Source organism: Nocardia sp. CS682 (genome assembly GCF_004634405.1).
Classification (GTDB): Bacteria; Actinomycetota; Actinomycetes; order Mycobacteriales; family Mycobacteriaceae; genus Nocardia; species Nocardia ninae.
Genome location: NZ_CP029710.1, coordinates 6,810,721 through 6,923,033, shown reverse-complemented (window position 1 = coordinate 6,923,033; position 112,313 = coordinate 6,810,721). Strand labels below are relative to the sequence as shown.

The 112,313-nt window shown below is 64.4% G+C and carries 122 protein-coding genes, 1 tRNA gene and 1 pseudogene (2 of these 124 only partly in view); 49 read left to right on the top strand and 75 right to left on the bottom strand.

Translation table 11 applies throughout. The annotated features are described in order from the left end of the window. Positions 1-785 carry the 3' portion of an alpha/beta hydrolase gene (locus DMB37_RS31280; RefSeq protein ID WP_135235746.1) on the top strand. Its footprint begins 253 nt before the window's first position, so only the last 785 of its 1,038 coding nucleotides appear in the window; the start codon falls outside the window, past its left edge; the stop codon is at positions 783-785. Positions 786-1,366: 581 nt separating this feature from the next. Next, positions 1,367-2,206: a hypothetical protein gene (locus DMB37_RS31270; RefSeq protein WP_135235745.1), complete on the top strand. Its 840-nt coding sequence runs from the start codon at positions 1,367-1,369 to the stop codon at positions 2,204-2,206. 265 nt (positions 2,207-2,471) lie between these two features. Here the strand turns inward: DMB37_RS31270 and DMB37_RS31260 are convergent, their stop codons facing one another. The 4 genes from DMB37_RS31260 to DMB37_RS31245 form a co-directional block, all read right to left on the bottom strand. Then, a complete protein-coding gene (locus DMB37_RS31260) occupies positions 2,472-3,314 on the bottom strand; it encodes an alpha/beta fold hydrolase (protein ID WP_135235744.1) in 843 nt (280 codons plus the stop codon). Positions 3,315-3,468: 154 nt separating this feature from the next. Beyond that, complete coding sequence (locus DMB37_RS31255; RefSeq protein WP_135235743.1) at positions 3,469-4,005, bottom strand: hypothetical protein; 537 nt, start codon at positions 4,003-4,005, stop codon at positions 3,469-3,471. Between the two features lie 445 nt (positions 4,006-4,450). Next, positions 4,451-5,179, bottom strand: coding sequence for a DUF899 family protein (locus tag DMB37_RS31250; protein ID WP_135235742.1), 729 nt, complete (start codon positions 5,177-5,179; stop codon positions 4,451-4,453). Positions 5,180-5,295: 116 nt separating this feature from the next. Continuing rightward, positions 5,296-5,658, bottom strand: coding sequence for a cupin domain-containing protein (locus tag DMB37_RS31245; protein WP_135235741.1), 363 nt, complete (start codon positions 5,656-5,658; stop codon positions 5,296-5,298). Positions 5,659-6,172: 514 nt separating this feature from the next. Between DMB37_RS31245 and DMB37_RS31240 the strand changes: the two genes are divergently transcribed. Both DMB37_RS31240 and DMB37_RS31235 read left to right on the top strand, forming a co-directional pair. Beyond that, complete coding sequence (locus DMB37_RS31240; RefSeq protein ID WP_135235740.1) at positions 6,173-6,712, top strand: hypothetical protein; 540 nt, start codon at positions 6,173-6,175, stop codon at positions 6,710-6,712. A 306-nt stretch (positions 6,713-7,018) separates the two neighbouring features. Then, positions 7,019-8,611 carry a restriction endonuclease gene (locus tag DMB37_RS31235; RefSeq protein WP_206055047.1) on the top strand — a complete coding sequence of 531 codons (1,593 nt, stop codon included), beginning with the start codon at positions 7,019-7,021 and terminating at the stop codon, positions 8,609-8,611. 697 nt (positions 8,612-9,308) lie between these two features. On the opposite strand, the gene DMB37_RS41500 is transcribed toward DMB37_RS31235, so the two are convergent. Further along, positions 9,309-9,569 carry a dihydrofolate reductase family protein gene (locus DMB37_RS41500; protein ID WP_240772596.1) on the bottom strand — a complete coding sequence of 87 codons (261 nt, stop codon included), beginning with the start codon at positions 9,567-9,569 and terminating at the stop codon, positions 9,309-9,311. Here DMB37_RS41500 and DMB37_RS41495 point away from each other — a divergent pair. From DMB37_RS41495 to DMB37_RS31200, 5 genes are all read left to right on the top strand, one after another. Continuing rightward, positions 9,450-9,845, top strand: coding sequence for a winged helix-turn-helix transcriptional regulator (locus tag DMB37_RS41495; protein WP_240772621.1), 396 nt, complete (start codon positions 9,450-9,452; stop codon positions 9,843-9,845). The two genes, DMB37_RS41500 and DMB37_RS41495, sit on opposite strands and share 120 nt — an antisense overlap. 247 nt (positions 9,846-10,092) lie before the next feature. Beyond that, positions 10,093-11,490: a class I adenylate-forming enzyme family protein gene (locus DMB37_RS31215; protein ID WP_135235739.1), complete on the top strand. Its 1,398-nt coding sequence runs from the start codon at positions 10,093-10,095 to the stop codon at positions 11,488-11,490. Positions 11,491-11,513: 23 nt separating this feature from the next. Then, positions 11,514-13,082: an NAD(P)-binding domain-containing protein gene (locus DMB37_RS31210; RefSeq protein WP_135235738.1), complete on the top strand. Its 1,569-nt coding sequence runs from the start codon at positions 11,514-11,516 to the stop codon at positions 13,080-13,082. After that, positions 13,079-14,152, top strand: coding sequence for an alpha-hydroxy acid oxidase (locus DMB37_RS31205; protein WP_135235737.1), 1,074 nt, complete (start codon positions 13,079-13,081; stop codon positions 14,150-14,152). The genes DMB37_RS31210 and DMB37_RS31205 overlap by 4 nt, the downstream gene beginning before the upstream one ends. Then, positions 14,149-15,531 carry a cytochrome P450 gene (locus tag DMB37_RS31200; RefSeq protein WP_135235736.1) on the top strand — a complete coding sequence of 461 codons (1,383 nt, stop codon included), beginning with the start codon at positions 14,149-14,151 and terminating at the stop codon, positions 15,529-15,531. Before DMB37_RS31205 ends, DMB37_RS31200 begins: the two co-directional genes overlap by 4 nt. 10 nt (positions 15,532-15,541) lie before the next feature. Here the strand turns inward: DMB37_RS31200 and DMB37_RS31195 are convergent, their stop codons facing one another. Continuing rightward, entirely contained in the window at positions 15,542-16,675 is a 1,134-nt protein-coding gene (locus DMB37_RS31195; RefSeq protein WP_135235735.1) for an asparaginase, read from the bottom strand. A gap of 130 nt (positions 16,676-16,805) precedes the next feature. Continuing rightward, positions 16,806-19,817, bottom strand: a complete 3,012-nt coding sequence (locus tag DMB37_RS31190) for a glycoside hydrolase family 38 C-terminal domain-containing protein (protein WP_135235734.1) — start codon at positions 19,815-19,817, stop codon at positions 16,806-16,808. 204 nt (positions 19,818-20,021) lie between these two features. Here DMB37_RS31190 and DMB37_RS31185 point away from each other — a divergent pair, with 204 nt between their 5' ends. The 7 genes from DMB37_RS31185 to DMB37_RS31155 all read left to right on the top strand — a co-directional run bounded on the left by DMB37_RS31185 (position 20,022) and on the right by DMB37_RS31155 (position 27,494). Next, complete coding sequence (locus DMB37_RS31185; RefSeq protein WP_240771736.1) at positions 20,022-21,410, top strand: extracellular solute-binding protein; 1,389 nt, start codon at positions 20,022-20,024, stop codon at positions 21,408-21,410. Continuing rightward, a complete protein-coding gene (locus DMB37_RS31180; RefSeq protein WP_135235733.1) occupies positions 21,403-22,332 on the top strand; it encodes a carbohydrate ABC transporter permease in 930 nt (309 codons plus the stop codon). Before DMB37_RS31185 ends, DMB37_RS31180 begins: the two co-directional genes overlap by 8 nt. A gap of 46 nt (positions 22,333-22,378) precedes the next feature. Then, the gene (locus DMB37_RS31175; RefSeq protein ID WP_135235732.1) at positions 22,379-23,203 is read left to right on the top strand and encodes a carbohydrate ABC transporter permease; all 825 of its coding nucleotides are present in this window, start codon (positions 22,379-22,381) and stop codon (positions 23,201-23,203) included. Continuing rightward, a complete protein-coding gene (locus tag DMB37_RS31170; protein WP_135235731.1) occupies positions 23,204-24,214 on the top strand; it encodes an ABC transporter ATP-binding protein in 1,011 nt (336 codons plus the stop codon). Between the two features lie 247 nt (positions 24,215-24,461). After that, complete coding sequence (locus DMB37_RS41830) at positions 24,462-26,003, top strand: M28 family metallopeptidase (protein WP_107654993.1); 1,542 nt, start codon at positions 24,462-24,464, stop codon at positions 26,001-26,003. Between the two features lie 317 nt (positions 26,004-26,320). Next, on the top strand, positions 26,321-26,968 hold the full coding sequence (locus DMB37_RS31160) for a TetR/AcrR family transcriptional regulator (RefSeq protein ID WP_135235730.1): 648 nt from the start codon (positions 26,321-26,323) through the stop codon (positions 26,966-26,968). Further along, on the top strand, positions 26,958-27,494 hold the full coding sequence (locus DMB37_RS31155) for an HAD domain-containing protein (protein ID WP_135235729.1): 537 nt from the start codon (positions 26,958-26,960) through the stop codon (positions 27,492-27,494). Before DMB37_RS31160 ends, DMB37_RS31155 begins: the two co-directional genes overlap by 11 nt. 229 nt (positions 27,495-27,723) lie before the next feature. Here the strand turns inward: DMB37_RS31155 and DMB37_RS31150 are convergent, their stop codons facing one another. After that, entirely contained in the window at positions 27,724-28,257 is a 534-nt protein-coding gene (locus tag DMB37_RS31150; RefSeq protein ID WP_135235728.1) for a DUF3145 domain-containing protein, read from the bottom strand. 94 nt (positions 28,258-28,351) lie between these two features. Then, a pseudogene (locus DMB37_RS31145) lies at positions 28,352-29,184 on the bottom strand (serine hydrolase domain-containing protein). 42 nt (positions 29,185-29,226) lie between these two features. Here DMB37_RS31145 and DMB37_RS31140 point away from each other — a divergent pair. From DMB37_RS31140 to DMB37_RS31125, 4 genes are all read left to right on the top strand, one after another. Further along, positions 29,227-30,420 (top strand): serine hydrolase domain-containing protein, encoded by a 1,194-nt coding sequence (locus DMB37_RS31140; protein ID WP_135235727.1) that lies wholly within the window; start codon positions 29,227-29,229, stop codon positions 30,418-30,420. 4 nt (positions 30,421-30,424) lie between these two features. Continuing rightward, positions 30,425-30,946, top strand: a complete 522-nt coding sequence (locus tag DMB37_RS31135) for a GNAT family N-acetyltransferase (protein WP_135235726.1) — start codon at positions 30,425-30,427, stop codon at positions 30,944-30,946. Between the two features lie 86 nt (positions 30,947-31,032). Next, a complete protein-coding gene (locus tag DMB37_RS31130; protein ID WP_135235725.1) occupies positions 31,033-31,380 on the top strand; it encodes an iron chaperone in 348 nt (115 codons plus the stop codon). A 99-nt stretch (positions 31,381-31,479) separates the two neighbouring features. Continuing rightward, on the top strand, positions 31,480-32,109 hold the full coding sequence (locus tag DMB37_RS31125; RefSeq protein ID WP_167768998.1) for a peroxiredoxin-like family protein: 630 nt from the start codon (positions 31,480-31,482) through the stop codon (positions 32,107-32,109). Between the two features lie 42 nt (positions 32,110-32,151). Here the strand turns inward: DMB37_RS31125 and DMB37_RS31120 are convergent, their stop codons facing one another. From DMB37_RS31120 to DMB37_RS31110, 3 genes are all read right to left on the bottom strand, one after another. Further along, on the bottom strand, positions 32,152-33,282 hold the full coding sequence (locus DMB37_RS31120) for an NDMA-dependent alcohol dehydrogenase (protein ID WP_135235723.1): 1,131 nt from the start codon (positions 33,280-33,282) through the stop codon (positions 32,152-32,154). A gap of 145 nt (positions 33,283-33,427) precedes the next feature. Then, on the bottom strand, positions 33,428-33,958 hold the full coding sequence (locus DMB37_RS31115) for a DinB family protein (RefSeq protein ID WP_135235722.1): 531 nt from the start codon (positions 33,956-33,958) through the stop codon (positions 33,428-33,430). A gap of 71 nt (positions 33,959-34,029) precedes the next feature. After that, the gene (locus DMB37_RS31110; protein ID WP_135235721.1) at positions 34,030-35,094 is read right to left on the bottom strand and encodes a phosphotransferase family protein; all 1,065 of its coding nucleotides are present in this window, start codon (positions 35,092-35,094) and stop codon (positions 34,030-34,032) included. An 80-nt stretch (positions 35,095-35,174) separates the two neighbouring features. Between DMB37_RS31110 and pabB the strand changes: the two genes are divergently transcribed. Next, positions 35,175-37,418, top strand: a complete 2,244-nt coding sequence (gene pabB / locus DMB37_RS31105; RefSeq protein ID WP_135235720.1) for an aminodeoxychorismate synthase component I — start codon at positions 35,175-35,177, stop codon at positions 37,416-37,418. A gap of 182 nt (positions 37,419-37,600) precedes the next feature. After that, positions 37,601-39,397 (top strand): TerD family protein, encoded by a 1,797-nt coding sequence (locus tag DMB37_RS31100; RefSeq protein ID WP_240771735.1) that lies wholly within the window; start codon positions 37,601-37,603, stop codon positions 39,395-39,397. Positions 39,398-39,399: 2 nt separating this feature from the next. On the opposite strand, the gene DMB37_RS31095 is transcribed toward DMB37_RS31100, so the two are convergent. The 7 genes from DMB37_RS31095 to DMB37_RS31065 form a co-directional block, all read right to left on the bottom strand. Continuing rightward, on the bottom strand, positions 39,400-40,125 hold the full coding sequence (locus DMB37_RS31095; RefSeq protein ID WP_135235718.1) for a TetR/AcrR family transcriptional regulator: 726 nt from the start codon (positions 40,123-40,125) through the stop codon (positions 39,400-39,402). 27 nt (positions 40,126-40,152) lie between these two features. Next, entirely contained in the window at positions 40,153-41,382 is a 1,230-nt protein-coding gene (locus tag DMB37_RS31090) for a cytochrome P450 (protein WP_135237927.1), read from the bottom strand. 118 nt (positions 41,383-41,500) lie between these two features. Further along, entirely contained in the window at positions 41,501-42,640 is a 1,140-nt protein-coding gene (locus tag DMB37_RS31085; RefSeq protein WP_135235717.1) for a winged helix DNA-binding domain-containing protein, read from the bottom strand. A 1-nt stretch (position 42,641) separates the two neighbouring features. Beyond that, positions 42,642-43,916, bottom strand: coding sequence for an epoxide hydrolase family protein (locus tag DMB37_RS31080; RefSeq protein WP_135235716.1), 1,275 nt, complete (start codon positions 43,914-43,916; stop codon positions 42,642-42,644). A 122-nt stretch (positions 43,917-44,038) separates the two neighbouring features. Further along, positions 44,039-44,818, bottom strand: a complete 780-nt coding sequence (locus tag DMB37_RS31075) for a phytanoyl-CoA dioxygenase family protein (protein ID WP_135235715.1) — start codon at positions 44,816-44,818, stop codon at positions 44,039-44,041. Positions 44,819-44,989: 171 nt separating this feature from the next. Continuing rightward, positions 44,990-46,381: a DUF1254 domain-containing protein gene (locus DMB37_RS31070; RefSeq protein ID WP_135235714.1), complete on the bottom strand. Its 1,392-nt coding sequence runs from the start codon at positions 46,379-46,381 to the stop codon at positions 44,990-44,992. A gap of 80 nt (positions 46,382-46,461) precedes the next feature. After that, entirely contained in the window at positions 46,462-46,755 is a 294-nt protein-coding gene (locus DMB37_RS31065) for a hypothetical protein (protein WP_135235713.1), read from the bottom strand. Positions 46,756-46,983: 228 nt separating this feature from the next. Between DMB37_RS31065 and DMB37_RS31060 the strand changes: the two genes are divergently transcribed. Further along, positions 46,984-47,262, top strand: a complete 279-nt coding sequence (locus tag DMB37_RS31060; protein WP_107654974.1) for a hypothetical protein — start codon at positions 46,984-46,986, stop codon at positions 47,260-47,262. Positions 47,263-47,284: 22 nt separating this feature from the next. Here the strand turns inward: DMB37_RS31060 and DMB37_RS31055 are convergent, their stop codons facing one another. Then, positions 47,285-48,589: a carotenoid oxygenase family protein gene (locus DMB37_RS31055; RefSeq protein WP_135235712.1), complete on the bottom strand. Its 1,305-nt coding sequence runs from the start codon at positions 48,587-48,589 to the stop codon at positions 47,285-47,287. An 18-nt stretch (positions 48,590-48,607) separates the two neighbouring features. Then, a complete protein-coding gene (locus DMB37_RS31050; RefSeq protein WP_135235711.1) occupies positions 48,608-49,162 on the bottom strand; it encodes a hypothetical protein in 555 nt (184 codons plus the stop codon). A 98-nt stretch (positions 49,163-49,260) separates the two neighbouring features. Between DMB37_RS31050 and DMB37_RS31045 the strand changes: the two genes are divergently transcribed. Further along, positions 49,261-49,779 carry a PadR family transcriptional regulator gene (locus tag DMB37_RS31045; protein ID WP_135235710.1) on the top strand — a complete coding sequence of 173 codons (519 nt, stop codon included), beginning with the start codon at positions 49,261-49,263 and terminating at the stop codon, positions 49,777-49,779. 7 nt (positions 49,780-49,786) lie between these two features. Here DMB37_RS31045 and DMB37_RS31040 read toward each other — a convergent pair whose 3' ends face one another. Together DMB37_RS31040 and DMB37_RS31035 are read right to left on the bottom strand one after the other, a co-directional pair. Beyond that, a complete protein-coding gene (locus DMB37_RS31040; protein WP_135235709.1) occupies positions 49,787-51,043 on the bottom strand; it encodes a VWA domain-containing protein in 1,257 nt (418 codons plus the stop codon). A gap of 50 nt (positions 51,044-51,093) precedes the next feature. Beyond that, entirely contained in the window at positions 51,094-51,636 is a 543-nt protein-coding gene (locus tag DMB37_RS31035) for an ATPase (RefSeq protein WP_206055046.1), read from the bottom strand. An 81-nt stretch (positions 51,637-51,717) separates the two neighbouring features. Here DMB37_RS31035 and DMB37_RS31030 point away from each other — a divergent pair, with 81 nt between their 5' ends. Together DMB37_RS31030 and DMB37_RS31025 are read left to right on the top strand one after the other, a co-directional pair. Then, positions 51,718-53,094 carry an MFS transporter gene (locus DMB37_RS31030; protein WP_370465235.1) on the top strand — a complete coding sequence of 459 codons (1,377 nt, stop codon included), beginning with the start codon at positions 51,718-51,720 and terminating at the stop codon, positions 53,092-53,094. After that, on the top strand, positions 53,084-53,503 hold the full coding sequence (locus DMB37_RS31025) for a MarR family winged helix-turn-helix transcriptional regulator (protein WP_135235708.1): 420 nt from the start codon (positions 53,084-53,086) through the stop codon (positions 53,501-53,503). The genes DMB37_RS31030 and DMB37_RS31025 overlap by 11 nt, the downstream gene beginning before the upstream one ends. A gap of 112 nt (positions 53,504-53,615) precedes the next feature. On the opposite strand, the gene DMB37_RS31020 is transcribed toward DMB37_RS31025, so the two are convergent. Continuing rightward, the gene (locus tag DMB37_RS31020) at positions 53,616-53,789 is read right to left on the bottom strand and encodes a CsbD family protein (protein ID WP_107654970.1); all 174 of its coding nucleotides are present in this window, start codon (positions 53,787-53,789) and stop codon (positions 53,616-53,618) included. A 224-nt stretch (positions 53,790-54,013) separates the two neighbouring features. On the opposite strand from DMB37_RS31020, the gene DMB37_RS31015 reads away from it, so the two are divergent. From DMB37_RS31015 to DMB37_RS30995, 5 genes are all read left to right on the top strand, one after another. Further along, positions 54,014-54,337: a hypothetical protein gene (locus DMB37_RS31015; RefSeq protein WP_135235707.1), complete on the top strand. Its 324-nt coding sequence runs from the start codon at positions 54,014-54,016 to the stop codon at positions 54,335-54,337. Between the two features lie 100 nt (positions 54,338-54,437). Further along, complete coding sequence (locus DMB37_RS31010) at positions 54,438-55,025, top strand: chemotaxis protein CheB (protein ID WP_135235706.1); 588 nt, start codon at positions 54,438-54,440, stop codon at positions 55,023-55,025. Then, positions 55,022-56,932, top strand: coding sequence for a CheR family methyltransferase (locus DMB37_RS31005; RefSeq protein ID WP_240771730.1), 1,911 nt, complete (start codon positions 55,022-55,024; stop codon positions 56,930-56,932). The genes DMB37_RS31010 and DMB37_RS31005 overlap by 4 nt, the downstream gene beginning before the upstream one ends. Positions 56,933-57,121: 189 nt before the next feature. Then, entirely contained in the window at positions 57,122-57,853 is a 732-nt protein-coding gene (locus DMB37_RS31000) for a GAF domain-containing protein (RefSeq protein WP_167768997.1), read from the top strand. Between the two features lie 15 nt (positions 57,854-57,868). Continuing rightward, positions 57,869-58,621, top strand: a complete 753-nt coding sequence (locus DMB37_RS30995; protein WP_135235704.1) for a GAF and ANTAR domain-containing protein — start codon at positions 57,869-57,871, stop codon at positions 58,619-58,621. A 328-nt stretch (positions 58,622-58,949) separates the two neighbouring features. Here the strand turns inward: DMB37_RS30995 and DMB37_RS30990 are convergent, their stop codons facing one another. Beyond that, a complete protein-coding gene (locus DMB37_RS30990; protein ID WP_135235703.1) occupies positions 58,950-59,789 on the bottom strand; it encodes an SDR family oxidoreductase in 840 nt (279 codons plus the stop codon). Between the two features lie 220 nt (positions 59,790-60,009). Between DMB37_RS30990 and DMB37_RS30985 the strand changes: the two genes are divergently transcribed. After that, positions 60,010-60,903 carry an STAS domain-containing protein gene (locus DMB37_RS30985; protein WP_135235702.1) on the top strand — a complete coding sequence of 298 codons (894 nt, stop codon included), beginning with the start codon at positions 60,010-60,012 and terminating at the stop codon, positions 60,901-60,903. 3 nt (positions 60,904-60,906) lie between these two features. Here the strand turns inward: DMB37_RS30985 and DMB37_RS30980 are convergent, their stop codons facing one another. The 3 genes from DMB37_RS30980 to DMB37_RS30970 all read right to left on the bottom strand — a co-directional run bounded on the left by DMB37_RS30980 (position 60,907) and on the right by DMB37_RS30970 (position 63,312). Continuing rightward, positions 60,907-61,590 (bottom strand): PAS and ANTAR domain-containing protein, encoded by a 684-nt coding sequence (locus tag DMB37_RS30980; protein WP_135237923.1) that lies wholly within the window; start codon positions 61,588-61,590, stop codon positions 60,907-60,909. Positions 61,591-61,744: 154 nt separating this feature from the next. Next, the gene (locus DMB37_RS30975; protein WP_135235701.1) at positions 61,745-62,518 is read right to left on the bottom strand and encodes an ANTAR domain-containing protein; all 774 of its coding nucleotides are present in this window, start codon (positions 62,516-62,518) and stop codon (positions 61,745-61,747) included. Then, positions 62,515-63,312: a GAF and ANTAR domain-containing protein gene (locus DMB37_RS30970; protein ID WP_135235700.1), complete on the bottom strand. Its 798-nt coding sequence runs from the start codon at positions 63,310-63,312 to the stop codon at positions 62,515-62,517. The genes DMB37_RS30975 and DMB37_RS30970 overlap by 4 nt, the downstream gene beginning before the upstream one ends. A 160-nt stretch (positions 63,313-63,472) precedes the next feature. On the opposite strand from DMB37_RS30970, the gene DMB37_RS30965 reads away from it, so the two are divergent. Both DMB37_RS30965 and DMB37_RS30960 read left to right on the top strand, forming a co-directional pair. Then, a complete protein-coding gene (locus DMB37_RS30965; RefSeq protein ID WP_135235699.1) occupies positions 63,473-63,955 on the top strand; it encodes an anti-sigma factor in 483 nt (160 codons plus the stop codon). After that, positions 63,945-64,784 (top strand): RNA polymerase sigma factor SigF, encoded by an 840-nt coding sequence (locus tag DMB37_RS30960; RefSeq protein ID WP_135235698.1) that lies wholly within the window; start codon positions 63,945-63,947, stop codon positions 64,782-64,784. The genes DMB37_RS30965 and DMB37_RS30960 overlap by 11 nt, the downstream gene beginning before the upstream one ends. A 3-nt stretch (positions 64,785-64,787) precedes the next feature. Here DMB37_RS30960 and DMB37_RS30955 read toward each other — a convergent pair whose 3' ends face one another. Both DMB37_RS30955 and DMB37_RS30950 read right to left on the bottom strand, forming a co-directional pair. Further along, positions 64,788-65,294 carry a flavin reductase family protein gene (locus DMB37_RS30955; protein ID WP_167768996.1) on the bottom strand — a complete coding sequence of 169 codons (507 nt, stop codon included), beginning with the start codon at positions 65,292-65,294 and terminating at the stop codon, positions 64,788-64,790. Positions 65,295-65,438: 144 nt separating this feature from the next. After that, positions 65,439-65,795, bottom strand: coding sequence for a MerR family transcriptional regulator (locus tag DMB37_RS30950; RefSeq protein WP_135235696.1), 357 nt, complete (start codon positions 65,793-65,795; stop codon positions 65,439-65,441). 52 nt (positions 65,796-65,847) lie between these two features. Between DMB37_RS30950 and DMB37_RS30945 the strand changes: the two genes are divergently transcribed. Further along, the gene (locus DMB37_RS30945; RefSeq protein ID WP_135235695.1) at positions 65,848-66,492 is read left to right on the top strand and encodes an NAD(P)H-dependent oxidoreductase; all 645 of its coding nucleotides are present in this window, start codon (positions 65,848-65,850) and stop codon (positions 66,490-66,492) included. 77 nt (positions 66,493-66,569) lie between these two features. On the opposite strand, the gene DMB37_RS30940 is transcribed toward DMB37_RS30945, so the two are convergent. Then, positions 66,570-67,130, bottom strand: a complete 561-nt coding sequence (locus DMB37_RS30940; protein WP_135235694.1) for a YdeI family protein — start codon at positions 67,128-67,130, stop codon at positions 66,570-66,572. 144 nt (positions 67,131-67,274) lie between these two features. Here DMB37_RS30940 and DMB37_RS30935 point away from each other — a divergent pair, with 144 nt between their 5' ends. Next, positions 67,275-67,715, top strand: a complete 441-nt coding sequence (locus tag DMB37_RS30935; protein ID WP_135235693.1) for a hypothetical protein — start codon at positions 67,275-67,277, stop codon at positions 67,713-67,715. A 3-nt stretch (positions 67,716-67,718) separates the two neighbouring features. Here the strand turns inward: DMB37_RS30935 and DMB37_RS30930 are convergent, their stop codons facing one another. Beyond that, complete coding sequence (locus DMB37_RS30930) at positions 67,719-68,861, bottom strand: lipase family protein (RefSeq protein ID WP_135235692.1); 1,143 nt, start codon at positions 68,859-68,861, stop codon at positions 67,719-67,721. A 1,270-nt stretch (positions 68,862-70,131) separates the two neighbouring features. Here DMB37_RS30930 and DMB37_RS41035 point away from each other — a divergent pair. After that, the gene (locus tag DMB37_RS41035) at positions 70,132-70,479 is read left to right on the top strand and encodes a DUF2510 domain-containing protein (protein WP_206055045.1); all 348 of its coding nucleotides are present in this window, start codon (positions 70,132-70,134) and stop codon (positions 70,477-70,479) included. Between the two features lie 80 nt (positions 70,480-70,559). On the opposite strand, the gene DMB37_RS30920 is transcribed toward DMB37_RS41035, so the two are convergent. From DMB37_RS30920 to DMB37_RS41030, 23 genes are all read right to left on the bottom strand, one after another. Next, positions 70,560-71,237 carry a hypothetical protein gene (locus tag DMB37_RS30920; protein ID WP_135235691.1) on the bottom strand — a complete coding sequence of 226 codons (678 nt, stop codon included), beginning with the start codon at positions 71,235-71,237 and terminating at the stop codon, positions 70,560-70,562. After that, the gene (locus tag DMB37_RS30915) at positions 71,234-72,478 is read right to left on the bottom strand and encodes a hypothetical protein (protein ID WP_135235690.1); all 1,245 of its coding nucleotides are present in this window, start codon (positions 72,476-72,478) and stop codon (positions 71,234-71,236) included. The genes DMB37_RS30920 and DMB37_RS30915 overlap by 4 nt, the downstream gene beginning before the upstream one ends. Before the next feature lie 4 nt (positions 72,479-72,482). Further along, complete coding sequence (locus DMB37_RS30910) at positions 72,483-73,109, bottom strand: hypothetical protein (protein WP_135235689.1); 627 nt, start codon at positions 73,107-73,109, stop codon at positions 72,483-72,485. Continuing rightward, the gene (locus tag DMB37_RS30905) at positions 73,099-73,461 is read right to left on the bottom strand and encodes a hypothetical protein (RefSeq protein WP_135235688.1); all 363 of its coding nucleotides are present in this window, start codon (positions 73,459-73,461) and stop codon (positions 73,099-73,101) included. Before DMB37_RS30905 ends, DMB37_RS30910 begins: the two co-directional genes overlap by 11 nt. A gap of 10 nt (positions 73,462-73,471) precedes the next feature. Then, positions 73,472-74,530, bottom strand: a complete 1,059-nt coding sequence (locus DMB37_RS30900; RefSeq protein WP_135235687.1) for a hypothetical protein — start codon at positions 74,528-74,530, stop codon at positions 73,472-73,474. Between the two features lie 49 nt (positions 74,531-74,579). Further along, positions 74,580-74,828: a hypothetical protein gene (locus tag DMB37_RS30895; protein ID WP_135235686.1), complete on the bottom strand. Its 249-nt coding sequence runs from the start codon at positions 74,826-74,828 to the stop codon at positions 74,580-74,582. A gap of 4 nt (positions 74,829-74,832) precedes the next feature. Next, on the bottom strand, positions 74,833-75,765 hold the full coding sequence (locus DMB37_RS30890) for a peptidoglycan-binding protein (protein WP_135235685.1): 933 nt from the start codon (positions 75,763-75,765) through the stop codon (positions 74,833-74,835). A gap of 10 nt (positions 75,766-75,775) precedes the next feature. Continuing rightward, the gene (locus DMB37_RS30885; RefSeq protein WP_135235684.1) at positions 75,776-77,359 is read right to left on the bottom strand and encodes a hypothetical protein; all 1,584 of its coding nucleotides are present in this window, start codon (positions 77,357-77,359) and stop codon (positions 75,776-75,778) included. Then, complete coding sequence (locus DMB37_RS30880; RefSeq protein ID WP_135235683.1) at positions 77,356-78,192, bottom strand: hypothetical protein; 837 nt, start codon at positions 78,190-78,192, stop codon at positions 77,356-77,358. The genes DMB37_RS30885 and DMB37_RS30880 overlap by 4 nt, the downstream gene beginning before the upstream one ends. A 29-nt stretch (positions 78,193-78,221) precedes the next feature. Next, positions 78,222-82,439, bottom strand: coding sequence for a hypothetical protein (locus tag DMB37_RS30875; RefSeq protein ID WP_135235682.1), 4,218 nt, complete (start codon positions 82,437-82,439; stop codon positions 78,222-78,224). Positions 82,440-82,461: 22 nt separating this feature from the next. Beyond that, complete coding sequence (locus DMB37_RS30870; protein WP_135235681.1) at positions 82,462-82,743, bottom strand: hypothetical protein; 282 nt, start codon at positions 82,741-82,743, stop codon at positions 82,462-82,464. Between the two features lie 152 nt (positions 82,744-82,895). Next, positions 82,896-83,288: a hypothetical protein gene (locus tag DMB37_RS30865; protein WP_135235680.1), complete on the bottom strand. Its 393-nt coding sequence runs from the start codon at positions 83,286-83,288 to the stop codon at positions 82,896-82,898. A gap of 157 nt (positions 83,289-83,445) precedes the next feature. Then, positions 83,446-84,105 (bottom strand): hypothetical protein, encoded by a 660-nt coding sequence (locus DMB37_RS30860; RefSeq protein WP_135235679.1) that lies wholly within the window; start codon positions 84,103-84,105, stop codon positions 83,446-83,448. Positions 84,106-84,121: 16 nt separating this feature from the next. Next, complete coding sequence (locus DMB37_RS30855; RefSeq protein WP_167768995.1) at positions 84,122-84,424, bottom strand: hypothetical protein; 303 nt, start codon at positions 84,422-84,424, stop codon at positions 84,122-84,124. 62 nt (positions 84,425-84,486) lie between these two features. Then, the gene (locus DMB37_RS30850; RefSeq protein ID WP_135235678.1) at positions 84,487-84,792 is read right to left on the bottom strand and encodes a hypothetical protein; all 306 of its coding nucleotides are present in this window, start codon (positions 84,790-84,792) and stop codon (positions 84,487-84,489) included. Then, a complete protein-coding gene (locus tag DMB37_RS30845; RefSeq protein WP_135235677.1) occupies positions 84,789-85,133 on the bottom strand; it encodes a hypothetical protein in 345 nt (114 codons plus the stop codon). The genes DMB37_RS30850 and DMB37_RS30845 overlap by 4 nt, the downstream gene beginning before the upstream one ends. Next, a complete protein-coding gene (locus DMB37_RS30840; protein ID WP_167768994.1) occupies positions 85,130-85,594 on the bottom strand; it encodes a Gp19/Gp15/Gp42 family protein in 465 nt (154 codons plus the stop codon). The genes DMB37_RS30845 and DMB37_RS30840 overlap by 4 nt, the downstream gene beginning before the upstream one ends. Before the next feature lie 102 nt (positions 85,595-85,696). Beyond that, complete coding sequence (locus tag DMB37_RS30835; protein ID WP_135235675.1) at positions 85,697-86,635, bottom strand: phage major capsid protein; 939 nt, start codon at positions 86,633-86,635, stop codon at positions 85,697-85,699. Positions 86,636-86,662: 27 nt separating this feature from the next. After that, complete coding sequence (locus DMB37_RS30830; RefSeq protein ID WP_135235674.1) at positions 86,663-87,151, bottom strand: hypothetical protein; 489 nt, start codon at positions 87,149-87,151, stop codon at positions 86,663-86,665. A gap of 48 nt (positions 87,152-87,199) precedes the next feature. Further along, entirely contained in the window at positions 87,200-88,114 is a 915-nt protein-coding gene (locus DMB37_RS40755) for a hypothetical protein (protein WP_167768993.1), read from the bottom strand. Beyond that, positions 88,111-89,376 (bottom strand): phage portal protein, encoded by a 1,266-nt coding sequence (locus tag DMB37_RS30820; protein WP_167768992.1) that lies wholly within the window; start codon positions 89,374-89,376, stop codon positions 88,111-88,113. The genes DMB37_RS40755 and DMB37_RS30820 overlap by 4 nt, the downstream gene beginning before the upstream one ends. Further along, positions 89,373-90,593, bottom strand: a complete 1,221-nt coding sequence (locus DMB37_RS30815; RefSeq protein ID WP_206055044.1) for a hypothetical protein — start codon at positions 90,591-90,593, stop codon at positions 89,373-89,375. The genes DMB37_RS30820 and DMB37_RS30815 overlap by 4 nt, the downstream gene beginning before the upstream one ends. 129 nt (positions 90,594-90,722) lie before the next feature. Continuing rightward, complete coding sequence (locus DMB37_RS41030) at positions 90,723-90,950, bottom strand: hypothetical protein (protein WP_206055043.1); 228 nt, start codon at positions 90,948-90,950, stop codon at positions 90,723-90,725. Between the two features lie 239 nt (positions 90,951-91,189). On the opposite strand from DMB37_RS41030, the gene DMB37_RS30810 reads away from it, so the two are divergent. After that, positions 91,190-92,056, top strand: a complete 867-nt coding sequence (locus DMB37_RS30810; protein WP_135235671.1) for a pentapeptide repeat-containing protein — start codon at positions 91,190-91,192, stop codon at positions 92,054-92,056. On the opposite strand, the gene DMB37_RS30805 is transcribed toward DMB37_RS30810, so the two are convergent. Then, the gene (locus tag DMB37_RS30805; protein ID WP_206055042.1) at positions 92,053-92,385 is read right to left on the bottom strand and encodes a hypothetical protein; all 333 of its coding nucleotides are present in this window, start codon (positions 92,383-92,385) and stop codon (positions 92,053-92,055) included. The two genes, DMB37_RS30810 and DMB37_RS30805, sit on opposite strands and share 4 nt — an antisense overlap. A 1,150-nt stretch (positions 92,386-93,535) precedes the next feature. On the opposite strand from DMB37_RS30805, the gene DMB37_RS30800 reads away from it, so the two are divergent. Next, on the top strand, positions 93,536-93,958 hold the full coding sequence (locus DMB37_RS30800) for a hypothetical protein (RefSeq protein ID WP_206055041.1): 423 nt from the start codon (positions 93,536-93,538) through the stop codon (positions 93,956-93,958). 164 nt (positions 93,959-94,122) lie between these two features. On the opposite strand, the gene DMB37_RS30795 is transcribed toward DMB37_RS30800, so the two are convergent. The 7 genes from DMB37_RS30795 to DMB37_RS30770 all read right to left on the bottom strand — a co-directional run bounded on the left by DMB37_RS30795 (position 94,123) and on the right by DMB37_RS30770 (position 97,732). Then, entirely contained in the window at positions 94,123-94,347 is a 225-nt protein-coding gene (locus tag DMB37_RS30795; protein WP_240771728.1) for an HNH endonuclease, read from the bottom strand. Then, positions 94,310-94,768, bottom strand: a complete 459-nt coding sequence (locus DMB37_RS40750; protein WP_167768656.1) for a hypothetical protein — start codon at positions 94,766-94,768, stop codon at positions 94,310-94,312. Before DMB37_RS40750 ends, DMB37_RS30795 begins: the two co-directional genes overlap by 38 nt. A 202-nt stretch (positions 94,769-94,970) precedes the next feature. Beyond that, positions 94,971-95,705: an alpha/beta hydrolase gene (locus DMB37_RS30790; protein ID WP_167768991.1), complete on the bottom strand. Its 735-nt coding sequence runs from the start codon at positions 95,703-95,705 to the stop codon at positions 94,971-94,973. 68 nt (positions 95,706-95,773) lie between these two features. Further along, positions 95,774-95,846, bottom strand: a tRNA-Lys gene (locus tag DMB37_RS30785). A 542-nt stretch (positions 95,847-96,388) separates the two neighbouring features. Further along, entirely contained in the window at positions 96,389-96,946 is a 558-nt protein-coding gene (locus tag DMB37_RS30780) for a hypothetical protein (protein WP_135235668.1), read from the bottom strand. Positions 96,947-96,957: 11 nt separating this feature from the next. After that, positions 96,958-97,308, bottom strand: a complete 351-nt coding sequence (locus DMB37_RS30775; protein ID WP_135235667.1) for a hypothetical protein — start codon at positions 97,306-97,308, stop codon at positions 96,958-96,960. Between the two features lie 40 nt (positions 97,309-97,348). Then, a complete protein-coding gene (locus tag DMB37_RS30770) occupies positions 97,349-97,732 on the bottom strand; it encodes a DUF1870 family protein (RefSeq protein ID WP_135235666.1) in 384 nt (127 codons plus the stop codon). 106 nt (positions 97,733-97,838) lie between these two features. On the opposite strand from DMB37_RS30770, the gene DMB37_RS30765 reads away from it, so the two are divergent. Both DMB37_RS30765 and DMB37_RS30760 read left to right on the top strand, forming a co-directional pair. After that, positions 97,839-98,204: a hypothetical protein gene (locus DMB37_RS30765; RefSeq protein WP_135235665.1), complete on the top strand. Its 366-nt coding sequence runs from the start codon at positions 97,839-97,841 to the stop codon at positions 98,202-98,204. A 37-nt stretch (positions 98,205-98,241) separates the two neighbouring features. After that, positions 98,242-98,763 carry a DUF2637 domain-containing protein gene (locus DMB37_RS30760; protein WP_167768990.1) on the top strand — a complete coding sequence of 174 codons (522 nt, stop codon included), beginning with the start codon at positions 98,242-98,244 and terminating at the stop codon, positions 98,761-98,763. A gap of 177 nt (positions 98,764-98,940) precedes the next feature. Here DMB37_RS30760 and DMB37_RS30755 read toward each other — a convergent pair whose 3' ends face one another. Together DMB37_RS30755 and DMB37_RS30750 are read right to left on the bottom strand one after the other, a co-directional pair. Then, on the bottom strand, positions 98,941-99,153 hold the full coding sequence (locus DMB37_RS30755; RefSeq protein ID WP_135235663.1) for a DUF397 domain-containing protein: 213 nt from the start codon (positions 99,151-99,153) through the stop codon (positions 98,941-98,943). Further along, positions 99,143-100,021 carry a helix-turn-helix transcriptional regulator gene (locus DMB37_RS30750; RefSeq protein WP_135235662.1) on the bottom strand — a complete coding sequence of 293 codons (879 nt, stop codon included), beginning with the start codon at positions 100,019-100,021 and terminating at the stop codon, positions 99,143-99,145. Before DMB37_RS30750 ends, DMB37_RS30755 begins: the two co-directional genes overlap by 11 nt. A 266-nt stretch (positions 100,022-100,287) precedes the next feature. Between DMB37_RS30750 and DMB37_RS30745 the strand changes: the two genes are divergently transcribed. The 6 genes from DMB37_RS30745 (at position 100,288) to DMB37_RS30720 (ending at position 103,880) form a co-directional block, all read left to right on the top strand. Continuing rightward, positions 100,288-100,758, top strand: coding sequence for a hypothetical protein (locus DMB37_RS30745; RefSeq protein WP_135235661.1), 471 nt, complete (start codon positions 100,288-100,290; stop codon positions 100,756-100,758). 205 nt (positions 100,759-100,963) lie between these two features. Then, complete coding sequence (locus tag DMB37_RS30740; protein ID WP_135235660.1) at positions 100,964-101,185, top strand: hypothetical protein; 222 nt, start codon at positions 100,964-100,966, stop codon at positions 101,183-101,185. Continuing rightward, positions 101,182-101,550 (top strand): hypothetical protein, encoded by a 369-nt coding sequence (locus DMB37_RS30735; RefSeq protein ID WP_135235659.1) that lies wholly within the window; start codon positions 101,182-101,184, stop codon positions 101,548-101,550. Before DMB37_RS30740 ends, DMB37_RS30735 begins: the two co-directional genes overlap by 4 nt. Before the next feature lie 233 nt (positions 101,551-101,783). Further along, positions 101,784-102,035 (top strand): hypothetical protein, encoded by a 252-nt coding sequence (locus DMB37_RS30730; RefSeq protein WP_135235658.1) that lies wholly within the window; start codon positions 101,784-101,786, stop codon positions 102,033-102,035. A 153-nt stretch (positions 102,036-102,188) separates the two neighbouring features. Beyond that, positions 102,189-102,776 (top strand): hypothetical protein, encoded by a 588-nt coding sequence (locus DMB37_RS30725; RefSeq protein ID WP_135235657.1) that lies wholly within the window; start codon positions 102,189-102,191, stop codon positions 102,774-102,776. Positions 102,777-102,815: 39 nt separating this feature from the next. Further along, complete coding sequence (locus DMB37_RS30720; RefSeq protein ID WP_135235656.1) at positions 102,816-103,880, top strand: hypothetical protein; 1,065 nt, start codon at positions 102,816-102,818, stop codon at positions 103,878-103,880. A gap of 694 nt (positions 103,881-104,574) precedes the next feature. On the opposite strand, the gene DMB37_RS30715 is transcribed toward DMB37_RS30720, so the two are convergent. From DMB37_RS30715 to DMB37_RS30665, 10 genes are all read right to left on the bottom strand, one after another. Further along, positions 104,575-104,985, bottom strand: a complete 411-nt coding sequence (locus tag DMB37_RS30715; protein ID WP_135235655.1) for a single-stranded DNA-binding protein — start codon at positions 104,983-104,985, stop codon at positions 104,575-104,577. Between the two features lie 15 nt (positions 104,986-105,000). Next, positions 105,001-106,302 (bottom strand): AAA family ATPase, encoded by a 1,302-nt coding sequence (locus DMB37_RS30710; RefSeq protein ID WP_135235654.1) that lies wholly within the window; start codon positions 106,300-106,302, stop codon positions 105,001-105,003. After that, complete coding sequence (locus tag DMB37_RS30705; protein ID WP_135235653.1) at positions 106,299-107,039, bottom strand: hypothetical protein; 741 nt, start codon at positions 107,037-107,039, stop codon at positions 106,299-106,301. The genes DMB37_RS30710 and DMB37_RS30705 overlap by 4 nt, the downstream gene beginning before the upstream one ends. Before the next feature lie 285 nt (positions 107,040-107,324). After that, positions 107,325-107,810 (bottom strand): WhiB family transcriptional regulator, encoded by a 486-nt coding sequence (locus DMB37_RS30695; protein ID WP_167768988.1) that lies wholly within the window; start codon positions 107,808-107,810, stop codon positions 107,325-107,327. A 7-nt stretch (positions 107,811-107,817) separates the two neighbouring features. Continuing rightward, on the bottom strand, positions 107,818-108,237 hold the full coding sequence (locus DMB37_RS30690) for a hypothetical protein (protein WP_135235651.1): 420 nt from the start codon (positions 108,235-108,237) through the stop codon (positions 107,818-107,820). 97 nt (positions 108,238-108,334) lie between these two features. Next, complete coding sequence (locus tag DMB37_RS30685) at positions 108,335-108,943, bottom strand: ERF family protein (protein ID WP_135235650.1); 609 nt, start codon at positions 108,941-108,943, stop codon at positions 108,335-108,337. Then, positions 108,940-109,347 carry a hypothetical protein gene (locus tag DMB37_RS30680; protein ID WP_135235649.1) on the bottom strand — a complete coding sequence of 136 codons (408 nt, stop codon included), beginning with the start codon at positions 109,345-109,347 and terminating at the stop codon, positions 108,940-108,942. The genes DMB37_RS30685 and DMB37_RS30680 overlap by 4 nt, the downstream gene beginning before the upstream one ends. An 11-nt stretch (positions 109,348-109,358) precedes the next feature. Then, positions 109,359-110,294, bottom strand: a complete 936-nt coding sequence (locus tag DMB37_RS30675; RefSeq protein WP_206055040.1) for a hypothetical protein — start codon at positions 110,292-110,294, stop codon at positions 109,359-109,361. 228 nt (positions 110,295-110,522) lie between these two features. After that, on the bottom strand, positions 110,523-110,708 hold the full coding sequence (locus DMB37_RS42020; RefSeq protein WP_370465430.1) for a helix-turn-helix domain-containing protein: 186 nt from the start codon (positions 110,706-110,708) through the stop codon (positions 110,523-110,525). Further along, on the bottom strand, positions 110,705-111,124 hold the full coding sequence (locus DMB37_RS30665; protein ID WP_135235647.1) for a hypothetical protein: 420 nt from the start codon (positions 111,122-111,124) through the stop codon (positions 110,705-110,707). The genes DMB37_RS42020 and DMB37_RS30665 overlap by 4 nt, the downstream gene beginning before the upstream one ends. 576 nt (positions 111,125-111,700) lie before the next feature. Here DMB37_RS30665 and DMB37_RS30660 point away from each other — a divergent pair. Both DMB37_RS30660 and DMB37_RS30655 read left to right on the top strand, forming a co-directional pair. Then, positions 111,701-112,210 carry a hypothetical protein gene (locus DMB37_RS30660; RefSeq protein ID WP_135235646.1) on the top strand — a complete coding sequence of 170 codons (510 nt, stop codon included), beginning with the start codon at positions 111,701-111,703 and terminating at the stop codon, positions 112,208-112,210. Between the two features lie 95 nt (positions 112,211-112,305). Further along, positions 112,306-112,313: the 5' end (the start) of a hypothetical protein gene (locus DMB37_RS30655; protein ID WP_135235645.1), read on the top strand. 604 nt of this gene lie beyond the right edge of the window; the window shows 8 of its 612 coding nt (coding positions 1-8); it begins with the start codon at positions 112,306-112,308; its stop codon lies off the right edge, out of view.

Genomic DNA, 112,313 nt, shown 5'->3' with positions numbered 1-112,313 from the left:
CGGATCGGTACAGCTATGTCCGGGCGGCAAACGCAGCGGGATTCGCGACGTTGAGCATCAACCGGCCCGGCACCGGCCCGTCTGCTTTGCCGCCGGCGCAGCTTCCGCCCGCGACAGCGCTCACGGTAGACAGCGAAGCCGACGCTCTCCATCAGATGCTGACGGCCTTGCCGACGGTCACCGGAGGCAGTCGGTTCGCGCGGATTGTGCTGGTGGGTCATAGTCTTGGCTCCAACGTGTCGATGGTTGCGGCGGCCCGGTTCCCCGACGATGTCGACGGGGTCATCCTCACCGGTTTGCTGCACTACCCTCTCCCGCTCGGTGCTGGTGACTACGTGCATCCGGCGACCGAGGATCCGAAGTTCGCTGGTTATCCCGCCGGTTATGTGACCACCAAAACAGGCGTACGCGGGCCACTGTTCTACGACACCGACTACGCCGACCCGAGGGTCATCGCCGAGGACGAGCAGCGGAAGAGCACCGGTACGACCAGTGAGCAAGCCACCAGCGCCGGTGGGATCGGATCAGCGGGTATCAGGGTGCCGGTCCTGCTTGTGGTCGGCCGGAACGACGGCAGCTATTGTGCGCGGCGCCTGTCGTGCGCCGACGCCGAGGCAGTCCTGGCTCATGAACGCCCCTACTACCCTGCGGCCCCGGAACTGGCCGCTTTCGTCCTGCCTCGAGCCGGGCACTCCATCAACCTGCACCCCAACGCATCCGACTGGTTCGACGCCGCCATCCAATGGACCGCCGATCATCTCGGCGACCGCTCGACAACGCGATGACCGAACTGCGTCCACCGACCCTGATCGCGAGCTTCTTCAATACGCGCAGTGCGTGAAGTTGCGGTGCCGTACGGGCGACCATCGACGCCCTCGACACCGAGCGGTCCCCGGTGGGTTCATCCGCAGCGTGGCCGAACGGGTGGTCCCATCGATCCTGCTGGGCCGCTGCGAGGACCTGAACTCGACCTCGCATCCCGGCACGTCGCCGAGACCGCGCAGCTGTTGCGCCAGCGGTCACAAATCATCTCCGACGCATCGACGCCGGCGAGTGCGCCATCGCCTCTGTCCCTATTACCAAAACGCGTCCCCGCCGCCGCATCACTGCATAGTCGACCCCGCGCTAGGTGCCGATCCCTGGATCGTTCCCCCATTGGGCCGAGGACGTTCAGCGAGGATTCGAACTGTTCGCCGACGCAGTCGACAAAGTCCGCCGTCCACCGCGCACACCATCCGAGTTGATCGCACCGGCTGATCAAGTCCTATTACGCCTTCGTATTGGGCAACCTCGGCGACTCTCCCGAGTTCGTTTTCGTGCGCAAGCGTTCCCTTTCTCTTCGAGTCAATTCGTCCAGCAACTGTAGTTGCGTGGCACCATCGTGCGCCTACTCGGCAACAACGAACGCCTGCCCAACAACCGGGACCTCGACAGCCCGGAATTGCGCGACTTCGCCACGTTCATGAAGACACTCCGCGAGAACTTGCTCCGCCTGATCGCCGTGATCACCGACGAGCCGATCATCACCTTCCCGAATCTGGCCGCCGGGCATCTCGTGGAGTCCATTCCCAACTTCGAACCGATCCTCGGCGGGATGACCACCTACCGGTTCGAGGAATCCTTGCAACTGCTGGCCCGAGCCCTCGCGGACTGGCACTCCCGCGTGCAACAGTTCGATGGATTTCCTCACTCCTATCCTCCCGTCACCGCGCTCGCCCGCGCGGTCCTGGGTCTGGCCACCGCAACACGACTGACTACAGCGATGCTCACCTGTCACCCCGCCAGCGCGGCGCTGCTGTTCGACGCGATGCAAAACGTGGACCATCCCCAGTTCCCGGTGCTCCTCGCCGATCTCGCCACCAATCACGTCACCACCGACGCTCTCGCTCGTCTCGCCCTCGACGCCGACAAAGAACCGCAGCGCCTGCGGATCTTCGAGAAGCTGATCAAGGACAACCCCCACGACGCCGACACGATCATGCGCCGCATCGCCGCCGAATACTCCGCCGAAATCCTGACGGTCCTAGCCGGGTCCGGCCGGGACGCGCCCCACTTCACCGGGCGCATGATCGAACTGCTCAACGATCCACACACCCCCCGCACATCCCTGCGGCGGGGCCAAGCCCCCAGCGCCTCCCCCATCTCGAAACTCCCCAGCGCCCACCGCACCCCACCACCGAAGGGGCCCGAGCAAGAAACTGGATGACATACCCAGCAAGCAACTCAACTCCGCTGAAATCGCTGCGGAGTAGACGTTAGAGGCGGCCTGATCGCACTCGTCGAAGACCGCCCCGCGACATCGCCCCAAAAAACCATGACGACCTGAAATCCGCACGCCGCCAAGGCCGCACCAGCGGGCGGCTTCGCGTGGTCGACGACGACAAGCGCCGCCCTCGCCCGCCGTGCCGAGGGCCAATCCCTGCGTGAGATCGACCGTGGCGTCAACGTCAGCCTCGCGTCGCCAGCGACGCTCAGAAAAGATCCGGCGTCGCCGGCGGCACATCGTCGAGGAACGCACTCACCATCGGTGCGAGTACCGTTGTCTCCCCGGAGATGCCGATATGCGACGTCGCCGGCAGCATCACCAAGCGTGCGGCCGGAACCTTCTGCAGCATCCCCGACGCTGCCGCTTCCTCGTCACCGCCGCCGCGCAGCTTGAACATTGCCAGCGCATGCTCCGGCTTCACCGCATCCGCATCACCGACGATGACCATCGTCTTCGCAGACATCGAACGCATCTCCGCGTCGCTGATGTTCTGGTCATTGATGTTCAGGACTTTCATCTTTTCGAGGTAGGCGCCGAACGCCGTGGCGTCCGGCGTGTGCTCCATGAAGGCCTGCTCGATGGGCGTACCGGCAAACGCTGTGGCGCTGATACTTTCGATGCCCGCCAGCACCGCCGGGTACCAGCCGTCCTTGCGGTAGGTGGCGGACATCGAGACCAGCTTGTCGACGAGCGTCGGGTGACGGAGCGCGAGTTGCAGCGCGACCCCGCCGCCCTGCGAGTAACCCATCACGTCCGCGCGCTCAACGTTCAACGCGCGCAACAGTGCCGCGGCATCGTCGGCGAACTGCTCGTAAGACATCTCACGCGAAGTGTCCGGGGTGCGGCCGTGCCCTTGCTGATCGAAGACGATCACAGCACGTTGATCCGCGAAGGCGGAGACCCACGCTTGCATCGAGTCGGTGGCCATGAACGCGCCCGGGATAAGCAGCAACGGAGACGTTTCCGACGTGCCGAGCTCGCCATACACTTCGTAGTAGAGGCTCAGACCGTTGATCGGCAGGTGACCATAGTTCGACGGCTTAATCACGTTTTCTCCCAAGGCTCGGATGAATCGGCTCTTAGCTGTAGACGACAGACGGCTACCGAAATCATCGCGCTCGGGATCCGTGCACCGTGACCTTCCAGCCCCGCCCCATGCTGCGGGACACCGCCGGTGATGATCGCCAGCGGTCGCCCCGCCGTCACCGCCGCGCCTCCGTCGACCCCTTCACCCACGCCGGGCCGGTCAGGAACCAAATGACGGTGATGAGCCCCAAAGGCTCAATCACCTCGCGCAGCGCGGCGGCCTGCTCCGCGTCGGCCACCGTCACCGACAGGCCGAAGCACACAGCCAGCGCGATCGCGGCCGCGACCAGCCATTTGACGAACGATTTCGTCTCGTGCTGCACAGCTTCCGGCCCGTGCTTGGGGCGTTTCGCCGGCCGCGGCGCGCCCGCGAACCGGTATGCGAACCAACCGTCGAGCCAGGCGATGGTCGATTTGCCGAAGACCACGGTCCAGCCGAGATAGATCCCCGCGAGCCGGTGCACACCCGTGACCTGCGCACCCTGATACACATCGATGGCCACCGCGGTGACCAAGGCCACGTCGATCAGCGGAACCATCGCCAGCACAAGCGAACTCGCCTGCCGCCAGCGCACCACATAGCGCAACAGCAGCCCGGTCGCGGCGAGAACCCAGAACGCGACCTCGCAGGTCAGAATTATGGTCACCATCATCGCTGTCACCGCACTTGTCGGAGTGTGCTCGCACAAGCGAGCGGAGTGATCATGGTCTCGCCGTCTGCCCGAGCCGTCGTCCTCCTTTGTGACGACTTCCGGTACCAAATCAGCCGATCGCGTCCGGCGGGAACGGTGGCCGGTCGGCCAGCCGGACCACGACCAGCCGCGGGCCGCTGCCCGCCGGCGCGTCGCCGACGGTCTTCGCCAGCAGGTGCGGTTCCGACACCACCGCTGTGCGCGCGGCAGCGCGCCAGGAGCGCGCACGCCAACCCGAGGCACCGGACAGACGCTACCGATGCCATCAGTGAGAGCCACTTGATCGCGCCGGGCTCGCTACGCCTTCCCCGGCCGAAGCGCGATCTTGCCCTCAACCCTGACCCAGCCCCTAGCGGCCGTCCACCCCCATTTCACCGGTGCGAATCACCTTGTGGCCGAGATGAATTCAGCTGTTCTGCCCACTGGGACTCGCGACAGCAGCTCCGTTCGGGCCGTAGAGCCGGGCGACGTCGGGCGAGCCGAGCCATTTGGAGTAGGTCGGCGACTTCGGCCAACCGTCGGGTGAATCCTGCCATTCCTCCTGGCGGCCCCACGGCAGGGTGTCGATCAGTGCGAAGGTGTAGCTGAGCTGTTCGGTGCCGCGGCCAGTGGTGTGCCAGGTGCGGTAGACCTTGTCGCCGTCGCGGAGGAAGACGTTCACTCCGAATTCCCCGCCGGGCGGCGCGTCGACGTCGGCACCGAACGAGCTCTCCGACGAGGAGTACCAGTCCATTTTGTTGCCGACTTTTGTCTTGTACGCCAACGCTTCTTCGATGGGCCCGTTGGTGACGATGACGAAGCGGGCATCGTAGGGTTCGAGGAAGCCCAGCCGGGCCCACTGCGACGTGAGCCCGGTACAGCCGCCACACTGCCATTCCGCGCCGTCGGACCACATGTGGTGGTAGACGATGAGTTGGGAACGCCCGTCGAATACGTCGACCAGCCGGACGGGGCCACCCGGACCGATCAGCGTGTAATCCGGGAGCTCGACCATCGGCAGCCTGCGGCGTTGCGCGGCGATGGCGTCGAGTTCACGGGTGGCGGCTTTCTCCCGGATACGCAATTCGTCGAGCGCGGCCCGCCAGGTCTGCTGATCGACGACTGGAGGAAGGGCTTTGGTGGTCTGCTCAGTCACGGTTTCTCCCGAGGTTCGGATGAATCGGCTCTGATGTGTAGACGAGACACAGCTGCAGAAATCATCGCGCTCGGGGTCCGTGCCCGGTGGCCTTTTCGGCTGCCCGAAGCCGGATCTCACCGCTTGGCGTAGTCGTCGAAACCCTGCCAATCGATCATGACGCACGGTTCGTCGCCGACCGTCCAGGCGTCGTGTCCGGGTGCCGCCATCATGAAGTCGCCAGGGCCGTATTCCTGCTTCTCGCCGTCGTCCATGACCACCACCATGTGTCCCGAGACGCAGTACCCCATGTGCGGCGCTTGGCAACTGTCGGTCTGCGCGATCGGCTTCACGTGTTCCGACCAACGCCAGCCGGGTTCGAAAATCGCCCTACCCACCGCGCCGGCCTCGAGGTTGACCAGATCGAGCTTTCCTTTGCCGTCCTCGAACGTGCGAGTCTCCTCGGGCGAATCGAAACTCTTGCGTACCAAACCAGACATGATTGTTCTCCTAGCCACTACAGTCCCCGAATTTCTGAAGGATCGGCGGCTGCACGGCCCGCATCGGATAGCCGGTCCACGGCTGTGCTGTTCGGGCCCATTGCTAGTCACCACTCTTCGAGGGTCGACTCGACGGCGGTCCGCGCCGCCGACTCGTGATGCGACACCCACCCCACCCGCGGTGCTGTCGTAACCTGCGCGCATGATCAAAATGTGATGCATGTCACAGACTACTCGGTCTGGGCTCGAGCGCAATATCGCCGACAACTCGGAGCACAGCCATGAACCGAGTCATCACCCCGTAGTGATCAGTCGGCCGCCCGCCGAACCGGTGAGTTCTCCACGGGGTTTGCCGGTCGAACCTCGACCGTCAACCCGACGCGTCAACACCCGCTGCCATACGGCGGACACCTGACCCGCAAGGAATCCCGCGGGCACACCACTCCCGCTTTCAAACCCTCCACTCTTCATGTCTTGTACCTCATGCTGTAGAGGAGTCGGTGGGAGGAGCAAAATGAGTGTGCTCGGCAACGCCATATCTGCACTAGCCGTTCTGTCGGGTGTCCTACTCGGCGGATGGCTCGCCATCCGGAACCAAGACCGTCAGTGGCGTCGTGACCACCAGCGCGAGTGGCGAGACATTCGGATGGCGACCTACAACGAGTTCGCAGCGGCGTACCGGCAATATGTCGCCTTCGCGGTTACCCCAGAGGCACGCATCTCAGCAACACCCCATCCATGGACCACCGGTGAACTCATGCCGTTCTTCGACGAGGCGGGGCGCCCGTACAAGGAGCGACTCGAATCCGCATGGGTTTCTGCCAGGTTGGCCTACGAGTCCATAGAAACAGCGAGAGCTGGCTTGCGCGTACTGACCGCTGCACGGCAGGTAGCCGCAGCGCGAGGGACGCATAGTGCGAGCGAAATACCATCCGAGCTATTCAAAGAGCTATGGACCGCCCAGGACTCGTTCGTGGCCGCCGCGAGAAAGGAGCTGGGCCTCGCCGCCATATGGGAATTCCGAGATCCACAGCAAGAAGGCGCACAACAGTAGCCGAGCGCAGCCGGTGGTTCCCTTGGCTGGCCGCAGCCGAGGCGAGTTCTGCGCGCCGCCAGGCTGCGGACTCTCCACGCCTGAGGCGACGCGAGTTAGTTAGCTTGTGGGGCTCGTGCAGTCCGCCGGCGACTGCAACGTTTTGAGCTGCGCCACGATAACAGGGCAGATTCGCAATACCGCACACAGTCTTCTCACTATGACCCGCCGGATTGTGGTACGGCGATAAGCTGAGCCCATGCCGAGAGGGGGTTGCAGGTGGCACGGCGTAGACGTGGCTTCCTAGCTGAATTGCAGTATCAGGCGATGCTGAAGGAGCGCGAACAACAGCGATACCGAGCGCAGCAGCAACGGTTGCTCGAACAGGCAGAGCGGGAGCGACTGCGCGCGTTGAAGGCCGCCGAGCGGGCGACAGCTCAAGCCGCGCGGGAACAACGAGCATTTCACATCGAGCAACAGCAGTCCTATGCGGCTCAACTGTCGGCAACAGTTCGGGAACAAGCCACCGAACTGGGGTCCATTCTGGTCAATCACAGTCGAGCGGATCGGATTTTTGCGCTCGATCATCTCAACCAGGTATTCACGCCACAACCCTTCGTGCCCGACCCAGTCCTAGCGACGCCGATACCCACTCCCCTATGGGAACAGTTCGCGCCACCTCAGCCCACTGGCCTGCGGAGATTGCTTCGCGCCAGCTACCAACGGCGGGTCGAGCAGAGACAATCCGCGTTCAACGAAGCGATCGAATGGCATGCTCGCCGTGAACGCGAACGTCAAACAGCCCTCGCTATGGCCGCCGACCGGCACCAAGCAGAAGAACAAGGTCGGGCGGAAGTAGCTGCCGAGCACAATGCCCGAGTCGAAGAACTCCGACAAGGTGTCGAAGCGCGCGACCCCGCACTGATAGCCGAGGTTTTCGAGCTGTTCCTCGAAGCATCTCAACTTCCGACTGAACTTCCGATCGATGCGGATGTCGCGTACCAGCCAGAGGCGCGACGACTACTGGTCGTCCGACGGCTGCCTGGAATAGATGTCGTCCCCGCAGAACGAGAATTCCGATATGTGCGCACCCGAGACGAGATCGTGCCGACGCCACGGCCCGCCAAGGAGGTCCGACAGATGTATACGGACCTGCTTGCCCAACTGGTCTTGCTGACCATGCGTGACGCTTTCGCTGTCCAACCGACAACGCTGGTATGCGAAGTGGCGGTCAATGCACAGGTGGCTGGCACAGATAAGGCAACGGGCAGACCAACGGATCTGTGCCTGATCAGCGTCTCGGCCACCCGCGATCAATTCAGCGGATTCATCCTGACCGAACTGAGTCCGGTCGACTGCCTACGCCATCTCAACGCATTGGTCTCCCCGCACCCGTGGGACCTTGAACCCATCCGGCCGATCTTCGATCCCGACTTATCTCGGTACAAGTTCATAGATGCCGTGGATGTAGCCGCAGGGCTGGACGCCCGACCCGTTCTGCTTGATCTCAGGCCAGCTGAATTCGAACACCTGGTGCGGGAACTGTTCGAAGCAATGGGTATGGAGTCGTGGGTGACGCAGGCATCCAGAGACGACGGCGTCGATGGTGTGGCGATCAATAAGGATCCAATCATGGGCGGTGTCTGCGTTATCCAGGCGAAACGCTACAGCCGCGTCGTCGAGGTCGACGCAGTGCGTGCGCTCGCGGGCGTGATGGATGATCTGCGGGCAAGCCGCGGCGTACTTGTCACGACTTCTTGGTTCGGAAAGGCAAGCAAAGACTTCGCTGAGCGGCACGGGCGGATCCAGCTGATCGAAGGCGACGAGTTGAAATTCCTGCTCAAACAACATCTCGATTTGGACGTGGTCGTTGGTACAGGTAGGGCCGCTCGCCGAAAGGGGCCAAATATCAGCCCGTAGTTCCCTGTCGAGGACCACCACCAACGAGCGTCGCTCTTCCGCTGCCGAATACATAGCTTCCGCCATACGGTCCGCGTCGCTCGGACCTCGAGATCGAAGCGGCACACGTGACCCTGACGGCGGTGGAATCCCGACCGCCGGTGCCGAACTCCTGACGCGTCGCCTAGGTGGTCGCCGGGATCGCAGACCGAGAGGCAGGAGGCGCGACGACCGTCCGCGAAGGGTTCCGCGACATCTACCCGAGGTAGGCATGCGCACTGGCCCGGCTGCGCGTGACCAACTTGCGGGTCAAGTCTGCCCATTGAGGACGCACGAGCGGCCTATCGCCTAGAGCACCTGCCGCTGAACCCAACGGCTGCACACCCCCGCCGCCTGCCAGTTCGGCATTCATGTAGATCGCATCTACGTATACGAGATCTACATAGATGCGACCAATATCGAACGCGCCCATGCCCCGTCGCAGCGACAGCAGCCAGCGGAAGTTCAACTGCACCTGCGAAAGACACGAAAATACCCCCGAACCGCATGCGGGTTTCGGGGGTAGTTCTCGGCTGAAGATCTGCTTGTCGGGCTCGTTGAGAACGACGACTCGCTCCTCGTCACGGCCGTAGGGAGTTTCCGGTGTATTTGATTGCGAGGCGGTCGATTATCTCCCAGGCGGCGTCGCCTTCGAGCCCGGACGGTGTGCGGGGATCCGTCAGGGAGCAGGGTGGCCAGGTGGGCGTTGGGGGCGCCGTCGAGGATGCGGCGCACTTCGGGATGGAGGGTCATCGCTGGACCTCGTAGTGCAGGTGGGTGACGCTGGGGCGGGGATGGCTTCGATGAGCCGGAGTCGGACGTGTTCAGGGAGGGATTGAAAGAAGGGGCGGCCGTTGCCGAGCAGGATCGGGATCTGGTGGAGGACCACTTCATCGACGAGGCCGGCTTGCAGCGCGGCGGTCAGGACGCCGCCGCCCATGAGGCTGACGTCTTTGCCATCGGCGAGGGTCGCGAGCGGCGGCGATGGCATCTTCGATGCTGGTGGTCACGAGGTCTGCCGGGCGGAAACCGGGGCTGGGCCGTGACTGAGGAGCACGGCGTCCTCGAACGGCAAGCCTATGACCAGCTGCCACGGTACGAATACGTCCTCCCCGAGAAGGGCACCGAACTGATCGATCTGCTCATCGTCATGACGGGGCTGGGGCGACAAATGGCAGTCGGGCACCGCGGGCCCGCCCGTGCTCTACCGCCATAACGCGTGCGGTGAAATCAGCAATGCCGAACTGCGTTGCGCGCATTGCAATCGGCCTATGCACGCGAACGACGTCACCTCGCTCGCAGGTCCGGGCGCCGCTCAGTGAGCGACGAATGCGCGTCAGGCATCACGTCGTGGTAGGTCGAGACAGCCTGTGCGCCAAGGCCGGAGCGCGACCTACTGGCGACTCGGCCAAACTTGTTGAATCTCAAAGTATCCCAACCCTGAAATCACTATCATCCGAACCGTGAGCTTCCCCGAGTCGATCGTGCAGGCATTGCATGCCGAACCGGGAAAAGTGGTGGTCGAGCATGGATCTCGCGCTGTCACCCGAGGTCAGCTGGTCACGATGATGGGCACGATCGCCGCGGGCCTGCGGCGGTCAGGACTCGGCCCGGGCAGCGGCGTGGCCATGGTGTTGGACGTCAGTGCCGAGTCACTCGCCGCGTACCTCGCGGCATTCACCCTGGGCTGCCGAGTAATCGGCGTTCGGCCGGGCCTGAGCGAGCGACAACAACGGCACGTACTGACCAACGGAGTCGACGCCGTTCTGGACGACGAACGGGTAGCGACTCTGCTACGAAGTCCGGCCGAGCCGTTGACAATCGAAGCGCGTCCGGAGGACTTCGCCCGGATCTGCTACACCAGCGGCACCACCGGCCTGCCCAAAGGTTGTGCCCAGACTTACCGGGCGATGTCCACCCACTGGACTTGGGGCAAGCAGACCTGGAGCCAGGACACCGCAGAGCTGGCTGCCTGCACCGACCGCTACCTCCTGTTCGGCACGCTGGCCAGCGCGGTCGTGCAGGACTACCTCGGATTATGCCTACTCGACGGCGGCACCGCCGTGATCCCGGAACCCGTTGGCCCCCAACTTTTTCCCGAGGTCATAGCGCGGCTACGAATCACCGCCACGATCATGAACGTGCCCCGCCTCTACCAAATGCTGGACACCCTGCGCGGCGCGCCAACGGACACCAGCACCCTGCGTGCCATGGTGGTCGCCGGTTCACCACTCGCCCCGCATCGACTGGCGGAGGCGGTGCAGCTGTTGGGCCCGGTGGTGCACCAGGCCTACGGGCAGACCGAGACCGGCGGTCTGACCACGCTGACACCCCGCGAGATCGACAACGGCATCCTCGCCTCGGTCGGCCGTCCGCTGCCCGGCGTGCAGGTGGACATCCGCGACGGTGAGATCTACGTGCGCACCGACTACATGATGTCGGAGTACTTCGGCGACCCCGCCGAAACCGCCGAGGTACTTGTCGACGGCTGGATCCGCACCCGTGACCTCGGCTACGTCGACGACGGGTACCTCTACCTGACCGGCCGTGCACGCGACGTGATCATCGTGGACGCACTCCCGGTATACGCCGGACCGATCGAGCGAGTGCTGGCCGGCCACCCGGATGTCGATCAGGCTTACGTCGTCGGTGCGGCGGATGACCGCTGCGGAGAAGCTGTGCACGCCTTCATAGTTCCCCGCGCGGACCGCGTACCGGACTCGACCGCCCTGTCCGCCTTGGTGCGCACTGAACTCGGCGAGTCGAGCGTGCCACAGTCCTACACGGTGGTGCCGGAGGCCCCGATCGCGGCGAGCGGCAAGCCGGACAAGAAGGCCTTGCTGGAGCTGTATCCCCGGTAACCGCACGATATTTGGAGGAGACCTTGCCCGAACTCGACTACCTGGTAATCGGCGCTGGGCCGGCCGGCCTCCAAATGGGCCACCATTTGCAGCAGGCCCGCCGCGACTACCTGATCGTGGAGGCCGGCGAGGCTCCCGGCACCTTCTTCAGCAAGTTCCCTCGGCACCGCCAGCTGATCTCCATCAACAAGGTGTACACCGGCTGGGACGACCCCGAACTGAACCTGCGCATGGACTGGAACTCGCTGCTGGCGGGGCCGCTGTTCAAGGAATACACCCAGCGCTTCTTCCCCGCCGCCGACGACATGGTCCGGTACCTCGGTGATTTCGCTGCGACACAGGGCTTGTCGGTCCAGTACGACACGCGGATCGAACGGATCAGCCGGCCCGATGGCTTCGAAGCCGTCGATCAGCACGGCAATGTGCTGCGTGCGCGGCGGTTGATCGTGGCAACCGGCGTCTCGAAACCCTATGTCCCAGAAATCCCTGGCATCGAGACCGCCGAGCTCTACAGCGAAATGTCGACAGATCCAGCGGATTTCACCAACCAGCGAGTGCTGATCATCGGAAAAGGCAACTCGGCCTTCGAGACCGCCGACAACCTGATCGAGCGCGCCGCCGTCATCCACGTCGCCGGTCCGCATTCCCTCCGGCTCGCCTGGCAGACGCACTTCCTCGGCCATCTGCGCGCGGTCAACAATAACTTCCTGGACACCTACCAGCTCAAATCGCAGAACGCGATCCTGGACGGCAATGTCGTCGACATCGCCCGGCAACCGGATTCGTCGTACCTGGTGACGGTGAGCTTCTCCCGCGCCGACGAAGTCACCAAGGACATCCGCTACGACCGGGTGCTCGTGGCGACCGGATTCCGGTTCGACGCCTCGATTTTCGCACCGGAATGCAGGCCCAGCCTGGCGATCAACGATCGGTTCCCGGCCCAGACCTCGGCCTGGGAATCGATCAACGTGCCGGGCCTGTACTTCGCGGGCACGATCACGCAGGAACGCGATTTCAAGAAGTCCACCAGCGCCTTCATCCACGGTTTCCGGTACGCGACACGGGCATTGCACCGGATCCTGGAACAACGCCACCACAACCAGAAGTGGCCGCACCGCCAACTGTCGGGCAGTGCAGGCGAAGTCGGTGCGGCAATTCTGGAGCGGGTGAACCGGACCTCCGCCTTGTGGCAACTGTTCGGCTTTATCGGCGACGTAGTCACGCTCAGCGCGGACGGTTCGGCACGGTACTGGGAGGAACTACCGGTCGATTTCGTCGCCGACGCCGTCGCGGCGGGCTTCCTCGGCGAGGTGGACACCTACTTGGTCATCACCCTTGAATACGGCAAGGACCACGACCGTCTCGACCCATTCGACATCAATGCCCGCCGCATCGCGCAGTCCGACGCCGAGCACGCCCTGGACGGACGCTACCTGCACCCGGTGCTGCGGCAGTACCGCATCGACGGGCAGATCGCGGAGCACCACATCACCGAGAACCTCGAGAACGAGTGGACGCACGAAACAGTGCACCGCAAGCCCCTCGCCGACTTCCTCGACACCGCTCTGCGCGCGCCGGAGCCGATGCGGTGACCAGCCTGGTCGCGCTGGAGCAACAAGCCAAGGAACTGCTCGAGCCGGCGCACTACGACTTCTTCGCCGGTGGGGCCGGAGACGAGCTCGCCATGGCCGATAACGAACAGGCTTTCCGTCGGCTTGCCCTGCTGCCCAGGGTTTTACGGGACACCACCGGCCGGTCGATCGCGACAGATCTGCTCGGCGACCCGAGCACCATGCCGGTGTTCGTGTCCCCCACTGCGTTCCACCGACTGGCCCATCAGGAGGGTGAGCGGGCCACCGCCCGAGGAGTGGCCGCGGCCGGGATCGTCCACATCGCCAGCATGGCCGGAACGGTAGCCATCGATGAAGTCACCACCGCCGCAAGAGAGGTCGACCGAGACGCGCGCGTGTGGTTCCAGCTCTACGTACAGCCCGAGCCGGAGGTTACCGACGAACTCATCCGGCGAGCCGAGCGGGCGGGTTGCACGGCGCTGGTGGTGACGGTCGATTCTCCGGCGTTGGGTCACCGAACCCGGGACGACCACCACAACTTTCACGACCTGCCCGCCGGCATGTACGCGGAAAACATGCGGGGCTTACCGGGCGCGACCGAAAGCGGCGTCCGCCGGATCGCGATGTCGACCGACCTGACCTGGGACCATCTCGCCCGGCTCCGCGAGGCGACGCGACTTCCCTTGGTGCTCAAAGGGATCCTGCACCCCGGGGACGCGCGGCTGGCAGTGGAGCACGGGGCCGACGCGATCCTGGTGTCCAATCACGGCGGACGTCAGCTGGACCTCGCCCCCGCAACCCTGGACGCCCTGCCCGCCATCACCGCCGCAGTGGCCGGTCGGATCCCGATCTTCCTCGACGGCGGAGTACGCCGCGGCTCGGATGTCGTGCTGGCGTTGGCACTGGGCGCCACGGCGGCAGGTGTGGGACGACCGGTGCTGTGGGGCCTGACCGTCGGCGGCGCCAAAGGAGTCACCGAAGTGCTGGACAACCTCCGCGCGGAGATCGAACACACGCTGACGCTGTGCGGGGTGGCCACACTGTCCAAACTCAACGCGAGTCTGGTCACCACCCGAGGGGCGGCGCGATGACCAGGCCGACGTCGATATTGGCGACCGCGGGCGCACTCTGGGCGGTCTCCCGCTGGCTACCCCAGGCCGTGGTGACTCTGCGGGTGTGGATTTTCGCGAAAGTCAACGGCAGCAACGAGATCACTCTTCCCGGCGAACGCGGCGGCCCAGAGCTCTTCCTGCGGCTGTACGCGCACCCGGCCGCCAACGGACGCAGCCGAGGCGCGGCGCTATCCGATCTGTTCTGGTACTGGCTAGCGCCCGGACCAGAGGTACACCAGGAGCACCTCGAGGACGGCCCGCGCTACGACGAGGCGGCACGAACCACCCGAGCCGTGCTGTCCCTGCCCACTGCCGAGATCGAACGGCTCGCCGACCGTTGCGCCCGCCGGGTACTCGACGAACTGCCGCCCCGGCCACTGACTCTCGTTCGACTACGCGACCTGATGATGCCGATCTGGGCAGAGTTCTTCTACGAGTTGGTCTTTCGCGAACCATGCCCACCAACCGCCAGGAACCTGATTGTCGGCAACGCCGACGACGTGGTGACGTCGCTGAAATGTACCGGGCTGCGCCACATGCGCCGACGCGACCGCCTCACCCGGTACCTGCTCGCCAGGATCGATGCGGGCGAGGTGCCGCACCAACTCCCCACGCTGCTCAGCCGACGCGAGCAGGCCCACTACCTACAGGGCGCGTTCTTCAACACTGCCGTCGTACAGATGTCCGAGGGCATGGCGCACCTCCTGCTCGCGATCGCCCAGCACCGAGATGTACAGCGCCGCATCCTCGCCGAACCGGACACGGCATACCTGGATCACGTCCTGGACGAAACACTGCGCCAATTCCCACTTTTCGGCATCGCGCACCGGATCACCACCGCCGACATCGACGTCGGCGACGGCAGCGCCATCCCCGCCGGAACCGTGCTGTGCTTCAACTATCAGGAGTTCGAGCGAACCGGCCACACCGACCCCGACCGCTTCGACCCCGACCGCTGGACCACCCAGCGGGCCAAGGACACCCACCACATCCCCTTCGGCGTAGCAGCCAATCGTCCGTGCCCGGCCTGGCGCCTCTCCCCCATCGCGATGCGCACGGTCACCCGAACAGTGCTGGACCGCTACCGACTACGCTCGTCGGTCTCGCACACCCGCTCCATCCCCCATCGCGCCCCCTGCCTCCTCCTGTCCACCGATGACCCGCCCTCGCCGAACCTGGTGCGCGCGACACTGACCGCACTCCGACTGCGCGACCGTTTCGAGGACGTCTGGCGCGGCCTCACCCAGCTCATCCTGGGCACCTGGATGGTGCTGGACGCGCGCCGCCTGCGCCTCTGCGCACAGTATTTCGACGACCCGCAAACGACGCAGACCTGCCCGATTCCGCACTCCGGTTGAAGCAACTGGCCTATCGGGCGTTGAACTCCTGCTGGACGCGCACCGGGTCGGTGATGCCGACGGTCAGCAGCAGCTGCAACAGCACGCGGGCCTTCGCGGGGTTCAGGTCGGCGGAGGTGGCGAAACCGAGCTCGTCGTCGTTGACCTCGGCGTTGCGCACCACCTCACCGGAGCCGACCCTGGTCGAACGGACGACCACGCGGTCGTCGTTGGCCTTGGCGAGCGCATCGAGCACCGCCTTGGCGGTGTTGCCGTCGCCGACCCCGGCCAGCACAATGCCTTTCGCCCCGTGCCGGACCGCGTCATCGACCTGGTCCGGGCGCATACCGGCATGCGAGTACACAATATCGACGCGTGGCAGCGACGAACCGTCCGGCACCGGGAAACGCGGACGCGTGTGCGACTGCGGTGTTGTGACGAACCGGATCGAGTCTCCGGACACGTACCCCGCAGGCCCGGTGTTGGGTGAGGCGAAGGTCTGCATGCTCGAGGTGTGCGTCTTGGTGACCTCGCGCGCGCTGTGGATGGTGTCGTTCAGCACGACCATCGCGCCACGCCCCCGTGCCGCGGGCGCCGCGGCAATGCTGACGGCGGCGCGCAGATTGGCCGGTCCGTCCGCGCTCAGCGCGTTGGCCGGGCGCACGGCCCCGACCAGCACCACCGGCTTGTCGGTAGCCACGACGTTGTCCAGGAAGAACGAGGTCTCCTCGATCGTGTCGGTGCCGTGGGTGATCACCACACCATCGGTGGCGTTGTCCGCGAAGAGCTGATTGATCCTGCGCGCCAAGGTGAGCCAGATCTCCTCGTTCATATCCTGGCTGCCGATATTGGCGATCGACTCCGCTTGCAGCGTCGCGATCTTGTCGAGGCCGGGCACCGCGGAGATCAGGTCTTGCACGCTGGCTTGCCCTGCCTTGTACCCGACACCCGGTTCCGCGTTGGCCTTTCCGGCGATGGTGCCGCCGGTGGCCAGGATCGTGACCCGCGGCGGCGCGCCTGGTACGGATGGAACGACGGTTGTCGACGGGCTGGGCGGCGCCACGGACGTCACCGCAGCGCCGTTGCCGGAGTCGGCGCCGCAACCGACGACCAGAACGGCAGACAGGGCTAGGCCGAGAAGGGAAATCGTACTGCGGCGTCCCATGGTGGAAGTCCTTTCGGTAACCCGGCGCAGGACCGGCCCGGCTGGTGGCGCCGAGGGGTCACGAACGCCGATGATCTCGACGCTGCGCCTGCTGTCCCCGAGTCTCTCTCGAATACGTCGTTACCGCAGGCTATTCGGCGGCGACCGAACGGGCGAATCGAAGCGTGACGAGTTGGAAAGGCCGCAGCCGCAAGCGGACTGCCATATCTTCCGGGCTCGCGGAGCTGTCCGCAGGCAGTGGCCGCTCCAGCAGATCGCACACCTGGAATCCGGCGGCGTCGAACCCGGGAGTCACCAAGGCCGAGGCGCGGCCGCCCTGCGCTTCGTAAACGCGCAGCACGACATCGCCACTGCCGTCGTCGGCCAGTTTGACCGCGCTGGTCACCACGGCGTCGTTGTCGATGACGAACAGCGGCTCGACGGCTTCGGCGACACCCGGCGTCGGCGGAGTGAGGTTGACGCGGTAGCCCGCATTCACCGCGTCCCCGATCGCGGCACCGGGGAGCAGCGCATGCCGGAAGTGATGTACACCGCGGTCGGTCTGCGGATCCGGGAATCGCGGTGCGCGCAGCAGCGAGGCGCGCACCGTTGTCGTCGTCCCGCCGTCGGCCCGCACCGTGCGGGTGACGTCGTGACCGTAGGTGGCGTCGTTGACGAGCGCCACGCCCCACCCTGGCTCGGCGAAGTGGACGAACCGGTGGGCGCAGGCCTCGAACTTCGCGTACTCCCAGCTGGTGTTGGTGTGGGTGGGCCGGAACAGGTGCCCGAACTGGGTCTCCGAGGCGTAGCGATCGGCGTGGATGTCCAGCGGGAAGGCCAGTTTGAGGAACTTCTCGGTCTCGTGCCAGTCGACGCTGGTCTCGATCTCCAGGGCCCACTCGTGCAGCGTCAGGGTCTGTTCGACGGTCGAGGAGCCGAACGACCGGCCGATTCGCACTACTCCTGAATCCGGTTCTGCCACAACGAAGTCCGCCTCAGTGAGATCGGTGACCCGGTTGCGGTAGAAGATGTCGACATCCCAGGCGTCCCACGAGTTCGGTAGATCCGGGTGCAGCTGCAGCAGATTCGCGACCGACCCCGGCGGAAGGGTCTCACGCAGATGCTCGACGTCGAACACCGACACTACGAGGCCGCGCGCATCCACCTCGACCTGCACGAGCCCGTTGTCGAGCACGTACCCGCCACCCGCGCGCTCGGTCACCGCGCACGGACGAGCCGCCGCCACCGGCCCCGCCGCCCCGGCCGGAATCGAGCGCCACACGTGCGGTGCCGGATTGAAGGCGTTCGGCCCAACCCGCTCGCCGCCGAGCACCCATTTGGCCCGCTCGATCAGCGCCGTCAACTCCTCGGCCACCACCGCGTAGGTCTGCTCCGCCTCGCGGTGCACCCACGCGATCGACGAACCGGGCAGGATGTCGTGGAACTGGTGCAGCAGCACCGTCTTCCAGAGCCGGTCCAGCGCCGCGTACGGGTACTCGACGTTCTTGCGCACCGCCGCCGTCGCAGCCCACAGCTCGGCTTCCCGCAGCAGATGCTCGCTGCGCCGGTTGCCCTGCTTGGTCTTCGACTGACTGGTCAGCGTGCCGCGGTGCAACTCCAGGTATAACTCCCCCACCCAGACGGGCGGGTTCTGATACTCGGCTTCGGCGTTGGCGAAGAACTCGGCGGGCTTGTCCCAGAACACCTTCGGCGAACCTTCGAGGTTCTTCATCCGCGCCGCCTTCGCGACCATCTCCCGCGTCGTCCCGCCGCCACCGTCACCCCAGCCGGTCGGCGCCAACGACCTCGACGCACGCCCCTTGTCCTTGAAATTGCGCGCGGCGTGCGCGATCTCGCGGCCGTGCATGGTGCAGTTGTAGGTGTCGACCGGCGGAAAGTGCGTGAAGATCCGGGTACCGTCGACGCCCTCCCACAGGAAGGTGTGGTGCGGGAACTTGTTGATCTGGCTCCAGGAGATCTTCTGCGTCAGTAGCCATTTGGCACCGGCCGCCTTGATGATCTGCGGCAGCCCCGCGGCGAATCCGAACGTGTCGGGCAACCACACCTCCTGGTTGTCGACGCCGAACTCCTCCAGGAAGAACCGTTTGCCGTGCACGAACTGCCGCGCCATCGCCTCGGAGCCGGGCATATTCGTGTCGGCCTCCACCCACATGCCGCCGGTGGGCACGAATCTCCCGGCTGCCACCGCCTCTTTCACCTTCGCGTAGACCTCGGGCCGGTGCTGCTTGATGAAGTCGTATTGCGCGGCTTGGGACATCGTGAAGACGAACTCCGGTTCGTCGGCCAGCAGCGCGGTCATGTTCGCGGTGGTGCGCGCCACCTTGCGCACCGTCTCGCGCAGCGGCCACAGCCACGCCGAGTCGATGTGCGCGTGCCCGACGGCGGAGATCAGGTGCGCGGACGGGATCGCCGGTGCGGCAAGCACATCGACCAGGCAGGCCCGTGCGGCGGCCGCGGTGGCGTTGACGTTCTGCAAGTCGACGGCGTCGAGTGCCCGCTCGATCGCCCGGACGATGGTGAAGCGGCGCGCGGGGTCTTCCGGCATCTCGTGCATCAGCTCACCGAGCACCTCCAGGTCCAGTACCAGGTTCCAGACCTCTTCGTCGAGTACCGCGAGATCCATTCGACCGAGCCGGTATTGCGGTTCCGTGCCTGCGGTGAGCTTGTCGCCGAGGGCGTTCGGCGCGAAGAAGGGAATGATCGGGTTCGACGCCGCCTCGACGTGCAGCAGCACCTGCTCACCGCCGACCGCCGGGGCGGCCACCCGCACCCACTGGTTACGCGGGTGCAGGCCCTTGACCGGCGATCCGTCCGGCCGATAGACCAGCCCTTCGCACTGGAAGCCGGTCATGTTCCGGTCGAAACCGAGGTCGATGATCGCCTCGACGGTCTTGCCCGCCCACTCGGCGGGCACCGTCCCCTCGACGGTGAGCCAGCTGGTCCCCCACGGCGCGCCCCACGGCGCACCGGACTGGATCGGCGTCCGTGGCGCGGCCAAGCCCTCGGCGACCGGCACCGGCTCATCCGGCGCCACCCAGATCGACGCGGTCAGCGGCACCGACGCCGGGTAGACCGCGGGCATGATCCGCTCCATCAGCACCCGCCCGAGGCGGTCCTCGATCAACCGACGGTCATCGTGCATAGCGGTGGCTCCGATCGGGTCGGGGAACGTGATCAACACACAACCCCCATTCTCCACAGTGCGGTCATTTCTCCGGCGCAATCGGCGGCTCGGGCCGGTCCGCCGCGCCCCGAATATTGGGGCCTATTCCATGAATGCGCGTCGGTGGGCGGCGTCTTGTGACAACGTCGGAGTGAGGATGGATCTGCCTTTCAGGAGGACCCCATGGCATCGAACTGGCGGGTGTTCGCGGCGGTGGTGAGCGCAAGCGCGCTCTTGATGGGGACGGCGAGTTGCGGGGACGACGGCGACGGGCAGTCGCTCACGATCACCGCGAACGCCATCAACTCGGCGGGCGGCAAGAACGCGGCCGAGGCGAAATGGATCGAAGACTGGGTCATCCCGAAATTCGTGGAGCAGCAAAAGGCCAAGGGCGTCACCGTCAAGGTGAAATTCCAGGCGACCGGCGTGCCCGACGAGGATTACAAGAGCCGGATCGCGAAGGATCTGAAGACCGGTACCGGCGCCGACGTGGTGTCACTGGACGGGATCTGGGTCGGCGAGTTCGCCGAGGGCGAGCAGATCAGGCCGTTGGACGAGCTGGTCGGAGCGGACAAAGTCCAGGCGTGGGACGGCTGGCAGCACATGCCGGACACCGTGCGGCAGTTGACGTCCTACAACGGCGTGCAATATGGCATACCGCAGGAGACCGATGGCCGGGTGTTGTTCTTCAACCGAAAGCTGTTCGCGCAGGCGGGTTTACCGGCGGACTGGCAGCCGACGAGCTGGGATCAGGTGCTGGAGGCAGGCCGGAAGTTGAAAGCGGTCCCCGGCGTCACTCCGGTGCAACTGAACGCGGGCACCAGCTTCGGCGAGGCGACGACCACCCAGGGCGTGCTGCCGCTGCTGGCGGGCACGGGCAGCACGTTGTTCGAGGGCGGCAAGTGGGTCGGCAACACCGCGAAATTCCGCAGGGTGCTGGACTTCTACCGCACGGTGTACAGCGAGCGGCTGGGCGATGCGGAGTTGCAGCAGGACGCCAAGGGCCGGGAGAAGAGCTTCGAGAAATTCGCCAAGGGGCAGGTGGGAATCCTGTTGGAGGGCGACTACTTCTGGCGCGGCGTGCTGAACCCGACCGGGGGCAGCTTCCCGATGGCCGAGCGCGACACCCAGGTGGGATGGGCGAAGATCCCGGCCGCTACGCCCGGCACCGGGGTACGCCGACAAGACTTCGTGAGCATGTCCGGCGGTGGCGGACGCGTGATCAATCCGAAGAGCAAGAACGTCGGATTGGCTTGGGAGCTCTTGCAATTCATGAACTCGCCCGAAGCGTTCAAAGAGCTACTCGCCGGTGGCGGGCCACGGATCACCGCGCGCCAAGATGTGAATGCCGAAGCGCTGGGCGGTGATCCGATGCTGACCTTCGTGTCCGAGCAGGTGCTGCCGATCACGTCGTTACGTCCCGCGCTACCGGAGTACACCAAGGTGTCCAAGGCGTTGCAGCAGGCGACGCTGGATGTGGTCACGGGCACCGGCACCGCCGATGCCGCTGCGGCATACGGCAAAGCCGTGGAGGAGGCGGTCGGCGGCAAGGACAAGGTGGCCGGTGACTGACCCCACGACCCCGGGCCCCGCAGCTATCAAGGTCGGGCAGGGTGGGCCCGACACCGACGTTGCCGGTCTGGGGCGCTGGAAGGCGAGCGCGTTCGTCACGCCTGCGCTCTTGCTGATCGCGGCGTTCCTGGTGTTCCCGGCGCTGTGGCTGCTGTGGATCGGGCTCACCGACCTCACCGTGTCCGGGCGCACCTCGGTGGACGTTTCCTTTGTGGGACTGGACAATTACGCGAAGGCACTGCGGGACCCGCTGTTCGGGAACAGCGTCTGGATCACGCTGCTGTTCGTCTTCGGCTCTGCCATCATCGGACAGAACGTCCTCGGCTTCACGCTGGCCTGGTCGATGCGCAAGGCCGCCCGCTGGGTGCGCGCGATGGTGGAAAGCCTGGTGCTGCTGGCCTGGATCCTGCCGGCCAGTGTGGTCGCGGTGCTCTGGATCGCCATGCTGGATCGCGATGAGGGCAGCGCCAACCGACTGCTGAACAGTCCCGGATACGCCTGGATGATCCAGCAACCGCTGGCCGTCATCATCGTGTTCAACATCTGGCGGGGCACCGCTTTCTCGATGCTGCTGTACTCGGCGGCGCTGTCCACGGTGCCGCCGTCACATGTGGAGACCGCGCGGCTGGCGGGGTCGTCCGGACCACAAACGTTGCGGGACGTCGTTTTTCCGAGCATGCGCGGGCACATCCTGACCAATACCCTGCTCATCAGCTTGTGGACCTTCAACGATTTCACGCCGTACCTGTTGACGCGGGGTGAGCCGAACCATCGCAGCGAGACGTTGCCGATCTTCCTGTACCGGCAGGGAATCGACGACGGGGCGTTGGGCTACGGTGCCGCCGCGTCGGTGTTGATGCTGCTGATCAACCTGGTGCTGGCGCTGTTCTATCTGCGGCTGCTGCGACGGAGAACGTCGTGAGCGCCCCGATCACGGTGCTGCGCCGAGTATCTGAGGGAAGGCGAGCATGAGCCCACGACAGATCGTCTCGCGCATCGGGTTCTATACGTTCGTCGCGGTGCTGACCGGGTTCTTCGCGCTGCCGATGCTGTGGCTCGCCTCCGCGCCGTTCGATGCCAACCCCGGGTATGCGCCACGGGTACCGGAAAAGCCGACGCTCCAGCACTTTTCGGCGCTGTTCGAGAACGACCTGACGATGGGCTCGCTATGGAACTCGGTACTGCTGTCCGTCGCCAGCATGGTGCTGGTGGTGGCCGGCGCGGCGCTGGCGGCATACGCGCTGTCGCGGGTCCGGATTCCCGGCCGTGATGCGCTGCTCTACCTGCTGCTGTTGCTGTCCAGCGTGGTCACCGGCACCGCGGCGATGGTGCCGATCTTCCTGATGATCTGGAAGATGGGTCTGCTGGACCGGCAATTGGGCGTGGTGCTGGTGCTGTCCGGCGGGTTGTTGCCCGCGGCGATCTTCATCCTGAAGGACTTCATGGACTCGGTGCCCAGGTCCTATGAGGAGTCGGCGCGGGTGTTCGGGGCGGGGCCGTTGCGCATCCTGCGCGACATCGTGGTGCCGGTCGCCCGGCCGGGGCTGGCCACCATCGCGGTGTGGACCGTGGTGAACGTGTGGGGCAGCTACCTGGTGCCGTTCCTGCTGCTGCGCGACCAGGAGAAGCAACCGGCCGCGGTGGTGGTGCGCACCTTCTACGACGAGGGCGGTGGAGCACAGCTGGGGCCGATCTCGGCGTTCTCGCTGCTGTACTCGATTCCCGTCGTGCTGATGTACCTGTTCGTCAACCGGCGCTACGGCTTCCGGCTCCACGGAGGGATCAAGTCCTAGATGGCGCAGATCGATCTGACGGACCTGACCAAGGTCTTCCCCGGCGACGTGACGGCTCTCGACGCCTTGTCGTTCACGATCGAGGACGGGGAGTTCTTCGCACTGCTCGGTCCGTCCGGGTGTGGCAAAACCACGCTGCTGCGCACCATCGCCGGGCTGGAAACCCCTACCAGCGGGCAGGTTCGGATCGGCGAGAAGGACGTCACCCGGCTGTCGCCTGGACGCCGCGACGTGGCCATGGTGTTCCAGGATTACGCGCTGTTCCCGCACATGACGGTGGTCGACAACATCGCCTATCCGCTCAAGGTCCGCGGCACCGATCGCCGCACCCGGGCGACGAAGGCGCACGAGACCGGGGATCAGTTGTCGCTGGGCGGATTGATGGCGCGCCGCCCAGCCGAGCTGTCCGGCGGGCAGCAGCAGCGGGTGGCACTCGCGCGGGCAATGGCCTGCCACCCCAAGGTATTTCTGTTCGACGAGCCACTGTCAAACCTGGACGCTCGGCTGCGCCTGGAGGCCAGGACCTTCTTGAAGAAGCTGCAACACGAACTCGGCGTGACCACGGTGTTCGTCACCCACGACCAGGCCGAGGCACTCGCGCTGGCCGACCGGATCGCGGTGATGTCGAACGGGCAGATCCGCCAACTCGGTACCGCCCGCGAGGTTTTCCGCCGCCCCGCCGATACCTTCGTCGCCAACTTCATCGGCTCCACCCCGATGAACCTGATCCCCGGCGAGCTCGTCGGGCTGGATTCGTCGGTCATCTGGGGAGCCCGGCCCGAATATCTGGCCTACTCCACCACCCCCCTAAAGGGGGCATTGCACGGCACCGTATCCACGGTGGAACACCTCGGCGCGACGTCTCTGGTTACCGTGCAGGCAGACGATTTCACCGTCGCTGTCACCGTGCCGGAAGCCGAAGAACCGGCTGTGGGCACCGAGGGTTGGGTAATCCCGCAACCGGATCGCGTCCTCTTATACGACGCCGAATCGGGCGTTCTTCGGCCGTAATAACGTGCGTGGCAATCAATCTCATCAAGCGTGCCGAGCAGTTCCCTGCATCGTATTCCGTCGGCACACGCCGGCTGAGGTGAAGTAGCCGACCGTGCAGATGGCGTTAATGCGGAACTGTGCCAACCGGTTGCAGAAAACCAACCGGGGCAATGGCTTTCCCCACTTGAACTGGGGTACCACCGAAGCGGCGTAGCGGCTTAACTTCCGACTATCGGGATTTTTCCGTCCCTTTGGAGGAGCCGACATGCCCCATATTTTCAGCCGCGTCAGAGCCAGCCGCGTAGTCCCCGCAGCCGCCGCGCTGCCGCTCGTTTTCTCGCTCGCACTCGCCGGGTCCGCATTCGCCGAACCCGCCGCACCGCCCGAGCAACAATTGGCCAGCTCGATGCAGGCACCGAACATCAAAAGGCACCTGCAGGAGTTCCAGAAATTCGCCACCGCCAACGGCGGCACCCGCGCCTCGGGCACGCCAGGCTACGACGCCTCCCGCGACTACGTCGCCGCGAAGCTGCGCGGCGCCGGCTACCAGGTGACAACGCAACAGTTCGACTTCCCGTTCTTCCGGGAACGGTCGACTGCGGCCATGGAACAGGTCTCCCCCGAAGCCAAGACCTACAAGCCGACCCCGCCCGGCAGCAGTGAGCTCGGCGATTTCGCCACCCTGACCTACTCCGGTTCGGGTACCGCGAACGCCACGGTGCAAGCCGTCGACCTGACCCTGCCGCCCACGCCGGAACCGAGCTCGACCTCCGGCTGCGAGGCCCAGGACTTCGCCGGCTTCACCGCGGGCAATATCGCGCTCATCCAGCGCGGCACCTGCCCCTTCGCCGACAAAGCCCGAAACGCCCAGACCGCAGGCGCTTCCGGCGTGATCATCTTCAACGAGGGGCAGCCCGGCCGGACCGACACCTTCACCGGAACGCTCGGCGGACCAGGCGTCACCGTGCCCGTGGTCGGCGTCAGCTTCGCCGTCGGCCAGGACCTCGCCTCCCCGGCGAACACGGTCGTCCGGCTGAAGACCGACACCGAGAGCACCATGCGCAAGACCCACAACGTGCTGGCGGAGAGCAAGCGGGGCAACGCGGACAAGGTCGTGATGGCCGGTGCGCACCTCGACTCCGTGCTCGCGGGTCCCGGCATCAACGACAACGGGTCCGGCAGTGCCGGGCTGCTCGAGGTCGCGCTGCGGATGGCCCAGCTACCGCCGAAGAACAAGGTCCGGTTCGCCTGGTGGGGTGCCGAAGAGTTGGGCTTGCTCGGCTCGGAGCACTACGTGGCGACCCTGCCCGAGGCGGAGCGCAACAAGATCCGGCTCTACCTCAACTTCGACATGATCGGTTCGCCGAACTTCGCGTACAAGATCTACGACGGTAGTGCGGGTCCGGCCGGCTCCGCCGAGATCGAGAAGGCCTTTGCCCGCTACTTCGATTTCCTCCGTCTGCCGCACGTCAGCACGCCGCTCGACGGGCGTTCGGACTACGGGCCGTTCATCGCGGCGGGGATCCCCGCAGGCGGGCTGTTCACCGGAGCCGAGGGCATCAAGACCCCTGAGGAGCAGCAGATGTTCGGTGGTGAGGCGGGCAAGCCTTACGACGCCTGCTACCACGGAGCGTGTGACACGACCAGCAACATCAACGACAAGGCGTTGGCCGTGAACACCGGTGCGATCGCCTACTCGGTTGCGACCTTCGCGCTCAGCGACAACCCGCCCGGTGGCACGACGCCGAAGGCTGCTGCCGCGCAGCGCGGGAAGGTGCACGACCACCACGGTGGGCTCATCAAGTAGGGAGGTCGACGCGGTCGTTTCCTGACACCGACCGCGTCGAACACCACCACAACTGAATACCTGAATATGGGGGGAACACATCCCGGCACGGACCTGACCGTGCCGGGATGTGTTGCACAATTTCCCCTTCACACCGCCTAGGGGCCTCGTCCCGACCGAAGCCGCGCACCGAGAGGGAACCAGTGTCGGCAACGTCCGAGAGGCCAACCGCACCAGTTCCCTCTCGTCAAAGCACGACCGGCGTCGAGGTCGGGCGGCTACCTGGTACGGGCGTATCATCAACCCCTTCCGGAGGCGGGCGAGAGGCGGTGGTGTGGATGCCGAAACTGGTTGACCACGACGTGCGGCGGCGAGAGATCACCACCGCGGTGCGCAACGTCATGGCTCGCGGCGGACTGGAGGCCGCGACCTTTCAGTCCGTGGCGGCAGAGGCCGGCATCTCGGTTCGCTTGGTGCAGTACTACTTCGGCACCAAACGCGATTTTCTCCGCGCGACTCTGCGAGCCGTCCTCGATGACAGCGCACTCCGCTTCGGCCGGCGGCTTGCCGACCTCGGCCCGGACGCCGCTCCGCGCGACGCCCTGCGCATCATCCTGACCGAACTCCTCCCCCTCGACGAGACCCGCCGCCAAGACACCATCGTCCTGGACGCCTTCCACGCCGCCGCCATCACCGGCGGCGATTCGTTCAGCACGACCGACACCGCAGGCGGAGCCCGCCTCCTCGTCGACGTCATCGCCGCCCACCTGCACCGCCACCGCCACACCGACCCCGCCATCGCACCGACCACCGACCTCGACGCCCACCTCCTCAGCTTCGCCGTAGTCGGCCTGGCCCAAGCCGCCCTCGACCCCACCATCGCAGCATCGGCCCCCGAACTCCTCGAGCGCCTCTTCGACCGCATGCTCGATCCAGCCCCGAAAGACCCTGTCCCCCAGGACTATCGTGCAACGAGTGACCGATGAAGAGCGCCCACTGCTCTTCCTCGACGTCGACGGGCCGCTACTCCCGTTCGGCATAGCCACTCGTTCCAATCCAACCCCCAACTCCCACTTGGCAAGACTGCGACCAGAAGTCGGACGTCAGCTCGCGGCACTCCCCTGCGACCTGGTCTGGGCCACCACCTGGAACGAAGACGCGAACACCGAGATAGCGCCACGGCTCGGCCTCCCCCACCTGCCGGTAGTCGCCTGGCCGGACTCATCCGACGACCACCAGCACGAAGATCGGTGGTTCGGACTCCACTGGAAAACCCGAACCCTGGTCGCCTGGGCCGCGGGCCGCCCCTTCATCTGGATCGATGACGAGCTCACCCAGTCCGACCGCGAATGGGTAGCCGCCCACCACCGGGGTCGAGCCCTCCTCCACCGAGTCGAGGCATCCCGCGGTCTGGACGACGGAGACTTCGCCATTCTCGAAGAATGGCTTCGTCCCAACGAAATTCACGCACCGTCCACCCGCGGAGATGATGGCAAAACCCAACGGGCGTAAGCATTCTCCGGCGACACGGTGATCACATCGCAAACCCGAACCAGCGAATCGGGAATCTCACCATCGAAATGCGCTGCGCCAGGGACGACTACGGCTTCCGCCTGCATCCGCCGAACAACGGCCAGCAGCTCACAGCCATCCCCGACCACGACTCAACGCAAGAAACATCCTCTTGACGCACGCTGCAACCGTCGTCAAGAGCCAGCTCCATACGTCGAGGAGGTGGGGCTTAACCCACGTCTCGCCGCAACCAGGTCACCTCGGCACCGGATTCTGTCCCGTACCGGTAGATCTCCAGATCCTCGTCCCATGGCGTGCCGAGGGCGCGGTCGATTTCGGCGGCGAGGTCGTAGGTTGTGTATTTTCCGAGTTCTCCGGCGGCTTGGAGCATGGCGCGTAGTCGCATTTCGCCGAGGGTGACGTCACCGTTGGCGCTGGTGGATCCGTGCCAGAGGCCGAGACCGGGGACGAAGCAGTAGCGTTCGCCGTCTACTCCTTCGCTGGGGTCCTCGGTGACTTCGAATCGCAGGACCGGCCAGGAGCGCAGGGCTTGGGCGATGCGGGCGGCGGTGCCTACCGGTCCCATCCATTCGCTGGTGGCGCGGAGTTGGCCGTCGGCGGGTTGGGCGGTCCAGCGCATTTTGGCGGGGGCGGCGAGGGCCGAGGTGAGCGCCCATTCGACGTGCGGGCACAGCGCGGCAGGCGACGAGTGGATATACACCACACCCGCCGTCACGTCCGCGAACTGACTCGATGCGCGCACTACTAACACCTCCAGCGTCGACGGGGGACGTCTTCCCCAACGACCCGTCTGCTGGTGTTGCCTGAGTGTACTGGAGTGCCCGAAGTTACGTGTGTTACTTCACCGCCGTGTTGCGTGGGAGCGTCGCCTCCGCAATAACAGCATCACTGAGGGGCGGCCAGGCCGCTCTCGCCCAGTCGCCGAAATTCTGGTCGGTCAATGCCAGACACGCCAACGACGACGCGGGGTCCACCCACAAAAAGGTGCCGGACTGCCCGAAATGACCAAAAGTTCCCCCGAATTCGAACTACCCGTCCAGTGCGGAGTCTTCCCGTCCCGAATCTCGAAACCCAGACCCCAGTCATTGGGGCGCTGCGAACCGTAACCGGGCAGCACACCATTCAGGCCGGGGAATTGGACGGAGGTCGCCTCGGCGTGCGTCTGCGCGGAGATCAACCGCGGGTTCAGCAATTCCGCCGCGAAACGAGCCAGATCGGCGGCGGTCGACCGCCCGGCGTGCCCGGCTGGTCCGGCCAGCACCGAACTGGTCATGCCCAGCGGCTCGAACACCGCGGCGTGCAGATATTCCGCGAACGCGATCTCGGTCTGCTCGGCCACGAATCCCGCGAGCACCTCGAATCCGATGCTCGAATAGATGCGCCGGGTACCGGGGTCGGCCTGAATGTCGGTGGTGTCGAAGGCCAGTCCGGAGGTGTGTGCGAGCAGGTGCCGCACCGTGGATCCCGGCGGACCCGCGGGCTGGTCCAGCTCGACCGCCCCCTCCTCCACCGCGACGAGCACCGCGTAGGCCACCAGTGGCTTGGTCACCGACGCGAGCGGGAACACCCGATCCACCTCGCCGGCGCTCGCCGCTGCACCGTCCGCGGTGACGACCGCGGCCGCCGCGTGCCGAACCGGCCAATCCCTGATCTGCTCGAGTGAACGCACTCAGCGAGCCTACGAGAAGAACGCCGTTACCATCGAATGACCATGAGTGAAAAGCTGACGATCCACGGCGATGTCGAGCCAGGCTTCGGCCCCGTCGCCGACGCCTTCCGGCGCAACTTCGCCCAGCACGGCGAGATCGGCGCCGCGGTGGCGGTGTACGCGGGCGACCGGCCGGTGGTGGATCTGTGGGCGGGCCATCGCGATCGGCACCGGACCCTGCCGTGGGAACGCGACACGATCGTCCCGGTGTTCTCCTCGACGAAGGGCCTCGCCGCGTTCACGCTCGCCTCGGCGGTGTCGAAGGGCCTGCTCGATTATGAGCAGCCGGTGGCGAAGTACTGGCCCGAGTTCGCCGCACACGGCAAAGGCGAGATCACCGTGCGGCAGCTCATCGACCATCAGGCGGGGCTCTCCGGCCTGAACTCGGTGGTACGGCTGAGTCAGATCGCCGACCTGGACGGGCTCGCGCCGATCCTCGCCGCACAGAAGCCCGCATGGCGACCGGGCACCCGGCACGGCTATCACGCCATCACCCTCGGCCTCTATCAGGGCGAACTGCTGCGGCGAGTCGATCCGCAGCAACGCACGCTCGGGCGCGTCTTCGCCGAGGACATCGCGAAACCGCTCGGACTGGACTTCTTCATCGGCCTGCCCGCCGACCAGGGGCTGGAGCGCATCGCCACCATGGCCGCCACCCGCGGCATGGACGCGCTGCGCTACGAGCGCGACTTCCCGCTGCGCATCGGTGCCGAGATCGCCGCCAAGCGCGGGTTCGCCTATGCCGCACTGAGCAATCCGCGCACCGGCAGTCCCGCGCGGGCGACCCGACGCGAGTTCCTCGAGGTCGAGCTACCCGGCTCCAACGGCGTCGGCAACGCCCGCGCGCTGGCCCGTGTCTACGGCGCCGCCGCGGGCCGCACCGGCGCCCTCCCCATCGATGACGCCTTGCTCGACCAGCTGGCCGCGGCCGACACCGCCGACGACGTCCCCGCCGGAGACCTGGTGCTGCACATCAAGACTCGCTACCACCTCGGCTTCCGAAAGTCCGGCGGCGAGTTCCGCTTCGGCTCCGACAAGCGTGCCTACGGCACCACCGGCCTCGGCGGTTCCTTCGGCTTCGCCGACCCCGCAACAGGTCTCGGCTTCGGCTACTCGATGAACCGCCTCGGCCTCGCCGTCCTGGACGATGTCCGCAGCCGCAATCTCCGCCAAGCGCTGCTCCGCTGCACCCACTGACCGGATGTCTGCCACCCGCCAGGGGTCCGGGACAGTGGGCAACTGGACCGTCGACCCCGAACCCTTCGACTCCCCTGCGGCCACCGAGCTGTGGCGTGCGTATTACACCGAGGTCAGTGACCGCTGGTATCAATTGCACGAAGGCCACGCGACCGACCCGGCGGAACTCGAACGCGAGATCGCGGCGACGACGTGGACCGAATTGTCGCCGCCCAGTGGCGTACTGCTGGTTGCCCGGTATGGCGGTGAACCCGTCGGCACGGCGGGCGTCCGCCTCCTGGACACCGCGACCGCCGAGTTGAAGCGTGTGTTCCTGCGCACGGATATGCGGGGGAAGGGCGGCGGCGTCATTCTCATCGACGCCGCCGAGCAAGCAGCCCGCGGTCTCGGTGCCGCACGGATAGTCCTCGATACGCGCCGTGATCTGGTGGAGGCCAGGGCGATGTATGCCCGGCTGGGATACACAGAGTCGACACCGCACAACGACGAGATGTATGCGGAGTGCTGGTACCGCAAGGATCTGTAACCGAAGGCGCAGCCTGCCTACACTGACGATGCTCGACCCATCTTCAGCGATTCGATCGATACCCGCTCACGGAATCGAGGGACCTCGTGGCAGAGCAGCCAGCAACCATCGACGCATACATCGCCACGTTTCCCGAGGACGTGCGCGGCATTCTCGAGGAAATCCGGCAGACCATCCAGCGCGCACTGCCGGACGCGACGGAGGCGATCAGCTACGACATCCCCACCTTCAAGGTGAACGGCCACAACACCGTCCACTTCGCCGGTTGGAAAAAGCACATCAGCCTCTACCCCATCCCCGACGGTGACAAAGCGTTCAACCGCGCCGTCGAACCGTATCGAGCGGGCAAGGGAACCCTGAAATTCCCACTGACCAAGCCCATTCCCTACGACCTCATCGCAGAGATCGCGACCACCCTCGCCACCCGCCGCTGACCGATACGTCCGAAAATCTGTTCGCCGCAACCTCGGCCGCGCGGCATGATGACCAACGTCTCGATATCGATCGGCAGAGCCGGGGAAACAGGTTTTTTGATGTCACATGAATTCGGGAAGATGCGGCGCATGATGGCCGAGCTCGACGAGCTGCAAGCCGAGCTCGCCAATACCCACATTCGCAGCGCCGCGATCGTGACGGCGAACTCGGTGCGCGCCGGCTACACCCTCCCCGACTTCACGCTGCTCGACGAGGCGGGCGAGCCGACGAAACTCTCCGAGGTCGCCGCGAACAGCTTCGCCGTCCTTGTCTTCTACCGAGGTGCCTGGTCACTGCCCTGCGCCGAAGCCCTGACCCGGTATCAGCACGAACTGCTGCCCGAACTGGCCGCCAGCGGCGTGCGCCTGATAGGCATCAGTCCCCAAACTCCAGAGGGATCGGCGTACACCCGGTTCCTGAACTCCCTGGAATTCCCCTTGCTGTCCGACCTCGACAACGTGGTCGCCCGCGCACTCGGCATCGGCAGCCACACAGACCAAGCCTTCATGGACGCAATCGAGCTGGGCGGCTACGCCATCGGAAACCGCAACGCCGAGGGCGAGTGGGAACTCCCCATTCCGACCACGCTCATCATCGATCGCAGCCGGACCGTCCGATTCATCGATGTACGGATCGACGACATGCCGCGCACCGACCCGAACGACATTCTGGCCGAACTGCGCTCGTGACCCGGCCGAGCGCCCGGCTCGGCCCGATCACGAGCACCTCGGTTACCAGTCGGCTTCGGTGTACTTGATGATGCCGCGAATGTTCTTGCCGTCCAGCATGTCCTGGTAGCCCTGGTTGATCTCCTCCAGAGAGTAGGTGCGGGTGACCATGTCGTCCAGGTTGAGCTGGCCCGCCTTGTACAGCCGGAGCAGGTTCGGCGCGTCCTGGCGGGCATTGCCACCGCCGAAGATGCAGCCTTTCACCGTCTTCTGCAACATCGAGAGCAGGAAGCTGTTCATCTTGACCTCGCCGGCGTCCATCCGGCCCATCGAGGTGACGACGAGGGTGCCCGCCTTCGCGGTGAGGATCAGGCCCTCTTCGATGTAGTCGCCGTGCATCTCGCCCATGGTGAGAATGACCTTCTCGGCCATCCGCCCCTCGGTGACGTCCATGATCGGCATGATCGCGGCGGCCATGCTCTCGTAGGTGTGCGTGGCGCCGAACTTCTGCGCCTGCTCCCGCTTCCACGGATTCGGGTCGATGGCAATGACTTTCGACGCGCCGGAGAGCACCGCGCCCTGCAGCGCGCTCATGCCGACCCCGCCGATGCCCGCGATCACCACGGTCTCCCCCGGCGCGACCTGCGCGACGTGGGTGGACGAGCCGAAGCCGGTCGGCACGCCACAGCCGACCAGGCAGGCCACCTCGAACGGCACGCTCGGATCGATCTTCACCACCGAGGTGTGGTGCACCGTCATGTACGGCGCGAAGGTGCCGAGCAGGCACATCGGGATGACGTTCTCGCCACGCGCCTGGATCCGGTAGGTGCCGTCGCTGATCGCCTGGCCCATCAGCAGTCCGGCGCCCAGATCGCACAGCGCCATATTGCCGCTCACGCAGGACGGACAGCGCCCGCAGGCGGGGATGAACGACAGGATGACGTGGTCGCCCACCTGCAGGTCGGCGGGGCAGTTGGGCCCGAGCTTGGTGATCACGCCCGCGCCCTCGTGCCCGCCCATCACCGGATAGGCGGGCATCGGCGTCGCGCCGGTCACGATGTGATGGTCCGAATGACACATGCCCGCTGTCTCCAGCCGGATCTGCACCTCACCGGAGACCGGATCGCCGACCTCGATCTCTTCCACCGACCACGGTTGGTCGATCCCCCACAGGATCGCGCCCTTCGTCTTCATTCCTGTCGACCCTCTCGCATGCACGTGCTTATATGTGACTGCACCCACACTACGAGAAAAGTGGAACGCGTTCTAGTACCGGGTCGAAATTTCAACGGGACCGGTGGCCGAGGGTTCGGAACACGTTCTAGTCCTGGGACGAATATCAGCAGCGCACGTCGTGTACGTGGTGGACCAGATCGTGGATGAAGTAGCGCGCGAACGACTCCACCGTGAAGACAGCGCCGTCGCTGCGCTCACCACGCAGGTCGCGCGCGGCCGGCGGCACGGATTCGAAGGAACGCGCGACCGCCTCGGCGGCCACGGCCAGTTCGGCGGAGACCTGCGCGGGATCCTGCTTGTCATAACGGTCAGCCACCGCGGTCTCGTCCTGATCCCAGTTCGCGAACCGCGGCACCGTGCCGTCGGCCGCGCCGAGCAGGATCAGATTGAGGCGGGTATCGAAGAGCCGGCACACGTCGCGGACGTGTGCGCCGTACTCGAGCGGGGACCAGGTGGCGTCGTCCGGGCGCACCCGGACATCGGGACGGTCGAGCACCTCGGCGAACCGCGCCGCACTCTCGCGCACCAAGGCAGGCACATCTTCGTAGCTGATCGCGTCGGGGTCGAAACCGCAATCGGGACAAGCACGTTCGACCACCCAGGTCCAGTTCTTCACATCAGGAACGATCGGCATGCGCCAAAGATATATTGGCTGAATATCGTCAACCATAGATATTCAGCCAAGTCTCGGCAACATCCCGACAATCACTCCATCAGGCGGTGCGCGCGCTCGAACAGCTCCAACGTGATGGCGTGCAGGAAGTCGCCGACCTTCTTGGGCGCCTTACCGGCGAACGCGCGGGCATGCGTGCCCTCCAGCACGATGCCGAGCTTGAAGCAGGCGAGCACGGTGTACCAGGGCACGGCGCTGAGATCGCGATCGGAGAATTGCCCGTAGTGGGCGACCATCTCGTCCGGAGTCGGCAGCCCGCCCGCGGCCCCGAGCTTGCCGACCAGCGCGGCGCCGGTGGTGCCCGGCTCCGGCCGGGTGGCGATCTGCCACCCCAGATCGAGCAGCGGATCGCCGATGGTGGACATCTCCCAGTCGACCATCGCCGCGACCTGCGGGCCGTCGAAGGCGAACATCATGTTCGCCAGATGGCAGTCGCCGTGCAGGATGCCCGGGGTCCACTGCGCGGGCCGGTTGCGGTCCAGCCACTCGCCGGTCCGCTCGACACCGGGAATCTCCGGGCCGGGATAGCCCTCGTTGGCCGAGTACGACTCGAGTTCGCCGAGCCAGCGCGGCACCTGGCGTTCCAGGAAGCCGTCGGGCTTGCCGTAGTCGGACAGCCCGAGGGCCTGATAGTCGAGCGCACCGAGCCGGGCGATGGCCTCGACCGCGGACAGCCCCATCTCCTTGCGGACGGCCGGGTCGCCCGCGTGCAACTCGGGCAGCTCGTTGGCCGGATTGAAGCCGACGATCGGCTCCATCAGATAGAACACCGCACCGATCACCGAGTCGTCCGGACAGGCGGCGATCACCCGCGGCGCGCGCACATCGGTGCCGTTGATCGCGCCGAGCAGCCGAGCCTCGCGCCGGATCACCTCGTTGCTCTTCGCGCGCAGATGCTTCGGGCCGCGGCGCAGCACGTAGTCCTGACCACCGCGGCCGAACCGCAGCATCACGTTCTGCGTGCCACCGCCGAGCGAGGTCACATCCTCGAATTCGCCTGCGGGCAGGCCCTGCTCATCCATCCACTTGCCGACGAGGGCGAAGTCGACGAGTTCGCGGTCCACGCCGACGGGTTGCGCAACAGACATGTCCAACATTGTGCACCACGGGCCGAGCCGAACTGACGGCATATGACAACAGTTGGCCGCAACCTGGGCGGCGTAGGGTTTCGGGCACCATGCGCACGTTGTTGATCGACAATTACGACTCGTTCACCTATAACCTGTATCAGCTGATCAGCGAGGTGAACGGCATCGAGCCGACTGTCGTGCGCAACGACGAGGCCGGCGAGCTGGAACTGGCCCGATTCGACAACATCGTCGTCTCGCCGGGACCGGGCCGCCCGGACGTCGCCCGCGATGTCGGCATCTCGGCGGCGGTGATCGGCGCGACGGATCTGCCACTGCTCGGCGTGTGCCTCGGCCATCAGGGCATCGTGGTCGCCGCGGGCGGGCTCGTCGCCGCCGCGCCTGCCGCGCGGCACGGATACCTCGACCGGATCGAACACGACGACCGCGACCTGTTCGCCGGGCTCCCCCAGGCTTTCACCGCCGTGCGCTACCACTCGCTGAGCGCCCAGCGGCCGCTGCCGGACAGCCTGGAGATCACCGCGGTGGCCGCCGACGGGGAGATCATGGGGGTGCGTCATCGCAGTCGGCCGCAGTGGGGCGTGCAGTTCCATCCCGAGTCGATCGCGAGCGAATTCGGTGCCGCGCTGTTGCGCAACTTCGCGGAACTGACTGCGGCACATCGGGCGCGGGCCACCGGATGGAACCCGAGCGCGCGAGCGGAGCCGGTGACGATGCGGCTGCGGCCGGTCACCGTCCCGCAGCCCAGCGCCGCCCGAACACTCTCGGAGACAACACAATCCACCCTGTCCCATGAGCAGTTCCCGGCGCTGGTTGAGCAATTCGGCGCCATGGGAAGCAACCTCGCCGCCGGTCCGGCGCGACCCGACATCCTGGATCGCTACGGCGGCCCGCCGCGGCACTGGCAACTCCAGCACGCTGTGCTCGAGCGCGCGATCGATACCGAGAGTGCGTTCGTGCGGCTGTACGGCAACTCCCCCACCGCATTCTGGCTCGACAGCGAGCACGTCGAGCCGGGCCTGGATCGGTTCTCCTTCCTGGGCGACGCGAGCGGACCGCTGGCGGAGGTGGTGCGCTACCGGGTCGGCACGGGCGAGGTGACCGTCGAGTCCTCCGACGGCCATCGCCGCGTCGTCGCCGGTGGCGTGCTCGACTATCTGGCCGCCGAGTTGCGGCTGCGCAGGCTCGAACTTCCCGATCTGCCCTTCGATTTCGCGGGCGGGTACGTCGGATACCTTGGCTACGAGGTGAAGGCCGACTGCGGCGGCCAGGCCGCCCACCGGGCACCGACGCCGGACGCGCAGTGGATCTTCGCCGACCGGATCGTGGTCGTCGATCACGTCGGCGGCCGCACCCACCTGCTCTCCCTGACGGATTCGACCGCGGACTCGCTGCGCGCGGGCGCCGACTGGCTCCGCGACACCGGCGAAACCCTGGAAACCCTGCCGACCTGGGCGAATCCGCCCACGCTCGAGGTACCGTCGGACGGCGACACCGTCGAACCGCTGCTGACCCGCGGCCGCGAGCGCTACCTCGCCGACATCGCGGTCTGCCGGGAGCGGCTGCTCGCGGGCGAGTCCTACGAAATCTGCCTCACCGACGGCGCCACCGTGCCCGCCGCCGAGGACGACGGCCTCGACTTCTACCGCACGCTGCGCCGCTGCAATCCGGCGCCGTACGCGGCGTATCTGCGGTTCGACGATCTCGAGGTCGCCTGCTCGTCACCGGAACGCTTCCTGAAGATCGACCGGAGCCGCACGGTGGAGAGCAAGCCGATCAAGGGCACCGCCCCGCGCGGCGCCACCCCCGCCGAGGACGAGCGGCTGGCTCGCGAACTGGCCGACAGCCCGAAAACCAGGGCCGAGAACCTGATGATCGTCGACCTGTTGCGCAACGACCTCGGCCGCGTCTGCGAGATCGGCAGTGTGCACGTGCCGAAGCTGATGGCCATCGAGTCGTATATGACCATGCACCAACTGGTTTCCACGGTGCGCGGCACACTGCGCCCCGGCGTCGGCGTGATCGACTGCCTGCGCGCGTGCTTCCCCGGCGGCTCGATGACCGGTGCGCCGAAACTGCGCACCATGGAGATCATCGACGAGCTGGAAACCGAAGCACGCGGCATCTATTCGGGCACCATCGGATTTCTCGGGCTCGGCGGCACCGCCGATCTCAACATCGTGATCCGGACCGCCGTGCGCTATGACGGACACTGGCGGATCGGGGCGGGCGGCGCCATCGTGCTCGACTCCGAGGCCGAGGATGAGTACCACGAGATGGTGCTCAAGGCCGCCGCCACCTTGCGCGCGGCGACCGACCGCGTCAGTCGCTGAGCGAATTCTTCCGAGCTGACCCGAAACCCCATCGACGGCGGGGAAGAACCCCTGGATACGGGCCACGGCCCGCCGAGTGGAGGGGTCGGCGGAGTCGGCGTGTCGGAGGGTCGTGGCATAGTTCGAGCACGATGAAACTCAGCAAAGGCGCTAATGCAGCGGTACCGACATCCCTTCTTGCCGTGGTTGTTTCGTGGCGGTCGGCGCATGCGGTAGACGCGCATGCCCTTTTGCTCGGCGAATCCGGGACCGTGCGCACCGATCGGGATCTGGTGTTCTACAACGCCCCCCGACATGTTTCCCAGGCGGTGACGCTGGATCAGGAGCCCGCCCCGCAGACGGCCCGGCTGAGCGTTTCGCTGCCGCGCACCGAGCCGGACGTGGCCCGGATCGTGCTCGCCGGGTCGCTCGACGAGGGCACCTTCGGCGACATCCGCGGTCTGACCCTCACCATTCACGACGCGCACGGGCCGATGACGGAGTTCGCGATCGAGGACGCCGATCCGGTCACCGCGCTGATGTTCGGGGAGTTCTATCGCAGGGATGGCCAGTGGCGGTTCCGTGCCATCGCGCAGGGTTGGTCCACCGGGCTGGCCGGGCTGGTCACGGAATTCGGTGTCAGCGTCGATGATCCGGCCGACGAACGGCGAACCACGCACCCGGCGAACCCGTTCGGCGGCGGCCGATCACCACGCGAGGCGCACCCGTTCGGTGCTGACCACCCCTCGGCGGAACCGACCTCCCCGGCGTTGGAGCACATGCCCACGGACACACTCGACGCGGCGCAGGCACCGACGAATCCACGCATGCGGCAGACGGATCTACTCGACCAGCCACCCACCCGCTCGCCGTACGCACGACCGGTCGACCTGGCCCGCCGCCTCGCCGACCCGCCGCCCGCGCCCGCCCCGCCACCGAACCCCGAACTCGCCGACTGGCATCCGGATCCCGAGGACCCGGCGCGCCTGCGCTGGTGGGACGGGACCGAGTGGACCACCGCCACCCACCGGCGCCACCAGCCGAGCGACCGGCACTGCGCGCGGTGCGCAAACCTGCGGCGCCGCAAGCTGTTCGGCGGTCTCGCACCGTGCCAGTTCTGCGCGGCCGAGATCGAGGAGTTCCTGACGCACTGGCACACCCAGGCGTGGCGGGTGCTCACCGGTCACGGCCCGCGCGGCCCCGAGTGGGCGGCGCTGTGGGCGTCGCTGCGCTATCAGCGCATCGAGGAGCAGGCGGGCCGCGAGGCCTTGCGCGACGTGGCGCTCAGCTATGTGGAGCGGTTGGTCACCTTCACCTTCGCCGACGGCGAGGTCGAGCACGACGAGTTGGCGGCGTTCGAGCACGCCGTCACCGAACTGGCGCTGACCGGACCGCTCGTCGAGGACCTGCGGCGGCGAATGCATCGGGGGCACACGCTGTCCCGGCTGCGCGGCGGCGATCTACCCGTGATGCGAACCCCTGGCCTGCATCTGGATCCCGAGGAGAAGGTCCATCTGGATCTACCCGCGGTGCACGTCCGCCAACTGGCTCGCGGGCCGCGACTCACCGAGGGCAGGATGATCGTCAGCAACAAGAAGCTGCGCTTCGTCGGCCACGGCACCGGCACCGAATTGCCATGGACCCGTGTCGTTTCCGTGCACGCCGAGCAGGACTCGGTGGTGCTCGCGGCCACGTCGTCGCGCGGCGGTGCCACCTTCACCGTCGCCGACCCGGACTACGTCGCGGCCGCGCTGGAGGGCGCGCTACGGGTGGCCAAACGACTGATCCTCACCCCGGGCCAGCGCGACACCCGCAGCATCCCGCAGGAGGTGAAAGCCGAAGTGTGGCAGCGCGACGGCGGCAAGTGCGTCGAGTGCGGCGACAGCCACTACCTAGAGTTCGACCACATCATCCCGCTCAGCCGCGGCGGCGCCACCAGCGCCACCAACCTGCAAATCCTGTGCCGCGCCTGCAATCGCGCCAAGGGCGCCCGCATCTGAGCTCACTCGGTGAGCAGGCCTGCGGTGCGGCCGAGGTCGACCAGCATCGCGTCGAACAGGATCTCCGGGTTGGACAGCGGGATCGGGTAGTTGCCGAAGACCTCGAGCGTGACGTGGCCGTACAGGCGGGCCCACATCTGGATCATCAGATACATCACGCCCAGATCGAGCTTCTCCGCCGGGAACTTCTGCCCGGTCTCCGAGAGCGCCGCGAGCAGCTCGGTCTGGAAGTGCACCAGGTCCTCACGCAGCTCCGGCGGGATGACGTCGGTCGGCGGCGTCACGATGGCGTAGTTGGCCAGTAGCCTGCCCGCCGCGGCGAGGAAGATCCGCCCGAACGGTTCGGAGAAGCGGCGCAGCGCGCGGGCCTCGCCGCCGCCGGGCGAGGCGAACACCAGGGTGAACTCCCTGGTGTGCGCCAGCGCCCAGCGCCGAAATCCCTTGCAGATGGCGAAGAACTGGACCACGCCGTCGTCGGGCAGCGCCGCGATCTCGGCGGACAGCTCGTCGGCGAGATCGGCGCAGAACTCCAGGCGCAGCCGCTCCAACAGGTCGTCCAGCGACCCGTAGTAGCGGTACAGCGCGGGGGCGGTGATACCCAGCGCACGCGCGATCGCGCGCAGGCTCACCGCGGCTTGTCCTTGTTCGACAAGCAGCGTCCTGGCCACCCGCCGGATCTCGGCGTCGGTCACGATCGGCGAGCGGCCCCGGGGTTTGGGGTTACTCATCCTGTCATTCAAGCGTATTCGGCCAGTTCAGGCATATTCGACATCCCATCGCTTGATTCCGTTCAGCCAGCCTGAACGCAGCCGCACCGGTTCGGCGACCTGGCGCAGGTTCGGCATCGCGTCGGCGATGGCGTTGAACATCAGGTCGATCTGCAGCCGGGCCAGGTTGGCACCGACGCAGTAGTGGGTGCCGGTGCCGCCGAAACCGACGTGCGGGTTGGGATTACGCAGCACGTCGAAGCTGAACGGATCCTGGAACGCTTCCTCGTCGAAGTTGGCCGAGCCGTAGAACAGTCCGAGCCGCTGGCCCTTCTTGATCTGCTGGCCGCCGAGCTCCAGATCCTGAGTCGCAGTGCGCTGGAAAGCATTCACCGGGGTGGCCCAACGGACGATCTCGTCCGGGGCGGTGCGCGGGCGTTGCGCCTTGTACAGCTCCCACTGGTCCGGGTTGTCCACGAACGCCTTCATGCCGTGGGTGATCGAGTTGCGGGTGGTCTCGTTGCCGGCCACCGAGAGCAGGATGACGAAGAAGGCGAACTCATCCGAGGCCAGGCCCTCGCCGTCGATGTCGGCGTTGACCAACTGGGTGACGATGTCGTCGGCCGGACACTTGCGGCGGTCCTCGGCCATGTTCCAGGCGTAGCCCATCACCTCGGCCGTCGCGACCTGGTGATCGCCCTCGAATTCGGGGTCGTCGTAGGAGATCATCTGGTTGGACCAGTCGAAGATCTTCTTGCGGTCCTCCTGCGGGATACCGATGAGCTCGGCGATGGCCTGCAACGGCAGCTCGCAGGCGACCTGCTCGACGAAGTCGCCGCCGCCGGACTTCTTCGCCTCGTGCACGATCTTGGCCGCCCGCTCGGTGAGCGCGGCGCGCAGGTTCTCGATCGCGCGCGGCGTGAAGCCCTTGGAGATGATGCGCCGCACCTTGGTGTGCTTGGGCGGATCGAGGTTGATCAGCAGCATGTCGCTGAGCATGCCGATCTGCTCCGGGGTGACGTCCTCGTTGAACCGGATGATGGAACCGTTCTCGTGCGAGGAGAACAGCTCCGGGTGCTTCGAGATCTCCTTGATGTGGTCGAGCTTGGAGACCACCCAGTAGCCGCCGTCGTCGAAGCCGCTGGCCCGGCCGGACTGCGCGCACCACCACACGGGCGCGGTGCGGCGCAGCTCGGCGAACTCCTGTACGGGAAGTCGACTGGCGAGCACGTCGGGGTCGGTGAAGTCGAATCCCGCGGGAATCGAGGGCGTGGTCACGGTCACGGCTAACTCCTACCGGTCTGGGCTGCAGACCTCACGACATTGTGTGGAACACGTTCCAGAGATGATGGAACCACAGAACCGGGGTTTGTGAACAGCGTTTAGTAAAACCCGTTTACTTGATTCGCCACGGCAGCAGCCGAACGTCGCGATGGGTGCCCGCCGGCGTCGCGAAGCCCAGGAGGTTGTGCGCCTCGGCTTCGATTTCCGCGCGGTCCGTCGCGGCCAGTGGACGCAGGGGGCGGACCGTCAGCACCTCGGTGTCGTCGATCCGCGTGCGAGTCCAGATCGCGGCGACCGTTCCGTCGACGAGCACCGTCGCGGCGACGCCAGCCCCGACGCAGACCTGGGCGCGCACCTCCTTGGTCATGATCCGGGCCCGATCGGCATGGGCGAGCAAGGTCGCGTCGAACTCCGGTAGTAACCGCACCGGAGCGGGTAAGTCCGCGTCGGGCCGCGGTGCGTCCGGGAGGTCGAACAGTTCCCTGCCGGATTCATCGGTGTAGCTACGCAACTCGGGTCGCAGCTGTTCGAACACCGCACGCAGGCCGCCCACCCCCGACCAGGCCCGCGCGTCGGCGGCGGTCGCGGGACCGAAGGCGGCGAGGTAGCGCCGGACCAAGTGCCGCCGGTCCGCTTCCGTTGCCGCCGAGGGTATTCCGATCCACTCGGTGCCGGCGAACGGCGTTGCGCCGCGGACGTTCCAGGTGCCGCTCGGTGCCGGGTGTACCACCGGCACCAGGTACTGCGCAGTCCACCCAAGGGCGGACGGGTCCGCGCCGGGCCGTTGCGCTGCCAGCAGTCTGCCGAGTTCGGGCCTGGTCAATACCTGTCCACCGGCCAGCAGTGCGGTGGCGTCGGCGACCAACATGTCGAGGTCGATGCCCTCGGTGCGACGCCCGAAAGCGTTGCGCTGCACCCGGCGCAGCAGCGGCGCGAGCAGCGGCCGGACCAGCCGGAAGTCCGGCACCGACATCAGATGCTGGGTGGCGCGCATCATCGTGGAGCGCACCAGGGTGCGGTCCACGATCGCGGCGGTGAGGTCGCCGATGGCGAAGTCTGCCAGCCTGTTCCACAGCGCCAGGTACGGCAGGTTCGGATCCTGGGCGTTGAGGCCGAGCACCCGCTCGGCTGCGGCTGCGACGGAAAGGTTGGCCCGCCGCAACAGCAGTTGGCGTTCGAGCAAGGCGCGGTTGAGTGCCCGCGAGCTCAGCACGTCGGACCGGGTTCGCCGCAACGGCTCGCGGGCGGCCATCTCAGGCGAGCTTCCGGAAGAAGACCCTCAGGTCATCTACCACGGCTTGCGGTTCCTCCATGGCGAGGAAATGTCCGCCGCGGCCGAGTTCGGTCCAGTGCACGATGTGGTGATCGCGCTCGGCCCAGGAGCGAATGGTCACGTCGTGGGCGGAGACGAGTACACCGGTCGGCACCGTTGAGCGTGCTGCGGTCGCCCAGCCCGCGCTGTCATCGCCTTGTCCGGCGCCCCACTCGCCTTCGGACTCTTGGCCGGTCGCCGCGGTGCCCCACTCGCCTGCCGATAGTTCGACTCCCTCTGCTGCCGACCAGTCGGCGGTACCCCAGTCGTTGGCGGAGATCTCCTCGTAGTAGATCTGCGCCGCCGAACCCGCGGTCCCGGTCAGCCAGTACAGCGAAACGTCGAGCAGCATGCGCTCCCGATCGATAGCGTCCTCGGGCAGACCATCCTCGGGCATGGTCAGCTCCTGGAATATCTCCACCATCCAAGCCAGCTGGCCGACCGGGGAATCGTTCAGCCCGAACGCCACCGTCTGCGGGCGCTTCGAATTGCATTGCAGGTAAGCATCGTTGAAGTTCTGCATGCGCTGCCAACGCTGTTGCTCGACCTCGCTGAGCCCGTCCATCTCCCCTTCGACGCCCATCGGGAAGGTGATCATCGCGTTGACATGGACGCCGACAACGCTATCCGGATCCTGCTGACCGACCTGCGGGGCGACCCACGAGCCGGTGTCGTAGCCGTGCACCCCGTAACGGTCGTAGCCGAGACGGGCCATCAGCTTCGCGCACACCGCCGCCATCTTCGCCGCGTTCATGCCGGGACCGGCCAAGGGAATCGAGAAGCCGAAGCCGGGCAGCGACGGAATCACCAGGTGGAAGGCGTCGGCCGGATCACCGCCGTGCGCCCGAGGATTCGACAGCGGGCCGATCACGTCGAGGAAGTCGGTCACCCCGCCCGGCCAGCCGTGCAGCAGCAGCAAAGGCCTCGCGTCCGGTTCGGGCGAGCGAACATGCAGGAAGTGGAGGTGCTGCCCGTCTATCTCGGTGGTGAACTGCGGATGCTCGTTCAGCAGCGACTCCTGTGCCCGCCAGTCGAATTCGGCGCGCCAGTACTCGGCGAGGTCTTTCAGATAGCCGACCGGTACGCCTCGGCTCCAGCCCACGCCCGGCAGCTCGGCGGGCCAGCGGGTGTTCGCCAACCGCGCGTGCAGGTCGTCGAGCTGAGCCTGCGGGATGTCGATGCGGAAGGGGCGGACGCTCTCCGGTGTGTTTGTCATGAATACAACGGTATTGAGCCCTTAGGACAGGATCGTTCCTAACAAAACCAGCAGTTTCGACAGACTGGAACGCCGCCCGCACACCGGATGCGCACGGACGGCGTTCGTCTCGTTCGGGGCAGTTAGCCGACCAGCGGATAGCGGTCGGTGTCGAACGTTTGTCCGGGCTCGATCCCGAGCACCTCGTCCTGATACGTCGGCTCCGCACTCGCCGGAGCGGGGTTGTACGTTGCCGCGGCATCCATATACACCGTCGCCAAACTTATTCGGGCCGTATCGGTTTCGTTGGCTCCGGCCATATGTACCAGCCTGGCGTCGTGGAACGTGCAATCACCCGCGCGCAGCGGCACGGTGACCTGCGGCCACCAGCGCAGCTCCGGGTGCGCGTCGAACGGGTCCACGAACGAGGCGTCGTCGCCTTGCGGCAGTTCGTGGGACCCGGGGATAAAGGTCAGGCAGCCACGCTCGACCGGCACATCGACGAGCGCCACCCACGCCGTCAACGCCGATCCGGCGATCGGAAAAGCCGGGGCATCGATGTGCAGCGGTGTTCGCGTTCCGCCGGTGGTTCGCTTGCGCAGCAACTCGCTCTTGAACATCCGCAGCGGCCGCCCGGCGAGCCGCTCCGCTATCCCGGTGATGCCGGGGTGCAGCGCGAGCTTGCGCATGACCGCGCTCTTGACCTCCGGTTCGGCAACCCAGTCCATCACGTTGCCTTCGTCCGGCGTGTCCCAGGAGATTTTCTGGTGCCGCTCCAGTTGCTCCTGCGCGTCGGCGCGGAACTGCGCCACCTCGTCGGCGCTGAGCACGCTCGGGATACGCACGTAACCCCGGCTGCGGTAGCTGTCCACCAGGTCAGACGAAAGGGTCTGGGACGTAACGGTATTCATCGAATTGGTCATGACTCCACGCTACGAGCCGATTAGGAACTTCTGGGTCCTAACTGTTATCCCGCGCATCAACCGATTCGGCGCGATCTCGGTTTCGGCTACTCGGCACCGACGAACAGCGGGAGCGAGTCGCGGAGCTGCGGCCCATCCGCGAGCACCGGACGCGATGCGTACGACTCGACCTCACGGCACCGGCAGCAGCGGTGGTGGCTGCCAACGTCCCTGGATCGCTTCGGCTTTCGGTGCGTACAGCCGCAGGGTGAGGGAGAACGGTCCCGATTCCGGTATGGGTAGCCAGTTGCCCACCGGGACACTCGGACCCGGGTCTGTGTGTTGGACCGCGAGATCGACGGAGCCGTCCGGGTTGGGCACCACCGGAATTTGGTGGCCGATCGCGTAGATCCCGGCGGGGTTGGACATCAGGTAGCTGTCGGCGTCGTAGGCGGTCAGCGACCAGAACGCGTCGACCGGCGGTGTCTGCCCGGCCGGGAAGTGCAGGCGGAACCGGCCTGCGCTGTCCGCCGTGGCGAACAGCGTCGGATAGATGGCGTCCTCGGCCAGATTGGCGCCGAGCCCTTTCCACGCGATGGCGGCGCGCTGGAGATAGTTGGTGCCGTAGGTGCCGATGGCGGGATCGAAGGTCCAGCCGTTCTCGTGCACCGCTTTCGGATCGAGGTAGACCGGGATCTGTTGTCGCGCGGTGTGCACCGCCGAGGACAGTTCGTGGTCGGTGAGTCCGACGACCTTGCCGCCCGGCGCGATCCCGATCGTGGCGAAGCGTTTCATCGCGGGGGCGTCGTCGGGTGCGGGCGGGTTGGTGGCCAATACCGCGCACATCCGATCGAAGAAGGTTCGCGCATCCATCTCGGCGACCTGCTTCGCGGGTGGCGCCGAATCCGCTTGGGGCACAGGGGAAAGTGGCGCGACCGGACGGCGCGCTGTCCAGTCGCTCAGCGGCATCAGTTGCAACTGTTGCTGAATCGCGTGCACGGCAGGCAGGTCCGGCGGACCGTTCACCTGGATCCGGCCGATCAACCACACCGTCGGCGTTGGTACGAGCAGCGGCGTGACATCGTCGGGCAGGGTGCCGGACCAATTCGGCCCGACGATGGCGTAAGTGCCCGACGATCCCGGCTTCGCCTGCGGCCGAACGCTGCTCGGGTTGTGCACGGTGTTCGTCCACGCGTCGAGCAGCTGCATCAGCCAGTACCGGCCGCCGTCCATGGCGGGCACCCGCAACACGATCGGCTCGGCCCGCAGATCGAGCCACGCGACCGAGTACAGCGTATCCAGGTTGAGCCGCACCACATCTCGCCGCGCGGGAGTCGGCAGCGCGGCGGCGTGCTGGAACCGATTGGCGGGCGTCGTCGCCTCGGCCGCCGCCCTGGTGATGTCCATCAGGACCAGCGGGAAGCCGAAGATGTAGGCGTCCTTGGCGATCGACTCGGCGGCACTGGGCGCAGCGGTGTCCGGCCCCGAGGGCGCGTCGTCGGACCGGCCGCACGCCGACAACCCCGCCGCCACGGTCGCCGCCAGCCCCAGCACGCTCCGACGCGACAGTCCGCCTTCGCCCATAGGTTTTCCCCTGCTTCCGATCCGGTCGGACATGGCCAGCGATCGCGCAGGAGTATAGCTAAATGTTTGCCACCAGCGGCTCAGGTGCCCAGCACGGCGTTCATGATGGTGCCCGCGCTGGTGGCGACGACACCGCCGATCATGGCTCCCGCGATCATCTTCGGCGACTGCAGCGCGCCACCCTGCCACTTCTCCCAGGCGAACTTGCCGCCCGCGAAGATGATGGCCAGGATGCCCGACAACAGCGCGAACCAGGTGAGGTAGCGAACCATCTGTAAGAGCTTGTCCGACAAGGGCGGCGGTTCCGGGGTCGGGTTGCTGACCTGCGCCAATGTCGTGAAAGTCTCCCCGACCGACGCCAGAATGATGCTCACCGTCTACTCCCTACGCTCCACTACAACTTTGGTGCCGCCGAGCTGCCGCGCGAAAGTTGTTCAACCCCCGCTCCACCCATCATCCCGAGCTTCAGCAACCCCGGCAAGTGCCCTGGTACGGCGAACTTCACTCCGGCGCACCGACCCGACTGCATTGCAGCGAACAAACCGATACCATCGCAGACAGCGAATCCTGCCCTGTCCCGAATCCAGAATGAGCTGACCACGATGATCCTGCTCGCCGTGCACGACACACTGCTTGCTCAGATCGGCAACCCCAGCCCCGAGGCTCCGCCGGTCTCCGACAAGTTCCTTCAACTGGTCCGCTACTTCACCTGGTTCGTTCTCCTGGCCGGCATCGTCGCCATCATTTACGCGGGCGGCAAGTTCGCGTGGGAGAAGTGGACCGGCGGCGGCCTCGATTCCCCGAAGATGGTGGCGGGGGCCATGATCGGTGGTGTCGTCGCCACCAGCGCGGGCACCATCATGAACGCCGTCATCGGCTGACTCCCGCCCGCACCCCTACGGCCTAGTGGTCCGCCAACCAACTTCCGTGGAACCCGAACGGGACCCGCTGCGGCAGGTGGATGGTGGCGACCGGTGCCGCGGCCAGGTCGGTGGCGTCCAGGATGGTCAGATCGCTGCGGTCGGTCGCGGCGTCGTAGACGAAGGTCATGAGATAGCCGTCGCCGCCCGGGTTCTCGTCGGCGGGCGCGAAGACCGCCTCGCCGGGGGTTCGTCCCGGGCCGAACTCGTGCGCCGTGCTGCTGCCCGTGTGCAGGTCGTAGCGCAGTAGCGCGCCGGAATCGTCGGCTACCGCGGTATGACCGAACCGCGCGTTCAACCCGACCAGACGATCGTCCACCCGCGGAAATTCGGCGACCCGATCGTCGAGTTGCTCCTCGGCGACGGTGCCCGCGGCCAGATCGATGGTCCACCGCCAGAGGGTCGACTTGTCGAAGGTGTGCGATCCGGTGCGCCACAGCTGCGGATAGCGCATCACGTACAGCACGATCTTGCCCGGCTCGTCGTAGGCGTTGAGCGTGTGGAAGACGTAGCAGGGTTCGATCGGGAACCAGCGCACCTCGCCGTGCGGATCGTCGCGCCGGAGCACACCGAGGCGCGCCTGGTAACTGTCGCTCCAGCGGAACGGCATGCCCGTGCGGGCGACGGCCTCCGCCACGTCGAAAACGACGGGTAGATCCATGAATACGACGTGCTCAGCGGTGAGGTTGAAGTCGTGCTGCATCGTCGGGGCCGGCACCTCGATCGGACGGCTGAGCTGGAGATTGCCGTCGGCGTCGGCACGGTGATAAGTCAGGAACGGCGGGTTGGTGAGTTCGTAGCCGAAGAAGTGCAGCTCGCCGGTGACCGGGCAGGTCTTGGGGTGCGCGGTCATCGCGGTGTGCAGCCTGCCGTCGAAATCGTAAGCGCCGACGGTGTCCAAGTCGCAGGTCAGTTCGTACGGCAGCGACGACTCGACCAGCGCCAGCGTGCGACCCGCGTGCCGGATGACGTGGGTGTTGGCGACACCGGCGGTCAAATCGTGGTTACCGAACTCGCCGTAGATGGGCGCGGCGTCGGTGAAGGTGGTGGTGCGGACCCAGCGATTGCGGTAGGAGACTGCCCGGCCGTTCTCGATCCGTACGCCGTGCACCATGCCGTCACCGGCGAACCAGTGGTGCGAGGCGGCCGCATGCGGATTCGGGCCGTTGCGCAGATACCAGCCGGTGAGTCCGGGCGGAAGCTGTCCGGTAACCGGCAGGTCGTATGCGGTGAGCTCATCGGTGACGGGCGCGTAGTTGCCGGTGAGGTGTGGCACGGATGTAGTCATGGGAGACAACCGATCTGATCAGGGTCGAGCGGCGGCGGGGGCCTTGGACTGGATGTAGGCGACGTAGCGGATCGTGAACACCGCGGGCACCACGAAGGCCAGTACCTGCGCGATGGTCCGCAGCGTCGAGTCGGCATGAGCGAGCGCGATCAGCACGACGCAGCCGATGGTGAAGCTCGCCGCCCACACCGCGGTGAGCACGTAGGCGGTGCGGACGAACCCGGGGTGCTCCCAGAGTTCCTGCGGGGCAGTTTGTTTCGCGATGCCGAGGGTGAAGGGTTTGCGCAATGCCAGCGAGACGCCCGCGATCAGCGCGAGCACACCGGAGGACAGTGCGGGGCTGTAGGGGTGCAACGCGGTATCCGGATCGGCGAAGGCGAGCACCGTCAACGCCGCGAAGAAGACCAGCGATCCGAGATCGATGATCAAGGCGTCGAGGGTACGGCCGGCCCGGAGTTGCCTGGCCACCTCTAACAGCGACAGCAGCAGCGCGCCCAGCGCGGCCCATTGCCAGTGCGCGGCGGGGACCACGGCGTAGACGATCCAGGGGGCGAACGTCCGCAGATACGACATGTCCGATAGCTCCTCGTCGCTCGACATTCCAGTTTTGACATGTCGAAACTAGATGCTGCCGATCCGACCTGTCAAGAATGGAATGTAGAGTGACCCACATGAGCCTTCGGTACGCCGTGCTCGGCCTGCTGGCCGACCGCCCTGCCAGCGGTTACGACCTGATCTATCGGTTCAAGCACTCGCTGGCCAACATCTGGACCGCGACGCAGAGCCAGATCTATACCGAGCTCACCAAGCTCGCCGAGGCCGAGCTGATCAACGTGTCGGAGGAAGGTCCGCGCGGCCGCAAGGAATACACCATCACCGAGGCGGGCCTGGCGGCCTTACGACACTGGCTCACCGAGACCGCGCCGAAGCAGACGAACCGCAACGAGCTGCTGCTCCGCGTCTTCTTCCTCGGCGTCATACCGCGCGACAGAGCCGAGGCGTACCTGACCGACGTCGAGACCTGGGCCGACCGCAGTCACGCCGACCTGATCGCGCTCAAAGAGACGATCGACTGGGAGGACAACGACTTCTCCAGAAACGGCCGCATCGCGCTGGAATGGGGGGAACGCTTCTTCGTGATGAACAAGGAGTGGGCCGAGTGGGCGAAGAAGCAGCTGCCCGAGCACTGACGGTGCTTCAGCGCAGGACGCCCGCTTCCCTGGCCGCCCGCAACCACGCCGGGAACTCGCCGAGCAGCCGTGCGTACAACTCGCCGTCGTCGACCCGATCGATGTCGTCGAGCGCGAAAAAGCCTGCGTTGTCGACGATTCGGCCGGTCAGCTCGTCCAGTGAGCGGAGCAGGCCGTAGTTGGCCCGGCCGAGACCGATGAACTGCCAGAAGGCAGGCAGGTGCGATGCTTCGCGCATCAGCGCGCTGATGTCGCGCTTGTTCGCGAAGCCGCCATCGGTGAAGAACAGGACGAGCGTCGGTCCGTCGCCGGGGCGCAGCGAGGCGATGATGTCGCGCATCACCGGCAATTCGTCGTTGCGGCCGCCGATTCCGTCGTAGTCGATGCCCGCGTGGGTGCCGCCGAGGTGCAGGTAGGTCTGTGCCCACTCGTCGGCCTGCGCGACGGTGATGTCGGGCAGCTTGGCGAACGAGAGGGCGTACAGGTACGCCTCCAGTGCGCCGTTGTCGTCCAGTTGGGTCGCCACCGGGATCATCCGCTGCACCACGCGGTGCACCACCTGATTGCGGTATTGCTTCTGCATGCTGCCGGTCTTGTCGATCACCAGCACGACGCGTGCGCGAATCCCCCAGGCGCCGTTGTCGACCAGCACCTTGGCGACAGCGCGCTTGCGCATATCTAGCTGGCCGCGCTTCTCGAACGACAGCGCCGCCTCGCCCGGCACGGTACGCACGTCGAGCTCCGCTGCGGCGAGAGGTACTTCGGCCGGTGCGGGTGCATCGTCCACGTGCACACCGTGATCGATGACGAGCTCCGCGAATCCGCCCGCGTACCCCTGCCCCACTGCCCGAACCTTCCACTCGGCACCGCGCCGGTACAGCTCGAGCGCGATGACCACGGACTCACTGGCAAGACCGTCGATCCGGTACTCGTACAACACATTTCCGGACGGACCGGCCACCGTCGCCACCGGCGGGGCGAACTCGCCGAAGGCAGCGCCGGGATCGTCCAGCGTGATCACCACCCGCAGCTGCTCGATCGCCGCGGGCAGGTCGGCGAACGAAACCTCCAGCGCCGCAGCCGCCAACAGCACACCGGGCGCAGCGGGTTGATTGAAGAACACGAAGTCCGCATCCGAACGCACCGTGCCCGCCGCCGTCACCAGCAATGCCGACACCTCGATGGCCGCCGCACTCCGCGCCGATACCACCACCCGCGACTGCGCCAGCGACCCGTTCTCCCCCTTGACAAGCGCAGCACCCACCGAGACTCCCTAGATCACACCGACGAACCGTAGTCAGGGTAGGGCAGCGGCTATGTCGCTGCCGGATGACCGGTTCCCCACCCGGTCAAAGCGACGACGGCGGCCGCGATGTCCTCGGGTGTGCGGTCGGTCGTGTCGACGACGTGCACCCAGTCCGGCACTGCGGCGGAGAGTTCGAGTGACATGGCGATGCTGCGTTCGATGTGCCTGGCCAGTTCGATGCCGTTCTCGCGGTGCGCAAGTCGGGCCCGGGCGGTGTGGTCGTCGCAGGTCAGCAGTACTGCGGTGATGGTGGGGGTGTCGCCCATCGCGGCCGAGAGCTCGCCCATGACCTCCGGCAGCACGGACGCGGTATTCGTATAGACGAGCCGGCGGTAGCCGAGGGCGCGGTAGTTCTGCCACATCGCTGCCAGGTTCTGTTCGGCGAGGCCGTGTTCCCAGGTCGGCGGGTAGGCCAGGTCGAGGTTGTCGCCCTCGATCAGTGCGTGCCGCACCTTGGCGCCGGACAGCAGTGCGTGCACCGCGAGGCCGACCCTGCTCTTGCCGACACCCGAACGTCCGCCGAGGAACAGCGCTTCCGTCTCCGAGATCACCTGCCCAGCATGCCAACCTCTGCGCTGCGACGCCGCTCACAGCCCTTGCATCCGGAACAGTTGTGACTACACAATAATTGTGTGATCACAACTGTCGAGGAGATGACCGCGCGGCGCAAGACGCTCGTGCTGGCCACCTGCTGCCTGAGCCTGCTGATCGTGTCGATGGACGCGACGATCGTGAATGTCGCGATCCCGACCATCAAGGCCGATCTGGACGCGCCGCTGTCCCGGTTGCAGTGGATCGTCGACGTCTACACGCTCACGCTGGCCAGCCTGCTGATGCTGGCCGGCGCGGCGGCGGACCGTTTCGGGCGGCGCAGGGTGTTCCGCATCGGCCTGGTCACTTTCGCGCTCGGCTCGCTGCTGTGCAGCCTCGCCCCGTCCATCGAGGTCTTGATCGCGGCCCGGTTCGTGCAGGCGATCGGCGGCTCGATGCTCAACCCGGTGGCCATGTCGATCATCACCACCGTGTTCACCGGTCGAGTGGAACGTGCTCGCGCGGTGGGGGTTTGGGGCGCGGTGGTCGGCATCTCGATGGCGCTGGGCCCGACCGTCGGCGGCGTGCTGATCGACACGCTCGGCTGGCAGTCGGTGTTCTGGATCAATTTGCCGATCTGCGCGCTCGCGCTGGTGCTCACGACTGTCTTTGTGCCGGAATCGAAGTCGGCGACGGTGCGCGGCATCGACCCGGTCGGGCAGGTGCTGGCGGTGGTGTTCTTGTTCGCCACGGTCTTCGGGCTGATCGAGCGGCAGCCGGCGATCTTCGTGGTCTCGGCGATCGCGCTGGCGGCGTTCGTCTACTACGAGTCGCGCCGCGTCGACCCCTTCATCGATCTGCGCTTCTTCCGCAGTGTGCCGTTCAGCTCGGCGACGGTGATCGCCGTCTTCTCCTTCGCCGCGCTCGGCGCGTTCCTGTTCAGCAACTCGCTGTATCTCCAGACGGTGCGGCACTATTCGGCCGTGCACACCGGTCTGCTCTATCTGGCGATGGCGGTCGCCGTGGTGGTCTTCTCGCCACTGTCCGGGCGGCTCGTCGGCAGGTACGGCACCCGGCCGTCACTGATCGCGGCGGGTGTGGCGATGACCGTCGCCGCCGTGCTGCTCAGCACGCTCGACCCGCAGACCCCGGTGTGGGTGTTGGTGATCATGTTCGCGATCTTCGGAGTCGGTTTCGGCATGGTCAACGCGCCGATCACCACCACGGCGGTCAGCGGCATGCCGCTGGATCGGGCGGGCGCGGCGTCCTCGGTCGCCTCGACCAGCCGCCAGGTCGGCACGAGCATCGGTGTCGCACTGTGCGGCGCACTGACCGGCGCGGGGCTGTGGTGGGTGATCGCGGTGCTGACTGCCGGTGTCGCCATACTCGGCATAGCCGCGAACACCCCGTGGGCCAAGCGATCCAGTGACCGCGTGGCCCCACTGCTGGAACAGAAAGTGCCCACCCATGCCGGATGACTCCCCGAACCCCGACGAGGTATGGGCCATGCTCACCCGCCTCGTGATGTACTCCCGCGACCCGTGGCGGCGTGCCGCGAGCGAGCGAACGGGTTTGTCGTTCGGCCGAATTCGCGTGCTGCGCCGGCTGCGGAACGGGCCGATGACCGTCAAGGAGCTGGCGTACGCGGCGGCCATCGACGCCCCCGCCGCCACGGTCGCGGTCAATCAGCTCGAGGAGTTGGGTTACGTCGTGCGGGAGGTCGATCCCACCAACCGGCGCCAGAAACTGGTCTCCATCACCATGGCCGGGCGCGCCGTACTCGCGCAGGCCCTGGCGACGCCGGATCCCGCGCCGGACTCGGTCGCCGCCCTACCCCCCGACGATCTGCGGACGCTGCGCGACATCCTGGGCAAGATCGAACACTGAGCCTCGTGGAAACGCCTCAGCCCGGACGACGGATTTCCGCGCGCCCCACAGACGGCCGAGCGGGCGGCGCCCGATGAGGCGCACACCCGCTCGACGGTGAACCGAAGACTGATCAGCTGCGGAAGGCGTCCTTGACCTTCTCGCCCGCGTCCTTGAGGTTGGACTTGATCTGATCGCCCTTGCCCTCGTTCTTCAGGTCCTGGTCGTCGGTGGCCTCGCCGAACTTCTCCTTCGCCTTACCGGCGAGGTCGTCAGCCTTGTTCTGGGCCTTGTCAGCTGTGCTCATTGTCTAACCCCTTTCGTCGGGTCCGACCGACCATGCCTTTTTCGGGCCGGTCGTGTGGCGGATAACCAGGTTGGACCGAGGCAAACACGCGCGAGTCAACTCCCCGGCCGCGAGTAACTCCCACTCAGGCCCCCGAGCTGGGCTTCCGGCGTAGAGTTCGGAGTGAAATTCCCCGAGTCCCGAAGCGCGGCTCTCCCGTGCCAGCGACCGAACCCGGAGGAATCATGACCCTGGTATCGCCTGACGAATTCGTTCAGCAGACCACCCCGCGCCCACCCCCCGCGCAGGCCGAACAGGACACCCGCGCGTTGATCGAGCTCGGTGACCGGCTGGTCCGCAGCCTGTTCGACACCGGCCTCCGGCTGGACACGATCCGCATGGAGTTCGACGTGGACGAGCTGACGACGGCCGCGGCCGACACCCACCGCACCGCCATCGTCGACCTCCTGGCCGAGCTGGACTCGATGATTCGCACCACCGGGTTGGCGATGCTCAGCCTGACCGCCACCGCACCGATGGGGGAACTACGAAGCAGAAGGCGGCGATGAGCGCGTCGGGCCGCCGCGCCGGGGACGGGCCGGTCGACGGGCCGGCCCGTGGCGCAGCGCTACCCTGGCCCCGTGCACCTCACGGCTGGTCGGCGCGACCATGACCACGGATGACCAGTACTCCGTTGTCGCCATCGCCTCATCGGCGGGCGGTATCACCGCGCTCTTCAAGGTCCTCGGCGCCCTGCCCGCCACCTTGCCGGTACCCGTACTCGTCGTACAGCATCTCGACCCACGCCACAAGACGGTGCTGGCCGAATTGCTCTCGCGCCGAACCGAATTGCGCGTGAAGCTGGCGACGGCGGGAGAAACCGTCGAGGCCGGAACGGTATACATCGCACCGCCGAACCACCACCTGCTCGTGGAGCCGCACGGTGTGCTCACGCTGTCCGGCAGCGACCTCGTCCACTTCGTCCGGCCCTCGGCCGACCTATTGTTCGAATCGGTCGCCGGCGCCTACGGTGCACGGGCGATCGCCTGCGTGCTGACCGGATCCGGCAGCGACGGCGCGACAGGGGTGAGTGCGGTCAAGTCCCGTGGCGGCACCGTGGTCGTGCAGGATCCGGAAGAAGCAGAATTCAAGGGTATGCCGGGCGCCGCGGTGGCCACCGGCGATGCGGATCTCGTTGTGCCACTCGATGAGATCGCGGGCGTCATCCGTGGTCTCGTGACCGAGAGCGCAATGTGACCGAATCGAGCGAGGAGATCATGACGGCACCGGGGGAAGACGCCGAAACCGCCGACCCGGCGCTGGAAGACCTGCTGCTGTTCATTCGTGATTCGCGCGGGTTCGATTTCACCGGATACAAGCGTTCCTCGCTGACCAGACGGGTCCGCAAGCGCATGCAGGAGGTGCTGGTCGCCGACTATCTCGACTATCGCGACCTGCTGGAAAGCAACGCCGAGGAATTCCGGCACCTGTTCAACACCATCCTGATCAACGTCACCAGCTTCTTTCGCGATGTGGAGGCCTGGCAGTACCTGCAACGCGAAGTGTTGCCGGACCTGATCGCGAATACCAAGCCCGACAGCGAGATCCGGGTGTGGAGTGCGGGCTGCTCGAGCGGCGAGGAAGCCTATTCCCTGGCGATCGCGTTCGCCGAGGTGCTCGGTATCGAGGAGTGCGCGAAACGGGTCAAGCTCTACGGCACCGACGTCGATGAGGAAGCACTGCGTGAGGCACGGGCAGGCGTCTATCCGGCCAAGGCGCTCGGACAGCTGTCCGGCGAGCTCCGGGATCGATATTTCGAACCGATAGGCGATAAATTCACCTTCCGGTCGGACCTGCGCCGCCGGGTCATCTTCGGCAGGCACGACATCACCCGTGACGCGCCCATCTCCCGGCTGGATCTGCTGGTGTGCCGGAACACGTTGATGTACTTCAATGCCGAGGCGCAATCGCAGATCCTGGACCGGTTTCACTTCGCGCTACGGGAGGGCGGATTCCTGTTTCTGGGCAAGGCGGAACTGCTGCTTTCCGAAGGCGAGCGGTTCGGGGTGGCGAGTATGCGCCAGCGCATCTTCCGGCGCCGGGCGGGTGAGCTCAGGCCGCCGCATCCGCCGAACCCGTCGCGGCTCGACATCGGCCTCGGTCAGGAGGTACAGGGGCTGGTCAAAAAGCGTCAGCTCGGCGAACTCGCGCTGGAAACGGCCCCGTTCGGGGTGATCGGCTTGGATGCCGAGGGCAAGGTCTCCATCCTCAACAGCCAGATGCGCGGCCAATTCGGCTTGACGCTGCACGATATCGGCAGGCCGCTGAGCGAGCTGGAGATCTCCTACCGGCCCGTCGAGTTGCGATCGCTGATCCAGCAGGCCGTCGCCGAGCGCCGCGCCATCCGGGTCAGCTCGACCGAACGCAAGATCGGCCCGGACGAAGTCCAGTATTTCGACGTGCATATCCAGCCGCTGTGGGGCAGCGATGGCTCGGATGTGGGGGTGGTGGTCAATTTTGTCGACACGACGATGCCGACCCGGCTATCCCTGGAAGTGAAGGTTAAAAGGGAGGAACTGGAGACGGCCTACGAGGAACTCCAGTCGACCAACGAAGAACTCGAAACCACCAACGAAGAACTCCAATCCAGCATCGAGGAATTGGAGACCACGAACGAAGAACTCCAGTCCACCAACGAGGAATTGGAGACCACCAACGAAGAACTCCAGTCCGGTAATGAAGAACTGGAGACAATGAACGAGGAGATGCGGACCCGTACCGACGAATTGAACGAGACCCGCACCTTCCTGGAGGGCGTGCTGTCCAGCGTTGCCGCGGGCGTGGTGGTGCTCGACGATCAGCTGCGGGTGCGGAGCTGGAACCGAGGCGCCGAGGAGATGTGGGGGCTACGGTCCGAGGAGGTCCAGCAGCAGGTGTTCTTCGCGCTGGACTTCGGGTTGCCGACCCAGTTGCTGCACGAAAGTATCCAGCGCTGCCTCAAAACGGGCCGCCGCGACGGGCCGGTGGAGCTGGCCGCCGTGAACCGGATCGGGCGTTCGATCATCTGTGCGGTGACCTGTTCACCGCTGGACGGCACCCGCCACGGCGTGGTGTTGCTCTTGGAAGAGATTCCACCGACAAATGTTGCAATACAAGACAATTAACCGCTGGCCCGGATAAGCGCGTAGGGTTGGTGTGTGCGGTCTTATTCGGACGCTCACCAGGAAATTGCCCGTGAGTGGCAGGAATTCAGCGCCGAGCGTGAACGAGCCGCTCGGGCGGCGGCGGTGGCCGCGAAATATGAGGCACAAGCGACGCAACGACCACAATCCATGCAGCCGTTTCGACAGCGCATGGCGGAGCTGCATCGAAGAATCGAAGGACGTCATCTCGCCTGTGCCCGACTGCATCGATTGCATGCCCTGCGCCTCCAACGGTGGTACATCGGCGATCGAGCCACGCTGCGACCGGTCTTCATGGCCGCGGTAGCCCAGCACCTCGGCATGGACAACGCGGCGGTCACCCTGTTCGGTCAGGCGGGCGAAGAACTACTCGTGGCGGCGTCGGACGTCACCGCGCGTGCCGCGCACGATCTCGAGCTGCTGATCGGCGAGGGCCCGGCCAGGGACGTGCTGGGCGGCCAGGAATTCGTCACGGCCAACGGCACGGATCTGGCCGACCGATGGCCGCATTACGGCCCTGCCCTCGCCGAGCTCGGCGTGCGGTCCGTGGTCGCGGTCCCCCTGCTCTCCTCCCGCCTGCTCGGTGCGCTATGCGTGTTCACCAGCCGAGCCGGGCTGTTCGCCGAGATCACCCCGGCCGCCGAGAAGGTGGCCGACGCCCTGGCCCACACGGTGCTGCTCGCCTCGTACGGAACCGCCGACGGCGGCGCACCACAGGGCACGTTGTTCGATGATGCCGATTACCTCGCCGCGGTCCATCAGGCGGTCGGTATGGTTGCGGTGCAATGCAGTTGCCAGCTCGACGCAGCGCTCGCACTGTTGCGCGCACGCGCCTTCGCCGACGGTGTCGCCGTCGCGGAGATCGCTCGCCGCGTACTAGAGGACGGATACCAATTATGTTGACCGTCAAGGTATTTCATGGCTGAAGAGCTTGCTTTGGGGATGTCGGAGTTGACATCGCTGCTGTTGACCGGCGACGACGTCACCGAATCGCTGTGCGCCGTAGCCGATACGGTCGCGCGGATGCTACCGGAGCACCCGATGGCGGCGATCATGCTCAACCGCGAGCACGGCACTATCTTCGGCGGTTCGACCGACGCGCACGCGATGCTCGTCGAGGAATTCAGGCTCAGCGAAGGTTACGATCCCAGCCTCCAGGCAATCGAGACGGCACAACAGGTTTCCGTGCCCGATGTCGCCGCTGAGCGCCGATGGGGCGACTACTCGAAACGCATGCTGGCCTTCGGGGTCAAATCGATTCATGCCCAACCGCTTTCGGTGAACGGCGTCGCCATCGGCGCGCTCTCGCTCTACTCGACGCAGCCGCACAGCTTCACTGATCAGATCCGGCGGGCCGCGATCCTGACCACCGAACACCTCGGCGTCCTGCTCGCGGTCGCATCCGACACGGCCAGGCAAGCCAAGCTCACCGAACAGCTGCGCGCTACCCTGGCCTCCCGATCCACCATCGATCAGGCGTTGGGCATCGTCATGGCCGAAGGACGCTGCACCCGCGACGCGGCCTTCGAGGTGCTACGCAGCAGGTCGCAACGGCGCAATGTCCGTGTCGCGGACCTGGCCGCCGAAATCATCGAGGTGGTCACCGGCCGCAAACCGGCCTCACCGCATTTCGCCGAGCCGGCCGCGCCGTCGCGACAACGCCGCCGTTAGCGATCGACGCACTTCCAAGGTCTTTCGCGGCCTCGACGGCAAACCGACAGGATGGGCCGTACTGCCTCGGTATCCCCCGCGGCGGCATCACGGTGGCCTATGAAATCGCCGCCCGACTGCCGCCGGACACGATCGTCGTCAACAAGCTTTGCCTCCCCTATCGGCCGGAACCGGACTTCGGCGCGATCGGCGCGGCGGGCACGCGTCGACACCACTCGCACCCACCCGAATTCGCCTGGCGGGTACGGGAAACGGCGGCAAGGCCCCGGTGTCGGCATCCGGAGGCGCCGGATGGGACCTCGACACCGGGCCCAGCTCGTTCGAGCGGTCAGAGGATCGGCCTGCCGCCGGTGACGGCGACGCGAGCACCGGAGATGTAGCTACCGTCATCCGAGGCGAGCAGCACATACGTGGAGGCGAGTTCGACCGGCTGCCCGGCCCGGCCGAGCGGCGTGTCGTCGCCGAACTTGCTGACCTTCTCCGGCGGCATCGTCGCGGGGATCAACGGCGTCCAGATCGGGCCGGGCGCCACGCTGTTGACCCGAATCCCCTTCTCCCCCAGCAACTGTGCCAGGCTCGCCGAGAAGTTGGCGATGGCCGCCTTGGTCGCGGCGTACGGCGCGAGCGTCGGGTTCGGCATATCCGAGTTCACCGATGAACTGCCGATGATCGACGAGCCGGGCGGCATGTGCGGCAGCGCGGCCTTGACCAGGTAGAAGTAGGCCCCGACGTTCAATTTGAAGGTGTAGTCGAATTCCTCGTCGCTGATCTCGTCGAGGGTCGTGTGCGTCATCTGATAGGCGGCGTTGCTGACCAGCACGTCGATCTTGCCGAATTCCGCTGCGGCACGGTCGATCACGGCCCGGCAGTGTTGCGGGTCGGACAGGTCGCCCGGCATCAGCACCGCCTTGCGACCGGCCTCCTCGACCAGCTGCGCGACCTCTTTCGCGTCCTCGTCCTCGTTGAGATAGGAGATCAGCACGTCGGCGCCCTCGCGCGCGAAGGCGATCGCGACCGCGCGGCCGATCCCGCTGTCCGCGCCGGTGATCACGGCCGCTTTGCCGGTCATCTTCCCGGAACCGCGGTAGCTCTTTTCACCACAGTCCGGCACCGGCTGCATCTGGGCCTGGATACCAGGGACTTCTTGCTGTTGCTCGGGGAAACCCATAGCGGAGAACCTCCTGCGCGCTCGGATAGGACGCAGACCGGTTATCCCGTCGCCGCGCCCGGAAACCTCCGCCGCCTCCTTTCGATGGCTCCGTCGGCCGCGATAGGTATACGATTCTGCAGGCGGTGGAACGGTCCAACCAGACGGCTGGCCACCGCGCTTTTCGAGCACGCGAGAGTCCGATTCGCGGTGGGATGGACCGGAGGCGGCATTGTCCGAGATGTCGATTACTGCTTTCGCGACCGACACCAGCAGCAACGGTGTCAGCGAGGGTTTGCTGTCCGAGCTGGTAGAGCACCTCCGGCAGAACCGCACCGTGCTGCGCGAGGAATGGGCGCGCCGCATTACCGAGGCACAGTTACTGACCGCGATGACGCCCGACGAGATGTTCTCCGAGGCCACCTCCGTGTACGACAATTACGTCGCCGTGCTGGAGACCGGTTCGGTGGAGGCCCTCCAGGACTACGCGAGGGATCTGTCCGAGCGCATCATCCCCCGCGGCGTCGAGACCGACGAGGTCCTCGGCATCGTGCTGCTGCTGCGCGACGTGCTCGCCCGCTCACTGTTCGAGAAGTACCAGGCGGACTTCCAGCTGCTCAACGCGGTGCTCGACGCCTATGAACCGGCCGCCAACCGCATCGCCAACACCGTGGGCGTGTCCTTCGTCGAGGAACGCGAACGCATCATCCGCCAGCAGCAGGAGGCGATCCGCGAGCTGTCCACCCCTGTTCTCCAGGTGCGTGAACAGCTGCTCATCCTGCCCATCATCGGCGTGCTGGACGGCCAGCGCGCCCGCCAGCTCACCGAGCAGCTGCTGCGCGCGATCCGGGCCAACCGCGCCAAAGTCGTCGTCATCGACATCACCGGTGTGCCGACCATCGACTCCACCGTGGCCAACCACCTGGTGCAGACCGTCGACGCGTCCGGCCTGATGGGCGCGAACGTGATCATCACCGGCCTGTCCTCGGAGATCGCGCTGACGCTGGTCACCATCGGCCTGGACCTGTCCAAGATGAACGCGGTCGGCGACCTCCAGGGCGGTATCGAAGAGGCCGAACGACTGCTCGGCTACGAGGTCAGCCGCACCGACACCACGCGACGGCCGGAAGCCTGAAGGTCATTCGGTTCCGGAATGCTCGTGCACGGTCAGCAGCAAGTGGTCGAACGCGGTCTGCCCCTGCGGCGGCGTCGGCGGCAGTGAGTTCATTGCGGCGATCAGCCGGGTGGCCAGGGTGCGCAGCTTGACATTGGTCTCCTGGGACCGCCACTGGAGTACCCGGAAGGCCTGCTCGGCGTTGAGCCGGTACACCTGCATCAGCACGCCCTTGGCCTGTTCGATCACGGCCCGCGCCTCGAACAGCTCCGGCAGCGTGTCGTCGAGCATCTCCTGGCGTTGTTCGTCGATCGTATCGGTCAGGTCGACGTAGTGGCCTCTGGTGCCGATGACCATGCCGTCGGCGCCGGTCAAGGTGCCGCCGAAAACGATCACATGACGGGTCACCCCGGCAGTGTCGATGATGCGGTGGCGGCTGCAGAACGGCTCGGCATGGCGCAACGACTTGGCGATCGCCTCGGCGACCTGGGCCCGGTCCTCCGGATGTTTGTGTGACAGCAGCAATTCCGTGGTCGGCGTCACCGTCCCCGGCGCGTACCCGTGCATTGCGGCGACCGCGTCCGACCACTCCCACCGCTGATCGGCGAACCAGAATCCGAAGCTTCCGGTCGCCTGCGCGGTACCGCCGCCGACCACCTGGACGACCGCGCGGGTCGCCGCTTCGGTGGCCGTCGCGCCTGTTTCCATCACCCGCTAAGTATGCGCCCTACCTGCGGTTTTCACACCATGCCGGAGGTTGGTCGCTCGTGTCGGAACCACATTGAAATGTCGTGCAGTCAGAGCGGCAGCGGCCTGCTTCCAGCAACCGAAACGGTGGGTGCGTTCGCGCGTATTACCCCGGTCAGCTGTCGATATGTCGTGGCGGTGCCAGCTCCGGCGGCGGGTGCAGTATCCCGGTGGCACCGGGGTCCGACGGTGACATGTTCTGCCCTTCGATGATGGCCTGTGCGTGGGCGGTGGGCGTCACGTCGTGGGCCCGGGCCAGGCGCACCAGCCGTTGCCGCGCCGCCGGGATATCCAGGTCGAAATATTCGGCGAGTACGCCGACCGCCGCGGCGATCACGGTCGCACCGTGCAGCACCGCCACCACGGTCTCACCGGTGCTGGCTCGGCGCCCCTCCACCCGGCCGGTGGACAGTGCGATCGCCGTGAGGTCGGCAAGAATCTGGCCGAAGTCGTTGGGGCGGGCCAGGCCCCATGGCTCGTCGAGATGCACCACGACCGAACCGAGCGGCATTCGCAAGGCGACCACCGGAAACGCACGCACGGACCGCAACCCGGCGGCGAGCGCCTGTCTGCGGTACTGCGGCCAGCTGGCGTCCCGCCCCGCCGCGAGATCCGCGATCATCGTCACCGCACCGTCGCGCGCACTCGACAACCCCGGGCCGGTGATATGCAGACGTGGATCGGCCGAGCCGCCGTCGCGCAGCGACTCGGCAACGATCTGCATGCCCGCCGACTGCTGCGGGTCGGCCAGAATCACCACTGCGGACACCGCGTCGAAACAGTCACGCGCGTGCACAGCTACCGAGTGCAGCAGCGTCGGCACATCGAAATCGGTGGTCAGCGTCGCGGTCAGTTCCGCGATCGCCAATCGTGTCCGAGCCGAGTTCATCGTTGCTGCCCCTCCGTCGAGTCGCGCTGATCCCGCAACGACAGCCGCCGGGCCACGATATCGGCTGCTACGTCGGCAATGGAGCGGCGCTGCGCGTAGGAGTAGGCGCGCAATCGGTCCAGCCCTTCGCTGATCGGAACCGCGAGCTGCACAGCAACCATACCGGCGGCATTGAATATCTCCGCACCGGAGAACTCGCCGTCGGGCTCCGGCGAATCGTTGTCCAATCCGGCGGCGTCGAGCGCGGTTTCGACGCCGCCGGCCTGGTCGATCCGCTCCGCCCAGTTCGCGTGCAGGGTGCGACCTACGGCGACCGCACAGGCCAGCGCGGACTCTTGTTCCGCGCCGGCCAGCACGCCGACCGTGCTGCGGTACAGCTCGAGGACTCCGATCGGCCGCAGCACACCGGGCACCGGAAAGGCGAACGCCGCACGCACCCCCAGTGCGAGTGCATCGGGGGTGAACGCAGGCCACCGCGCGGCCACGGCGCCGAGTGCCAGATCCGGCCACAGTTGGTTGCGGTCGGCGCGGTAGGCGTCGACGCACGGACCCTCGCCGACCACGAACGGCAACTCGTCGATCTGCTGGGCGATCGCGTCGGTCGCATAGACCAATTCCCGTGCCTGCGTGGAGTTGCTGAGTACCGCGAGCACTGCGCCGTCGACGCCGCTCAGGCGGACCGCGGCCGAGCACAGGGTGCTGATTCCGGTGAACAGCGAGCCGGACACGCGCGCGAAATCCCGGTTCGGGCCCGCGAAGCGGTCACCTGGTTGACCGCCGGATGCTCCCTCCACCCGGACTCCTATCTCCCCGACTTCGACGCTACTCCAGACGGGCACCGAGGCCGTATCGACCACGACGAAGAGCACTGTCAGCGACGCTCGATGCCGGGTAACTCCGATCACAGTGCACGCCGAGAGGTTGCCGAGGTGATTGACACGGCAAGGCGCGGGTATGGCCGCAGTGAATCGATGGGAGGCGGTGAACATGATGAAGGTGGCTTCCAGGACATCGGCATCACACCAGACATCCGTGGTCGCGCACCGAGTCGTCTTCGAGCTGGCTGCTGAGCCGCACGAATTGGGCATGCTCCGGGCGCTTACCGACACCACGTGCATGATGGCCGAGGTCACGCTCGATGCGATTCCGGACATTCGGCTGGTGCTCAGTGAGGCGGCTACCGCGCTGATGCTCGATGCGGTGCCCGGCTCGACACTGCGGTGCGCGTTCACGTACAGCCGACGCAGCATCAGCGCGCGGATCAGCGCGACGACCACCCGCGATGTCGAAATCACTCGAGACCCGTTGAGCTGGCAATTGGTGCAGGTACTGACCGATTCTGCCGAGTTGATCAAAGAACCTTTTGAGCCGACGGCGGGAGGGTATCCGACCGCCATCGAATTCAGTTGGGAGCGAGGGTTATCCGATGCAGCGTGAGTTCACGGCGGACCTGGTCGACGCCCCGCGACGTACCCAGTCGCGCGGCGACAGCTACGACAATATCGAGCCGTGGTTCGAGAAGATGGCAACGCTCGACGCGGACGATCCGCATCGAAACGAGTTGCGCGAGCAGGTAATGCGGCTCTGTCTGCCGCTGGCCGAGCACATCGCTCGCAAGTTCGCCGGTCGCGGTGAGTCTTTCGACGATCTGCAGCAGATCGCCAGTCTCGGTTTGCTTCTCGCGGTCGACCGGTTCGACGTCACGCGGGGCAGCTCGTTCCTCTCGTTCGCCGTGCCGACGATCATGGGCGAGGTGCGCAGGCACTTCCGGGACCACACCTGGGCGGTACGAGTTCCGCGCAGGCTCAAGGAAATTCAGCAACTGCTCGGGCCCACCACCGAAACGCTGTCCAGCCGGCTCGGCCGGGTACCTACCGCCAGGGAGATCGCCGCTGAACTGGACCTCGACGTCGGAGAGGTCACCCAGGCGCTGATCGCGAAGAACGGTTACCAGACCAACTCGATCGATGCCGTGACCCGCGACGACGGGGAGGCCACGCCGATGCCGCTCGCCGCGGGACTCGGCGCGGAGGAGCCGTGCTACCAGCTGTTGGAACAGTCGATGACGGTCCGGCCGTTGATCGCCGCCCTGCCCGAGCGGGAGCGCCGGGTATTGATCATGCGATTCTTCGAATCGATGACGCAGGCGCAGATCGCCGAGCAGCTCGGCGTCTCCCAGATGCAGGTCTCGCGCATTCTGTCCAAGACCCTGAGTACGCTGCGCGCCCAGGCCTCGGATGAGGAGTCCTCGCTCTGCGTTGCCTGACCTTTACGCCGTGTGGCCGGGTTTCAGCCTGGCGACGGCGTTGTAGCGCAGGGCGTCGGTGTGCGCAGGCGGGGGCGAGGCGGCCTCCGGCTCGATGAGCATGCCGACGTGGTCGCCCAGGTCGTGGCGTTCGAGGATGCGGCCGGTGAACCAGCCCGCGGCGGCGCTCAGGATCGGCACCTCGGCCGGGCCGGGGTGCCACTTACAGTGCGCGAACTTGTTGATGTCGTCGCCGGTCTCCGCGCCGAAAAGTGCCGCCAGCGAAGACTGTTCGCGGCCGAGCAGATGCACCGCCAGGTGCTCGGCCGCCATCGCGACGCCGAAGGTGAAGTTGGTCTTGGAGATGCCGACCAGAAACCGCGGGGGTTCGATGCTCACCTGCGAGGTGAAGCCGACCAGGCACCCGGCCTGGCGACCGTCGGCCCGGGTGGTCACCACGAACACGGGATAGTCGGCGGCCGCGATCACCGCGTCGAAATCGGAGCGATCTGTTGTGACGTTGTCCGACATGGTCCTCGCGCTCGGCTCGGCCGCCGCCCGGGCCGCGTGTCGGATGCGGCTCGGGACCACGGCAAGTGGGCAGTCCATAGACCACACTACGAGAAGTCGGCGGTGCGCAGGGTTTATGGATTTCGGCCCTCGGGGCAGCGGGGATCAGCGGCCGAGGTCCTGGCGGAGTTTGAGGAGGTTCGCCTTCTCCGCGAGAAGTCGTTCGATGCCCGCGTCCAGTTGCCGGGTGCGCTCGTCGAGTTGCGCCAGCACCTCGTCGCGGTCCTGGTCGGTGGCGCCCTGCGGAGCCGTGCAGGCGATGTGGATCAGGGTGGCGGCCTCGGTGAGCGAGAGGCCGGAGGCGAGCAGACAGCGGATGTCGTGCACCGTCTTGACGTCCTCTTCGCGATAGTGCCGGTACCCGTTGAGGTCGCGCTCGGGGGTCAGGACACCGGCGTTCTCGTAGTGGCGCAGCATTCGCGGGGTCGCACCGGTGAGCTGGCTCAACTCTTTGATCCGCACCTGAGAGCTTCTCCTTGACATTGACGTTAGTGTCATACTTTACCTTGGCCGTATGACGAACGAACGCAGTCAGCCCAAAGTACTGCTCGTGGTGTCCCATCCGGACCACGAGTCCGCCACCTGGGGCATCGCCCGCGCGGTCGAGCAAGGCATCCAGGCAGATGGAAGCACCACGGTTGCCGTGCACGATCTGACGGCTTCGGGGTTCGATCCGGTGTTCCGGCCTGCGGATCTCGCGGTGCATCGGTTGCTCGGCGAGGTGCCCGCCGATGTGCGGCGGGAACAGGAGTTGATCGAGTCGGCCGATGTCGTTGCCGTGCTGTTCCCGGTTTACTGGTGGTCGATGCCCGCGCTGGCCAAGGGGTGGATCGATCGGGTGTTCAGCCGTGGGTGGGCCTACGAGAACACGTCCCCCGACGGTCCGAGTGCGGTGAAAGAACTGCACTTCATAGCGTTGGCGGGGATCAATCAAGGGACGTTCGATCGGCGTGGGTACAGGGACGCGATCACGCTGCAGCTCCAGCACGGTATTGCTGGTTACTCCGAGATCGATGAATCTTCCGTTGAAGTTCTCTATGGCACTGAGACCACCGACCCGCAGGCTCATGAAGAACTAGCCGCGCAGGGGTACAAACTCGGCGGTGACCTGGCGCAGCGTGCGCAAGCGGCGTTCGATCGGAAGGTTGCGGTGGGCTGAGCGAGTGGCGCCGGCCTAGTGGGGTGGCGGCGACTGAACGGGATGGCGCTGGGCGCAGCCAGGGGACGCGCGTCGCGTCAGCTTGCCTGCGCGAGTGACGCGACGATTTGGTCGAGTTGCGTGGCGCGACCGGCCGGGGTGCGTGCCTTCATCAGCCGGAGGAACAGCGCGTACTGCCGGGTCCGGTCCAGCAGTTCGAACTGCGCCAGCGCCCGCTCGTCCTCGGCCAGCGCGGCGGCCAGATCGGCCGGGACGGTGGCGTCGCGCTGACGCTGATAGGCGGCCGCCCACCGCCCGTCCGCCTCGGCCGCACGGATCGCCGCCAAGCCGGACGCGCGCATCCGGCCCGCGACGATCAGCGCCTCGACCTTCTCCACATTCACTTGCGACCAAGGACTTTTGAGCCGCCGTGGCGAGTACCGCTGCAAGTAGTGCTGGTCGTCGAAGCCCTTGCGATGGCTGTCGATCCAGCCGTAGCACAGGGCGACGTCGAGGGCGTCGCCGATGGTGATCCCTTGGGCGCCCTTCTTCGCGATCAGCAACCAGACACCGGCCGACTCGTCGTGGTGCTCGGCCAGCCACGACTCCCAGTGCGCCGCGTCCGGGAAACGAAGTGAACCTGCGTCGATGCTTTCCATGAACCCATCATCCGCAGTTAAGTGCTCACTGAATGAGCACTTTTAAGACAGGTTGCGGCTGCTGCTCGGAGGTGACCAATCCAGAACCGGCTCGGGTCCGAATACCCACGCCAGAGCCGCCCACAGAAACGAGGTCACCACCCCGTGCACTATCGACCCGCTCATCTCGTCGCGACCGGTGCCGCCACTTTCGCGACCCTGCTGGCCATCGCCCCGGCCGCGAACGCCGAAACGTCACCGAGCTACCGGTGCGCAACGATCACGCCCGGAAAAGCCATCGGCGCCAACCTCGCTCCCGTCGAAGCCGGTAAATGCACCGCGGCGAACAAAGCGCCCAAGGCAGGCGAGATCAACGGCTTCTTCTTCATCCTCGATTCGGCGAAGAAGGGGACGTACTTCGTGTGCGGGGTCAAACCGGACGGCAAACTGGCCGCTGCCACGGAGGAGACCGGCGTGGCCGCCCTCCCCGGCAAAGTCACCGCCGATGGTTGCATGGAGTTTCCCAAGGGCGACTTCAAGTTCACGCCAGAGCAGTTCGAGCAGGAACTTGCCAAGCAGGCCAAGAAAATGGGCACCCCGGGTTAACGGTCAGCACGTATTGGGAGCTGGACGCCCGGCGAAGCGGTCGGCCAGGTAGTCCAGCGCCCGGGGCGCGCCCGCCAGCATGGCGGCACCGTGATCGGCACCCGGAATCATGTCCAGCCGCACCGGCGTTCCCGCACGGCAGTATCGACCCGTCACATCGCGAACCGCCTGCGGTGACACCACATCGTCGGTGCCGTGCCACTGGTACACCGGGACGCGCGGCACACCGTCGAAATCTTGGATGCTGTTCTCCCGCAACACCTGTGCCGTCGCCGGGTCGTCATCCAAGGCACCGCCGGTGAACACATCCGACAGCCGGCGGTTTGCGCCCGCGTCGATGATCTCGGTTGCACAAGCATTGGCTATCCGGTCGCGCAGCGCCAGCCCCGCCGGGTTGAGACGAGCCTCCAGCCGCAGCCGATCGGGATACTCCCGCTCCAATCCCACAGCCGCTGCGAAACCGAGCCCGAACAGCTGATTCGGCGTCGATCCAACATCGCGGGCCAACGTAGCCAGGTTCACCGGCACGCCGCCCTGCGCGGCACCGACGATCGGCAGTTCCGGCGCGTACTCCGGCGCGAGCGCGGCAGCGAACCCCGTGGCCATGCCACCACCCGAATAGCCGGCCATACCAACAGGACTGGCGGCCAGACCCGCAGGCGCGAACCTCTGCACCGCACGGATCCCGTCCAGGGTGAGCGTGCCGCCCAGCCGCGCCGCACCATACGCACTCGTCGGCCCGAGATGATCCGGCACCGCGACCGCCCACCCGCGAGCAAGCAGCAGATTCAAGGCAGGCGCCTCCTGCATCGTCCCGTCGAACAGACTGTGCGACGGCGCGCACCGCACCCCGAGCGAATTCACGAAGGGCTGATACGACACCAGCGGCCGATTCCCGCCGCCCGCCGGCACCAACACCGTCGTCACCGCCGCGATCGGCACACCCGCCGAGCTCGCCGACCGATACAGCAGCTGCCACGCCACCACCCCGGGAAACCCGGTCGCGGCAACCTGCCTACTGCGCAGCACATCCCCCGCGGCATAGTCCGCGAGATCCCCCGGCGCCGCATAGAACCCATCGGCCTCACCAACCGGATACACCGGCGCCGCCGCAGCCGACGGCACCCCACCGATCCCGACAACCATCAACGCCAAACAAACCAGCCTTGCTGCCACACTGCGAAATCGGGTCGCCATCACACAACCACTCCTGCTAGTTCGGATCTACGGAACTCGACGTCGAGGCCCCACCGACCGCCACGACAGATAGGTCTCCCCGGAGATACCTGCCACAGACAACGTTGAACCACGGACGCACAGAAAGGAAGCCGCATAGCGAAACCGCGCGGATGGGTGACATTCGCCGATCGGTTACCGGAGCGGACATCTGCGAGTGCGGCGACCCTCCCGACTCTTTCGACGCACGCCGTGCTTCGGCCGCGCAGACGCCCGCACCAACCTCGCCATCGCGCAGTGACAGACCGGGCAGTTCCGAACCCGCCGACCTGCTCCGCCGCGCCATCGACGGCTACCGCCGTCTCGATGGCGCAGAAACCGATTCCGCGACAAGCTATCTCGCCACGCTCCCCCCTGTCGGAGCGTGCCTCGATTCCCGTCGCCGGCTCGGAAAGCTGAGGACGCCGCTGATCCCCTCCACCGGCGGCGCCTCGCGCCATCGGGCTCCGTTGCCTCGCGGATGGCGCCGCAATCATCACCGGAAGCACAGCCGTGCCGCCAAGCCGAAGGTGGTGTTCACACACTGAACCAGCAGGTCAGCGCCTATGTACCGATATTCCGGTCCGGAGAACACCCGATGCCGCACCGTCCAGGCACGCCCTACTTGCTCGAGTGGGCACCAAAGCCGCTGTCGCCAACTTCTATTGAACCTTGACCCGGACCACTGCGGCCGTTCGATCGGGCGGGCCCGACCGGCCGGTCCTCGGACTCCGGACGGGGCGGCCAACCGCGCACCAATTTGTTGGTCTTCGCGCCCGACAGCGCATGGAATCGGTGACCGATCGAGGCATATTTGCTGCTCAGAGAGGGTTTGTGGGGCGGGCGGGGCTCGAACCCGCGACCAATGGATTATGAGTCAATAGACGGATTCCGATATCAGATGGGGACGAATGAGTCAATCGGGGAACGCGTGGGAACGCTTGACCAGGGCAGACAGAACCGGAGGTGAGAACATCGGGGAACCGTGGGGCGCGGCTGGGAACGGCCTGTGCCCCACGGTCGCCCCACGTGTAGGGCAACTGTGCCCCACACCGCTACACAACGGCCGACCAGGGAGTACAGCGCCCATCGGCGGCGCCGGCCCTAGCCCAATCTTGTTGGGACTAGGGGCCTTCCCATTCCGCCAATCCGCGGGCTAGCCTGATCGCCTCACGGCACAATCGCACCCCGGGGGGTTCCCATGTCGCAACGCCAGCCGCTACCACCAGGTTTCGAGACTCCCGCGCAAACGTGGACGCGTGTAGGTCTGTGGGCCGGCATCCCGATTGCGGTGTTCGCTGTCATCGGGCTACTGAGCCACGGCCATACCGGCGTGTTCGGTCTGCTGCTGTTGCTTCTGCTGCCCGTTGCGTTGGTGGTCTTGGTCGTTGTCGCCCTCGTGCGTGTTGCGAGCAAGCCCCGTTCGGTTGTTGTTCACGCTGTCCCGCCGATGCCGGCCCGTCAGGCGCCGCCGCCAGGTTGGTACCCCGACCAGTTCGGCACGCAACGATGGTGGGACGGACAGCAATTCACCCAAGCCACTCAGTGAAGGGCTGACCCCAGATACACGAAAACAGGCCCTCAGCGTCAATGCTGGGGGCCTGAATTGTGTTGTGCCTGTTCGCCTTCCTAGAGGTCTCGCGCGGTGAATCCGTCGATGGCGTAACCCCTTTCGGGACCGCCTAGAAAGCCAGGGTTTCCGACCGTCACGACTCCGAAGAATCGGTTCGACAGGCTCACCACCGGGTTAGCACCGGCGTCCGCCCAAGACATGGCCGCGGTTGATGAGCCGTTGAGGTACACCGTGTAAGTGGTGCCTACGGCAGTACATCGAATGCGCGTCGGCATTGCGGTGATTGGGGTAGACCGCTTGGCGGAGCTTGTTCCACCGATTCGGGTAGCAATGACCACCTCATCGTCATAGACCAATATTTCTGCTCGGTTGCCGTTGGCTGCGCAGCGGAGGAAACAGCCCCCGCCTAGCGTGGCGTCAAGACTGCCGGTCGGTGCAATCACCGTAAAGTCGATCTCTTGGTCCTGGCTGGTTAGCGAAGTGTTGTGATACGCCGCGTAGACGACGTTCCCGCTACCCGAGAGTGGCGCACCGGCCTGCGCGCGGCCGGACGCGCGCAACGGCGCGTTGCCGGCAAGGGCGGTGTAGGGACCAAGGGCACCGTCCTGCCCGGCGAAGTTGTCGCTCACTTCGAGGGCGGAGGAATACACGAGGGTTTCGCCGAGCGATGCCTTCTTGATTTCCGCAGCGGCAATGCTGATCTTCGAAATGGCAACGCCGGCAAGCGATATCATGCCGTCCTCAGGTATAGCGTGTTGCCGTCCTTGGTGGGTATGGCTTGAAAGTCAGCTTCGGTACCGACCCACACAGTCAGGGACCGTGCGCCGTTCTTGTCTGAACCTGTCACCCGGCCAACCGCGAGCTTCACTAGTGCAATCGCGCCGTCAAGGAACTTGCTGCTAGTGATCGCACCGTCCGCGATCTTGGCGCCACTGACCGCGCCGTCTGCGATCTTGGCGCTGTTCACCGCACCGTCCGCGATGTCTGCCGTTGGTATGCCTGGCGCCGGACGGGTGTATCTCGCGCTGATCGCTGTTGCGGTATCCGCGGCAAAGGTTGGGCTGTTCCCGATCGCGCCGGCAAGCTTGCTCAGGGTGTTCAGGCCGGCCGAAACACCATCGCGCAGTGTGCTTATCGCGCTAGCAGCCGCGCCGGCCGCGGCGCCGGCCGGCTCTTTGCCGGCCAGGGCCGGCCCGAGTCCGGTCACGTCGGCAATCGCGTGGGTGTGTCCTGGCTGGCTGGCACTGTCCGCCAACCCGAGAGAGGTTTGTACGCCGGCCGCGAGCTTGACCAGTGTCACGCTGCCGTTGGGCAAGACAACGGCGCTTGCGGCTTCCGCCCAGGTACGAGCGTCTACGGCTGAGGTTGCCGCGTTTGCCGCAGACACGTGCGCCTGGTCCCTCCATGAGGCCAGTGAATCGACCTCCGGCAATGGCACCGGGGGAAGGTCGGACGGGGTCGGCTGCGTGTTCCTGGTGAACACCAGCGACGAACCGTCACGGCGCACCGCTATCACGCTCATACCGTCTTCGCCTCGTGTCGTTCCGGGGGATGGTGTTCCGGGTACCGGGAATTCGCGAGCAAGGTCTACGACCGTGTCTGCTACTGCGGGAATCTCCAGCGGGCGCAGGTTGATTCGGCGTCCGTTGATGGTCATGCCGATGAAGTCGACGCGGTACCGGCCGGCCTTCGGGTTCGTCCAGATATCGAGGGCGGGCAACATCACGTACTTTTTGCCGCGGTGCGAGATGTCACCGTCTGCATCAAGTTCGCAGTCGAACGTGTCGATCACACGTAGCGTCGAACCGCCCGGGTGGTTCGGCATCAGCACTGCATCCCGCTCGTCCAACAGAAGCGAGAACCGCACCGACCCTTTCAATGAGATTTCGTCTGGTTTGTCGTCAGGGTCCAAGCCATCGAGGATGAAACCACCGAAGTTACCAACCACTTTCACGTATCGGACCGGCTGTGTCATCGGTTCATCCCTTCGGCATCTTGGAGAACGCCAACCAAGGCGCCTTGGTCGACGTGGCTAGGGTCGACATGTCAACGCTGTCCGGGAAGTCCCATGTATCGGTGTTCCTGAATCCGTACATGAATGGAAAATCCGAATCCACGGATGCCGGCAACTTTCCCGAGACGTTGCCCATACCGACAATCGGATAGTCACCAACCGTGTTGTAGTTCAGCAGGAGCGACGCGAGACAGTAGTATTCGCCGGTCTTCACTTCGATCTGGTTTCCGATGTGCTCACGAATCTCGGTCGGAGTCCGTGTTGCTTTGTCGACCAGGTTCTTGGTTTTACCGGCAAGCTTGAGCCTGCCACCGGCAACGGATCTATCGACTGTGAATGCGGCCAAGGCGAATGCGGCGGTAGTGTCCATCTTGCCGAATATTGCTGTGATGGAGTCGTAGACGTCGTTGCGCTTGGCTCTGATCAGACAGTATTCGATGGTCCCGACTTGGAACGGGTCCAATGTCACGCTCATGCGGGGCATCGTTGTTTCGGTTGCGCCGTTGGTTGAGTTCCAGGTCTGTTCAAGACCACCGAACAGGCTGGTCCGCGCTTGGTCGGCGGCTTCCAGAGTGTAGGGGCTAAACTCCATCCTCTATACGCCTCTCAATACTTTCGGGCAGCGGGGGCGCCTTCACCTTCCTATCCGTGAGCAACGCGAGTAAGGCCCTGATAAATAGGATGGCTTCGCGCAACTCGAATCGCGAACGTGCTAGCGAGTCTTCACGGTCTGATAGGTTTCGCTTCAACTCTGCAATGTCGCGCTTGGCTGCATCGAGTTCGTCACGCAATGGCTTGATCAGTAGTTCTGCCTGCGTCTTGACGAATGCCTGCCAATCGGCACTTTTGTTCGACTCGTGCTGTGATCGGCGCGCATACCATGCCGCGACCAGTGCGCCCAGTCCTGCGAGGATTGCGGCTATGTTGTCGGTGATTGCGTTCACCAATCGCCCCTTACGCAGTCGGCACGCAGGTGACTGAAAGTGTCGCGTGCTCTGTGTATGTCAACCATGCGTCCCAGAATCCTTCGACCTTTACGGCGTGAACGTAGAACGTCGCCTCTACGCCGGCCGCAATCTTGCCGATGCTCTTTGACGGGTCTACAGGCTCGTTACCCCCGAACTCCGTGCAGACCATCACCGGATGTGCAACACCGTTGAGTCCACTCGTCAGCAACATGCCCATGCCGTAGCCGACCTGCAAGCCGGTATCCGGGTTGCCGTGACGGACCTCGATGTCGACGCGAGTTGATGCCCCGCCCCGGACACGTACGCGGCCGGCCACCGATGGGCGCCACGCGAAAGTCTGTGCAGGGATGGTGATTTGAGCAATCTGCACGCGTGTAGTGGTGCTGCCGACAGTCACGTTGGCCGCGGCGAACACGTTGGGCTGAATCGTGTACATCGGCAAGCCCAGATTCGGGCCAGTCGTATAGGTCCCATCAGCACGGCGGATGATCGCGTCGCCGGGTTGTACGCCGGCCGCGGGGGCGAAGTCGGATGCGGATGCGATCGACGCGGCCGGCCCCGTGTCGCCCTTGTCCCCCTTCGCGCCCCGGTCGCCTTGCTTGGATACGACGTTGAGCTGATAGGCGCCGGGGCTTACCTGCACGATGGAGCCGCCCGGGTTCGGACCGGAACTGAATGTGCCACCGGTCAGGGTCGGCATGGGGCCGGCGTCGCCCTTGGCGCCAATCCAGTTGTCTCGCTTGAGAAGGCTTGTGCCGTTCCAGATCCAGCCGGCGCTAGACCCGCTCACGCCCCACCAATGCCCGATCTCGGAATTGGTCAGATGTTCCGCGATCGGGATCAAATCCGCTTCGGTCGCGACGCTGCCGCGGTAGACCGGCGCCGGCCCTGGTTCGCCCTGGTCGCCCTTGTCCCCCTTGTACGCGGGGATGTTGACCGTCACCGCGTCATCGAGATATTCGAGGATGGCTTTACCGCTGTCCCTCACGTTCCACAGGTCTTTGAAATTGAAGATGATGCGTGCGGTTCGTTCCAGCGTGTACATACAGGCCCCTCGTATCTCGATTCAGCGGCAACGGGTCAACATGGGTGGGTTACTGCCGCTCAGCGGCCAGGAACGGCAGGAACTCGGTCAGGAAGGAATTCACGCCAGGCAGCGCGAGAATCCGAGTCACCGCGGCGCACACCGCGATCACCTGAGCAACGGCCGGCGCCGTGTCGATTCCGCCCGCCACGGCAACGACCGGGATCAGCGAGACGAGTGCAACAACGACGGCAAAGACCGTGCGTACGGTGGCCTGCCACGGGTGCGCGACCTGGCTAGGGGTTACAAAATCGGGCATGGCTTCACTTTCCGTTCAGCAGGGCAAGCACCTGATCGAGCTTGCGGTTAACGTCGGCGACGGCGCCTTCGTTGCGGGCAACGCGGCCATCGAGCCACGAGAGCAGTTCCCAGGCCGGAAGTTTGGTGTTCGGGCCGTTGCTGCCATCGGCGCGCACGACCTCCCCACGCGCGTTGTACTGAGTGGGAATCATTTCGCTCCAAGACATTTCGTCATCTCCAATCACTAGATCCCAAGTCCGCGGGCCGATCAGCCCATCGGGAACCAAGCCATTCGCGCCCTGAATGGCGCGGGCCGTGTCTGCGGTTGCGTTGTCGTAGACGCCGGTACCTTCGACGCCGGCCGCGATCTGCCAGCGGCGCAACCCGTCAATCCATGCCTGAGGTTCGCCGGACCGACCGCTGATCGACTGTTCCGGCCCCTCATACGGGCCGTACCAATACCCATCGGGCAGCGGGAACGCGGACGCATCCCCCGGCCCGTCAACGATCTGGGCCGGCAGGTACCAAAAGTCATGGAACAGAGGGTTGTTCCAGTGCCGCGCGGACCCGCCGTAGAGAACTCCCGGGGTGCCGCGGGACTCGAACGCAATACCATCGAGCGTGCACGCGGTGTGTGAGTACTCACCGCCGCCGCCATGCTGGAAGCCGACTTTCAGAATCGCATCGGCCGGCACGTCCCAGGCGCCGGCCGCGGGAACCAGGTTCAACGGACGCGTGCCGTTGATACGCGCGACGCGCCATGTCTCGGTTGAGCCGTAACGCCGATATGGCGACAGACCTTGCAGCATCGCTGCCACCGCGGCCACCGCGCCCGAACAGTCGGTTGAAGCCCACGGGTCCGACGCGGAGAACGCACCGCCGTAGGCGTAGGGAAGTCCGTTCTTGCTCCGGCAGAATGCTTTTACCTCGTTCAGTTTCGCACGAGTAATGAGCATGATTTCACCATCAATTCACAGCTAGAATGTTCACAGCCTCGTTGAGGCTCTTAGCCAGCCGAAGGCCCTTGGCGCCGGGTTCCTCATCAACTTTGTCGTCTCCGATCACGGTGGACACCATCACGCGATCACTGCGTGTGTCCTCCACGGCTACCGAATGGACTCGGTCAAAGAAGATTTCGCCTTCGTCTTCCCACCCGCAGACCACGCCAACTTCGTAGTCCACGAATGCCAGGAACGGATATCCGTCCATCACTTGAAGTTTCGCCGATCGCTGCCCGCGTCCGTCGAACAAACCCTTATTGCCGGCTTGCACCGTTGCGAACGTATAGGCCGAACCCGAGTTAACGAATCCCTCAGGGAACCCGAGTGGCCCAAGCTCAGCCTTCGCTACCCAGTTCACGAAACGCTGAAAGGCCATGAAAACATCGTGGAATATTCCCGCGATCAACGTTCCTACCCCGTTGATCACAGTCAGCGACAACAGCGCAAAGATGATGTTGACGCCGATCTCCGCGGCCAGATCAATGAGTTTGTTCACCCACGTTGGCGACTTTCCACCCACAATGACGCTGTGGTACAGCGGATGTTTGACCGTAACCTCAGCGTCAGCAACGCCGCTGGAATCTTCCGACCAGATCACCCACGGGATTTCAGTTCGTCTCAGCAGTCCGTCCAGCGCTTCGGCCAACCCGGGAATCAGGAACCCGCCTAGGGATTGAATGAATCCGGCGATCATCTCGCCGATAGCGTCAGCCAGTCCGTCAAGGAACGTTCCCGTATTGATGATGCCGCCCGTCTTCGGTCGGTCGATGACTTGCACGATGTATTGCGGGCGCGTCAGATACAGGTCCGGATGTGGTTGCGGATCACCGGGTAGCCACAACGAGATATTAAGCTTGCAGTCCTCTTCCTCGAGCCACTGGGCAAACAGTTCGTCAAGGTTCGGCATCCGCGCCATGCCGACTTTCCACGGCGTAGTGTCCCGGAAAAGGTCGTAGGGCAGAAACGTGAACGGAAGCCCCAACCGCCATGCGTTCCGCGCCGCGTACCAGTAGATCAGTGTGCGCAGCGGCGCAATCATGATGTCCTGCGGGGGAAACTGAATCTCCGGAATCGAAAACGGTTGCGGGTAGGCAAGAATCGCGTGCCACCAGGCGTAATCATCTACCAGCGTCAGAGTGATCGTTTTGCGGCCCTTGATGCCCTTGCGGGTCGCCATGTCCACACGTCCCGACCAGCGCTTACCGTTGTAGGTCACCGTAATCGGGACCACCGTTCGATCTGCGGTCATGCACAGTTTCGCGAAAGGGTGATCACCGGGAATGGTGATCTCACCGCCGCCAACCTGATTCCAGACGAACTCAACTTGTGCTGAGGTGTAGTTGTTGATCTCGCCGAGCGCATTGAGATACTTGTCGTAGACGACTATTTCGAACTGTGCGCGTTCTCCGATAGGCGGGTCCGGGGTCAACATGTCGAACAACTGCGCCGCGGCGTCGATGTCCAACGGTCCCGGCTTGACGTGGTCAGGGTCGAACACGATGCCTAGCCGATCGTTGATCAATCGGTCATCGAGAGTTGCAGTGCTCACCAAGGCCCCCGATTCTTCGGCTCGATCCGGATCACAACCGACGAGTCTGCGTTGCCCTCGATGAAGCGAATACCCGACAGATCGAACAAGGTCCGCTTGGCAATCGGCTTCCGAAACCTGTTGGCGCCCATCGCACGAAACAAGTTCTCCTCAGGGTTCACCGCGATAATCGTTCGCTGGTCCGGATCGGTGTCCACCCGGAGAATCTGGCCGGCCTTCAACTTCGGCAACGTCACGATCCGCCCGTCACCGTCCGGGATCTGCAACACGCCAGGGCCTTTAACGATCAGCTTGCACCAGGCCGGCCGGTTGCCGCGATTGCGGATCTTGGGCGCCGGCTTGCCGTTGAGCCACAACACTTCCTCATCCATTCCCCGCCACCATGGATACTCAGCCACCACCGGAATCCGGTACAGCTGCGCACCACGTAGCGCAGGGTCCTTCGTATAGACGGCTTCCTCGACATCGTCCTTGCGGATGTCCAGCCACCAATAGCCGGAAAATTCGGTGATCACGTAGATACGGGAACGCTCCTCGAACACCAACGATTCGAAAAACGCATCGTTGACCGAGCGCCACCCAAGCATCTTGGTTTGCGAAACATGCACGGGTAGTTCGAATTTCCGCGGTTCGACCACCGCACCCAGCCAGGTAGCGCCTTCCTGTCGCGCGCCTTGGCGAAACAGGTTCGTTGTTGGAGGGTCGTAGATATTCGACCAACCCTCCAACAACAACACACCCTCATCACCATCGGTCATGTTCCAGACCGGGCCTTGTGCACCCGGCCCGCACAACACGACTTGCGCGCGGCCATTGCGAAACAATCGACTCATGACCAACACACCCCAAAACAATCAGCTCGTCAGACACGGACCCGGTAGCGCGTACGGCGCATGTTTTCTCGGCGCCTCATCTCTCGGTACGCGCCTTCGACATCCACTGCGTTGATGGTTGTCGGGGCCGACCCGATCACCCCTGCGAACAGGCTTTCAGCCATGCCGGCCCAGTTCTCTTTTGCGAATGCCTCGACCTTCGACAACGACGACTGCCCGAGCTGCGCCCACTTGTCCGACACAGGCGGCGCCGCATCCACCGGGGGCGCAGGGTTCGGAACCTGATGCGCTGCACGGTCTTGGCTTTCCGGGGTGTAGTTGATGTCCGGCTGTGTGGTCGGCTGACCGGACAGGGCACGCACCAACTCGTCAATCCTCGCGGCCCACTCCGGATTTAGAATCCACTCGTTCGCGCCGGTCCCGTTGTAGACAAGCGACGCACCAGGTTTGAGGACTCCGCCCTGGTCGCGAACAATGCTCGGTATCCAGTTGAGCGGGTTAGCCGCTTCGGCTACGCCCTTCACCTTGTCGTACAGACCCTCGATGCTGTCGGTGAGTCCATCTATGCGCGAACCGATTTCATCGCGCACAGCCGCACGCAGGCCCTCGAAAACCGCTCCCGGGAGTTCTTTCACCCCGGTACCGCCGAGCAGGGTATCTGCGCTTGAGCGGATCAGCTCCGCAAGCGGCGCCGTCAACCCGTCGTAGAGCTGTTGGGCCTTGCGAGCGATGAAGCCGCGCTGATCACCTGCACCCGTTGCGCCCGGCCCCGGATCGACAAACGCACCATCGACAAGGGGAAGGTGGAACTTCCACGGGAACTGTGAATCGGCGGCGCCGGCCGCGGAGCCTCCGTACTGGACATCACCGCCACCACCGCTTTCGATGTTGACGTTCGGCAAACCCTCGATGCCGGACAGGGTGCCCGCGGTGTGTCCACCGCCTAGCCCGCCCGGGTTGTCGTAGACACCGATCGACAGGCCGGCGCCAAGCCCCGGAACGAATCCGAGCGGTCCGCCAGCCGGGGTGAACGATGACGTTGCAAAATACCGCTGCCAGGGGTCCTTGCCCAGGATTTCAGCGGCAACGCTACCCATGAAGCCCGAGCAGTCGAACGAACTCCCGGGACCGGTCGGGCCGGCCCACTGGTACGGCTTTCCGTCCTGTGCTCGTGCGAAATCATGGCCGCGCTTGAACGCTACCCATGCCGGATCATCGCGGGTGACCTCACCACCGCCGGCCATGGCGAACAGACCCTCAGGCGACGGGGCAGACCCACCCAACGCCGCAGCGTTGAACGCGGCCAGGTTCGAGACGCCGGCCGCTTGCACCGCGGGAACGCTGAGCACGAACTCACCCGGCATCAGATTTCTCAGAACCGAGTCTTTGCCGGCCTGCGCGCCGTCCTCCATCGGGATCAAGCCACCGCGGGCAAGCCCGGGAACGTCGGCCCAGTCCGGCAGACGGTTGGCTAGGAATGAATCAACTTGCTTCCACGCCTTGCCGATTCCACCGTTGATCACGGTGTTGATCACCCAGTTGACGGGTTCTCGCACAGCGTCTTTCAGGCCCTGCCAATGTTCCTTTGCCGCGGTCACGACTTCGCCGAAGAAATCGCGCACCTTGCCTAGGCTGTCCTTGAACCCAGGGAACACGCGATCGACCAAATCGGTTACGCCACTGCCTATTTCGGACGGTAAAGCTTTCCAGTTGGTGACTGCGCCGTTGGTGATCTGATCCAGCATTGCGCTTGCGACACCGCCGAACCCGTCGGACTTCAACAGCTCGAAGGCCGGCCGGATCTTGTTGTCCCATCCATCGGTAATGCTCCCGGTGAACTCGTCCCAGGTCTGGCCTACGGAAGTGCCCCAGCCGGACAGGGTTTCACCCCAGCTCGACAACCAGCTACCCGTGTCCTCAACGAAACCGCCGATAGCGTCCTTGGCTTCGCCTACCTTGTCCCCGATCAGGCCCCAACCCAGCGTTGCCGCGGCACCGGGGCCGGTCAGCTGAGCCGCGCCTAGGACTCGTTCGCCCGCGGATTTGTCGTCCCCGAACAGTTTTTCGATGCCCTGCGCGAACGGGGAACCGCCGATCTTGTCGAGCAGGCCGGATATCTTCTCGCCCCACTCGACCGCGGTCTTGATCGCCTCACTGATGCCGACTACAGCGTTCTTCACGTAGGTGAAGAAGTCTCGGATGGCCTGCTGTCCCTCCGGGGAACCCAGCCAGTCAGCGAGCTTTTGTACCTTGTCCTGCAATCCGTCTAGGAAGGTCTCGCCGGTCTCGTTCGATCCGACGAAAATGCTGGTGATCGACTTTCCGAGGTTCTTGAGAATGTCGAGAAACTTGCCGGCCTTCTCGATGCCGTCGCCTATGAACGTCTCCAGCGAGCCGTCTTCGCGCATCTGGTGAATCGTGTCCCGCCACGAACCCGCGGTGTCTGCGAAGTCCTTGCCGAGTCCCGGCAGGAACTTGGAGCCGACTACCGCGACATCCCAGAGGATGCCGCCCAACTCCCCCAGCCCATCGACCAGCCAACGCACGGCTTCCCGGGTGTTGTTGAAGATCGTTTCTAGATCAAGGCGGGCGCCTTCGGTGGACAGGAAGTCCAGCCCTCTGCGGATACCACCGTTGAGCACGTCGGCAATGCCGGTCAGGCCGGTTTGCAAGGTCGGTAGCTGAGCGTCGGCCAGGCGGGTGACCGAGTCACCCAGGCCGGCGAACCCGGCATCTTGGACACTGTTGCGCAGCCGCGACCAGTCATCACCGAGCGCGCGAACCTGCTTCACGAAGTCGCGGGCATTCGGCGACAGCGCTTCTAGCTTCTCCTGGTACTTGCGGGCCGCGTCCCCGCCAGCCTCGAACGCGTCGGCAACCGCCTGTTGCGCGTCGGCAATCTGTTGTGCCGCAGCAATATTCGCACGGGCAGCTTCCTTGACCGCATCACTCACCGCGGTTTCGGCGTCGGCCTGGCGCTCTTTGGCCTGAACAACGAGGTCTGATCCTTCGATGCCGGCCTTGTCGCTTGCGGCAAGTTCCTCGCGTAGATCCCCGTTGCGCTCCTGCGTCTCTTTGAGTCGCTGGATTGACTGCCGATACGCGAGGTCAGCCTCTCGCCGGTCTGTTGAGCTGGCACCGGACCCGAACGCGTTGACTTCGGCCAACCGGTCCCGTGCGCGGTCCACCGCAATCTGTGCCGATTCCTCATCCAGCGCCCCGCCCGTGACGGCCAGGTGCAAGTCCTGCATTTGCTCGGTTGCCGCTTTGCGGGCACGGGTAAGCGCGTCTTCGGCATCCTTGGCCGCGCGCTTGGCCGCGGTGATGCGCCGTTCACCTTGTTCTTGAGTTTGAGTTGCCGAGTCCACCGCGTTCGCAAGTTGACGTTGCGCCTGCGCTTGGGCCTTGGCGGCTTGCTCGCCGGCCTTGCCCGCCGCTTCGCTCTCGGCCCTGGCCGCTTGGAACGCTTCCCCGACTCCGCTGGTTGCAATCGCTACCGCTGCGCCGATGCCGGCGAACGCTGCGCCCGCGGCCGGCCCGAGCGCGGCCAAGGCAACCGCGGCGTGCGCCAACTGGCCGATCAGCGGCAGTATCGACACTGCGGCCAGCGCGCCAATCGCCACCGTCGCCAGGCCGGCAGGATTAGCCAGGCCGGCCAACGAGGTACCCAGGTTCTGTACGCCCTGGTTCGTGCCTCCCAGGCCCCCTAACGCACGCTGCAATGCCGCCATCTGGGCAAGTGCCGCGGCCAGATCGAGATTGACCGAGACATCCAAGTTGCGCCACTGCGCAGCAAACGCACGCATCCTCAGGTGCGCATTGATCATGTCGAGCCGCAACGTGGTGTCGATGTAGGTCCACGTCTGCTGAAACTCGCGCATCCTCAGGTGCGCGTTCTCCATGTCCAGGCGCCAGGTTGCATCGACGTAGCGGTCTGCCGAGTTCAACTGATTGCGAAGGGAATTCGCGTCAATGCGGACATCAACGTTGATCTTCGGACGGGTGATCTCAGCCCACGCACGCACGGTTTCGCGCGCCTTGGTCATGTCCGCGTCAAGACGAATCTTCGGCTCGAACCCTTTGAGCGCGTCGCGGATCTGATTCCGCAAGCTCGCCGCGTTGGGCTTGAGTTCGACTGTGTAAGTGAAGTTTTCATCTCGCAAGTCATTGCGAAGCTTGCGGAAGAACTTGCTTGCATCGGGAAGAATGGTTACTTCGGCCGAACCACCGTGATAGGTCGTAGCCACGCAACCACCCCCTTCTATGTCCTCACGCGACACCCAATCGCGACAATGCGTCATCCACCGCGGCATCATCGCGGCGCAACAGCTCGATTTCGAACGCGGTCACCGGAAGCGGTATGGGATTCATCGGTCCCGGCTTATTCCCGTGCACCGCAAGCAATGTCGCCTCTAGGCGCTTGATGTGGTTGATTAGAGTCACCAACAGTTTGGTGTCACGCGAATACCCGTGCGGGGTGATGGGCGCCGGCTTGTCGGCCGCGTCAGCGTCGTACTGGTCTGCCCAGATTTTCGCCAGGCTTTCGTCCATGGCCTGATCCGAGCGGTATTGCGACTCAGGCGGAAGCCTGCGCAGCAATCGCAGCAGTTGAGGCCATGGACGTACACCCCGAAAGAAATCGAGCAGATCGACGCTCAGATAGTGCTGTAGGTCGTACTCGATAGACTCACCGAACCGCCCGATCAGCCCGACAAGCCTTCGATACCCCCCGCGACATCACCGGCACCCTTACCCGGGACGGCCGGCATGATCGCCGCTTGCAGGTCAGCGAACAGCTTGGACAGCACAGCCGGCGGCTTGGTACTGACCGCGGCCCAGAACCGTTCAAAGTCGCTGTCAGACAGGAACAGTCCGAAGAACTCTTTCACCAGCTGGGTATCGGACTGCACTTCATCGAGGGTGTTGACGCGCTCGGTCAGCGCCAGCCGATCGGCAACGCTCTCAGGAATCGGAATCACAATCGGCGGGGTGAGCGGGATAACGAACGGCTCAGGGACCGTGTAGTCCGCCCCCAGCGCATCCCGACAGTACTGTTCCCACAGGTCCACACCCGGTGTGATCTGTTCCGGCATCATCAGCTCTTACCCTCGTTCCTAGCTACTGGTTTCGGTTCCGGCTTGGCATCGGGTGCAGCCTCAGACTTGAGCCGCCAACCCTGCGCCTGCAAATTCACGATCTCTACCGCCGAATCAGTGCGGTACTCCCGGCCCGCGGAGTTGATCAACGTCTTCATCACGCAGTCCAACCCATCTTGGTAAGCAGCGGCTTCCAGCCCGGCCCGCCGAAGGCCCACGCAATCGCGAACCCAAGCTGACTGTCCACCTTGGCTTTTCCGGTGAGCGGATAGGCCATCGCGCCTTCACGCGTGGCCTGCTGTGCACCGACTCCGGTGATCTGGAACCGCGGGGCAATCCGCCAGATGTAGATAGCGTGATCCCCTGCGCCGTCCACGCCCAGATGCAGATAGCGGTAGAACTTCGCGCCCGGGGTGGTCGGTTCCTTGATCCACAACTCACCGGTAGTCGGGTCCGGAATCGCGCTCGACAGATCCGCACCCGTGTACAGCTCAAGCGTCTTTTTCCGGGTCTCGTGCGGCGTCAGTTCGATGGTCGTATTGCGTGAAATGATGTCCTCACGCGAGGATTCCAGATCACCGAACGAGTCAATAGCCGATGTCTCGATTTCCGGCGTGTAGTTCGGTGCGCCCTCGACGGCCAACTTGCCCAGCGATTCGTAACCGGTTGGGAGCGTCTGCAACTCGGCAGTGGCACCCGCAGTGAACGCAGTTGGGACCGCAACCGAGTCAGCCGCGAGGAAGACAGCGCCCTTCAAGTGCTTGCGGATCAACTCGTTCTTGAAATCAGAGAGTGTTTCGAAAGTCGTTGCGACCAACGCAACCACCTACCAATCAGGTTGAAAGCTCCCGGAACGAGAGCACATACGAGGAAATGACCCGCCTGTCATCAGGGTCAATTTCGGGTATCTGTTGGTGACCGATCGCCGTTTGCGCGTTGTCGACCAGTACGCCGGCCACCGACGTTCCCGGGGAAGTCAGGATTGCCCTACGCGCCTGCTCGGCCAACGTCCACGCCTGCGCCCTGGTCGCGGCGAATGCCGCTACCTGCAACACCGGCCGATCGGTCACCCCGTCATCCGTGCCACCGACACGATTGACCTGATAGCACGGCAACGGCGTCTTCTCGTCAATCACGGTGTCCGCGTATGCAATCGGGTCCAAGAGTGCGACCACTACCGCTTCGCTGTCGGGCCACATCACAACTCACCCAACTGTTGCAGCGCATCCCGTAGGCCACGCTCAGCCGGGTTGCGCTTGGTGCCCCACTCACGAAATGCCGCATACGGGCTGTAGGCGTGGACTACCGACATGAGCCGATCTCGCCGCGCGCCACCGAGAGCCGTGAACACCCGGACTTCGCGGGCATTGCGGCCCGTCTTCCGCGTGAGCGAATCTCGATACAGCGCAACGACGATTTCGGCCCTGTCGACCAGAATCGAACGCAGGTGCGGGGAAGTCTTGAGATATGCCGCCAGGCCGGCCGAATCAGGCTTGAACCTCACCCCGTGACCTCCCGAACCCGCACGATCAGATTCGTCGGGCGGTTCGAGCGCGCGTACCGCTGGACGTTGGGCTTGCCCTTCACCCGGTAGCGCACTCCCTCGACCTCGAGCACATCGGTAGCCAGAACATCGGAACCAACCGGCGCGTACAGCCGGCCATCGGCGTAGTCCGCAGTGCGGAAGTCATCGCCCGCGGCCGGCCCGCCGTCCACGTCATCGGTAGGCCCGAATTCCATAAGACACGGGCCGATCTCGTGATCGACCAACGAACCACCGTCACCGAACTTGCCGCCCGGACCGCGCCGCCACACTGTCACCATCACACCGCGGGTGATGTTCACCAGAACCCCCCGAATCCGCACCGGTCCGCCAGCTGATCGCAAGCAGGCCAACCGTTTTGGAACCACCACGACGGGTCACCCCACTGCGGCCGGCGCGTCGCCAGGTATCCATCCGTCGCCGGCTTCATCTGCGCGGAAAGGTCCACGCCCAGATCACGCCATTCATCGGGCAGAATCGTGAGGAACCCAGCGGCTACGCGCGAATCCACGGTGTAGGAAAACGTTCCCGCCGATTCGGTTCGGTAGCCGTCCGGGTTACGCAGCACGCGGCACACCGACAGCGCTTGCACCATCACGACCGTTTCGGGGTCTAGCCGGCCCTTGGCGAGCAGATCAGCGAGATTCGGTATCCGAGCTAGGATTTTGCGCGCTACGCCTTCCACGAGGACGCCCGACAGGTTTCTTTCCGATTCGCTCAGCGGCCGGCCCATCCATTTCTGGACGTCGTCCGACGTCGCCAAACCCGGAGGTATTGTCACCATCGGTGATCAGCTCCCACCCCATCCAATCGAGCGCATCGCAGGAGATGACCCCACCCGTTTCGATGTTCCGATACCGCGGCATCACGCAACCGCATCGTCATAGGCCACAAAGGCTTTCACGTCCGGAATGACCCAGCCGAAAATTGCCTCGACCAAGTACGCTTCCATGTTGTTCTGCCACAGATTGACCAAGGTTCCGTTGTCGTCAATGGTCGCCTGATCCGACCGCGAGATAGTCAGTTCCTCGCTGAATCCGTATTTGAGCGAAGACCAGTCACCGCCGAAAGCGCGGACCTTGTTGTCGGTTCCGCCACCGACGTAGCGGCCCGATACCGTCTTTGCGTAGGCAGCGTCATAGCCCAGCAGGTTCGCAAACCCGTCCTTGAGGTTGACCGCATCCTGATAGATCGGCCGGCCCTGCACGTCGTGCGCGGTGCGAAGCTTCTGCTTGAGCCGCGGATCTGCGGCAAAGCCTGTGAAATCGCCGTATTCCCAGTTGTCTTCAACCAGGGCGTGACCGTTGGAAAGGTCGGTCGACAGGCCACCATCGGCCTTCGCCGTAGTTCCCAACTCCACGCGCTGAGTGGTCTGGTTGACGCACTCGACGCCGGCAATCGGGCCGGTCACCGCGTTGGTAGCGTGCAGAACCGCCAGGTCGAAAGCGCGGGTGATGGCACCGACCATGTCATCGGCAATGTTCTCCAGCACGCCCAGCGGGTTCGCGATTCGGGTTTCCTTGCTGAAATAGGTCAGCGCGGCAACCTTGATCGGCTTGATTGCCTTGGTGTTGTAGTCGGTTCGAGTGACAGGTTTCTTCTGTCCCTCACCGACCACGCCGGCCTGAACGTGGCCGGTCTGTACGGTCACCGCGCCACCGTGCAGCGGCATTGCCGTTTTGCCGGCCAGCCGGCGTACAACCGACTCGCCCTGCACACGTTTGATGATTTCGGTTGCGAGCGGCTTAGGGACCATGCCCTTTGCATCGAGGCCCGCGAAAGTTGTTGCGCCAACAGGAGGCATAACGTTCCTCTATTCGAATGAAGTGAGTTACTCAGCGCCCGCCGCGGTAAAGAACGCGTTGGCAAGATCCGCGCGTGAATCAGCCACCGGGGCCGCAGACTGCGCAGGATCAGGGGGCACTGAATCCGCGCCGCTGCCGAGCAGTGCCACCAGGGCATTCGCGCTAGCGGCGCGTTCGTCGTCGGTCTGACCGACAATCAAGGACGTAACCGAAACAGATTCGCCGGCTGCGTCTTTCACGGTCAGCGGTAACCCGCGGTCAATCGCGAGCTGAGTACGCGCCTTGTCAGCCTCCAGGGCCGTGCGCGTGGATTCCAGTTCGGCAATCTGCGTTTCGAACGCAGTCACCTGCGCGGTAGCCGCGGTCTGCGCGGCATCCAATGCCTGTTCGGCTTCGGTTGCGCGGGTTCGGTAGCCGGCCGATTCCTTACGGAGAGATTTGATTTCGTCGCGCGCCCAGTCCGGCAGATCGTCAAGGGTCTGTGCAGTGGGCACGCCTGTAGTCGGTTCGGGCATGTGAGCCTCCGGAGCTATCAAGAGTTGCCGGCCTCCAGGGCCGAAAGGTCATGCAGCCGAACGCAAGTCGGCCACAAGTGCGTCTGATCGCGCAGCGAGCAGACGACGAACAGCATTGATGCCGTTGGTATTTCGGTGTGTCTTGGTCGCTTCCCGATACAGCGCGTCCAAGCGTCGGGCGTCTTTCCAGCCCGGCCAGGTGTCGCGGTCGAAAACCGCCACCGCTATGCAGTCACAACCGGTGTGGTACTCCTCGCCTGTGGCGCCCTCGATGGCCGCTTCACGAGAGCTGTAGACCGCGCCGCGGCTAGCCAAGACGACACAGAACGCGCAGTTGTCGCGCCCGGTGAGCATCCGTGCCCACCCCTGCGCGCCGTCCTCGTCTTCGTCCTCGTCGGCCTGGTCCTCGTCGTCGTCCTCAGCCTCGTTGTCGCGGGCCTCGTCCTCGTAGTCGTCCTGGTCCTCGTCGGCCTCGTACTCATCGGCGGTGTCATCAGCGCGTTTGTCGGCCGGCTCGTCTCGAACCAGTTGCAGCCGTGCAGGGTTGTCGGCCGGCGAAGCGCCCGCGTTGAACAGCTCTGCCGAGTCCCGCGGAACCGCTCGCGCGGCGTGTTCGGCGTGTTTGACAACCGTTGCAACCAAGGCGCTTTCGGGTTCATGCGGGTAGTTCTGCAAGACGTTGACAATCGCGCGATCGGTGTATGCCGGCTCGTAGGGCCGAATCTCCGGAATGATCGCGGCGCCCCGTCTACCTTGTGCTGCGCGCTGGGTACTCAGGAACTCCACCGCAGCCTCATACGACTGCCGGCGCGCCTCAACGATGTGCGGCGTGAGCAGATCGACCAGCGTTGCCCGTGCTTGCGGTGTCGGGTCCGCCAGGAACAACCGGACCAACGGACGCACCGCTAACCCCAGCGCCACCATGATTGCGTCCAACGCCAGCCGATAGGCACCCGGCGTCATAGGCCAACCGCCGAAAGGGTTGGGTCCATGCGCAATTCAGCGGCACGGCGCCGTTGCTCGGCCGAGAACCCCATCATTTCCAGGGCCATGTCCACCGGCAGAATGCCGGCCTGTACGAGCTTGGTTGCGGCATCGGCCTTGGACGCGAGCGTTGGGGTTGCCGGGTCACGCCACACCGTTTCCAGCCGTTCACCGCCCGATACGCCGGCCAGCCGCATAGCAACCCTCATCGTGCGTTCCCAACTCGCACCGAAGGCCCGCTGTTTGCGTTCGGCCCGCTTGATGAGCCGCGCCTCAGATGCGGTGATCGCTTCGGCACTTGGCGGGTTGTCTGTGGTCAGCCCAAGGAACGCGGCCGGCAGGCCCGACAGCGAAGACACCAGGCGCGCATAGAGGTTGACCACCTCCACGAAATTTCTGAGGTCCGCGCCGGCGAACTGGCCGGCCTTGGCGTTCGGGTTGGATATCGCCAGGACATGACCGATATAGGCTTGCCAGCGCGGGACGATATTGCCGTCCCGGTCTACGAAGTCCGTCCCGCTTGCGCCCATCACCCATTTGCCGGGAATCGACACCAACTCTTGCGAGATTTGCAGGTTGGTCAGCGTTCGTGAGCACGCATCGGTCAAAACCATGGCATCGGTCATCTCGGATTCACCCTCGCGAGCGTCGATCAACCCGCGATTGACGAACGGCGTAACGGGCACCATGCCTAGCCTGTGGTTCACGGTCTTGTGACGCAGCCAGCCGCCAGTACCCCGCTTGAAATACTCCGTGGTGTTCGGCGTGTAGTGCGCGCCGGCATCGACATCGTCAACATCGGTGTAGTGGCGCAGCGCCTCGAGAGGTTCCCCGGTGAGCGGGTCAAGGTGCATCGCCATGCCCTTAGCCGAATGCACCGTAATCGCAGGGTCATTGCCCGTAACCGGGTTACCTACGATGGAGAACGCGCGCCCCTGAATCAAGGTTTCCGTATGGAGCAACGAGGATTCGTTGTCCATGTCGCGGGCCTGCCACCACCCCCACAACCGCTGATCCGTCGTGTCGGAACCAGCAAGCCGGAACCCCTCAACGTCTAGCCGCTCCTCAAGGCTTTCGATGACCAGGCGCGGCCAGTTCACGACGATTTCCAACACCCGCACTTCGGGCGGAAGGGTCACGCCCAGCGCGGCCAGTCGCTTGCAGCCCTGGTGGTATGCCTTGAGCTTGTCGCGATCCTTGTTGAACTTGTAAACGTCTCGTATTAGCGTTTCGTAACTCACAGCACCAACACCTTTGTATCCCCGAGCATTCGACCCGATTCGATAACGCGGGCGCGTGCCATATCAGCGAGCAGCATTCCGGCGTAGCCATCGACCTTCCGCAACGATTCGCGGTGCTCTTTGCCGAACGAAACGCCATAGGCATTCAGCCGGCGCCGCGTATTGAGCACATGACGCCGAAAGACCAGATGCCCCGATTGTTTGACCACACCGTCAGCGATAGCCGCGACAAGACGTTCATTCGCGCGTGTGGACTCTTTCAGCCCGCCGCGCATGTCCCACCCAACCGCCGAATGCGGGGATGCCTTGACTACCACGTCATCTCGGAAGTCTTCCGACCACTTGTCGACGTAGGATTCCCACAAGGGCACATCGGCGAAGTAAGCGACCACCCGATAGGTCGACTTCGCCCACTGCACAACGTCATCGACTTCAAGCCTGTCGATCTCGTCCCGGAAGCCTTCGCCCTTCTCCCAGATGCGGATGGGCTCGAAATACCGATCCGACACCCGGCAGGCGATCAAAACCGTTGCGTCGTCAGACTTTCCGCCATCGAAACCTAGAGTGATCTCGTCACCAGGCTTCAACCGGTCATCTGTCTTGCACCCGTCCCACTCGGCCGGCGCAACCAACGCATCAGCCGCGGCCACAACCTGATTGAGGTAGAACCGCCGCGATTCCTCCGGAGTCGTTACCCCGTCTAGGATTTCCTGAACGAGTCGATCCACGTCCAACCAGAGCGAATCACCGCGCGCAGCAATGAGGCCCGCACGCAGCGAATCAGGGCACTTTAGGTCAACGTCCCCGGGCGCTTCGGTTGCGTCGTAGTAGACGCCGGTATCGACCGCCAATCCATCCCGAACACGTTGAAATGCTTCATAATCCGACTCACCTACCGACTCAAGCCCCGGCAAGTGCGCGTTCTGAATCGCCATCGACCGCGCGCTACCGTCACGACTCTTGCCCAGATTGCGACGGATCACCGCGGCCATCTGCACGCCGTTGTTCGTGCGTAACCATCCCTGCGTCTCGTTCAGCACAACGAAACTCGGCCGGCCACCCTCAAGAGCGAGCGGCGAACTGGTCACCGCTTCGATTCGGCCACCATCGAAGTAGATGATTTCCTTACCCGGGTCAACCTTGAACTTCGCCCGAGTGGCCTTGCTCAACATCGGCGCAAGCAACGTCATCGTGTTGCGCGTCTGGTCTTTCGACACCGCGGCAATCTGAATCCACGCCGCGGGGTGACGCTTGCCGATCGGGAATCCAAGTGGATGCCAACGATCGAATCGGCATGGTCCTAACGACTCGAACCACACGATTGCCGCGGTGAACGGGTCCTTACCTCAACCCCAGCCCTTCATCCGGCGCAATACTCCGCGCCGGTAGCGGAAACGTCCCGTGTCGTCAAGTTCGTACCAACGCAACAAGATTCGTAGTTGTTCGCGTGTCAGCTCGAAGGGTTGGCCGGCATTCGGTCCGTCCGGCTGTAGCAGATTCTCGGTCATCCATTGCGCCGCAATCCAGCCGAGTGTCCGGTTTTCAGCCGGTACGTAGTCGTCAATCGTGCGCACTGCCGCTAGAGGGCTAGTCAAATCATCACCCCCTTTGCAGTCAGATCACATGAAACCCCCACGGCATCAGCCGTTTAGAGGACGATGGAGTCGTGCCCACCCCTCCTCAACCACCAGCGCCGCGCCGTAGACTGTCCCGGGTCACTGGATTGCGCCGCCCAACCCCAGAGCCAAGTCCGGAACCTGCGCCCCAGCCAGAGCCGCCCACCATTCGCCGGATTGGACGAGCAATCCACGCCATGCTGGTTTGGGATGGCTGGCTCAAGCTCGGAGCTGTAGTTGCAGCAGCTGGCGTCCTAGGCGGGTTGTGGTTCACCGCTGGGACTCTTGTAGTCACCAACAAGCAATACGGGATCACGGAAAGAACCGAAGTAACTAACCGTTTCGCACAAGCAATAACGCAGCTAGGAAACGAATCGGTTGATGTGCGATTGGGAGCCATTTATCAACTTGAACGCCTTACGATCGACTCTCCACGAGACAGGCAGGTCATATTTGAAACGATCAGCGCCTATATCCGCACCCATGCTCAACGACGGCCGGAATGCCGCCCCGACGATCAGAGCGAAGCTCGCCTTAAGAAGCCGCCTGAAGATGTGCAGTCCGCACTAACTGTGATCGGGCGCCGCAGCAAGGACAGCCTCGATAACATTGACCTCTCCAGAACATGTCTCGTCGGCGCCAAACTCATAGGCGCTAACCTCGACGGTCTAGTGGTCCGTGATGCCGATCTTAGTTACGCTGACCTGAGGGGCGCGTTCATGTATCGCTCAGAAATTTCGCGATCATCCTTGGATGGCGTAGTGTTTGGGAATGCCAATTTGCGTGCTGCCAGGATAACCAACAGTAGCATGGTACGCACGGTATTCACCAAGGCGGATCTGACTTACGCTTTTATTGACCGCGTTGATCTCAATGGGTCAGCTTTCGCGGACACGATCTTTCTTGGTGCCTCGATATTCAACTGTACACAACTGGCCGGTGCCCGATTGGAGCGCAATGAACTATCTCGAATAATCTTCGGTGATGTCTTGTACGGACCTTCCACTACATGGCCGAAAGACTTTAAACCACCACCACTTGGGCCTGGCTGTGAATACAGCTAGTCCGTACCCGCCCTTCGGTATCGGTCCATAATGGCAATCTTTTCGTCGCGCTCCGACACATCCGGTTCGCCACGCTCCAATTCCATGCGTGCGCGTCGACGGTCACCCTCAGCGATCAACAGGCGCTCAAACGTGCTGTAGATGGTTTGCAGCATCTGAGCCGAGCGACGATCGGCACTTTTGTAGGCGGATAGGTCGTCCATCAGGCTGTAGGCCAGAGCCCAATCCGATGCTTCGTAGAACTCTGATTGACCGGAAAATGTCAGCGCGTCCCACAGCCGCACCGCAATCGGGTGCCAATCCGGGTCGGCCGCAGGAATCTCGGCCATATGGCCAGCCGCTCCCCTCGTTAGGTTGGTCTTGTTTCTGCGCCTGCGCTGATCAGAGCGCTTCGGTACCGGTCCGGGCATCGCAACCCCTTTCCGATGCGGCAGGACATGAACAGGACAACTACATGCCCCGGGGAACGGCCCGCAAGCAGGCAGCGTCGTAGAAGTTCATGAGCTACCGAATGCGGGACTACGTAAAGGCAATGGGCGGCAACCCAGACGACTTGCGCGCCCAGCTCAAGCAAGCACACGCGCGGTTCGTCCTGCGCCGGCACGCGATCAATCGGGGCTACCGTCCGCGGGTATTGCCCCGTGGTGCGCGCTGGCTATCCGACCGCGACGGGTAGCCCTGGCCGGCCGGCGACAAGGACTGCTCGACACACCATTGCGTGATATCGAGCTGTCCTTGTCCGTTGCCGGTCTCGACCGTGAACGACACCAGGCCCAGCCAAACCCCATCGCGCGTACATACCCACGCGTGCAGCCGGCCAGGGACAGAGCCGGCCAAGTTCAGGCCGCCAGCCCTGATGCGCATCGGCAACTTGTTCGCGCCGAATCGTGCTGGTTGCGTCGGTATCGCCCGCCCCAAGTCGACCAGCACGGGCCGCGGAGGTTCCACCACACGCCGTAACGAGGGCTCAAACTGCTGCGGCCATTTTTCGAACATACTTGCGAATGATAGACGGTTCCGCTATCCGGCCGTGGTGCGACCGCGCTACGCAAGGCCCCTCACGAGGCATACCCCCACTCCCTCGGTCGGCGCCCCGCGACCCTGGAACCCGTACAGGCCCTGGAATGCTAAACGGAACGCTGGATCTCCGGCCCGGGGTGGGGGGTCACCCCCGGGGCCACGACTCACCGCCGACACACCGAGTCATCGCATGTACTTCGTTTGCAGGACGGCTGTTCTGCTGCCTCGTACCTATCCTTGCGATGTGAGGGATAACTGGTTCGACACGCTAGCCCTAATCGTGGGCATCATTGGCGTCTTGTACTCGCTATCACGCCCGCTGATCCTCTGGGTTGCGAGTCACGTGAATCTGCAAGTCGACATGATCCACTCACACACGTTGCTCGATCCCGAGATACCTGGCGATGCCGAAAAGATCTTGAATAACGCCATCAGGGATGCCGACCGTAGGCGTGAGAAATGAGCCCACCCGCTCCTTCGAATGGAGCTGCCGCCAACGAGCCTGCATCCCCGCCACGGAGGAGACGCGCGAAACCCAACCGCGACAAGCTCAATGCCGGTATCGGCGGTGCAGGTGGCGGCACTGCACTGGTGTCGATTGCCCAGCATCTCGGCGGCGTCGACACCTGGCCCGGATTGATCTTGACGTACAGTTCACCAGCCGTTGCCGTCATCTTCGGCGCCGTCGTAGTTCAGCTCACCTTGTTCGCCGAATGGACATGGGAATGGACTACCGTCAGGCGCGCACGTAAGACGCTCCGAAAGCTGCTCAAAGACCCCAACACCTCGGAAGACCATAAGGCGCACATTCGGGCTCAGCTTGAGCGGCTGGACAAGGTCATTGCAAGGAATCACGTCGACCGTGTTGAAGGGATCAAATAGACCGGGTCACGGCATCCAGTACTGGCCCCACGTGTAACCACATTGGCAATGCCGGATCACGTCATACAGCGGTAGTACGAGAGTCGGTGTCGACCTGCTCATCTCTGGTCGACCGACTACACCGCAGGCAGGGCACTGACACCATTCGGTGAACAGGTCTGCGCTCATGCCTTGATCCGTCCCGGATGTTGTTCGCGTGGCCTGTTCTTGCTGGCCGGCTTCCGTCGACACTGGACGTTCCACCACTGGTTGCACGGGGCACATGCGGCCCGCAGGTTGCTCGGATCATCAGACCCACGCCGAGATACCGGGATGATGTGGTCTACGTCGGTAGCGGCGTCCAAGCACCCGTTAGCCCTGATCTGGCAGCGGTGTTGATCCCTCGCCATGATCGACAGGCGAAGCGATGCCGGCAGACGGGTTCGAGGTTGTCTCGTGTGCCAGTTGTGCGCCATCAACACCCCCGAACTTGACTTGATCTACGGCTTGCATCGCGGTGAATCCGCGCAGGATCAGCGCCACGATTTCGCGTGCATCGGCTAGTCCGCAATCTTCGGTGTGCAGGGCCGACACAATCTCCGTGATGCGGCCGGCCGGGTCTAACGCGTTGGTGTCGATGACTCGAACGCCCCTGGCGTACAGCGACTCTGCTACCCGTGTGGGTTCTGGGAATTCGAATCGAATCGGTGGCATGGCTCCTCGTGAGGGAACCTCGATTACTCGCAGCACACTCGCGAGTTGTTGCACTTCGGGTGTGACCTCAGGCTGAGCCGTCATCCGGGCGAAGTTCTGCGGGTCGATCTGCGTCACTGCACACGCTCCCATGCGAGACCGTGACCTAACCGGCGATATACGTTCCCACCGAAGTCGGTTACGTGCGTCTCGGCTTCCTCCTGTGTGTCGAACTCGTGCACAGGCGGGCTGGCGTCAGGATCTATTGCGGCCCATTGCTTTTGGCCTGTCTTACCGGTCATGGCAAGCCGTAGGGCATCTAGCCGCGGGTCGGTCAGTGTCACCGGGATGTCCTCACGAGTTCGTTGATGCTTGCCGCGATCCATTCGCACGGCGTCAGGGATGTACCGGGTATGTGCTCCCGGATGTAGGGGTCTATGTGGCGCCGCGGGTAGCGGCTGAGTTCTCGGCCGGCTTCACGGACGCGTCTCCACTCGTCCAGTGCGGACAGCGGGCGCCGTTGGACGTTCTGCCATGCCTGTTCCCTGATGGTGCGGTCGATGCTTGCCAGCCACGTGCCAAGGTCCGGACTCATGAATCGGGTGAAGTCGGCAACCGACCTCAGAATTGAGTCGGGCGGCGCTGAGGTGATCGGGTCATCCGATGCGGCGAAGTAGTGAATCATCAGGCCCGCTCGGAACACTTCGCCGGCCAGGCCGTAGCCGCCAGGGTCTACGTTGCCGATGTAGCGGCGCCGTGGTCGGTGCGGGTCCGAAATCAGGTATGTCCGTTCAACTTTCGAGTGATCAGCACAATGGCCCGCGATGACTGCGCCTTGCGAGTAGCCCACGAGATACACCGGGCCGGGCGCACGGTCGATAGCGCCCAAAGCGGTTGCCGTGCCGCGGATCAGCGAATCATGGTAGGAAATCGGCCACCCGTAGGCGCCGGGGTAGTCGACGCTCACCCGGTCGATACCGCGGTCTAGCTTGTCGGCTACCGCGGAGAGCAGACCCAGACCATCAGGACGGCTAGAACGCGAACCGGTGCCCTCGACCATCACAACGGTAGCCATCGCGCTTCCCCGCTCTACGTAGACCGCAAGAAGCCCCCAGCACGTTGCCGGGGGCATTTATCTGTTTGTAGGTGCACAGGGAATCGAACCCTGAACCCGACGATTAAAAGTCGCCTGCTCTGCCAGTTGAGCTATGCACCTGTTGTTTGAATGCCGGCCGCGACTACCACCGTGCCCCGCACCACCGTTGGCAGGGAGTCCGCCAGCTCTCAAGCTCCGTGAGCCTGAGCCATCCTTGTTCGGCCTTTGTGTTCGCCGATAATCACCGGTGTAGAGGGTCCGCATAGTCGATATTGTCTGCCTACGCAGGTGGTCACGTTCACGCCTCGTACGTGCGTGGTGATCCGTTCGTTGATTGCTGACTTATGCGGCCCTCTAAGGTCCCGGAACAGGCAAGGGGAAACCTGTTCGGGTTTCTCTCTTGCACTACTTACAGAATATCAATCCGCTTATGCAAACCGTGTGGCCTGCTGCTTTGCGGATTTCATAGTTGCCGCGGCATCGAGGGTCGCTGCGAGGTATTGCCGATTCTTGCCGTAGCCGCGGTGCGTAACGAGTCCCTGTGTGCGCCAGCGCGATAGCGTTGCTTGCCCTTTGCGTACTCGTTTGCGTGCGGCGTGTTCTCGCACCCACACGGGCCGTTCAGGGTGCAGGTAGTCCGGTTCGAACTGCTGCCACATCGGTTATGCCGCTTCCTGATCCACCAGCGGCCACCGCCGCAGATGCGCGCCGCGTACCACGGTCATCTCTTGCAGCATGTCCAGCACCCAGGGGAAGCCTTCGATGGCGGACAGTCTTGCGGAGGTCCATCGTGCGAGCAGCTGCACCGCGCGTGTGTCGGTCGACCGGAACCCGCGTACTTCCCCGCCGATGCGACGGACACCGACCGGGGCCGGGGCGCCGGCATGGCCGGCCCAGCGTGCCAGGGTGGCTAGTTCCCGGTCTGCTGCGTCGATCGCTGCCAACTCGCAGGGCGCCGCGGAATCGGTGGATGTGCGCTTGATTTCCTGCGGTTGTCCCGGTCCGGGACGAACGCAGGCACGTAGCCAGCGGACTACCTCCGGGGTCTGGTCGATCAGTTCGGCCAGCCAGCGTGAATGTCCTTCGCACAGAACCGAACTCGGATGATGTACGGGTACGTCATGGCGAGTGTCGGAGACTCGTTCACCGCCGATCGCTTCGACTCTGACTGACCCGATGAAATAGATTTCGCCGGGTGCGCGCAGGCGCGTGTGTGGCATCCCGCAGAGGTTCACGACTGGTCCCCCTTGCCGGTCGGTGCGTAGCCGGATTTTTCGAGTAGCAGCACGAGGACATGCCGCGGAATCACATCCAGAATCAGCGGGGGCTTACCCGGTAGGGACCTTTTCACGGTGAGTATGCCGACCTCTGCGCCCGCTTCGGTCATCTGCTCGGCAAGCTCATCGAGCCACTGCGTAAACCGATAGTCCTTGGTGTGCTTGCACTGTTGGATCACCCGCGGCGCAATGTGGTTGTCTCCCGCGTCTCGTTCGTATCCTGCGCGGGTTCCCTTCGGTCGGAATCCGTCTGCGTCCCATCTGGCACGCTCCGCACGCTCGAACCGTTTGCCCTTCTCCGCCATACGATTAGCCATACTCACCCACCCCATACGCGATACCGGTCTATGTCGTGTTCGGCGCCCAGTAGTCGAGCACCAAACCCGGAACCTCCGCGACTACTCGCGCGGTCCAATGTTGATGCCAGGTAGCTGGCCGGTCTGAATCTGGTTCGGCCTTGCGGTAGTCCGCGTTTGTTCGGTAGGTGTGCAGAACCTTCGGCGCGTCGGGCAGGGTGAGACGAATTATTGTCGCTTCGACAAGTTCTTGAGTTTCGTCCGACAGAGATTCTACGAATGCCATTGCGTCATTTGGTACGTCGCTCTTGCCCGATTCCCACCGGTCGAACGTATTGCCGTTTGCCCCCAGGGTTTCGGCTAGCCAGTCGCGCGGAAGCCCCAGCATTTTCCGTAGGGCTGTGAATCGCGCCGCGCGGGTGGTGTCCGACATGCCGATAACGGTAACACGCAAGGTTGACAGATTCCGGGGCGCCGTTTACGTTGCTCGCAACGGGACCAGCGTTTAGGCATAGTCCCCAGACCCTCAGGGGCAAGTAGTGAGTGATGCAGAAATCACCGTGTTGATTCGTGATGCTGCCGAAGTCTTGCGCGATGAGATGAGACGAACGTGCAGCCGGCTTGCGGATGAGATTCTTGATCGACCGGCCTTCGGGTCGCCTGAGTGGTTCGAGCAGTGGCACGCGCGAGATACACCGGAGGGCCGGCGCCGGCTGGCTGATGAGCACTTGACCAAGATGCGGATCTACACCGCCGCGGGAGTCGACTGCACTGGTGACGCGATCAACGCACAAGCAATGGGCGCATCCAACGATGAGATGGCCGAAGTGTGCGGACTCACTTCTGATGCCGTGATCGCTAAGTGGGGCAAGTTCTTCGGTTGCTTGGGGGCCGCAGGTGCCTAAGCTCAGCGCACACCAAATCGCCACGCGCGGAACAGCGTTGATCGCCATCGGCGCATTCGTCCTCGACTTCGCCGGCCTCACTGCCCTTGCCCAGGATTCGGGTTACCCGTGGTGGCTGGCATGGATCTGGCCGGCCATCATTGACGGCCTGATCATCGTGAGTAACCGCGCCGTCGTCGCGCTCGAAGGCCGCCCGGGTAGCGCCTATGCGTGGTGCCTGTTCGCACTCGGCGCAACCATCTCCATTGGCGCCAACGCGGTGCACGCCCTTCCCCACGGAATCGTTGCCGCGTTCGTCGCTGCTGCCCCGCCGCTCGTACTGCTTGCAGTTACCGAGTTGTCTGTACGACTCGCGAAGCACGTCCCCAACGAGGTTGCGCCGGAAGCCGATTCGACCGCGAAGGAAACGAACGTACGCACCCTTGCTCAGACCTCGACCGTTCAGGAGGTTGCAGCCAGTCTGCTGCTGAGCGGGTTGACGGCCAAGGAAGCGGCACAACAGATGGGCGTCCAGCCGCGGCAGGTCAACGCGTGGGCACAAGCCGCCCTTGCCGCATAGGTCCGGCCGGCAAGCGACAGGCCCCCGAGAGTCCGTCACGGACTCCGGGGGCCTTCGTTCGTTCTGCTAGCGTGGATGTCGCAAAGGTTGCACGTGCTTGCGTGTAGCTAGAGCGGATTACCCGAAAAGGCCCCGAGCTCAATACATCTGAGCCCGGGGCCTTCGCGTGCACGCTGTCTACGCCTCGCGGTTGAACTCTCCGCGGTTGGCGCAAGCCAGAAACGCAGCCCAATCCCCACGAGTGAAAACCAACGCCGGACCGCCCGGATTCTTGGAGTCACGTACCCCGACCCTGCCCCCATCAAGGAACGCGACCTCGACGCACTGAGAACCGCTCTCGCTGTAACTGCTGGTCTTCCAGCGCGCCCCGGTCAGGTCGTCATCGTTCACCCTCAAAACCCCTAGCTACCTGCCTGAGCAGATCTCGCGTACTCGTTTCATCCAGTGCCGTGCTTCGGATGGCCTCCGACAACTCATAGTAACGACGCACTTCATCTTGCTTCTCGGTGTACAGGTCGCTCGCAAGCCGTCCTTCGACGTACACGACAGGCGGTTCCTTGCTGCCTTCACCGAAGTCCAGGATCACGAACGGACCATGCAGGAAGCCCCACGTCATGCCAGCCGAGTAAGGATGGACGCGCAACGTGATGTTCGGCTCTGTGCTCATGTCTGCCATGTGCTTGAGTTGCGTCGCCATCACCCGCGGCCCGCCCATGCTGCGGTGCAACGCCGATTCGTGCAACAACACCTCGATTGCAAGCGGGTTCACCCTGCGCGTAACGATGACCTGCCGATTCAATCGGATGTCGACCCGCCGCTCGATGTCGTCAGAACTGTCGTAGCCCGGAAACGCGCTGAACGTAGCGCGGGCGTAGTCCGCCGTCTGTAGCAAGCCGGGCACTTGCTCTTGATACGTGGTCAGGGTGCGGGCTGAACGCTCCATGCCGACGTACATATTGAATGCGTTGGAGAACAACCCGCCAATCGACGTGACTTCCGGGTTGCTCGCGGCCTGCTCTGCAAGGCCGATAGCCGCTTTGGTCTCTTCATCGTCCACCCCGTACAACTCACAGAGGGCGCGTACGTCTTGCTTACGCAGCTTCTGAGGGCGCCCAGTCTCCAGCCGTTGCAGAGCCGCCGAACTCAGCTGAACAGCCTCAGCCGCGACAGCCATCGTCATACCGGTCTCGTCCCGTCGCTCTCGCAGGAACCGCCCCAGCTGGCGACGCAACAGGGTTGGAGATTCATTTTCCGGCATCAGTACCCCTCGTTCTGAATGTGGACACGCTCAATTCTGAATGAATCATCCCGCCAGCCTGAGTGTGGTGATGGGGTTTTGAGGAAGTTGGTTTGAATCTTCAAAATCTCCTGTTCGTCGCTAGTCCGGGGTGGTGTGCTGGACAAACGCGCCCGGTAGGGACATGGCGATCGAAGTTCACCCGTCTTCCACTGCTCGGTTCAGGCTGGACGGCTGTAGAGGGCCGGGCGCGTGCACACTAGCCAACTCATTGACCAGGGGGTCAGATGATTTCGCCTGATGCGGTTGCAGATGAAGAACTGGAAGTGTGTCACCACCTGCGAACCGTGTGTGACTTGCCGGTACATGTCAACCCTGCCGGCCGGATTGCGGTAACGATCGGTTCCGCGATGCGCGGCTTGACCACGCCGAAGGCACTCGGCGAAGACATACGGGCTGTGCTCAAGGACTGGGATCTACTCGGCCCGGTGATCTGGCATCGGTCCGAGCGGTACACCTTCCTTGCTCGCTATTCGCCGGATGTCGAAAGCAACGGTGCGTTCTGCCGCGCCCTGTTGCGCACCAACTCTCAGTTGATCCCGGTCGGTGGAGTAGTAGCCCTGCCGTCGTTCGATCTTGATGACCTTGACGACACCGATATCCGCAAGTGGGTGCACCCGCCGCGGGACATGTTCCGGCCGAGCACGCAGACCCTTCTAGAGGCCCTGCTTGAATGCGAACCGCGGGTGAAGCCATGACCGGTTTCGGAGAGCGGCGTCAACGAGTGTTAGCGAAGGCGGGGCGGGCCGGGTATGGGCTGGTGTGTCAGCACTTGCCGCCGTATGACTGGGAGCTGATCACCGCTGGCGAGCATCGACCGGTCACGTCGGGCACGCTGGAAGAACTCGACGCGTGGCTAGACCGCGTCAAGCCTTTCCTTGGCGCCGATACTCGGCGGGCGCGATGACTGATCGCAAGTCCCCGCACCCAGAGCAACCGGACGTACACCTAGCGGTCACCCTGCGCGGTGAACAGCTCGACTTCGCCGCCTGTCTGACCTCCGCACTGAACTTCGTCAGGGACCATCAGCAGCGCCACTACTTAGATGACGTGACCGTAATCCCCGGAGGCACAACGGGTTTGCGTCGCCTTCCGGGTGAAGAACTGTACGAGGAACTGCAATGAGCGTACCCACCTACCACGGTGTACCAACAGCGCTCGGCTACCTCCGCCAGGATGTATCCGGGGACGGCCAAGCGTGGGATGAAGCCGGAATGCGCAGTCTTGCAAAGCGATTCGGCTACACACTCACACACACAATCGTAGTCGCGGCAGACACACCGGAACCCATCGAGGCACTTGCCAGCACCGCACGAAGGACCGGGGTCGATTGCGTCATCGTTCCCAGCACAGAGCATTTCGACGGCGAAAAGGTACCGACCACCCTCACGCGCCTGGTCGATGTCATCACCGTCCGGCCCGTGCACACCTATGAGCGCTGGACGCTGAGTCCGTCCTGTTGCCACGACACCGATAAGGGGCCTGCGTGATGAAAACTGTTGTCGTCACCTGTCGACGTTGGAGCACAACGTTTAACGGGTACGTCGTTGGCGTAATCGCTCTGATAATCCTGCACCGCATATACCGCGAGAACGCAGCACAGTATCCGAAACCCTCGCGTCCCGCGTCTGCCAGCGCGGAAGACAGCGACAGCACAGACCGACCGACCTTCTGAGCGTTGAAATCGCTTGCCCTAGTAACTAATTGGAAGGGATAGATACCCGTGCACCCCGATGAAGAAGTTGTTCGAGTCCTGGCGCCGGCCGACCCTGACAACCAAGACGCCGATGCTTGGCACGTCGTGACCTTGACCCGTCCACTCGGTAGCACCGATCCCGTGTGGCGACCACACGCCGCCTACGGACCGATGACGTTGGACACGGCAAACCAATTCCTGACCAGGCTCGGTGTGCAGGCCATCAGCGTTGCGCAGCGGTCCGACTTTCCGATTCTCGACCAGCTCCCGCGCGGGTAGCGGCACGGCGCCGTGTCTCCCGCTGAGTGCTCCTCTCGCAGTCCCGCGCAGCGAATCCCGGGCGTGCTGGGATGGTTGTATGTTGTCCGCGCACACGGGACACTGGGCTGTTCGGTTGGATGCAGGGCAGGGCGGTACCGATCACCGAAGGGAATGCGTATGGGGCACGTTGAAGATGACCAGTTGAGCATGGACCTTGGCGTGACTGCCGAGCAGTCCGCGTGGGGCGTGTGGGCCGATCCCGATCGACGCAAGGCGCAGGTGCGGAAGCTTCTGGTTCGTGCGGAGTTGCCGGCCGTGTTGCCTGCGGAACCGTGGGATTTCGAGTCCGATGAAGCGGCGCAGCTCAGCGATACGGTTGCCGAGCTGTTCCCGGACCTCGATGCGGTGAGCCGTCCTGAGAATGCCGACACCGCCGATCAGCTGGTGTGTCTCATCGGAGAGTTGTTCGTGCAGTATCTCGATGCGCGATGGCTCGACCTCACCGGGATGCCGAGCGGGTACAACGACTGTGACGACATCACGATCTACGACGGAATCAAGCCGGGAATCGCCTTCACCTTCCCCCAATGGACCACGTGCACAGCGGATCTGCTCGTGTGGTTCGTGGTCGAAAACGAGTTCGTCAACATTGTCGAGTTGGTGCATGTGGGGTTCTGGCGACTGCACAAGGACGACGTTCCATCGTTCGCCGAGATAGGGACGGGCTACTTTTCGGAGCACCCGCCCTTTCGTGAGTAGTCGATGATGTCTCGTCCGTAGGTTCGGGGGTGTGTCGGTATGCCTGATGACGGTTACAACAGTGATCGCAACGGGTTCGACAGCAACGAGCGCGGTCGGATCTTCGAGAACGGCACCGACCGATATTTCAAGGACCGTGAGAAGGGGTACGTTCGCGACTCCCGCACGTTCGAGCACGGCAACGAGAAGATCCAGTTCGACAAGGTCAAAGATGATCGCGGCGCTATCTCCAGTATCGAAGACAAGTCGGGCCGGATCGGTGGTCCGAAGGACGTCAAGCAGCTGGAGGTAGTGCGCGCTCTGCTGGCCAAGGGTGAAATCAGTCAGCATCTATTGCGTTCCGTCGCAGGCGAATCCATCTCGAAGCCGGCGCAGGAAATCATCAACGAGTTGGTTCGGGACTACCCGGACAGGTTCACACACGAGGTGATCCCTCGACATGTGGCCCGTGAGGTGTGGGCGCGCGGGCTGCAAAAGGAGACCGGCAAACAGCTCGAGTTGCCGGGTGTTGGGGAGAGAGCGCGGGAACAGAAGGCCAAGCAACGCGAGGAACGCGAAAAGCGGGCCAAGGCAGCGGAGTTGGCGCGCGCAGCCGCGGAGAAGTTCAAGAAGGCGCAACGGTTCCTGCAAGGTGTTACGCGTGGTCGCGCGGAGGCACCGAAGGTTGTCCGCGACCGCCAGGCCCAAGAGCAAGCCGAGCGGGCCAAGCAGCGGGAGAGCAAGGCACCAGAAACGGAGCGTGAGAGGGTCGCACGGGAGTCCGCCGCGGCAGTCTTGCGAGAGTTCCCGTTCCCCGTCCCGGGCGCTCAGGCTCCCGCACGGGAAGCCCCCGATGCGGCAACCGTCGACCGTGAAGCGGCGAAGGAACGCGAAGTACGCGAACGCGAAGCCGCAAGGAAACTCGAGGAAGTCAACAGGGCACGAGACGCCTACTTTCAGCAGAATCAGGCGAGGATGACCGAGCAGGAACGGCTGGGATGGTTGGGGCAGGGAGCTAGCCCGCTCGGTGCGGTATTGGAGCCACCCGCGCACGGGTCGGAGCGGCAACGCGGCGATCGGGGGCAGGGTCCGGACCTCACCCGCGACAAATCACGAGGACGTTGACATACGGCAACTGAGGGCACCCGCCTGGCCGGCCATCCCACACGGACCAGGCCCTCAGCTTCGTCACTGGGGCCTGAATCGTGTACGGGGAGACTCGACAAGTGAATACGGAGGGGCTCGACTGACCTCAATCGGAGCAATCATGGCGGCGGCCTGAGCTGCGGCGGTTCACCAAACTGCGGCGGTTCAGTGGGCGGCGATGGATTGCCGATTATCAAGATCGCGATGAACTCGCGTGTGTCCTTGCGACGGATCGGGTTTCGTGACCAGACCGCGGGATACAGCAGCCCGCAAGCAGCCAAGACGGGCACGAGAAGCGCCAGTGCATTAACCAGGGGGTTGGGTGAAGAAAGGCCGGCGCCAATAGGGACACCGGCAACACCCGCCAACCAGGCGCGTCGATTACTCAATCATGGGGCGTTTCCTGAGTTTGGGTGAGGATGTTCACGGACCCGCGGCAAAATTCACTGGCCTGCGGGTCACCGACCAGTGAAGCTATCCGGACCTAGCCAGCCTCCGGATCGCTGGCAATCAGTATGCCACGGTTGAAGGTTCGGGCAACGTGTACCGGGTAAGTTCTCGCCCTGGCAACGCGTAGCAACGGCAACTGATGGCACCCCGGCCGACCCTGCTCACAATCCGAACCATCCATGCAAACATGCCCCTAGCGTCATCGCTAGGGGCATGAATCACATCAGACGTTCCATTTGTCGGCGGGGCTTTCTCCGCTCGACCCGAACGAACCTGCGCCGTCGCTCTTGTCGATCGTCTGACCGCGACGCACCTTCCGCACCGTCATGCACACCGATTGACCTTCCCCGCCGTCGCGACGCTGGAACGTCTCGGTGTGCAACTCGCCCTCCACGTCAATGTTCTTCTTGAACCCGTAATCTTCACTGTCAGCGAGAAATTCGGCCAGATCACCCCACGCGGTAGCCTTCACGATCATTTCGTGTGTGGTCTCCCACTGGTTGGTTCGCTCATCCTTCTTGGACTTGTTGTAGACCATGTCCCAGTTGGCAACCGCGATACCGTTCGGCGTGAACCGCAACGTAATACCGTCTTGGGAGATGATGAACCCAGTACCCTCAGCGTGCAGCAACATAACCAATCCTCTTTCTCAGAAAGAACTTTCAACATCTGCGTAGTAATCAACATCGGGCATCCACGGCAGGATGATGGCGTGGTGCAGCTTGGACGGCCATGCGCGTTCCTCGCGTGAACCGCGCCAGGCGATCACGTCCACGCGTTCAGCGCGGGCCTTGCCCGGGTCATCGGTAGCCCGCGACAACCCGAACCCGTACTCAGGCCACCTGCGCCACAGCGAGGAACCGATAGGGCGCATGTTGCGCCGGCCCTGCACGTCGGTCGCGTTGCCGGCGTGCGCTTCGGTCAGCAACGCGAATCCGTGCCGATCCCTCAAACCATCGAGCACCCAAGCCAATTCGCGCGCCGGGCTCTCATCGTTGGGGTTCTCGTGATGGAGTTTGTACAGCGGCCCGAGCACAACCAGGTCCGGAGCTGTTGCGCTGATACAGCTTTCGAGCCATGACACATCGCGGGTGCTGAGCAGATCAATGCCGGCCGGCCTGATCTCGATGAACATTTGGTCGTTCCAGTCGACGCGGTCTGCCGAGCGAACCTCGCGGATCTCGTCAACCTTGTCGACCATCCACCGGAACCGCCGCCGCGATTGCGCCGCGGAGTTCTCGCAGTCGACCACCAGCACCCGAATCGTATGGGAGCCATCACCCAACAGATTCGCGGTGAACGGGTGCAGACTGCCGGCCATGCAGGTAGCAATCTGGCTGACCAACACCGACTTCCCCCCGCCTTCGGCGCCCGTGATCACCGCGCGTTCGCCGCGCTCCATCATCCCGGGCACCAACCAATCGTGAATGTCCGGCGTCGACAGGAACGCACCCATGCCCCGCGGCACGCGCTCTTGTATTGGCGCGGCGATACTTTCGGCCAAGTCGCAGAACCCGCGCAGTTCCGCAGTCATCGACCGCAGATCCTCCCGCGGGTCGAACGCAGCGTCTACGGTTTCTAGCCGCTGTAGCGCTCGCGTGAGGCCATGGACAACGGTCCGGGTACCGGCATGGCCTCGAATGGTTTCCGCGAGTGTGGCAGCGCTGTGAGGGCTCCACGCTTCCTGAACCAACCCGAGTAACCAATGTCCGGTAATCCGGGTGCCTTTGCCCTGCGCGGTCACCTGTCCCAGAACCGTTGTCGGATCTACCGGAATCCGGTCACGCATCATCTTCGACACCACCACCGCAAGATCCTGATGCAGCGGCGTATAGAAGTCCTCCGGGCTCACCGACTGGAATGCATCCCCGCAGATATCGGGGTGCATGATCGTGATGCCGAGCAAGCTTCGTTCGGCCCACACATCATGCGGGGGAAGCTGGACACTCATTCCTGCCACAGTTGCCCCGCAGTCTGGGGCGCTGACTTGGTGGCCGGCTCGATTTTCGTCAGCCAGTTGCGGAATTGAGCGTCCCAGTTGACGCGCTTGGTGCCGTTCGCTTCGGCCCAGTTCCGCATTTTATTGTGCTCGTGGTCGACCGCCTGAGTACTCAGGCCACGGTCACGGCCCAGGGCATAGTGAGCGTCTGTCGGGTGCCAGCTTAGCGGCAGGGGGTGACTAGTTGCCCGCGGTGCTTTGCCGCTGACCGGGCGCCGGCCGCGTGGCTTGGCGGGTGCGGTTCCCTGTTCCTCTGTTCCTCTGTTCCCCTGTTCCAAGGGCGAAGTTTGTTCGAGTGTTCGCCCCTCCCTCGCGAGTGTTTCTCGATTGCCGGTATCCCCGCAGGTAGGGACCGGGTATCTGGGTTTGGATGGCCGGTCGATCCGTTGGTGTCGACTCCAGCCCGTGACGTAGAGAAAATCGCGCCCGTCGACGCTGTATCGCGTGATGAGTTTGTCCGCGGCAAGACGTTCGAGCCCTCGTGCGACCCTCGCGAATGTTTCCGGTGCATCCCTCGACAGGTCATCGGCGAACAGGTCTGCCGCGATCACCGGCAACCTGTCCACGCCTACGCCGTTGTCATCGACATAGCTCCATAAGCCAACGAAGAGTAGACGGATTCCCCAATCGTCAATGTCTGAAATGTTTTTCGATCTCCAGAACTCTGGTTTCACGGTGCGGATTCGCACAGGCTCACCCCTCCCGCGGCATCGAGTACCTTGTGTTGGCCCCGGTACCACACGGGCTGATCGAAATCGGCGCCCATCTTGAGCAGATAGCCGCGCGTCTCGGCATCTAGCCGGTTGCCCTCAACTACTGCGTGACACAGATTGCACAGATGCAGCAAGTTGGCCGGCGAATTGATCTGCGGGTCACGGGTTCCGCCCATCTTCCGGGGCCGGCGGTGATGGATCTGTTGCCCTTCGGCCCACCCGCAAATTTCGCAGATCCCTGCGGACCGATCCCTGATCAGATCAATAGTTCTCTTGCTTGGTCCTGTCTTTCGCATTGTCCCCACCACGTTTCCGGCATGACCTACACCAATTGCCGACATCGCGCACGATGGTCCCGGGCGTATAGGGGTCATGCCTGCCCCGCAGCCGTCGACGACACCCGATGCAATTACCGACCAACCCCAGCCGCGCCCACTTCGCCGCGCGATGCTCACCCGGGCCGGTCTTGGTCTTCTCTTCCACGTACCGCAGCACTTTCCCGCCGCGGATCACCTCCGACTGCTCGACCACATCGGGAAGTTCACCGGTATCCAGAACCGCCGTCATGTCGATCGGCACCGACGAATCCCGTGTGCACTCCTCCATCACCGGACACCCCGAACACAGGTCCCGGGCTATCGCGTCGGCTTGTTCATCGGTCAGGCCGGCCACGGTCCGGCGAAGGTGATCCAGATCGAAAATGCGCGGATCACCACCCGCGCACTTCGCTCGACTCCTCCAGCTCACGAACTCCTCACAGTCTGCTGTCGGTCCGAAGATTCGCACTTCGTGTTTGCAGTGCCGATACCTCACGATCGGCCGACCGGACTTGATCGGCTGCGTACTTCAATGCCGCATCAGCGACCAGGAACACGCCGCGTTCCTGCTGCGTCGCCAGGAACGCAGCCGCCTCACGTTCAGACGCAGATGTCTTGCGGCCCTTGGCATCTTCGGCAGGGGCCGCAACCAGCGCGCGTTTGTGCGCGACGTTGTACGCCTCTTCGGCGCGAACCAGGTCCATGCGCAGCCGGTCCAACAAATCGGGATGCTCGCGAATGACGGCTTCGATCTCGACCAACCGAGCATTGATCGCCGGCAGCGAATCAAGCTCGGCCGGCCACCGGCCGGCCTTGACTCGGCCGGCCCCGCTTCCCCGGATAGAGGTGTTGCTCACGCGAGAACCCCCACCACGAACCAGAACCACAAACCCATCAACACCCACGCACCAACGGCCAGGAAGGCCGGCCAGGCGGGTGCCCTCAGTTGGCCGCTCATTTCGGCTGAGCCATCGTTTCGACTGCGGCCTTGAGCCGAGTCAACAGCGGTTCGTCTCGGCAATCACCGATCTTGCCCTTGCCGCCCAGCTCCCGGAACGCGCTCACAAGCTGGTCGCTCCCAATGCCGAACGACTCGCACTCGGCAAAGATGGATTCCCGCAGCACGCGCAGAGCATCGGCAACGTTGCCGCGCTCGGTGTAGTCCGCGTCCGCATCCGGGTCATCGGTCGGCAGGCTCAACACCTGCACGTACATGATGCGCTCCCCCACGGTCATTGCCTTGGCCGTGGCCTTGTCCGCGAAATCGGTTGCTTCGGTGGCAACTTCGACATCCAGATAGTCACCTTCGGCGCCCATCAATCGGTAGGTGATGGTCCCGGTTGCCTGCCCCTGCTTCTTCCCGCCCGCCGATGAGGTTTCGGCAAAAGTCAGGTCCGTCTTGATCGGCAGAACCAGCACACCGAACTCCGCGAGGAACGGCGCCACCGCGTTGACCACTGCGTCACGACCGCGGTAGCTGTAGTGCTGTTGGGTGTTCTTCTGATCCTTGCCGACCGAACCGACCGCGTTCTTGGCCGCAATCAGCGCCTCATGAATCTTCATGCACCAACCTCCCCGACATTCCTGTCCGCGTCGTGCACCGCGCCGGCCCACGTAGCACCGCCGTCCTGATCGACCTGCACCCCGATCAGCCACGCCGTTGCCGGGTGATCAGCGAAGCCGTATCGACTCATCACGTGCTCAATCCCGGTATCTCCCAACAGGTCCCAGCTGGCAACCACGCGGAGAGGAACACCCGCATTGATCGCGGCCTGTCCCACCAAACACGAACCACACCCCGCCTCGACATAGCGGCACTTGTAGCCGTCCCATTCGTCATCAAAAATCTTCGTGTAGACAAAGTCCGGGTTCTGCTCGGCCAACTTGCGCGTCTCACGAACCAACGCAACCGGGTCGATCGCCACCGCTTCGGCGTCGATCGTTTCCACCACAGGATCACTCACCATTACCCCCTCTTTCACACGCCGCGAGGCATGATCAGTTCGCGTAACTTCGAATCGTCACGCTTGAATTCCTTTTGCAGCTCGTCTATTTCGCGAGCAACCCGCGCGGCCCTGAGGCCAAGCAGTAGATCCAATTCGTAGAATCGGACCCGCGCACCTTCGGTCATGATCGGGAAGTGCACCAACAGACCGGTTGTCGAATCAAGGTCCGGATGCAACGGCGTCCGCACCCCTGTTTCTTGGTCGTAGACAACCGCCGTGCCGTAGCCGGCAACCTGCGTCGTCACACTCAGCGGGTAGCGCACATCCCACCGACCCGTTTTGAGGTCCGCGACCATGACCCGCCCATCCGGCAACCTCACCAGGTAATCCAGACTGCCGGCCCGCTGTAGCTCGTCGTGAACCACGAACAACTCTTGTTTCATGAACTCCAGCCGGGCCACCGCTGACTTGTATTCGGCCACTAGGGGTTTCAGGTGATGCTGAACTAGCCGCGGCTCGACTCCCTGATTGATCAGTTCGCCGAGTTTGTGAAACTCCGTACCCGCGGAACTGGCGACGTGTTGCCCTGCCGTTGTGCGGGCCTGCTCGACCGCGGCCTTGAGCCTGTCCTTTCCCGAGTGGCCCGATCCGTCGTCACCTCTGCCCCACGGGTCACCGTCGTACTCGTTGATCAGGGTTGCAATCTGACTGGCCGCTGCCTTGTCCAGTAGCACCCCGACCGCGGCCTGAGCCGCGGCCCAATCCACAAGGCCGGCCTTGGTATCCAGCGATGCTGAAATACTCGACATCCGCGCGTACGGAATCGCATCCGGCGAATACCACCAGCGCTTAGGCTTCCGCGTGCCGCGGTCTGTGCCAGTACGCCACTCGCCGGTTAGCGGGCCGGTGCCGGCAGGCATCACCCACGGCCGGCCCCAGTAGTCGCGCCGAACCTGATAGTCGGTCACTCGGCACCATCCGGCCCAGAGCACTCGGTCACTTCTCCGTTGGAAACCACAACCGACCACGAAAGCCGCGTATCCGACCACGCCCCGCCGCTATCGGCGTACTTCCACAGCCGCCAGTCGTCCGGCCGAATCCTGCGCATGATGAATCCGAGCGGATCTCTCACGCACACAACGTCTGTCGGCTCATCTTCATATGGCTCGAACGTCCGCATTTCACGGCCGGCGTTCTCAACGCGCGTTTGCGTCACGCTTCTTGCCCTTCCCCTTGATCCAAAGGTCTAGCTCGAACTCTTGGAACCGCCAGCTACCCCCGCGTCCGCCCCGCTGGACACCCCGCAGTTCGCCTGACCGTGCGGCGCGTTCCACTGTCTTCGGGTGATGGCGCGAATGCTCTGCGGCTTCCGCGGTTGTCATCCAACCCATTGCTTCACCTCACGATTTCCATACACCCCGCGCGCAAGATCGGCGCACCACGCTTCCTGCGTCGACCACACAACGGTCTTGACGTATTGCACACCTTCGTTTTCCACCACACCCACGCAGATACGTCCGCGGTGCACATTCGTTGTCCCCGGGTATTTGATGCTGGGTGATACAGACTCCGGGTTCGCGATACACTCGCGAACCTCGTCACCTTCCAACGTCATATCCAGGATGCGCCCCACCGCGTGAGGCGTGAACTTCACAGGCATTCCCCTGAATCGAAGTTCCCCCATTGCTTCACCTCCCCAATATGTTTCGATCCGCCCCGACCATTCGGGGCTCATTTGGGTATGACAAATCACGCTATGAATTTCTGAAAGAACATGCAGCGCGGCTGATTTGGCCACGCTTAAGACACCGCGCATCGGCGGTTACGAATCGTTGGATTCACCCCAGAGCGAGGGGCAGCGCCCTCCCCGGACTCGAACCGGGGCGTAGACCGTCAGGGCTAGCCGGCCACTAGGCGGAAGGACGTTGCCCTACCCGCCGCTTGGTCGACTTGATGGGCGCCAGCATCACAATCTCAGCAACCGGACGGCCCAACGTCAGGGCCACGCTGGCGATCAGCACCCCTGATGGTGCTTGGCCGCGCCGAACGCGCCGCAGAGTTTCGCGGCTCACTCCGAGGCCGGCCGCCAGCTCCGCTTCCGTCTCGTACCCTTCCTGGCCTTTCACGGTCTCCAACACTCCCCGGTTGAACGTGACCGTTGCCGCCCCGATTCTCATCCGCGTTGCCCCTCCGCTTCCCCTCGGCACCCCGTGGTTCCGATCTGGCCTCGAGCTAACCACCCGTTTCGCGTGGACGCAACGAGTTCGTCACACATAGATGTCACGTCAGCACCACGTTTTATTGCCTTTCCGCAGGTCGTTCCCAGTGGAAGTGTCGCTTGCGCACGACACACGAATGAGGCACACTCCCCCCAGTGACCACAGATGAGAGCGCGGGGGCGTCATGGTTCGACTGGTACAACGAGGTCTGCGGAGACCTCAGTACGCGCCGGGTCGGCATCGAACTGGGCCGTGACAGCGGATACGTAGAGCGCAACCTCAAGATCATTCCCCCCACGGTCGATGCGGTGCTATTGTTCGCACACGCGTTCGAACGAAACCCGGTTGAAGCTCTCATCAGGGCGGGGGTTCTCACGCCGGGTGAGGTGCTGAGTGCAGCGATGGCGCTGGACATGGACACGTCGTCCGTGCCTGAGTTGGTTGATCTCATCGGCTCGGCTACGGACACATTGCGCCTTCGCGTGCAAGCGCAAGAGAAACCCGGTGCGGGACAAGGGGACTCGGCTGTAACATCCGTCACTCCCGGAACGACTGACACGTCACAGAACCTGTCGGTCGGTTCGCGTAAGGATGGGGAGAACCGCCGCAAAGGGAGGGACAGGCGGAACACAGCCGAAGAGGTTAGAAGGGGATTCTTACGATGATTGGCACAACCATTGCCGTAGCGGCTACAGCCGTGGCCGGATATGGCGCACTAATCAGGCGCCGCAGATGGGCAAGTGACCCAAAAGGTCGGGCAATGACTGT

What these genes read in the sequence shown, in the direction of transcription:
- DMB37_RS31255 (WP_135235743.1), bottom strand. Translation starts at nt 4,005, where the DNA reads ATGATGGTGACCATAATTCTGACCTGCGAGGTCGCGTTCTGGGTTCTC.
- DMB37_RS31245 (WP_135235741.1), bottom strand. Translation starts at nt 5,658, where the DNA reads ATGTCTGGTTTGGTACGCAAGAGTTTCGATTCGCCCGAGGAGACTCGC.
- DMB37_RS31240 (WP_135235740.1), top strand. Translation starts at nt 6,173, where the DNA reads ATGAGTGTGCTCGGCAACGCCATATCTGCACTAGCCGTTCTGTCGGGT.
- DMB37_RS31235 (WP_206055047.1), top strand. Translation starts at nt 7,019, where the DNA reads ATGCTGAAGGAGCGCGAACAACAGCGATACCGAGCGCAGCAGCAACGG.
- DMB37_RS41500 (WP_240772596.1), bottom strand. Translation starts at nt 9,569, where the DNA reads ATGGGCGGCGGCGTCCTGACCGCCGCGCTGCAAGCCGGCCTCGTCGAT.
- DMB37_RS31200 (WP_135235736.1), top strand. Translation starts at nt 14,149, where the DNA reads ATGACCAGGCCGACGTCGATATTGGCGACCGCGGGCGCACTCTGGGCG.
- DMB37_RS31195 (WP_135235735.1), bottom strand. Translation starts at nt 16,675, where the DNA reads ATGGGACGCCGCAGTACGATTTCCCTTCTCGGCCTAGCCCTGTCTGCC.
- DMB37_RS31190 (WP_135235734.1), bottom strand. Translation starts at nt 19,817, where the DNA reads ATGCACGATGACCGTCGGTTGATCGAGGACCGCCTCGGGCGGGTGCTG.
- DMB37_RS31185 (WP_240771736.1), top strand. Translation starts at nt 20,022, where the DNA reads ATGGCATCGAACTGGCGGGTGTTCGCGGCGGTGGTGAGCGCAAGCGCG.
- DMB37_RS31175 (WP_135235732.1), top strand. Translation starts at nt 22,379, where the DNA reads ATGAGCCCACGACAGATCGTCTCGCGCATCGGGTTCTATACGTTCGTC.
- DMB37_RS31170 (WP_135235731.1), top strand. Translation starts at nt 23,204, where the DNA reads ATGGCGCAGATCGATCTGACGGACCTGACCAAGGTCTTCCCCGGCGAC.
- DMB37_RS41830 (WP_107654993.1), top strand. Translation starts at nt 24,462, where the DNA reads ATGCCCCATATTTTCAGCCGCGTCAGAGCCAGCCGCGTAGTCCCCGCA.
- DMB37_RS31160 (WP_135235730.1), top strand. Translation starts at nt 26,321, where the DNA reads ATGCCGAAACTGGTTGACCACGACGTGCGGCGGCGAGAGATCACCACC.
- DMB37_RS31140 (WP_135235727.1), top strand. Translation starts at nt 29,227, where the DNA reads ATGAGTGAAAAGCTGACGATCCACGGCGATGTCGAGCCAGGCTTCGGC.
- DMB37_RS31135 (WP_135235726.1), top strand. Translation starts at nt 30,425, where the DNA reads ATGTCTGCCACCCGCCAGGGGTCCGGGACAGTGGGCAACTGGACCGTC.
- DMB37_RS31125 (WP_167768998.1), top strand. Translation starts at nt 31,480, where the DNA reads ATGTCACATGAATTCGGGAAGATGCGGCGCATGATGGCCGAGCTCGAC.
- DMB37_RS31120 (WP_135235723.1), bottom strand. Translation starts at nt 33,282, where the DNA reads ATGAAGACGAAGGGCGCGATCCTGTGGGGGATCGACCAACCGTGGTCG.
- DMB37_RS31115 (WP_135235722.1), bottom strand. Translation starts at nt 33,958, where the DNA reads ATGCCGATCGTTCCTGATGTGAAGAACTGGACCTGGGTGGTCGAACGT.
- DMB37_RS31110 (WP_135235721.1), bottom strand. Translation starts at nt 35,094, where the DNA reads ATGTTGGACATGTCTGTTGCGCAACCCGTCGGCGTGGACCGCGAACTC.
- pabB (WP_135235720.1), top strand. Translation starts at nt 35,175, where the DNA reads ATGCGCACGTTGTTGATCGACAATTACGACTCGTTCACCTATAACCTG.
- DMB37_RS31095 (WP_135235718.1), bottom strand. Translation starts at nt 40,125, where the DNA reads ATGAGTAACCCCAAACCCCGGGGCCGCTCGCCGATCGTGACCGACGCC.
- DMB37_RS31085 (WP_135235717.1), bottom strand. Translation starts at nt 42,640, where the DNA reads ATGGCCGCCCGCGAGCCGTTGCGGCGAACCCGGTCCGACGTGCTGAGC.
- DMB37_RS31080 (WP_135235716.1), bottom strand. Translation starts at nt 43,916, where the DNA reads ATGACAAACACACCGGAGAGCGTCCGCCCCTTCCGCATCGACATCCCG.
- DMB37_RS31075 (WP_135235715.1), bottom strand. Translation starts at nt 44,818, where the DNA reads ATGACCAATTCGATGAATACCGTTACGTCCCAGACCCTTTCGTCTGAC.
- DMB37_RS31070 (WP_135235714.1), bottom strand. Translation starts at nt 46,381, where the DNA reads ATGGGCGAAGGCGGACTGTCGCGTCGGAGCGTGCTGGGGCTGGCGGCG.
- DMB37_RS31060 (WP_107654974.1), top strand. Translation starts at nt 46,984, where the DNA reads ATGATCCTGCTCGCCGTGCACGACACACTGCTTGCTCAGATCGGCAAC.
- DMB37_RS31055 (WP_135235712.1), bottom strand. Translation starts at nt 48,589, where the DNA reads ATGACTACATCCGTGCCACACCTCACCGGCAACTACGCGCCCGTCACC.
- DMB37_RS31050 (WP_135235711.1), bottom strand. Translation starts at nt 49,162, where the DNA reads ATGTCGTATCTGCGGACGTTCGCCCCCTGGATCGTCTACGCCGTGGTC.
- DMB37_RS31045 (WP_135235710.1), top strand. Translation starts at nt 49,261, where the DNA reads ATGAGCCTTCGGTACGCCGTGCTCGGCCTGCTGGCCGACCGCCCTGCC.
- DMB37_RS31025 (WP_135235708.1), top strand. Translation starts at nt 53,084, where the DNA reads ATGCCGGATGACTCCCCGAACCCCGACGAGGTATGGGCCATGCTCACC.
- DMB37_RS31020 (WP_107654970.1), bottom strand. Translation starts at nt 53,789, where the DNA reads ATGAGCACAGCTGACAAGGCCCAGAACAAGGCTGACGACCTCGCCGGT.
- DMB37_RS31015 (WP_135235707.1), top strand. Translation starts at nt 54,014, where the DNA reads ATGACCCTGGTATCGCCTGACGAATTCGTTCAGCAGACCACCCCGCGC.
- DMB37_RS31010 (WP_135235706.1), top strand. Translation starts at nt 54,438, where the DNA reads ATGACCACGGATGACCAGTACTCCGTTGTCGCCATCGCCTCATCGGCG.
- DMB37_RS31000 (WP_167768997.1), top strand. Translation starts at nt 57,122, where the DNA reads ATGGCGGAGCTGCATCGAAGAATCGAAGGACGTCATCTCGCCTGTGCC.
- DMB37_RS30995 (WP_135235704.1), top strand. Translation starts at nt 57,869, where the DNA reads ATGGCTGAAGAGCTTGCTTTGGGGATGTCGGAGTTGACATCGCTGCTG.
- DMB37_RS30990 (WP_135235703.1), bottom strand. Translation starts at nt 59,789, where the DNA reads ATGGGTTTCCCCGAGCAACAGCAAGAAGTCCCTGGTATCCAGGCCCAG.
- DMB37_RS30985 (WP_135235702.1), top strand. Translation starts at nt 60,010, where the DNA reads ATGTCGATTACTGCTTTCGCGACCGACACCAGCAGCAACGGTGTCAGC.
- DMB37_RS30980 (WP_135237923.1), bottom strand. Translation starts at nt 61,590, where the DNA reads ATGGAAACAGGCGCGACGGCCACCGAAGCGGCGACCCGCGCGGTCGTC.
- DMB37_RS30975 (WP_135235701.1), bottom strand. Translation starts at nt 62,518, where the DNA reads ATGAACTCGGCTCGGACACGATTGGCGATCGCGGAACTGACCGCGACG.
- DMB37_RS30965 (WP_135235699.1), top strand. Translation starts at nt 63,473, where the DNA reads ATGGCCGCAGTGAATCGATGGGAGGCGGTGAACATGATGAAGGTGGCT.
- DMB37_RS30960 (WP_135235698.1), top strand. Translation starts at nt 63,945, where the DNA reads ATGCAGCGTGAGTTCACGGCGGACCTGGTCGACGCCCCGCGACGTACC.
- DMB37_RS30955 (WP_167768996.1), bottom strand. Translation starts at nt 65,294, where the DNA reads ATGTCGGACAACGTCACAACAGATCGCTCCGATTTCGACGCGGTGATC.
- DMB37_RS30945 (WP_135235695.1), top strand. Translation starts at nt 65,848, where the DNA reads ATGACGAACGAACGCAGTCAGCCCAAAGTACTGCTCGTGGTGTCCCAT.
- DMB37_RS30940 (WP_135235694.1), bottom strand. Translation starts at nt 67,130, where the DNA reads ATGGAAAGCATCGACGCAGGTTCACTTCGTTTCCCGGACGCGGCGCAC.
- DMB37_RS30930 (WP_135235692.1), bottom strand. Translation starts at nt 68,861, where the DNA reads ATGGTTGTCGGGATCGGTGGGGTGCCGTCGGCTGCGGCGGCGCCGGTG.
- DMB37_RS41035 (WP_206055045.1), top strand. Translation starts at nt 70,132, where the DNA reads ATGTCGCAACGCCAGCCGCTACCACCAGGTTTCGAGACTCCCGCGCAA.
- DMB37_RS30920 (WP_135235691.1), bottom strand. Translation starts at nt 71,237, where the DNA reads ATGATATCGCTTGCCGGCGTTGCCATTTCGAAGATCAGCATTGCCGCT.
- DMB37_RS30915 (WP_135235690.1), bottom strand. Translation starts at nt 72,478, where the DNA reads ATGACACAGCCGGTCCGATACGTGAAAGTGGTTGGTAACTTCGGTGGT.
- DMB37_RS30910 (WP_135235689.1), bottom strand. Translation starts at nt 73,109, where the DNA reads ATGGAGTTTAGCCCCTACACTCTGGAAGCCGCCGACCAAGCGCGGACC.
- DMB37_RS30900 (WP_135235687.1), bottom strand. Translation starts at nt 74,530, where the DNA reads ATGTACACGCTGGAACGAACCGCACGCATCATCTTCAATTTCAAAGAC.
- DMB37_RS30895 (WP_135235686.1), bottom strand. Translation starts at nt 74,828, where the DNA reads ATGCCCGATTTTGTAACCCCTAGCCAGGTCGCGCACCCGTGGCAGGCC.
- DMB37_RS30890 (WP_135235685.1), bottom strand. Translation starts at nt 75,765, where the DNA reads ATGCTCATTACTCGTGCGAAACTGAACGAGGTAAAAGCATTCTGCCGG.
- DMB37_RS30880 (WP_135235683.1), bottom strand. Translation starts at nt 78,192, where the DNA reads ATGAGTCGATTGTTTCGCAATGGCCGCGCGCAAGTCGTGTTGTGCGGG.
- DMB37_RS30870 (WP_135235681.1), bottom strand. Translation starts at nt 82,743, where the DNA reads ATGGACGAAAGCCTGGCGAAAATCTGGGCAGACCAGTACGACGCTGAC.
- DMB37_RS30865 (WP_135235680.1), bottom strand. Translation starts at nt 83,288, where the DNA reads ATGATGCCGGAACAGATCACACCGGGTGTGGACCTGTGGGAACAGTAC.
- DMB37_RS30835 (WP_135235675.1), bottom strand. Translation starts at nt 86,635, where the DNA reads ATGCCTCCTGTTGGCGCAACAACTTTCGCGGGCCTCGATGCAAAGGGC.
- DMB37_RS30830 (WP_135235674.1), bottom strand. Translation starts at nt 87,151, where the DNA reads ATGCCCGAACCGACTACAGGCGTGCCCACTGCACAGACCCTTGACGAT.
- DMB37_RS40755 (WP_167768993.1), bottom strand. Translation starts at nt 88,114, where the DNA reads ATGACGCCGGGTGCCTATCGGCTGGCGTTGGACGCAATCATGGTGGCG.
- DMB37_RS30810 (WP_135235671.1), top strand. Translation starts at nt 91,190, where the DNA reads ATGCTGGTTTGGGATGGCTGGCTCAAGCTCGGAGCTGTAGTTGCAGCA.
- DMB37_RS30805 (WP_206055042.1), bottom strand. Translation starts at nt 92,385, where the DNA reads ATGGCCGAGATTCCTGCGGCCGACCCGGATTGGCACCCGATTGCGGTG.
- DMB37_RS30800 (WP_206055041.1), top strand. Translation starts at nt 93,536, where the DNA reads ATGAGCCCACCCGCTCCTTCGAATGGAGCTGCCGCCAACGAGCCTGCA.
- DMB37_RS30795 (WP_240771728.1), bottom strand. Translation starts at nt 94,347, where the DNA reads ATGGCGAGGGATCAACACCGCTGCCAGATCAGGGCTAACGGGTGCTTG.
- DMB37_RS30790 (WP_167768991.1), bottom strand. Translation starts at nt 95,705, where the DNA reads ATGGCTACCGTTGTGATGGTCGAGGGCACCGGTTCGCGTTCTAGCCGT.
- DMB37_RS30780 (WP_135235668.1), bottom strand. Translation starts at nt 96,946, where the DNA reads ATGCCACACACGCGCCTGCGCGCACCCGGCGAAATCTATTTCATCGGG.
- DMB37_RS30775 (WP_135235667.1), bottom strand. Translation starts at nt 97,308, where the DNA reads ATGGCGGAGAAGGGCAAACGGTTCGAGCGTGCGGAGCGTGCCAGATGG.
- DMB37_RS30770 (WP_135235666.1), bottom strand. Translation starts at nt 97,732, where the DNA reads ATGTCGGACACCACCCGCGCGGCGCGATTCACAGCCCTACGGAAAATG.
- DMB37_RS30750 (WP_135235662.1), bottom strand. Translation starts at nt 100,021, where the DNA reads ATGCCGGAAAATGAATCTCCAACCCTGTTGCGTCGCCAGCTGGGGCGG.
- DMB37_RS30745 (WP_135235661.1), top strand. Translation starts at nt 100,288, where the DNA reads ATGATTTCGCCTGATGCGGTTGCAGATGAAGAACTGGAAGTGTGTCAC.
- DMB37_RS30740 (WP_135235660.1), top strand. Translation starts at nt 100,964, where the DNA reads ATGACTGATCGCAAGTCCCCGCACCCAGAGCAACCGGACGTACACCTA.
- DMB37_RS30735 (WP_135235659.1), top strand. Translation starts at nt 101,182, where the DNA reads ATGAGCGTACCCACCTACCACGGTGTACCAACAGCGCTCGGCTACCTC.
- DMB37_RS30725 (WP_135235657.1), top strand. Translation starts at nt 102,189, where the DNA reads ATGCGTATGGGGCACGTTGAAGATGACCAGTTGAGCATGGACCTTGGC.
- DMB37_RS30720 (WP_135235656.1), top strand. Translation starts at nt 102,816, where the DNA reads ATGCCTGATGACGGTTACAACAGTGATCGCAACGGGTTCGACAGCAAC.
- DMB37_RS30715 (WP_135235655.1), bottom strand. Translation starts at nt 104,985, where the DNA reads ATGTTGCTGCACGCTGAGGGTACTGGGTTCATCATCTCCCAAGACGGT.
- DMB37_RS30710 (WP_135235654.1), bottom strand. Translation starts at nt 106,302, where the DNA reads ATGAGTGTCCAGCTTCCCCCGCATGATGTGTGGGCCGAACGAAGCTTG.
- DMB37_RS30685 (WP_135235650.1), bottom strand. Translation starts at nt 108,943, where the DNA reads ATGAAGATTCATGAGGCGCTGATTGCGGCCAAGAACGCGGTCGGTTCG.
- DMB37_RS30680 (WP_135235649.1), bottom strand. Translation starts at nt 109,347, where the DNA reads ATGGTGAGTGATCCTGTGGTGGAAACGATCGACGCCGAAGCGGTGGCG.
- DMB37_RS42020 (WP_370465430.1), bottom strand. Translation starts at nt 110,708, where the DNA reads ATGACAACCGCGGAAGCCGCAGAGCATTCGCGCCATCACCCGAAGACA.